The 112526-nt window shown below is 63.7% G+C and carries 111 protein-coding genes and 1 tRNA gene (1 of these 112 running past the window's edge); 54 read left to right on the top strand and 58 right to left on the bottom strand.

All coding sequences use genetic code 11. The features are described 5' to 3' along the window. The 5 genes in view from UB31_RS12995 to UB31_RS42155 are tightly spaced (at most 10 nt apart) and all read right to left on the bottom strand, a layout consistent with a single transcriptional unit that may run on beyond the window. A protein-coding gene (locus UB31_RS12995) for an O-antigen ligase family protein (protein WP_045011109.1) crosses the window boundary here: on the bottom strand, nt 1–145 show its start. It extends 1115 nt beyond the left edge of the window; only the first 145 of its 1260 coding nucleotides appear in the window; its start codon is at nt 143–145; its stop codon lies beyond the left edge, outside the window. Nucleotides 146–155: 10 nt separating this feature from the next. Next, entirely contained in the window at nt 156–1535 is a 1380-nt protein-coding gene (locus UB31_RS12990; protein WP_045011108.1) for a glycosyltransferase family 4 protein, read from the bottom strand. Continuing rightward, nucleotides 1532–2272 (bottom strand): ABC transporter ATP-binding protein, encoded by a 741-nt coding sequence (locus UB31_RS12985; protein ID WP_045000037.1) that lies wholly within the window; start codon nt 2270–2272, stop codon nt 1532–1534. Before UB31_RS12985 ends, UB31_RS12990 begins: the two co-directional genes overlap by 4 nt. A gap of 3 nt (nt 2273–2275) precedes the next feature. Then, nucleotides 2276–4201, bottom strand: a complete 1926-nt coding sequence (locus tag UB31_RS12980; RefSeq protein WP_045011107.1) for a glycosyltransferase — start codon at nt 4199–4201, stop codon at nt 2276–2278. An 8-nt stretch (nt 4202–4209) separates the two neighbouring features. Further along, entirely contained in the window at nt 4210–4386 is a 177-nt protein-coding gene (locus tag UB31_RS42155) for a hypothetical protein (RefSeq protein WP_197090811.1), read from the bottom strand. Between the two features lie 124 nt (nt 4387–4510). On the opposite strand from UB31_RS42155, the gene UB31_RS12975 reads away from it, so the two are divergent. Both UB31_RS12975 and UB31_RS12970 read left to right on the top strand, forming a co-directional pair. Beyond that, on the top strand, nt 4511–5389 hold the full coding sequence (locus UB31_RS12975; RefSeq protein WP_045011106.1) for a DUF6502 family protein: 879 nt from the start codon (nt 4511–4513) through the stop codon (nt 5387–5389). Beyond that, nucleotides 5386–6588, top strand: a complete 1203-nt coding sequence (locus UB31_RS12970; RefSeq protein WP_045011105.1) for a DUF5666 domain-containing protein — start codon at nt 5386–5388, stop codon at nt 6586–6588. The genes UB31_RS12975 and UB31_RS12970 overlap by 4 nt, the downstream gene beginning before the upstream one ends. Before the next feature lie 32 nt (nt 6589–6620). Here UB31_RS12970 and UB31_RS12965 read toward each other — a convergent pair whose 3' ends face one another. From UB31_RS12965 to UB31_RS12955, 3 genes are read right to left on the bottom strand one after another with little or no spacing between them, the layout of a single operon-like run. Further along, nucleotides 6621–9734 carry an efflux RND transporter permease subunit gene (locus UB31_RS12965; RefSeq protein ID WP_045011104.1) on the bottom strand — a complete coding sequence of 1038 codons (3114 nt, stop codon included), beginning with the start codon at nt 9732–9734 and terminating at the stop codon, nt 6621–6623. An 11-nt stretch (nt 9735–9745) separates the two neighbouring features. Next, nucleotides 9746–10870, bottom strand: coding sequence for an efflux RND transporter periplasmic adaptor subunit (locus UB31_RS12960; protein WP_045011103.1), 1125 nt, complete (start codon nt 10868–10870; stop codon nt 9746–9748). 17 nt (nt 10871–10887) lie between these two features. Continuing rightward, the gene (locus tag UB31_RS12955) at nt 10888–12450 is read right to left on the bottom strand and encodes an efflux transporter outer membrane subunit (RefSeq protein WP_045011102.1); all 1563 of its coding nucleotides are present in this window, start codon (nt 12448–12450) and stop codon (nt 10888–10890) included. 214 nt (nt 12451–12664) lie between these two features. Here UB31_RS12955 and UB31_RS12950 point away from each other — a divergent pair, with 214 nt between their 5' ends. Next, nucleotides 12665–13303, top strand: a complete 639-nt coding sequence (locus tag UB31_RS12950; RefSeq protein ID WP_045011101.1) for a TetR/AcrR family transcriptional regulator — start codon at nt 12665–12667, stop codon at nt 13301–13303. 36 nt (nt 13304–13339) lie between these two features. On the opposite strand, the gene UB31_RS12945 is transcribed toward UB31_RS12950, so the two are convergent. Together UB31_RS12945 and UB31_RS12940 are read right to left on the bottom strand one after the other, a co-directional pair. After that, nucleotides 13340–14707 carry a M23 family metallopeptidase gene (locus UB31_RS12945; protein ID WP_197090810.1) on the bottom strand — a complete coding sequence of 456 codons (1368 nt, stop codon included), beginning with the start codon at nt 14705–14707 and terminating at the stop codon, nt 13340–13342. Nucleotides 14708–14818: 111 nt separating this feature from the next. Further along, nucleotides 14819–15511 (bottom strand): peroxiredoxin, encoded by a 693-nt coding sequence (locus UB31_RS12940; protein WP_082078511.1) that lies wholly within the window; start codon nt 15509–15511, stop codon nt 14819–14821. 204 nt (nt 15512–15715) lie between these two features. Here UB31_RS12940 and UB31_RS12935 point away from each other — a divergent pair, with 204 nt between their 5' ends. Continuing rightward, the gene (locus UB31_RS12935; RefSeq protein ID WP_045011174.1) at nt 15716–19513 is read left to right on the top strand and encodes a YhdP family protein; all 3798 of its coding nucleotides are present in this window, start codon (nt 15716–15718) and stop codon (nt 19511–19513) included. Between the two features lie 127 nt (nt 19514–19640). On the opposite strand, the gene UB31_RS12930 is transcribed toward UB31_RS12935, so the two are convergent. The 4 genes from UB31_RS12930 to tyrS form a co-directional block, all read right to left on the bottom strand. After that, complete coding sequence (locus UB31_RS12930; RefSeq protein ID WP_045011099.1) at nt 19641–21335, bottom strand: methyl-accepting chemotaxis protein; 1695 nt, start codon at nt 21333–21335, stop codon at nt 19641–19643. Between the two features lie 360 nt (nt 21336–21695). Continuing rightward, the gene (locus UB31_RS12925) at nt 21696–22133 is read right to left on the bottom strand and encodes a DoxX family protein (RefSeq protein ID WP_045000023.1); all 438 of its coding nucleotides are present in this window, start codon (nt 22131–22133) and stop codon (nt 21696–21698) included. Nucleotides 22134–22353: 220 nt separating this feature from the next. After that, complete coding sequence (locus tag UB31_RS12920; RefSeq protein ID WP_045011098.1) at nt 22354–23613, bottom strand: MFS transporter; 1260 nt, start codon at nt 23611–23613, stop codon at nt 22354–22356. 56 nt (nt 23614–23669) lie between these two features. Further along, nucleotides 23670–24923: a tyrosine--tRNA ligase gene (tyrS, locus tag UB31_RS12915; protein WP_045000019.1), complete on the bottom strand. Its 1254-nt coding sequence runs from the start codon at nt 24921–24923 to the stop codon at nt 23670–23672. A gap of 160 nt (nt 24924–25083) precedes the next feature. On the opposite strand from tyrS, the gene UB31_RS12910 reads away from it, so the two are divergent. Both UB31_RS12910 and UB31_RS12905 read left to right on the top strand, forming a co-directional pair. Then, on the top strand, nt 25084–26187 hold the full coding sequence (locus UB31_RS12910; protein WP_045011097.1) for an anhydro-N-acetylmuramic acid kinase: 1104 nt from the start codon (nt 25084–25086) through the stop codon (nt 26185–26187). A 95-nt stretch (nt 26188–26282) separates the two neighbouring features. After that, nucleotides 26283–26960, top strand: coding sequence for a glutathione S-transferase family protein (locus tag UB31_RS12905; RefSeq protein ID WP_045011096.1), 678 nt, complete (start codon nt 26283–26285; stop codon nt 26958–26960). A gap of 111 nt (nt 26961–27071) precedes the next feature. Here UB31_RS12905 and UB31_RS12900 read toward each other — a convergent pair whose 3' ends face one another. Beyond that, nucleotides 27072–27719 carry an alpha/beta hydrolase gene (locus UB31_RS12900; RefSeq protein ID WP_007591562.1) on the bottom strand — a complete coding sequence of 216 codons (648 nt, stop codon included), beginning with the start codon at nt 27717–27719 and terminating at the stop codon, nt 27072–27074. A gap of 348 nt (nt 27720–28067) precedes the next feature. Here UB31_RS12900 and UB31_RS12895 point away from each other — a divergent pair, with 348 nt between their 5' ends. The 8 genes from UB31_RS12895 (at nt 28068) to UB31_RS12860 (ending at nt 35713) form a co-directional block, all read left to right on the top strand. After that, nucleotides 28068–29225, top strand: coding sequence for a cysteine desulfurase family protein (locus tag UB31_RS12895; RefSeq protein ID WP_045011095.1), 1158 nt, complete (start codon nt 28068–28070; stop codon nt 29223–29225). Between the two features lie 94 nt (nt 29226–29319). Continuing rightward, a complete protein-coding gene (sufB, locus tag UB31_RS12890; protein WP_045000013.1) occupies nt 29320–30816 on the top strand; it encodes a Fe-S cluster assembly protein SufB in 1497 nt (498 codons plus the stop codon). 132 nt (nt 30817–30948) lie between these two features. Beyond that, nucleotides 30949–31704 carry a Fe-S cluster assembly ATPase SufC gene (gene sufC, locus UB31_RS12885; RefSeq protein WP_045000011.1) on the top strand — a complete coding sequence of 252 codons (756 nt, stop codon included), beginning with the start codon at nt 30949–30951 and terminating at the stop codon, nt 31702–31704. Nucleotides 31705–31715: 11 nt separating this feature from the next. Next, nucleotides 31716–33020 (top strand): Fe-S cluster assembly protein SufD, encoded by a 1305-nt coding sequence (sufD, locus tag UB31_RS12880; RefSeq protein ID WP_045011094.1) that lies wholly within the window; start codon nt 31716–31718, stop codon nt 33018–33020. Beyond that, the gene (locus UB31_RS12875) at nt 33017–34264 is read left to right on the top strand and encodes a cysteine desulfurase (RefSeq protein WP_045011093.1); all 1248 of its coding nucleotides are present in this window, start codon (nt 33017–33019) and stop codon (nt 34262–34264) included. The genes sufD and UB31_RS12875 overlap by 4 nt, the downstream gene beginning before the upstream one ends. Continuing rightward, nucleotides 34261–34632, top strand: coding sequence for an SUF system Fe-S cluster assembly protein (locus UB31_RS12870; protein ID WP_045000007.1), 372 nt, complete (start codon nt 34261–34263; stop codon nt 34630–34632). The genes UB31_RS12875 and UB31_RS12870 overlap by 4 nt, the downstream gene beginning before the upstream one ends. A 64-nt stretch (nt 34633–34696) precedes the next feature. Next, nucleotides 34697–35107, top strand: coding sequence for a HesB/IscA family protein (locus UB31_RS12865; protein WP_082078510.1), 411 nt, complete (start codon nt 34697–34699; stop codon nt 35105–35107). A gap of 183 nt (nt 35108–35290) precedes the next feature. Continuing rightward, the gene (locus UB31_RS12860; protein WP_045011091.1) at nt 35291–35713 is read left to right on the top strand and encodes a TfoX/Sxy family protein; all 423 of its coding nucleotides are present in this window, start codon (nt 35291–35293) and stop codon (nt 35711–35713) included. A gap of 80 nt (nt 35714–35793) precedes the next feature. Here the strand turns inward: UB31_RS12860 and fabA are convergent, their stop codons facing one another. From fabA to UB31_RS12840, 4 genes are all read right to left on the bottom strand, one after another. Beyond that, the gene (gene fabA, locus UB31_RS12855) at nt 35794–36324 is read right to left on the bottom strand and encodes a bifunctional 3-hydroxydecanoyl-ACP dehydratase/trans-2-decenoyl-ACP isomerase (RefSeq protein WP_045000004.1); all 531 of its coding nucleotides are present in this window, start codon (nt 36322–36324) and stop codon (nt 35794–35796) included. A gap of 113 nt (nt 36325–36437) precedes the next feature. Beyond that, on the bottom strand, nt 36438–37505 hold the full coding sequence (locus tag UB31_RS12850; RefSeq protein WP_045011090.1) for a GGDEF domain-containing protein: 1068 nt from the start codon (nt 37503–37505) through the stop codon (nt 36438–36440). Between the two features lie 153 nt (nt 37506–37658). After that, entirely contained in the window at nt 37659–39221 is a 1563-nt protein-coding gene (locus tag UB31_RS12845; protein ID WP_045011089.1) for a DEAD/DEAH box helicase, read from the bottom strand. 288 nt (nt 39222–39509) lie between these two features. Further along, the gene (locus tag UB31_RS12840; protein ID WP_045011088.1) at nt 39510–40472 is read right to left on the bottom strand and encodes a helix-turn-helix transcriptional regulator; all 963 of its coding nucleotides are present in this window, start codon (nt 40470–40472) and stop codon (nt 39510–39512) included. Nucleotides 40473–40673: 201 nt separating this feature from the next. On the opposite strand from UB31_RS12840, the gene UB31_RS12835 reads away from it, so the two are divergent. The 3 genes from UB31_RS12835 (at nt 40674) to UB31_RS12825 (ending at nt 44702) form a co-directional block, all read left to right on the top strand. Further along, a complete protein-coding gene (locus tag UB31_RS12835; protein WP_045011087.1) occupies nt 40674–42200 on the top strand; it encodes a caspase family protein in 1527 nt (508 codons plus the stop codon). 299 nt (nt 42201–42499) lie between these two features. Further along, nucleotides 42500–43756, top strand: coding sequence for an FAD-dependent oxidoreductase (locus UB31_RS12830; protein WP_082078509.1), 1257 nt, complete (start codon nt 42500–42502; stop codon nt 43754–43756). A 178-nt stretch (nt 43757–43934) separates the two neighbouring features. Further along, entirely contained in the window at nt 43935–44702 is a 768-nt protein-coding gene (locus UB31_RS12825; RefSeq protein WP_045011085.1) for an outer membrane protein, read from the top strand. 364 nt (nt 44703–45066) lie between these two features. Here the strand turns inward: UB31_RS12825 and UB31_RS12820 are convergent, their stop codons facing one another. The 4 genes from UB31_RS12820 to parE form a co-directional block, all read right to left on the bottom strand. Next, complete coding sequence (locus UB31_RS12820) at nt 45067–45837, bottom strand: SDR family NAD(P)-dependent oxidoreductase (protein ID WP_045011084.1); 771 nt, start codon at nt 45835–45837, stop codon at nt 45067–45069. Nucleotides 45838–45858: 21 nt separating this feature from the next. Next, nucleotides 45859–46044 (bottom strand): hypothetical protein, encoded by a 186-nt coding sequence (locus UB31_RS12815; protein ID WP_044999997.1) that lies wholly within the window; start codon nt 46042–46044, stop codon nt 45859–45861. Nucleotides 46045–46374: 330 nt separating this feature from the next. Beyond that, nucleotides 46375–47160: an outer membrane protein gene (locus UB31_RS12810; RefSeq protein WP_045011083.1), complete on the bottom strand. Its 786-nt coding sequence runs from the start codon at nt 47158–47160 to the stop codon at nt 46375–46377. 414 nt (nt 47161–47574) lie between these two features. Beyond that, complete coding sequence (gene parE, locus UB31_RS12805; protein WP_045011082.1) at nt 47575–49620, bottom strand: DNA topoisomerase IV subunit B; 2046 nt, start codon at nt 49618–49620, stop codon at nt 47575–47577. A gap of 272 nt (nt 49621–49892) precedes the next feature. On the opposite strand from parE, the gene UB31_RS12800 reads away from it, so the two are divergent. From UB31_RS12800 to argC, 3 genes are all read left to right on the top strand, one after another. After that, complete coding sequence (locus UB31_RS12800; protein ID WP_045011081.1) at nt 49893–50423, top strand: DedA family protein; 531 nt, start codon at nt 49893–49895, stop codon at nt 50421–50423. Nucleotides 50424–50649: 226 nt separating this feature from the next. Next, nucleotides 50650–51318 (top strand): FMN-binding negative transcriptional regulator, encoded by a 669-nt coding sequence (locus tag UB31_RS12795; protein ID WP_045011080.1) that lies wholly within the window; start codon nt 50650–50652, stop codon nt 51316–51318. Continuing rightward, nucleotides 51315–52298: an N-acetyl-gamma-glutamyl-phosphate reductase gene (gene argC / locus UB31_RS12790; RefSeq protein WP_045011079.1), complete on the top strand. Its 984-nt coding sequence runs from the start codon at nt 51315–51317 to the stop codon at nt 52296–52298. Before UB31_RS12795 ends, argC begins: the two co-directional genes overlap by 4 nt. 121 nt (nt 52299–52419) lie before the next feature. Here the strand turns inward: argC and UB31_RS12785 are convergent, their stop codons facing one another. Continuing rightward, entirely contained in the window at nt 52420–53187 is a 768-nt protein-coding gene (locus UB31_RS12785) for an outer membrane protein (RefSeq protein ID WP_045011078.1), read from the bottom strand. Nucleotides 53188–53362: 175 nt separating this feature from the next. Between UB31_RS12785 and UB31_RS12780 the strand changes: the two genes are divergently transcribed. Next, nucleotides 53363–53953: a class I SAM-dependent methyltransferase gene (locus tag UB31_RS12780; RefSeq protein WP_045011077.1), complete on the top strand. Its 591-nt coding sequence runs from the start codon at nt 53363–53365 to the stop codon at nt 53951–53953. A gap of 18 nt (nt 53954–53971) precedes the next feature. On the opposite strand, the gene UB31_RS12775 is transcribed toward UB31_RS12780, so the two are convergent. Further along, nucleotides 53972–54370, bottom strand: a complete 399-nt coding sequence (locus UB31_RS12775) for an MAPEG family protein (protein ID WP_045011076.1) — start codon at nt 54368–54370, stop codon at nt 53972–53974. 58 nt (nt 54371–54428) lie between these two features. Then, nucleotides 54429–56234 (bottom strand): PHA/PHB synthase family protein, encoded by a 1806-nt coding sequence (locus UB31_RS12770; RefSeq protein ID WP_045011075.1) that lies wholly within the window; start codon nt 56232–56234, stop codon nt 54429–54431. Between the two features lie 249 nt (nt 56235–56483). On the opposite strand from UB31_RS12770, the gene UB31_RS12765 reads away from it, so the two are divergent. The 8 genes from UB31_RS12765 (at nt 56484) to UB31_RS12725 (ending at nt 64005) form a co-directional block, all read left to right on the top strand. Continuing rightward, nucleotides 56484–56768 carry a hypothetical protein gene (locus UB31_RS12765; RefSeq protein ID WP_045011074.1) on the top strand — a complete coding sequence of 95 codons (285 nt, stop codon included), beginning with the start codon at nt 56484–56486 and terminating at the stop codon, nt 56766–56768. Between the two features lie 242 nt (nt 56769–57010). Then, on the top strand, nt 57011–58231 hold the full coding sequence (locus UB31_RS12760; protein ID WP_044999986.1) for an LL-diaminopimelate aminotransferase: 1221 nt from the start codon (nt 57011–57013) through the stop codon (nt 58229–58231). 29 nt (nt 58232–58260) lie between these two features. Beyond that, on the top strand, nt 58261–59577 hold the full coding sequence (locus UB31_RS12755; RefSeq protein ID WP_045011073.1) for a homoserine dehydrogenase: 1317 nt from the start codon (nt 58261–58263) through the stop codon (nt 59575–59577). Nucleotides 59578–59663: 86 nt separating this feature from the next. Further along, nucleotides 59664–60665, top strand: coding sequence for a class II fructose-bisphosphatase (glpX, locus tag UB31_RS12750; RefSeq protein ID WP_044999984.1), 1002 nt, complete (start codon nt 59664–59666; stop codon nt 60663–60665). A gap of 140 nt (nt 60666–60805) precedes the next feature. Next, nucleotides 60806–61525, top strand: coding sequence for a haloacid dehalogenase type II (locus UB31_RS12745; RefSeq protein ID WP_045011072.1), 720 nt, complete (start codon nt 60806–60808; stop codon nt 61523–61525). Between the two features lie 57 nt (nt 61526–61582). Further along, the gene (locus tag UB31_RS12740; protein WP_156162708.1) at nt 61583–62128 is read left to right on the top strand and encodes a hypothetical protein; all 546 of its coding nucleotides are present in this window, start codon (nt 61583–61585) and stop codon (nt 62126–62128) included. 61 nt (nt 62129–62189) lie between these two features. Then, complete coding sequence (locus UB31_RS12735) at nt 62190–62744, top strand: hypothetical protein (RefSeq protein WP_044999981.1); 555 nt, start codon at nt 62190–62192, stop codon at nt 62742–62744. Nucleotides 62745–63246: 502 nt separating this feature from the next. Further along, complete coding sequence (locus tag UB31_RS12725) at nt 63247–64005, top strand: sulfite exporter TauE/SafE family protein (protein WP_045011070.1); 759 nt, start codon at nt 63247–63249, stop codon at nt 64003–64005. Between the two features lie 19 nt (nt 64006–64024). Here UB31_RS12725 and UB31_RS12720 read toward each other — a convergent pair whose 3' ends face one another. After that, nucleotides 64025–64900 (bottom strand): ABC transporter substrate-binding protein, encoded by an 876-nt coding sequence (locus tag UB31_RS12720; protein WP_045011069.1) that lies wholly within the window; start codon nt 64898–64900, stop codon nt 64025–64027. A gap of 98 nt (nt 64901–64998) precedes the next feature. Here UB31_RS12720 and UB31_RS12715 point away from each other — a divergent pair, with 98 nt between their 5' ends. After that, nucleotides 64999–65925, top strand: a complete 927-nt coding sequence (locus tag UB31_RS12715) for a LysR family transcriptional regulator (protein WP_197090809.1) — start codon at nt 64999–65001, stop codon at nt 65923–65925. A gap of 29 nt (nt 65926–65954) precedes the next feature. Here UB31_RS12715 and UB31_RS12710 read toward each other — a convergent pair whose 3' ends face one another. Beyond that, complete coding sequence (locus tag UB31_RS12710) at nt 65955–66932, bottom strand: LysR family transcriptional regulator (protein ID WP_045011067.1); 978 nt, start codon at nt 66930–66932, stop codon at nt 65955–65957. Between the two features lie 125 nt (nt 66933–67057). Here UB31_RS12710 and UB31_RS12705 point away from each other — a divergent pair, with 125 nt between their 5' ends. After that, the gene (locus UB31_RS12705; protein ID WP_045011066.1) at nt 67058–67747 is read left to right on the top strand and encodes an alpha/beta hydrolase; all 690 of its coding nucleotides are present in this window, start codon (nt 67058–67060) and stop codon (nt 67745–67747) included. Between the two features lie 59 nt (nt 67748–67806). On the opposite strand, the gene UB31_RS12700 is transcribed toward UB31_RS12705, so the two are convergent. Beyond that, nucleotides 67807–68472, bottom strand: a complete 666-nt coding sequence (locus UB31_RS12700) for a GntR family transcriptional regulator (protein ID WP_044999974.1) — start codon at nt 68470–68472, stop codon at nt 67807–67809. 115 nt (nt 68473–68587) lie between these two features. On the opposite strand from UB31_RS12700, the gene UB31_RS12695 reads away from it, so the two are divergent. From UB31_RS12695 to UB31_RS12670, 6 genes are all read left to right on the top strand, one after another. Beyond that, nucleotides 68588–69385 carry an enoyl-CoA hydratase/isomerase family protein gene (locus UB31_RS12695; RefSeq protein WP_044999973.1) on the top strand — a complete coding sequence of 266 codons (798 nt, stop codon included), beginning with the start codon at nt 68588–68590 and terminating at the stop codon, nt 69383–69385. A 9-nt stretch (nt 69386–69394) separates the two neighbouring features. Next, complete coding sequence (locus UB31_RS12690; protein ID WP_045011065.1) at nt 69395–70654, top strand: CaiB/BaiF CoA transferase family protein; 1260 nt, start codon at nt 69395–69397, stop codon at nt 70652–70654. Between the two features lie 63 nt (nt 70655–70717). Then, nucleotides 70718–71704, top strand: coding sequence for a Bug family tripartite tricarboxylate transporter substrate binding protein (locus tag UB31_RS12685; protein WP_045011064.1), 987 nt, complete (start codon nt 70718–70720; stop codon nt 71702–71704). A gap of 57 nt (nt 71705–71761) precedes the next feature. Continuing rightward, nucleotides 71762–72244: a tripartite tricarboxylate transporter TctB family protein gene (locus UB31_RS12680; protein ID WP_045011063.1), complete on the top strand. Its 483-nt coding sequence runs from the start codon at nt 71762–71764 to the stop codon at nt 72242–72244. A gap of 10 nt (nt 72245–72254) precedes the next feature. Further along, nucleotides 72255–73793, top strand: coding sequence for a tripartite tricarboxylate transporter permease (locus tag UB31_RS12675; RefSeq protein WP_045011062.1), 1539 nt, complete (start codon nt 72255–72257; stop codon nt 73791–73793). Next, nucleotides 73790–74794 carry a 4-hydroxythreonine-4-phosphate dehydrogenase PdxA gene (locus UB31_RS12670; protein ID WP_045011061.1) on the top strand — a complete coding sequence of 335 codons (1005 nt, stop codon included), beginning with the start codon at nt 73790–73792 and terminating at the stop codon, nt 74792–74794. Before UB31_RS12675 ends, UB31_RS12670 begins: the two co-directional genes overlap by 4 nt. A 52-nt stretch (nt 74795–74846) precedes the next feature. Here the strand turns inward: UB31_RS12670 and UB31_RS12665 are convergent, their stop codons facing one another. The 3 genes from UB31_RS12665 to UB31_RS12655 all read right to left on the bottom strand — a co-directional run bounded on the left by UB31_RS12665 (nt 74847) and on the right by UB31_RS12655 (nt 77197). Further along, nucleotides 74847–75269, bottom strand: a complete 423-nt coding sequence (locus UB31_RS12665; protein WP_045011173.1) for a cupin domain-containing protein — start codon at nt 75267–75269, stop codon at nt 74847–74849. A gap of 47 nt (nt 75270–75316) precedes the next feature. Next, complete coding sequence (locus UB31_RS12660) at nt 75317–76060, bottom strand: SDR family oxidoreductase (protein ID WP_045011060.1); 744 nt, start codon at nt 76058–76060, stop codon at nt 75317–75319. 225 nt (nt 76061–76285) lie between these two features. After that, entirely contained in the window at nt 76286–77197 is a 912-nt protein-coding gene (locus tag UB31_RS12655) for a LysR family transcriptional regulator (RefSeq protein ID WP_045011059.1), read from the bottom strand. Nucleotides 77198–77326: 129 nt separating this feature from the next. Between UB31_RS12655 and UB31_RS12650 the strand changes: the two genes are divergently transcribed. Beyond that, nucleotides 77327–78181: an NmrA family NAD(P)-binding protein gene (locus UB31_RS12650; protein ID WP_045011058.1), complete on the top strand. Its 855-nt coding sequence runs from the start codon at nt 77327–77329 to the stop codon at nt 78179–78181. Between the two features lie 82 nt (nt 78182–78263). Here UB31_RS12650 and UB31_RS12645 read toward each other — a convergent pair whose 3' ends face one another. Both UB31_RS12645 and UB31_RS12640 read right to left on the bottom strand, forming a co-directional pair. After that, a complete protein-coding gene (locus UB31_RS12645) occupies nt 78264–79247 on the bottom strand; it encodes an MBL fold metallo-hydrolase (RefSeq protein ID WP_045011057.1) in 984 nt (327 codons plus the stop codon). 381 nt (nt 79248–79628) lie between these two features. After that, entirely contained in the window at nt 79629–80714 is a 1086-nt protein-coding gene (locus UB31_RS12640; protein ID WP_045011056.1) for a methyl-accepting chemotaxis protein, read from the bottom strand. A 283-nt stretch (nt 80715–80997) separates the two neighbouring features. On the opposite strand from UB31_RS12640, the gene recJ reads away from it, so the two are divergent. The 3 genes from recJ to UB31_RS12625 all read left to right on the top strand — a co-directional run bounded on the left by recJ (nt 80998) and on the right by UB31_RS12625 (nt 84600). Continuing rightward, nucleotides 80998–82839, top strand: coding sequence for a single-stranded-DNA-specific exonuclease RecJ (recJ, locus tag UB31_RS12635; protein WP_045011055.1), 1842 nt, complete (start codon nt 80998–81000; stop codon nt 82837–82839). Between the two features lie 44 nt (nt 82840–82883). Then, a complete protein-coding gene (locus UB31_RS12630) occupies nt 82884–83693 on the top strand; it encodes an SDR family NAD(P)-dependent oxidoreductase (protein ID WP_045011054.1) in 810 nt (269 codons plus the stop codon). A 109-nt stretch (nt 83694–83802) separates the two neighbouring features. Continuing rightward, nucleotides 83803–84600 (top strand): aldolase, encoded by a 798-nt coding sequence (locus UB31_RS12625; RefSeq protein WP_045011053.1) that lies wholly within the window; start codon nt 83803–83805, stop codon nt 84598–84600. A 6-nt stretch (nt 84601–84606) separates the two neighbouring features. On the opposite strand, the gene UB31_RS12620 is transcribed toward UB31_RS12625, so the two are convergent. Further along, nucleotides 84607–85836, bottom strand: coding sequence for a lytic murein transglycosylase (locus tag UB31_RS12620; RefSeq protein WP_045011052.1), 1230 nt, complete (start codon nt 85834–85836; stop codon nt 84607–84609). A gap of 135 nt (nt 85837–85971) precedes the next feature. Here UB31_RS12620 and UB31_RS12615 point away from each other — a divergent pair, with 135 nt between their 5' ends. From UB31_RS12615 to UB31_RS12605, 3 genes are all read left to right on the top strand, one after another. Beyond that, nucleotides 85972–86226: a hypothetical protein gene (locus tag UB31_RS12615; protein WP_045001045.1), complete on the top strand. Its 255-nt coding sequence runs from the start codon at nt 85972–85974 to the stop codon at nt 86224–86226. Between the two features lie 60 nt (nt 86227–86286). Continuing rightward, nucleotides 86287–86538, top strand: coding sequence for a hypothetical protein (locus UB31_RS12610; protein WP_045011051.1), 252 nt, complete (start codon nt 86287–86289; stop codon nt 86536–86538). Between the two features lie 81 nt (nt 86539–86619). Then, nucleotides 86620–86808, top strand: a complete 189-nt coding sequence (locus UB31_RS12605; protein WP_045011172.1) for a hypothetical protein — start codon at nt 86620–86622, stop codon at nt 86806–86808. Nucleotides 86809–86831: 23 nt separating this feature from the next. Here the strand turns inward: UB31_RS12605 and UB31_RS12600 are convergent, their stop codons facing one another. Beyond that, on the bottom strand, nt 86832–87794 hold the full coding sequence (locus tag UB31_RS12600) for a quinone oxidoreductase family protein (RefSeq protein ID WP_045011050.1): 963 nt from the start codon (nt 87792–87794) through the stop codon (nt 86832–86834). 64 nt (nt 87795–87858) lie between these two features. Between UB31_RS12600 and UB31_RS12595 the strand changes: the two genes are divergently transcribed. Continuing rightward, on the top strand, nt 87859–88329 hold the full coding sequence (locus UB31_RS12595) for a MarR family winged helix-turn-helix transcriptional regulator (RefSeq protein WP_045011171.1): 471 nt from the start codon (nt 87859–87861) through the stop codon (nt 88327–88329). Nucleotides 88330–88343: 14 nt separating this feature from the next. Here UB31_RS12595 and UB31_RS12590 read toward each other — a convergent pair whose 3' ends face one another. Beyond that, the gene (locus UB31_RS12590; RefSeq protein WP_045011049.1) at nt 88344–88871 is read right to left on the bottom strand and encodes a MarR family winged helix-turn-helix transcriptional regulator; all 528 of its coding nucleotides are present in this window, start codon (nt 88869–88871) and stop codon (nt 88344–88346) included. Between the two features lie 54 nt (nt 88872–88925). On the opposite strand from UB31_RS12590, the gene UB31_RS12585 reads away from it, so the two are divergent. Both UB31_RS12585 and UB31_RS12580 read left to right on the top strand, forming a co-directional pair. Continuing rightward, complete coding sequence (locus UB31_RS12585; protein WP_045011048.1) at nt 88926–89408, top strand: carboxymuconolactone decarboxylase family protein; 483 nt, start codon at nt 88926–88928, stop codon at nt 89406–89408. A gap of 21 nt (nt 89409–89429) precedes the next feature. Then, nucleotides 89430–89933, top strand: coding sequence for a cupin domain-containing protein (locus UB31_RS12580; RefSeq protein ID WP_045011047.1), 504 nt, complete (start codon nt 89430–89432; stop codon nt 89931–89933). A 96-nt stretch (nt 89934–90029) separates the two neighbouring features. Here the strand turns inward: UB31_RS12580 and UB31_RS12575 are convergent, their stop codons facing one another. The 3 genes from UB31_RS12575 to efp all read right to left on the bottom strand — a co-directional run bounded on the left by UB31_RS12575 (nt 90030) and on the right by efp (nt 93291). Beyond that, nucleotides 90030–90938: an amino acid ABC transporter substrate-binding protein gene (locus UB31_RS12575; protein ID WP_044999953.1), complete on the bottom strand. Its 909-nt coding sequence runs from the start codon at nt 90936–90938 to the stop codon at nt 90030–90032. A 145-nt stretch (nt 90939–91083) separates the two neighbouring features. Further along, nucleotides 91084–92685, bottom strand: coding sequence for a peptidoglycan DD-metalloendopeptidase family protein (locus UB31_RS12570; protein WP_045011046.1), 1602 nt, complete (start codon nt 92683–92685; stop codon nt 91084–91086). 39 nt (nt 92686–92724) lie between these two features. Beyond that, nucleotides 92725–93291, bottom strand: a complete 567-nt coding sequence (efp, locus tag UB31_RS12565) for an elongation factor P (protein ID WP_044999951.1) — start codon at nt 93289–93291, stop codon at nt 92725–92727. Between the two features lie 162 nt (nt 93292–93453). On the opposite strand from efp, the gene epmA reads away from it, so the two are divergent. The 3 genes from epmA to UB31_RS12550 are packed head-to-tail and all read left to right on the top strand — an operon-like array spanning nt 93454 to nt 95904. Then, entirely contained in the window at nt 93454–94518 is a 1065-nt protein-coding gene (gene epmA, locus UB31_RS12560) for an EF-P lysine aminoacylase EpmA (protein ID WP_045011045.1), read from the top strand. Further along, nucleotides 94515–95609 (top strand): lysine-2,3-aminomutase-like protein, encoded by a 1095-nt coding sequence (locus tag UB31_RS12555; protein ID WP_045011044.1) that lies wholly within the window; start codon nt 94515–94517, stop codon nt 95607–95609. The genes epmA and UB31_RS12555 overlap by 4 nt, the downstream gene beginning before the upstream one ends. Nucleotides 95610–95652: 43 nt before the next feature. Beyond that, nucleotides 95653–95904, top strand: coding sequence for a hypothetical protein (locus UB31_RS12550; RefSeq protein WP_044999948.1), 252 nt, complete (start codon nt 95653–95655; stop codon nt 95902–95904). A gap of 58 nt (nt 95905–95962) precedes the next feature. Here UB31_RS12550 and UB31_RS12545 read toward each other — a convergent pair whose 3' ends face one another. The 9 genes from UB31_RS12545 to UB31_RS12510 all read right to left on the bottom strand — a co-directional run bounded on the left by UB31_RS12545 (nt 95963) and on the right by UB31_RS12510 (nt 102034). Then, the gene (locus tag UB31_RS12545; RefSeq protein ID WP_045011043.1) at nt 95963–97048 is read right to left on the bottom strand and encodes a 3-deoxy-7-phosphoheptulonate synthase; all 1086 of its coding nucleotides are present in this window, start codon (nt 97046–97048) and stop codon (nt 95963–95965) included. Nucleotides 97049–97279: 231 nt separating this feature from the next. Next, complete coding sequence (locus tag UB31_RS12540) at nt 97280–97858, bottom strand: HdeD family acid-resistance protein (RefSeq protein ID WP_045011042.1); 579 nt, start codon at nt 97856–97858, stop codon at nt 97280–97282. A gap of 74 nt (nt 97859–97932) precedes the next feature. Continuing rightward, complete coding sequence (locus UB31_RS12535; protein ID WP_045011041.1) at nt 97933–98973, bottom strand: PrsW family intramembrane metalloprotease; 1041 nt, start codon at nt 98971–98973, stop codon at nt 97933–97935. A gap of 82 nt (nt 98974–99055) precedes the next feature. Beyond that, a complete protein-coding gene (locus UB31_RS12530; protein ID WP_044999944.1) occupies nt 99056–99319 on the bottom strand; it encodes a hypothetical protein in 264 nt (87 codons plus the stop codon). A gap of 174 nt (nt 99320–99493) precedes the next feature. After that, nucleotides 99494–99649 carry a hypothetical protein gene (locus tag UB31_RS42150; protein ID WP_197090808.1) on the bottom strand — a complete coding sequence of 52 codons (156 nt, stop codon included), beginning with the start codon at nt 99647–99649 and terminating at the stop codon, nt 99494–99496. Between the two features lie 130 nt (nt 99650–99779). Then, nucleotides 99780–100040: a hypothetical protein gene (locus UB31_RS42145; RefSeq protein WP_044999943.1), complete on the bottom strand. Its 261-nt coding sequence runs from the start codon at nt 100038–100040 to the stop codon at nt 99780–99782. A gap of 112 nt (nt 100041–100152) precedes the next feature. Continuing rightward, nucleotides 100153–100779: a pilus assembly protein PilZ gene (locus UB31_RS12520; RefSeq protein ID WP_044999942.1), complete on the bottom strand. Its 627-nt coding sequence runs from the start codon at nt 100777–100779 to the stop codon at nt 100153–100155. Between the two features lie 188 nt (nt 100780–100967). Next, on the bottom strand, nt 100968–101174 hold the full coding sequence (locus tag UB31_RS12515) for a hypothetical protein (protein ID WP_044999941.1): 207 nt from the start codon (nt 101172–101174) through the stop codon (nt 100968–100970). A 131-nt stretch (nt 101175–101305) separates the two neighbouring features. Continuing rightward, nucleotides 101306–102034: a hypothetical protein gene (locus UB31_RS12510; RefSeq protein ID WP_245305371.1), complete on the bottom strand. Its 729-nt coding sequence runs from the start codon at nt 102032–102034 to the stop codon at nt 101306–101308. A 2-nt stretch (nt 102035–102036) separates the two neighbouring features. Between UB31_RS12510 and UB31_RS12505 the strand changes: the two genes are divergently transcribed. Beyond that, complete coding sequence (locus UB31_RS12505) at nt 102037–103260, top strand: acyltransferase family protein (RefSeq protein ID WP_156175316.1); 1224 nt, start codon at nt 102037–102039, stop codon at nt 103258–103260. 27 nt (nt 103261–103287) lie between these two features. On the opposite strand, the gene UB31_RS41400 is transcribed toward UB31_RS12505, so the two are convergent. The 3 genes from UB31_RS41400 to UB31_RS12495 are packed head-to-tail and all read right to left on the bottom strand — an operon-like array spanning nt 103288 to nt 104009. Continuing rightward, nucleotides 103288–103455, bottom strand: coding sequence for a hypothetical protein (locus tag UB31_RS41400; protein WP_156175315.1), 168 nt, complete (start codon nt 103453–103455; stop codon nt 103288–103290). 6 nt (nt 103456–103461) lie between these two features. Further along, nucleotides 103462–103707 (bottom strand): hypothetical protein, encoded by a 246-nt coding sequence (locus UB31_RS12500; protein WP_045011170.1) that lies wholly within the window; start codon nt 103705–103707, stop codon nt 103462–103464. Between the two features lie 47 nt (nt 103708–103754). Further along, complete coding sequence (locus UB31_RS12495) at nt 103755–104009, bottom strand: PilZ domain-containing protein (protein ID WP_044999938.1); 255 nt, start codon at nt 104007–104009, stop codon at nt 103755–103757. Nucleotides 104010–104234: 225 nt separating this feature from the next. Here UB31_RS12495 and UB31_RS12490 point away from each other — a divergent pair. Continuing rightward, a tRNA-Glu gene (locus UB31_RS12490) sits at nt 104235–104309 on the top strand. 5 nt (nt 104310–104314) lie between these two features. Here UB31_RS12490 and UB31_RS12485 read toward each other — a convergent pair. The 3 genes from UB31_RS12485 to UB31_RS12475 all read right to left on the bottom strand — a co-directional run bounded on the left by UB31_RS12485 (nt 104315) and on the right by UB31_RS12475 (nt 106856). Further along, entirely contained in the window at nt 104315–105148 is an 834-nt protein-coding gene (locus tag UB31_RS12485) for an FkbM family methyltransferase (RefSeq protein ID WP_050044771.1), read from the bottom strand. A gap of 207 nt (nt 105149–105355) precedes the next feature. Further along, nucleotides 105356–105994, bottom strand: coding sequence for a glutathione S-transferase family protein (locus UB31_RS12480; protein WP_045011039.1), 639 nt, complete (start codon nt 105992–105994; stop codon nt 105356–105358). Nucleotides 105995–106403: 409 nt separating this feature from the next. Next, complete coding sequence (locus UB31_RS12475; RefSeq protein ID WP_045011038.1) at nt 106404–106856, bottom strand: VOC family protein; 453 nt, start codon at nt 106854–106856, stop codon at nt 106404–106406. Between the two features lie 250 nt (nt 106857–107106). Between UB31_RS12475 and UB31_RS12470 the strand changes: the two genes are divergently transcribed. After that, entirely contained in the window at nt 107107–109224 is a 2118-nt protein-coding gene (locus UB31_RS12470) for a KAP family P-loop NTPase fold protein (RefSeq protein WP_045011037.1), read from the top strand. Between the two features lie 174 nt (nt 109225–109398). Continuing rightward, nucleotides 109399–109860, top strand: coding sequence for a GlcG/HbpS family heme-binding protein (locus UB31_RS12465; protein ID WP_050044770.1), 462 nt, complete (start codon nt 109399–109401; stop codon nt 109858–109860). Between the two features lie 192 nt (nt 109861–110052). Here the strand turns inward: UB31_RS12465 and tnpC are convergent, their stop codons facing one another. From tnpC to tnpA, 3 genes are all read right to left on the bottom strand, one after another. Further along, a complete protein-coding gene (gene tnpC / locus UB31_RS12460) occupies nt 110053–111681 on the bottom strand; it encodes an IS66 family transposase (protein WP_044999807.1) in 1629 nt (542 codons plus the stop codon). A gap of 70 nt (nt 111682–111751) precedes the next feature. Next, nucleotides 111752–112099 carry an IS66 family insertion sequence element accessory protein TnpB gene (tnpB, locus tag UB31_RS12455; RefSeq protein ID WP_044999806.1) on the bottom strand — a complete coding sequence of 116 codons (348 nt, stop codon included), beginning with the start codon at nt 112097–112099 and terminating at the stop codon, nt 111752–111754. Then, nucleotides 112096–112491 carry an IS66-like element accessory protein TnpA gene (gene tnpA, locus UB31_RS12450; protein ID WP_044999804.1) on the bottom strand — a complete coding sequence of 132 codons (396 nt, stop codon included), beginning with the start codon at nt 112489–112491 and terminating at the stop codon, nt 112096–112098. The genes tnpB and tnpA overlap by 4 nt, the downstream gene beginning before the upstream one ends. Nucleotides 112492–112526: the final 35 nt, after the last annotated feature.

Genomic DNA, 112526 nt, shown 5'->3' with positions numbered 1-112526 from the left:
CGAAGATCGAAGGCGCAGTGGTCGACCAGGGCAGCGACGCCGCGATCAGGGCTGCAAGTACGTCGGCGGCCTGGAACAGCGTGGCCGAGCTTCGCCAAGGCCGTGCATCGGCGGGACCAGCCCACGCTGCGGGTTGGATAGTCACGGAGACGCGCCTATCGGGCCGCGACTAGGCGTTCCGGGGGCGCTTCGTGCCCGAGGAAGTCGCGGGCCTGGGTCTGGTAGCCGAACCGCTCGGCAAGCTCGTGCCGTCGGGCCCGGATCCTGCCGCGGTACTCCTCCTGCCGCGCCAACACGCGGGTGACGGAGGCAACGATCGACTCGGTCGCGAACGGATCGAAATAGTCGGCGAGCTCGCCTGCGACCTCGCGGAACACGGCGATGTCAGAGCACAGCACCGGTGTGTTCGCAGCCAGTGCCTCGATGATCGGCACGCCAAAGCCTTCGGCGAAGCTCGGCATGATCAGGCCGTGCGCCTCCGCGATCAGCGCTGCCTTCTCATGCTCGTCGACATAGCCGGCGAAACGGACGTTTTGCGGAAGATTGCGCATCCGGTTGGTCTGGCCAGCAAGGCCGATCACCACGAGATCGGCCTGAGGGATGTTGCGGAAGGCACGAATGACGGTGGTGACGTTCTTGCGTGGCTCGTTCGACACGATGACGACAAAGCTCGGCCGCCCCGGACGCCCCGCAGGGGCTGGGAGGTGCAGGACATCCGGGGCGTCGAACCGGGTGCGGGGATACACGACCCGCGCCGGTAGGTGCGCAAATTGCGGCAACAGTTCCCTGAACCGCATCATGCTATAGTTTGAAACGAAGGCGAGCTCGTCGGCCTGACGCAGGCTGGTGAGGAGCCGCGACAGGAACAATCGCGTCGCGACGTCGCTGAGCTTGAGATCTGTGAGTGGCAACAGATCGTGCACGACGCAGATCACCTTGGCGTTCGGCCCGCGCTTGATTGCCACCCGGGTCGGCGTGTCCACAACAATGATGTCATAGTCGCGCGCGTCGATCCGTGGCGGCGGCAGCAGGAAGAAAGCGGAGGAGTCCTGATAGCTGTAGAATCCGGGCTCGAGCTGGAAGTCGCGGAACAATTCGAGGTGGCGCAGATCCGGCGGGATGTATTCGAGTGCCCCTGTGCTGTTCTCGATCAGTCGCGCGTGCAGGCTGCGCAGGCCGATCGCGCGCAGAAAGCAGGCGACATAATCCCATGACACCGACATGGTGGCCTTGTGGCGGAGCCAGTCGAGCGTGCGCCGTAAGCCGTTACGCGCCAGCGGCTCGCTCATGTTGATTTCGTCGAGGAACCGATAGAGCGCCAGCAACTCGATGTTGCGCGACTGCGCCGGGAACAGTTTTGTACGCTGCTCACGTCGGCGCAGCTTGCGGTAACGCCGCGTGGTCTCGACCAGCAGCGTGAGCTCGTGGCCGTCGGCAGCGAGCGAACGCATCAATTCGCGCGTGAAATGGAAGATGCCGCGTTTGTGGTTGGGCTCGCCCAACGCTTCGGACACGACAAGGATGTTCTGCTTCATGCGCGTCTCTCGCGGAGCTCGAAGGGGAGTGTCGACGGCGGCTCGACCATGACGGTCGAGGCAACGCGGCCATGATCGAGATTGATGATGCTGGTGCAGGTGCGACGCAGCAGCGGTTGGTCGTGCGAGGCGATGATCACGATCGCGGCCTGCGAGACCAGGTTTTGCAGGCGCTCCTCGGCCTTCTCCGCAAAGTGTTCGTCGACCACGCTCAGCCATTCGTCGAGCAGGAGGATATCGGCCGGAAACGCAGTGGCGGTCGCGAACAGAACGCGCATCAGCATGCCCGAGGAGAACATCCGTAGCGGCAGCCGCTGCATGCGCGTCTCTAGCTCGGTGAAGGCCCAGATCTCGTCGATCACGGCGCGCGTCGGCTTGCGCCCGCTGATCCGCAGCAGAAGGGCGATATTGTCCTCCGCAACGAAGTCGAGGTTCACGCCGGCGTTCAGGCCGAGCAGGGGAACGACATTGCCGCTGATCGCTACGCTGCCGCTGCTCGGCGGATAGACGCCGGCGATCAGACGTAGCAGCGTCGATTTGCCGGAGCCGTTGGGGCCGGCCAGGCCAATGCGCGCGCCGGCCTCGGCCTCGATCGTGACATTGTCGACGGCGCGGATGATCCGCATCTCGCCCTGTTCGCGGATGAGATGGCCGAGCAGTCGCCGCTTCAGCGAGAAGTCATAGGCGCCGTAGAGGGGATAATCGAGGCAGACGTTGCGCAGGCTGATCGTGGCCATCGGTCAGATCCAGAACGCGGCTTTGCGCAGGTGAACAAGCGTCAGCACGCTCGCGCAGAGCAACAGTGCCAGCGTCACCAGGACATAGACGATGCTGGTCGCATCGACATGCCCGCCGGCGAGCGGCTCGCGCCACACCGCAAACAGATGTGTCAGCGGATTGAGCCGCATCACGGTGGAGCGATGATTGATCATTTCGGCGGACCAGATCACGGGCGAGGCCAGGAAGGCGAGCATCAGCGTGGATTCGATGATCGGCTTGAGATCGCGATAGCGCGTCGCCAGCGCGCCGAGGACGAGGCTCAGCGCGAAGGTGCAGGTCACGAACAGCAGGAGGCCGGGCAGGGCTGCGAGCGCGCGGGAGAGATCGTGCGGCGAGAGCAGCAGCCACAGGATCAGCGGCACGCAGGCATTGTGCAGCGCGAACAGCCCCTGGCGGAACGTACATTGCAGGAGGAAGATGACCGGCGGCAGTGCGCGATCGCGGATCAGGCTTGCAGAGTTCTGAAGCGCCGTGGTCGAATCAAGCACAACGCTGTTGAGGAAGGTCCAGGCCGTCATCGAAAGCGCCAGCATGGGAAGGTGCGACATCATATCGGCGTTGGACATCTGGCCGATCACCGAACCCAGCACCGCGACCACGATCGCCATCTGGAGCGACATCCAGAACGGACCCAGCAACGAGCGCACATAGCGGTGACGCATGTCGGACCAGGCCAGGGCCGCGGCAATCCGCAAGCTGTCCAGCCAGCCCGTTGCCTGCAGCGCCTCGGCGGCAGGTGCCACCTCATCGCTAGGCGCGGTGACGGCCGCACGGTAGACGGTCTCCATGCCTTCCTTGAAGGTTGTCGCCGAATAGCGGGTCACCGCGCGCGTCCGGGCCGAAAGCCCCATGCGGCGGCGGCGCTCGGGATCGCCGATCAGGGTGTCGATGGCCTCACCGAGCTTCTCGGCGTCGCCCGGTGGCACGGTGATCGCCTCCATGCCGTGGCGGGCCACGCGCGGCACCGCGGTATCGAGCGCCGTGTTCACGACGGGGCGGCCGGCCGCCATGGCCTCGAGCTGAACGAGGCCAAAGGTCTCGGCATTGGTGACGGACGGCATCACAAAGACGTCTGCGAGGCACATCAGCTTGACGCGCTCGCAATCGTTGACGGATCCGAGCAGGCGGACGCGTTCACTGAGGCCGAGCTCGCGGATCAATTGCTCCAGCCTGGGCCGCTCGGCCCCTTCGCCGATGATCCAGACCTCGAACTGGCGGTTGACCGCGGCGCGGATCAGCACGTCGAAACCCTTGTAGGGCACGAGCCGGCCGCAGGCGAGCACGAGCCGGCCGCGATCATTGACGTGGTGCGGCTCGATCTTCGGCCAGTCATAGACCGTGGTGTCGATGCCGAACGGCACGACATGGCATTTGTCTTCGAATTCCCGCAGCAACGGCGCCTCGTCGATCAGCACGCGGTCGGAGACGATGATCGCCTTGGCGCGGCGCAGCGTCCGCCGCATCAGCGGCTCGACGAACCGGCGCAGGCCGGCATGGGTGACGATGTCGGCGTGCCAGTGCACGACCAGCGGCCGCTTGCGGCCGAACCCCAAGGCGAAAACGAGGTCGGCGAGCGGGAAGGGTGCGTGGAGCGCGAGCAGATCGTGCTTGGCGATCCTCCGCCACAGCCGCCAGGGATAAGCGGGGGCGGCCGGCAGCGACAGCACATTGCCGAACGAGCGCACGCGCTCGACCTCGACGCCATTGATGATCTCGCGGCTTTCGCCCTTGTCAGAGCAGACCAGCACGGCGGAGACGAAGGTCTCCTTCAGGCTCGCGCAGATGTCGCGGATCACCGTGAGCGTGCCACCGAACAGGTCGGGGTAGTAGATCTTGAAGATGTGCAGCACCGAAGGACGGCGCGGAGATTCGCTGGAATTGTTCATGATGGCGATCAGCCTGCGAGGAGTGCTGCAACGAACGGTGCGGCCAGCACCGAGATGAAGATCACGCCCCGCACCAGGGCTGGCAGAATCGGCTCGATCGCGCCGTGACGGCCCAGATCGCGGCCAAAGTCGAGCATTGGAACAGCACGCGGTGCACTGGAAATGCGGGCCAAGCGGTCGGCCATGATCAATGTCCCTTCAAGTCGCGCCCTCAGTGGCTCCCGTATATGTGGGAAAATTTACCACGTCAATCGTCAAATGGGAAAAAGTGGGATTGTGTCCCACGCGAAGTCCCGTTAAAATCCGGACATGAATGCCAAGTCCGGGCCCAAAGCGGCGGCGCCAGAGCCGAACGCCGCCGCAAAGCTGCACGCGCCGCTGGCGCGGCTGCTGCGCCCGTTGGTGCGGCTGTGCATTCGCAGCGGCATGACGTTCCCGGCGCTGGCGCAGTTGCTCCGCGAGCTCTTCGTCAATGTCGCCGAGCATGATTTCGCGCTCGAAGGGAAGGACCAGACCGACAGCCGCGTCAGCCTGCTCACCGGCATCCACCGCAAGGAGGTGGCGCGGCTGCGCGGCGCCGGTGCGCCCGTGCACGAGACGCCGGCGGCGTTGTCGCTGACGAGCGCTGTGATCGCGCGCTGGCTCGCCGCGCCCGAGTTCACCGATGCGAGAGGCGAGCCGCTGCCGTTGCCGCGGACCGCCGAGGGCGATGCACCGTCGTTCGAGCAACTGGTCGCGTCCGTCACCAAGGATGTGCGCCCGCGCGCGGTGCTCGACGAATGGGTCGATCGCAAGCTCGTCACCATCAACGAAGCTGACGAGATCGAACTGGTCGAGGCGGCCTTTGTCCCGAGCGGTGCGGACGACAGCAAGTGGCATTACCTCGGCCGTAATCTGCACGACCATATCGCAGCCGCCGCCGAGAACGTGTCGGGGCCGGCACCGCGCTTCCTCGAACGCGCTGTCCACTACAACAACATCTCGCCGAAGCTTGCCAAGCGGCTCGAGGCGCGCTCGCGCGAGCTCGCGATGGATGCGCTGAAGACCGCCAATCGCGAGGCGAATCGCGCGCTCGCCAAGGACAAGGGCGGCGACGCCCGCTGGAATTTCGGCATCTACATCTACAGCGAGGATGCCGATGAGGAGAGCAACGGCAAGGGCAGTGGCAAGGAAGGCAGCTCGTCATGAGCCGGCCGCCGCTCATCTCCCGCCGTCTGCTGCTGACGGGATTCTGGCTTGCCGGAACGGCCATGGCGCGCGCGCAGGTCAAGCGCGGCACGGACCAGGGCATCGGCGGCACCGGAATCACGCGCGGCGATGATCATGGCATCGGCGGCACCGGCATTGTCGGCGTGATCCAGCGCTTTGGCAGCATCTACGTTAATGGCGAGCGCGTCACCTATGCGAGCGACGTGCCGGTCCGAATCGACGGCGAGGCGGCGAGCCCGAAGGCTCTGCGCATCGGCCAGCTTGCGCGCGTGGTCGCGACGCGGCAGGCCGATGGCACGCTCGTCACCCGCAACATCGCGATCGCGAGCGAGGTCTCGGGCCCGGTCGAATCAGTGAAGGGCAACGAGCTGACGGTGCTCGGCCAGAAGATCGTTGTGAGCGGCAAGGAGAGCAAGCTCCGCACCGGCACGCAGGTGGCGGTCTATGGCTTGCGCCGCACCGACGGCGTGATTGTCGCAAGCCTGGTCGAACAGCGCCACGACGCAGCCGAGCGCGTCACGGGTCTCGTCGAGCGCGGGCCGGACGGCTTGCATATCGGCGGGCTCAAGGTGAGCGGCGTCGATCCCTTGCTGGTCGGCCAGCGCGTCCAGATCGAGGGCAGCACGAGCCAGGGCGCGATGCAGGCCGCGCGCACGCGCATCGACGATTTCTCGGATCTCGTCGGTGCAAGCCGGCTCTCGATCGAGGCCTATGTGCAGCGTGCGGGCTCCAGCCTCCAGCTCGGCTCCGGGCTCGTCGCTCGTGACAGCTCGCGCTTCGGGCCGGCGGCGGGCGAAGCGCGCATGGTCGTCAGCGGCGTGTTCGATCGCTCGCGCGGCCTTCAGGTCGACTCCGCGCAGGCCGTTGGCCAATTCCCGGGCTCGCCGACACAGGCGCCGGGTGGCGCCGGCAATCCCAATCGATCGCCCGGCGGCTCGATCATGCATCCCGACCACGGCACCACCAATCCGAGCGGCAGCCAGCCCGGCCCGGCAGGCGCGCCGGCACCTGGATCGAGCCCCGGTGCAAATCCCGGCTCCGCGCCGACCGGACCAAGTGGCCCGTCAGGTCCCGGCGGTCTCGGCTCGCCCGGCGGCGGGCCGACGGGGCCTGGTGGTGGACTGGGTGGTGGTGGCCTCGGCGGTCCCGGAGGCGGGATGGGCGGCGGCCGGCGCTAGAGGCCCCGGTCGTGCGCCTTGCGGGGTGATCGTCACTGGGCTGCATGCGGCTCACCGTTCGTTCCGAGGCCGACCGAATCGAGTTTCACGGTGTCATCGCTTGTCGCAGCTGCGGAATGGTCAGCCGCGAGCAAGATGTAGAACGCCGGCACCACGAACAGGGTGAACAGCGTTCCAATCGAAAGTCCGGAGGCGATCACCAGCCCCATGTTGAAGCGTGAGGCCGCGCCAGCACCGGACGCGGTGATCAGCGGCATCACGCCGATCACCATGGCCGCTGTCGTCACCAGGATCGGGCGCAGCCGAATCGCGGTCGCTTCGATGACTGCATCGCGCTTGGAGCGGCCGGCATGTTGCAGCTCGTTGGCGAATTCGACGATGAGAATGCCGTGCTTGCTGATCAGGCCCATCAGCGTCACAAGGCCGACCTCGGTATAGATATTGAGGCTGGCGCCCTTGATGCCCAGCATGATGAAGATCAGTGCCCCTGCAATCGACATCGGCACCGAGACCAGAATGATCAGGGGATCGCGGAAACTTTCGAACTGCGCCGACAGCGCCAGGAAGATGATGATCAGGGCGAAGCCGAAGGTCGCAGCAAAACCCGAAGATTCCTGGATGAACTGCCGCGACTGCCCGCCATAGTCGATGGTGTAGCCTTTGGGCAGGGTCCGGTCCGCGATCTCCTTCAGCGTCGCGAGTGCTTCCCCGGTGATCACACCGGGCATGGCCACGCCGGAAACGGTGGCGGCATTGATCTGCTGGAAATGATTCAACGATTGCGGAACCGTGGTCGTTTTCAGCGACGCCACCGTCGACAGCGGAACAGACGTACCGTCCGAGGTCTTGATGTAGTAATCGAGCACCTGATCGGCGTTGAGCCGCTGGCGCTGTTCGACCTGAGGAATGACCTTGTAGGAGCGGCCGTCCAGGCCGAAATAGTTGACGTAGCCGCCACCCAGCATGCTGCCCAGCGCACCGCCGACATCGCTGAGCTTCAGCCCAAGCTGCGCGGTCTTTTCGCGATCGATCACCACCGAGGTTTGCGGCTGGTCGACCTTCAGGTCATTGTCGAGGAAGATGAACTTGCCGCTTTTCAGGGCCTCGGCGGTGAACGCCTTCGCGATGCCGTCGAGCCGGTCGAACGGATCCGTGGTCTGGATCACGAACTGGATCGGAAGGCCGCTAGCTCCCGGTAGCGGCGGCAATTGGAACGCCACGATCTTGGCACCGGCAACCCCCGCCATCTCCTGCTGAAGCACCGGTTGTAGCTGTGCCGCAGTCTTGTCGCGCTTGTCCCAGGACTTTAGCACCCAGCCCGCGATCGAGCTGCCGGTGAGATCGAGCTGAAACACGCCCGCGGTTTCAGGATAGGCGGAGATGCGCCGGTAGACCTCGGCGGAATACAGCAGTTTCTGCTGTAAGGTTGCGTTCGGCGCGAGCGTCGACTGCATCAGGATCGCACCCTGATCCTCCTCCGGCGCAAGCTCGTTCTTGGAGTTCGTATAGAGCCAGTAGATGCTGCTCAAGACGAGGCCGGCGAACACGACCGTGACCGGAATTGTTGTCAGGCTGCCAGCGAGCAAGCGCCGATATCGATGTTGCAACGTCTCCATCCGCGCATCGATGAATCCAACGATACGGTCATCAAGCGTCAGTTTGCCGGTGTTCGGCGGCTTGAGGATGAAGGCGCAGCACATCGGCGTCAGCGTCAATGCGATGACGGCCGACACCGCAACGGCACCGGCAAGTGTGAAGGCGAATTCAGTGAAGAGCGCTCCGGTCAGGCCCCCCTGGAAGCCGATCGGCACGTAGACTGCGATCAGCACGACGGTCATCGCCACGATAGGACCCGCAAGCTCGCGCGCGGCGAGGATCGCGGCCTGCAACGGCTTGGTGCCCTCGGCCAAATGCCGATTGACGTTCTCGACCACGATAATGGCGTCGTCGACGACGAGACCAATCGCCAGCACGAGCGCCAGCAGCGTCAGGAGGTTGATCGAGAAGCCGAGCGCCAGCAGCAGGCTGAAGGTGCCAACCAGCGAGAGCGGGATGGCGATCACGGGAATCAGCACCGAACGCCATGAGCCGAGGAACAGGAATACCACCACGGTGACGATCAGAAGCGCTTCGAGCAAGGTATGGATCACCTCGTTGATCGAGCTGTTCACGAATTCGGTGGAGTCGTAGATGATCTCGGAATTCAGCCCCTCCGGCTGCTGCGCCTTGATGTCGGGATAGACGGCGCGGACGCCTTTGATGACGTCGAGAAGGTTGGCGTTTGGCGCCACCTGGATGCCGATATAGACCGCACGCTTGCCGTTGAATCCGACTGACGATTCGTAATCCTCGGAGCCGAGGGTGACGTTCGCCACATCGGAGAGCTTGACGTTGGACGCGCCCGCCTGCTTGACGACGAGATCGCGAAACTCCTGTAGTGATTTCAGGTTGGTCGCTGCCGTCAGGTTGACCTGCACCATCTGGCCTTTGGTGGTGCCAAGCCCGGCAATGTAGTCGTTGCTGGACAGCGCGGTCGATACATCGGAGGCGGTCAGCCCGTACGCCGCAAGCTTGATCGGATCAAGCCAGGCGCGTAGCGCGAAGGTCTTGTTGCCGAGCAGTTCGGCGGTCTGCACGCCGGCCACCGCCTGCAGTTTGGGCTGCACCACGCGGATCAGATAATCGGTGATCTGGTTCGGTGCTAGCACGTCGCTGCTGAAGCCGAGATACATGGCGTCGATGGTCTGACCGACCTTGACCGTAAGCACCGGCTGCTGGACGCCGCTCGGAAGCTGGTTGAGCACCGAGTTCACCTTGGTATTGATCTCGGTCAGCGCCTTGCCGGAATCGAAATTCAGCCGCAGGTTGACGGTGATGGTCGAGGTACTGGGCTGGCTTGTCGACGTCATGTAGTCGATGCCATTGGCCTGGGCGATGGCATTTTCGAGCGGCGTGGTGATGAATCCCGCGACGATCGCCGGATCCGCGCCGTAGTACGTCGTCGTCACGGTGACGATCGCATTCTGCGTTCGCGGATATTGCAGGATCGGCAGCGAAGTCACCGACTTCAGACCCAGCACCAGGATCATCAGGCTGACGACGATCGCAAGCACCGGCCGACGAATGAAGATGTCGGTAAAGGACACGTTCTTCCTCCTCAGTGATCGGCGGGTGCCGGATTTGGATCGTTCGCCACGGGAATGGAGTTGTCGATCTTCAGCAGGGTGCCGTTGCGCAGCTTGATCTGGCCCGCGGTGACGACGGTTGCGTCCCGATCGAGACCCGAGATCACGGCCACCTGATCACCGCGGGTGGCGCCGGTCTTGATGAAGGTCTGGCGGGCCACCAAACCCTGCTTGTCCGGCGCCTCGCTCTTGACCGCGAGGAACACCGACTCTCCATAAGTGTTGTAGACGATGGCGGTTTGCGGCAGCGTGAGATAGCTCGTGCTTTGGCCGACGCGGACATCGATCCGTGCGAACATGCCGGGCAGAAGCTTGCGATCCGCATTGTCGAAAATCGCGCGGACCTGAACGTTGCGGCTGGCTTGATCGACCTTGGAATTGAACCCCTGTACCGTGCCCTTGAAGCTGCGGTCCGGAAAGGCGTCGACGCGCGCCACGACCTCTTGCCCGACGGTGACCTGATCGATTGCCTGCTGCGGCAGCGTAAAGTCGAGGAAGAGATGGTCGAGAGCCTGCAGCGTGACAATGGTGGTGCCTGCGGTCAGATACTGGCCAACGTCGACCTGACGCACACCGAGACGGCCGGCAAACGGCGCACGTAGCGTCTTTTGATCGACTAGCGCCCGCTGCTGGGCGAGCAGGGCGAGAGCGTTGCGCTCGTTGACGGCATCGCTGTCGACCGTCGCTTGGCTGACTGCATTGATCTTCAACTGGCCCAGATCGCGCCGCAACGTGATGCCGTAGCCGTCGGCGGTGGCCTGCAACGACTGTAGCTTGGCGACGTCGTCCTCTTTGCGCAGATCGAGAAGCGTATCGCCTGCGGCGACATCCTTGCCGGATTCGAAATGAAGGCTGTCCACGATGCCGGGCTGTTGCAGCGAGAGATCTGCGCCGTTTACGGCACGAAACGTGCCGATCGCAGTCAAGGTCGATTGCCAGTCGCTGACCTGCGCAGCGGTCGTCGATACCGTTTGCGGCGGATCGGCGAGCGAGGCCATGACTTGACTGATCATGCCGGCGCGAAAATTGACGAACCAGGCGAGGGCGGCAAACACCGCCCCGATGACACACAGCATGATGATCATGCGCTTCAACATGGCGTCGGGCTTTCGCGTTAGTTGGATTGCGGAGCCGGCCGCGGCGGCAGGGCCCCGGCGGGAACGAAGATCGCGGCAATGCCCGCGGGCTTTGCCTCGGCGGCGGGGGATTCATCGACGCGATTCCACCAGCCGCCACCAAGCGCCTGATACAGCGCCACGGTGTCGGCGTAGCGCGAAGCCTGCGCCTTCACGCGATTGATCCGCGCCGTCAGCAGCGTCTGTTCGGCGTTGATGACGGAGATGAAGGTGGTGGAGCCTGCCTTGAACTGAGCCTGCGACATCTTGAGGCTTTCGGCGGCGGTTTTTTCCGCCTCGACCTGGGCCTTCAGGAGGTCGGCATCCGATTGGATCGCGCGCAGCGCGTCGGCAACGTTCTGAAATGCCGTGATCACGGTTGAACGGTATTTCGCGCCGGATTGCTCCAACGCAGCGACTTTGGATTCCTTGGTGTGGAACAAGTTTCCGGCGTCGAAAATCGGCCCGGTGACGCTGGCGGCCACGCTCCAGGCCGCAGATTGCGGCCCATAAAGTCCCGAAAGTGCCAGTGCCGAGCTGCCGCCCGACGCCGACAACGTGACGTTTGGAAGCATGTTGGCAATGGCAACACCGACATTTGCGCTGGCCTGCTGCACCTGGCTTTCCGCGGCCTGAATGTCCGGCCGCTGCCGCACCAGCAACGAGGGCACCGTGACCGGAAGGTCGCGGGGCAGGCGCAAGTTCGCCAGAGGGACCGCTTCGCCCCTGTCCTGACTCGGCAGCCGGCCGAGATAGGCCATCAGTTGATTGCGGTTCTGCGCGCGCGACTTTTGTAACGGTGGCAGGGTTGCGAGCGTTTGCGCAAGCTGGGCCTTCTGCGTCAGGACGTCGGCGTTGGAGACGGCGCCGAGCGCGAATTGCTGTTCGAGCAACGCCACCAGCTGGCGCTGGCCCTCGATCTGTTCCTCGGTGACACGAATCTGATCCGCGTAGGAGGCGTCACTGATCGCGGTCGTCACCACATTCGCCGTCAAGGTCAGGTAGGTCGCTTCGAGTTGGAAACGCTGGTAGTTTGCATTGGCCAGATCAGCCTCGATCCCGCGCGCCTTGCCGCCGAAGATATCGGGCGTGAACGAAATCGGGACTGACGTTTTGTACAGGGTGTACAACGACGACGGTCCGGTCTGGCCGGCTTCTGCCAGGGGTGTCTGACTGCGGGTTACGCTGTCGCTTCCGGTAATGGACGGCAGCAGCGCGCTCATGTCGGCTGCAGCGACCTCGCGCGCTTGGCGCAGCGCCGCCTGGGCTGCGGTGATGTCGGGATGGTTGTCGATCGCTTCCCGGACGAAGGCTTCAATCCGTCGCGAGCGAAACACCTTCCACCAGATCCCCGGCACGTCCGCGCCGCTGACGAATCTCTGTGCCGTTCCGCCGGGCCCGTCTGCCCCAACTGCCACGGACAATCGGCCCGCGGTGTACCCGGTGACCCCCGGCGCGTCCGCCGGAATGAAGTCCGGACCGACCGCGCAGCCGCCAAGAGAGATGGCGGCTTGAAGAAGAGGTATCAAGGCACCTTTTTGGAGGAATGTTCGGTAAGACATCGCCACTCGCAAGAACTGAACCGTTTAGTACTTGACCGGCTAGGCGAATATTGTCAACGGTACTGAACGGTTTAGTTTTATTGCTGATTGTGAAAAACTAGGCTACGCGCGCGTTGGTCAAGTGCGCCTGTTTGTTCTTTCAAGTTGTTGACGCTCGGTCATTGTGCGCGCTGCGGACGACGACAACGAGTCGCGAACTGACGGAGAGCCATCCTTGATCGAAACGATTGCCCATCCTGCTCACGAGAAGGACAGCGCACCAGCGGGCCGCAAGATGGACATCGTCATCCGTGCGGCGTCGCAGTTGTTTCTCGATCAGGGTTTCTCCGCGACCAGCATGGATGCGATCGCAAAAGCCGCCGGCGTGTCGAAGGCCACGCTCTACGCGTATTTCCCGAGCAAGGAGGCCCTGTTCGCCTCATTGATCGTGGCGGAGTGCGAGAGCCTGCAACGCGACCTGCCGCTGCCCAAACTGTCGGCCGGACTGTCCGAAGCGCTGCGGGAGTTCGCCAAGCAATACCTCCACAGCTTCATTCACCGGAAGGATGTCGCCTTCGTCCGCATCATCGCCAACGAGAGCGGCCGGTTTCCCGTGCTCGCGCGGCTCTTCTATGAAAGCGGCCCCGAGGCGACGATCCGGCGGCTCTCTCAATTCCTTGAAGAAGCGAGGGCCGCGAAGCTCCTGGAATTTGACGACGCGATGGAAGCCGCCAAACAATTCCTGAGCCTGATCCGCGGCGAACTACCGCTGCTGATCGTGCTGGGCCTCAGCGATCTCACGGAACGGGCGATCGAACAGGAGATCGAGGCAGGACTCAAATTCTTCCTGAAAGCATGTCAGCCTCGTGTCTGAAGCGCCACGCATGTTTGGTGAAGGCAGGGGCCAGGCCTAGCCCGCGCTGAGGCGCACACCGGCGCGCAAGAATTTCTGCGGATCGACCGCCTCGCCGTCGATGCGGGTTTCGTAGTGCAGATGCGGGCCAGTCGAACGTCCGGTCGAGCCGACGAGCCCCACTACCTGGCCGATCTTCACGATCTCGCCGACCTTCACATTGATCTCGGAGAGATGGCCGTAGCGGGTCGCAAGTCCGTTGCCGTGGTCGACCTCGATCATGCGGCCGTAACCGCCGGACCAGCCGGCCGAGACGACCTTGCCGTTGGCGGTGACGCGTACGGGATCGCCGGTCGAGGCACGGAAGTCGAGGCCGGTATGCATCGCAGGCCGGCCGAGGAAGGGATCGCTGCGCACGCCGAAGCCGGAGGTGAACTCGACTTCGCCGACGACGGGCTTGCGATAGGGCACCAGCGCCAGCGTACGGTTGAGCCGGTCCATGTCGGCGCGGGTGAGGTTGATGCGATAGAGCTGCTTCTCGAACGGCCCGGCGTTGGCAGTCAGTTTGACGGGGACAAAAGGCCCGCCCATGGCGGTGCGCGGCACGGCGGCCTCGAGGTTGGCCATGTTCAGGCCGAGATCACTGACCACGCCGCGCATCCGACGCATGCGCGAATCCATGCCTTCCTCGACGGCGCTGAGCGCCGCGATCTGGCGGCGCTCGACCTGGTCAAGCGAGGTTGTGAGTCGGACCAGGACATTGTCGAAGCCCTGGTTCTTGGCGAATTGATTGACCGGCGGGGCCACCACGGTCGGAGCCCGCGATTCGAGCCGCGCCTCGCGATCGGGCGGGGCCACGAAGATCACGGTGTCGCTGATCGGGGACGGCTTTGGTGTGCCCTGCGGCGTCGTCTGGGCCGCATCGCCGCGCTGCGGGGTCGAGCGGGGAATCGATCCGGTGACGTCAGGCATGGCGCCAAGCGCCGTGGCCCGGGACTCCAGCGCCGTCTGACGCTTCATGATCTGATCTAGCTTCTGGTCGAACTGCTCCTGGTCGAGCAGCTGCCGGCTGGTGGTGCGGTCAACCTTCGCACGCAGCTCGGCGATGCGATCCTCATAGGCGTATTGCATCTCGGCCTGGCGGGCGATCAGCCGGGTCAGGACGTCGTCACGGAAGGCGAAATAGGTGGCGGTCGCCGCCGACCACAGGCCGAGCAGCACGATCGTGCCGACCACGATCCAGAACACCACAGGCCCCAAGCGAACCTGCTTGCCGTGATGCACGATGGTGTAGGCGTCGTCTGTGTCGGGAAGGGGAATCGCCGTTGCCACCGCAGCGGTGGCAGGACGGCGATGGAAGGACCGTCCGTGGTCGTGAGCCTGATGCTGGGGGTACTGCGAATATTGGGCAGAACTATTCGACATCGGCACTCCCGCGCCGGTCGGAACGGTTCCTGACGGCTCAATTGCCGCTGCAATCTGGGCCGGTCATGGTTAATTTTTCGGAAACGAGGGTGCTCGAATTTAACGGGCTGGTTAAAGACTTCTTGCCGCTGCCAACACCTCGTCGGCATGGCCGTCGACGCGGACATTGCGCCAGACCTTCGTCACCTTGCCGTCGGCCCCGACCAGCACCGTGGTGCGAAGAATCCCGAGGAAGCTCTTGCCATACATGGATTTTTCGCCCCAGGCGCCATACGCCTCCAGCATCTCATGCGTCTCATCCGAGATCAGGGGAATGCCGAGACTATGCTTGTCGCGGAACTTCTCCTGGGCCTTTAACGGATCGGCGGAGATGCCGAGGACGGCGGTACCGGCCGCGGCAAAGGCGTCCTTGAGCCGCGTGAAGTCGATGGCCTCGCGGGTGCAGCCGGGCGTGTCGGCGCGGGGGTAGAAGAACAGGACGAGCTTCTGGCCGGCGTAATCGGCCGGCGTCACCACGCTACCGCCGTCGCGGGGCAGGCGGAAGCCGGGGGCCTTCTGGCCCTCGGCCAGAACGGGCGCGGAAGCGGCTTTGGGCTGAGGGGCCTTTTCAGAAGATTTTAACCGTTTGGATGCGGCCTTATGCGATGCTGCTTTTGCGTTTGTCTTGGTTGATTTGCCTGCTGATGCCCGCTGTGTTTTCGCCGGGCCTGTGTGAGTCGATGCCCGTGTTTTCGGGGTCTTCTTTTTAGCCGTCAGACTGCCGGAGGGCGTTTTGGACGATTTCTTTCGGGATTTCTTGGACATACGCCTTCCTTTCGTCGCTTTCGGCGGGTCAACCAAAGCGGTATTGCAGCTCTCGTCCGGCGTGCCGGATTCGCGCCCTCGGCTGGGCAAGTTTGACGACGCCGGAGTATGGTTACAAGGAATTCCACGCACCACCCCACTGCTCGTTGAACGCGCTCCCGGGGCGACATGACGAACAGCAGGAATATTCGAGGCATGGCGGCAATGCCGGGGCGGGGAGCTTCGATCCCCGTCGATGGCTGCGGTCCCGGCGGCGCTCAATCCTTCGATGGGCACCTGTATCGAGAGGCAATGGCAAGGAATACGTCGCCCCAGGATCACAATCGCGATTTCGATCGGCGCGGCGGCGGACAGGAGCCGCCGGAATGGGACGAGGCCGATTGGGATCCGAATCAGGAGGAGGAGGCGGGCCATCGCGCACGCCGCCTGTTGTCGCGTTCCAGTTCGCGCTTCAGCGTCGGTGATAGCTTCTCGTGGTTTCGGCGCGTGCTGCCGAGCGGACGCTGGCTTCGCCGGATCGCCGTCGTCCTCGGCGCACTGATCGTCATCTTTGTCGGCTGTTTCGGGGCGCTGTGGTGGCGGCTCGGCGCCGGTCCCATCAATCTCGACATGGCGACGCCCTGGCTTGCCGCCGCCATCGAGGACAATATCGGCCACGGCAACACCGTCGAGGTCGGCGGCACCCAGATCGAGCGGGCCGGGCGGATCCGCATCGCGGTGCGCATCCGCGACATCATCGTCCGCGATCATGACCATGCCATCGTCGCCAGCGCGCCGAAGGCCGAGGTGAGGCTGTCGGGGGCGGGACTCCTGATGGGGCACCTGCGCGCCGAAAGCCTCAATCTCGTCGATGCCGAGCTTGCGATCCGGATCGCGCCGGACGGGACCGTTACAGTGTCCGCTGGCGACACGGCGAAGCCGCTCGCGACCGGCGTCGCGTCCAAGAAGGAAGCGGGCCTGCCGCCGACATTCCCGCGTAACGGGGTCTCGCCGCCGCCTTTCGGGATGGCGCCCGCAAGCCCGGACGCGTCTCAGATCGCGCCTCAACCCACTGCGCAGAGCGGAATTCTTCAGGGCCTCGACTGGCTCGACAGCCTGAGCTTGACCGGCCTCGACGGCCAGAACCTCAACGAGATCGGTCTCAAGAACGGCAATCTGATCGTCGACGATCAGCAGCGCGGCGGCAAATGGACGTTTGAGAACATCACGCTCAGCCTGCGCCGGCCGAGCCATGGCGGTGTCGCGCTCAGCTTCGGCGAAGAAGGCGCGCGCCCGTGGTCGCTGCGCGCCACGATCGGGCCGAGCGAGAACGGCGTGCGCTCGATCGACATCCGTGCCGACAAAGTTTCGACCTCCAACATCCTGCTGGCGCTGCGGGTGAAGGACCTGACCTACACCGCCGACCTGCCGCTAACCGGCGAGCTCAAGGGCGAACTCGGCCGCGATGGCGTGCCGACTTTCTTCCGCGGCAAGATCACGGTCGGTGCGGGCAACATCATCGACACCGACACGCCCGACTATCCGATGGCGATCGACTCGGCCGAGATCAATGTGGAATGGGATGCGAGCCGGCGGGTGCTGGTTGCGCCGTTCAAGATCCTCTCCGGCGCCAACCGCCTGACGCTGCTGGCCCATGTCGAGCCGCCGAACGGCACCATCAACGACTGGCAGCTCGGTTTCAGCGGCGGGTCGATTCTGTTGGGCGGAATCGACAACGAGCCGCCCCTCGTCTTCAACCGCATCGCGATCGGCTTCCGCTTCGACACCGACCACAAGCGCATGCTGTTGACGCAGGCCGATATCTCCAATGGCGAGATCGGCGTCGCCGGCACCGGGGCGATCGACTATTCCGGCGAGCCGCGCCTGACGCTCGGCTTTGCCGGCACGCCGATGTCGGCCTCTGCGCTGAAGCGGATGTGGCCGACTCTGGTCGTGCCCGAGTTGCGCCAATGGGTGATCGAGCGGATCGAGCGCGGCACGCTTCAGCGCATCGAGGTCGGGATCAACTCGCCGACGCGCAACCTTCCGCGCAAGGGACCGCCAATTCCCGATGACGGCCTCTCGGTCAACATCGTGGCGAGCGGCGTCGCGGTCCGCCCCGTGGACGGCATGCCGGTGGTGCACGATGCCGATCTGAAGGCGCACGTGACCGGACGCACCGCGACCGTGACTATCGGGCAGGGCATTGCCGATACGCCCGCGGGCCGCAAGGTCACGATCTCCGACTTCACCTTCGAGGTGCCGGACATGGCGCCGAAACCATCGCCGTCGCGGACCAGATTCCGCGTCGATGGTCCGGTGCCTGCCGCGGCCGAAATGCTGTCCAATGATCGCCTGAGCGATCTGTCATCGACCGTCATCGATCCGAACACCAGCAAGGGCACGTTCACGGCCAACATCCAGTTGGGCCTGCCGGTCAAGGGCGAGCTGACCAAGACAGACACTGTCTACGCCGTCACCGCCGATCTCAATGGCTTTGCCGCCGACAAGCTGGTGATGAACCAGAAGCTGGAGGCCAATAACCTCAAGATCGTTGCCAACAACCAGGGCTACCAGGTCAAGGGCGACGTCAAGATCAATGGGCAGGCGGCCTCGCTCGACTACCGCAAGGCGACGGATGGCGATGCGGACGTCAAATTGCAGACGACGCTGGATGATTCCAGCCGTGCGCGCCTGGGCTTCGACCTGAGCCCGGCCGTCAGCGGCTCGGTGCCGATCAAGCTGTCGGGCAAGATTGCCGGCGGTCCCGACCAGACGACGAAGCTCGGCATCGAGGCCGACCTGACCTCGGTCAAGCTCGACAACATCCTTCCCGGCTGGGTCAAGCTGCCGGGGAAGGCGAGCAAGGCAACGTTCAAGGTGGTGCCGACAGCACAATCGACGCGGCTCGAGGACATCGTCATCGAAGGCGGCGGCGCTTCGATCAAGGGCTCGCTCGAGGTCGACCCGAATGGCGACCTCATGAATGCGAACTTCCCGGTCTACTCGCCGTCCGACGGCGACAAGACGTCGTTGAAGGTGGAGCGCGGTCAGGACGGTGTGGTGAGGGGCACCATGCGCGGCGACGTGTTCGACGGCCGCGGCTTCCTGAAATCGGCGATCTCGGGCAATTCCAAGGACGACGCCAAGAGCAAGCTCAAGAACGTCGATTTCGACATCGATGTGAAGCTCGGCGCGGTCGCAGGCTTCAATGGCGAGGCGATGCGCAGCGTCGAGGCCAAGATGTCGAAGCGCAGCGGCGCCGTCAAAGCGTTCACCCTGAACGGCAAGATCGGCCGCGACACGCCGGTGGCGGCCGATCTGCGCGGCGGGCGTGCGCAGGGCAGCCGGGAGGTGATCTATCTCCAGACCGACGACGCCGGCGCATTGCTGCGCTTCACCGACACCACCAACAAGGTCTTCGGCGGCCAGATTGTGGTGGCGATGGAGCCGCCGACGTCAGAGCCTGCGACCAGGGAAGGCCTGATCAATGTGCGCGACTTCACGGTGAAGGGAATGGATCAGCTCGATCGCGTCGCGGCGGGCGGCCCCAACGGCGCGCAGAGCGGCGTGGCTTTCACGGCACTGCGTGCCGAGTTCACCCGGCAGAACGGTGCACTCACGGTCCGCAACGGTGTGGTGAAAGGACCGATGATCGGCGGTACCATCGAGGGCTCGATCGACTATCCCGGCAGCCAGGTGTGCATGAGTGGCACCTTCGTGCCGATGTATGGCGTGAACAATATCTTTGGCCAGATCCCGTTGTTCGGCATCTTCCTCGGCGGCGGCAACAATGAAGGCCTGATCGGCGTCACCTATGAGGTCGTCGGCACGCCGGCAGCGCCTGTGATGCGCGTCAACCCGATCTCGGCGATGGCACCGGGCCTGTTCCGCAAGATCTTCGAGTTCAACACCGGCAAGCAGAACACGCCGATCGACGAGTTGCCGTCGGCGCAGTCGGGCGACAGCCCGACGGGATCGGCACGGCCGCTGTCTAGCGGTTGCAGCCTCGCGCGGCGATAGCCGCGAATGACTGCGCCCATTCTCTGAAACGTAGATGCCCGGGACATCTAGCGCGAAGACGCGCTTCGCGCTTCTGCCCGGGCATGACGATCTCTTTTGACGATCTCTTGGGAGCGCTTCGTGCGTCTTACGCCGCGCGCACGCCGGCCAGGAACGCCCCGACTTCGCCCGAGAGCTGCTCGGCCTGCTTGGACAGGTTCGATGCGGCGGTGAGCACCATGTCGGCCGCGTTGCCGGTCTCGTTCGCCGCCGTGCTGACGCCACCGATATTGGTGGTGACCTCCTTGGTCGCTTCCGCCGTCTGCGAGACGCTGCGGGCGATCTCGGCTGTGGCAGCACCTTGCTCCTCGATCGCAGCACCGATCGAGGTCGCGATCCGGCTGACTTCCTCGATGGTGGCAGTGATGCCGCCGATCGCATCCACGGCTTCCTTGGTCGCGCCCTGGATCTGGGCGATCTTGTCGCCGATCTCGCGGGTGGCTTCCGCCGTCTGGCTGGCGAGTGACTTTACTTCAGATGCGACGACGGCGAAGCCGCGGCCGGCCTCACCGGCGCGTGCGGCCTCGATGGTGGCGTTGAGCGCGAGCAGATTGGTCTGCGCCGCGATGCTCGAGATCAGCTCGGCGACATGCTCGATCTGCTGGGCGCCGTCGGACAGCGCGCGCACGATGGTGTCGGTGCGGCGTGCGCTGTCGACCGCGCGACCGGTGACTTTGGCCGACTGCGCGACCTGACGGCTGATCTCGGTGATGGAGGAGGAGAGCTCCTCGGCTGCCGCCGCGACCGTCTGGACCCGCTGGCTGGCTTCGGTGGCCGCTGAGCCGACCACCGCGGCGCGTCGGTTGGTGCCTTCGGCTGTCGACGACATCGACTTGGCGGTGGTCTCGAGCTCACCGGAGCCCGAGGCCATCATGCCGACCAGCTGGCCGACGGAGGCATCGAAGCGGTCGGCGAGCGAGATCAAAGCATCGCGCTTCTCCTGCTCGCTGCGGGACTTGGCCGCGATCTGTTCGGCCTCCAGTGCGCGCGCCGTGAGTGCGGTCTTGCGCAGCACTTCGAGCGTCTCGGCCATGCGGCCGATTTCGTCGCCGCGGTCGGTCTCTTCGACCGGCTTGTCGAGGTTGCCGTCGGCAATGTCCTGCATGCGGTTCTTCTGACGGTCGAGCGCGCTGAGCACGTCACGAGCAATCAGCCAGGATAGGATCGCCATCAGCAGCATCAGGCCGACGCCGACCGCGGCGAGCTCGAGCGTCAATGCGCGAACGTCGGCGTCGATGTCGTCGACATAGAGGCCGTAGCTGATCGTGGCGTTCCAGGGCGCGAACAGGCGCACGAACACGGTCTTGCGGACGGGCTCGGTCTGGCCGGGGCGCGGGTAGAGATAGGACGTGACGCCGCCCTGGGGCGCCTGCTTGGCGGCATTCAGCTGGGCACCGGCAATCACGACGCCGTTGGAATCCGTGGCGCCAGTGATCTTGCCTTCGAGCTGCGGATTGGCTCCATTGACCAGAATCGATGTGTCGGCGTTGTAGACGACGGGATAGCCTTGGCCGCCGCCGAATTTCATGTTGCGGGCACGCTGGCGGAACTGGAGCTTGGCATCGTCCGAGCTCATCTTGCCGGCGGCGACGTCATCCTGGAAGTTCTGCGCGAGCCCGTGGAGCAGATCGACCGCAGCCTTCATCTGCTGGACCCGGTCCTCGATCATACGGCTCTTGCTGAGAACGGCGGAGAGCGCAATGATCGCCGCGACCGTGAGGGCCGCAAGGCAGACCATACCGGCGAGCTTGGTGCGGATCTTCAGATGACTGAGCAGTTTCATCGCGGCCTCGACGGAATGGTTGTCATTGTCATCGTCCGTAACATGAACTTCTTACCAATCATGAATACGGGCGTGCGGCGACCGGCCGCGCAGGCCTCCCCTCGCAGCCCTATGCGCAACCGTGCAGGCAGAAGGCCCTGCGCTGGCGCGCGGGGCTGCACATGTTCTGGTAAATCGATGTTGGACTTTGGCGGTGAGGGAGCCTGACGGGACCGGCAATGAACCGATTCGTTCACCGCATCATCATGTCCGTGCTGCTTGTCGCCGCACTGGCCGTCATCTGGAACGTGCTCGGGGCACGCTGAGATGGCACCGGCAATCCGCCGGTGCCATCTTGCTTGCGCGTCGAGTGTGAGCGCGTCAGCGCCGCGCGAATGCGCCGCTCGCCGCGTCGCTCTCCTTGCCCACCAGCGCATCGACGCTGACCGAGCCGCCGCCCGCTGCCGAGAGGTAGAGGCAGGCGAAGCAGAACAGGATCGCCGCGGTGCCGCCGTTGAGCAGCGGCAGGAGCACGGGCGTGCCGGTCTTCATGACGTGGCCCATGAAGTAAGCGAAGGCCATTTCGCCTGCCAGGATGAAGGCTGTGAGCCGGGTGAACAGGCCGAGCATCAGGGTTGCGCCGAGGATCAGCTCGATCGTGCCGGCCGCGTAGATCAGCGGCGGGATATCGGCGAAGTAGGGAAGCACCGGAAACTTGAACAGTTTGGCCACGCCATACTGGAACAGCAGCAGTCCGGTGATGAAACGAAACAGGCTCAAGAGAACCGGTTGAAAGCGAGTGAGATAGGGAAAGTTCATTGGTTTGTGCCCTCCATCCAATGCTGCGACTTGGACCGCATTCAGTTCCAGCCCGCAAGCCGCGCCGGGTCAATTCGCGCTGACATTTTTGTCATGTTGGACAAAACACCGCAGGTCGGGGTTTCAGCCGCATGTGATCCGCATTTTTCGCGCGTGTTTGCGTCGCGCCCATCCGTAATTCCCCGGTGACACGAATGAGCTCAGGTTACCTCCGAGACACCTACCGCCGCAAGGCGGGCACGATCAGGAACGGGATCATTCCGAGGATCACGCTCGCAAGTGCGAAGACGAGCAGCGCGTTGTAGCCATGGGTGGCGTCATGGATCAGGCCGCCGCTCCAGGAGCCGAAGGCCGAGCCAAGCCCGCTGCCGATCGAGATCGTGCCGTAGATGGTGCCGACCCGCTTGCCCCTGAAAATCTTCATCGCGGTGGCCGTGATCAGCGGCCCACGCGAGCCCATCATGCTGCCGAAGCAGATCACGAAGCCGGTGAGCAGAATGAGGTTCGGGGAGTACTGCAACAGCCACAGCAGGAAGATGCCGAGGATCGAGATCGCGTAGCTGAGGAGCACCGACGGCCGGCGCCCGATCAGGCCGTCGAGCGCGGAGACCCCTAACATGCCGAACACCAGCACCACGCCCGAAAAACCCCAGGCGGTCGCGGCCTGGAGCGGCGGAAAGCCTGCATCGATCAGATAGGCCACGATCTGCGCGGCAATCGCGTACATCCCGACCGCGGTGAAGAAGAAGGTCGAGAACAGCGCCCAGAAGGCGTGGTGGCGCATGGCGGCGAGAAGCGTCCAGCCGTGATCGACGAAATCGGGATCGGTCTTCTTGCTGACATGCGGCGAGCCTGACGCGAACAACCGCCAGGGCAGCAGCATCAGCGGCACCAGCAGGCCCAATGCAGCGAAGCCGAACAGCTGGTAGGTCTCGCGCCAGCCGAGATGATCGATCAGCAGCTGCGAGGCCGGCAGCAGCGCCAGCACGCCGCCGCCCATCGCCGAATAGACCACCGCCATCGCGGTCGGCAGCCGCGGCCCGAACCAGCGGCCGAGCAGGATCGAGTTCGGCACGTTGCCGATGAAGGCGACGCCGATGCCGACGCAGAGTCCGATCGAGAGCTGGAATTGCCAGAGCGATTGCGCATGTGCGGCAATCAGAAACGCGGAACCGAGCAGCAGCAGCCCGAGCGCATAGACGATGCGCGGGCCGGAATGATCGAACAGGCGTCCGACCAGCGGCGCCGTCAGTCCGCTCACGAGCCAGGTCAGCGAATAGATCGAAACGACCTGCGCGCGGTCCCAACCGAAATTCTCGGAGATCGGCTTCAGGAAGACGGTGAAGCTTTCGCTCAAGCCACGGCCGAGAACGGCAAGCGTGAAGCACAGCGCGAGCACGACAAGTGCCGTGCGCACCGCGCCTTGCTGCGTAGCGGCGAGATGTTCCTCGGCCACGTCCCTGGGCGTGTTCTGATCCATGGCCGGTCAGGGAGCGCGCTTCGGTGCGCCCTGACAAGCATCAAAAGCTCATACGCCTATGCAGGCTTGAGCAGGATGTGCTTCTTCTTGCCGAACGACAGTTTGATCACGCCCTCCGGCTTGAGGCTTGCCTGCGTCAGCGTCATCTTCTCGTCGGTGACGGATTCGTCGTTGACGCGCAGACCGCCGCCCTTGATCTGGCGCCGCGCCTCGCCATTGGAGGCGACGAGGCCTGCCTTGACGAAGGCGTTGAGCACGCCGATTCCGGCATCCAGCTCACCGCGCGGAATTTCCACCGTCGGCAGGCTCTCGGCTAGTGCGCCTTCCTCGAAGGTGCGACGCGCGGTTTCAGCCGCTTCGTTTGCTGCGTCGCGCCCGTGCAGCAGCGCGGTCGCTTCCGTTGCGAGCACCTTCTTGGCCTCGTTGATCTCCGAGCCCGCGAGCGCCTCGAGCTTTTTGATCTCGTTCATCGGCATCGTCGTGAACAGTTTCAGGAATTTACCGACGTCGGCATCCTCGGTGTTGCGCCAGTACTGCCAGAAATCATAGGGCGAGAACTGGTCGGCGTTGAGCCAGACCGCGCCCTGCGCGGTTTTGCCCATCTTGGCGCCCGACGCGGTCGTCAGCAGCGGCGTCGTCAGCGCGTAAAGCTGATGCGTGCCCATGCGGCGGCCGAGATCGACGCCCATGATGATGTTGCCCCACTGGTCCGAGCCGCCCATCTGCAAATGGCAGCCGGTGCGCCTGGCCAGCTCAACGAAGTCGTAGGCCTGGCAGACCATGTAGTTGAACTCGATGAAGCTCATCTCATGCTCGCGCTCGAGGCGCAGGCGCACGGAGTCCATGGTCAGCATGCGGTTGACCGAAAAGTGCCGACCGACGTCGCGCAGCATCTCGATCCAGTTGAGCTTGGTCAGCCACTCCGCATTGTCGAGCATGATGGCGTCGCTCTTGCCCTCGCCATAGCGCAGCACTTTCGCGAACACGCCGCGGATCGAAGCCTTGTTGGCCTCGATCTCGGCGACGGTGCGGATCGCGCGCGTCTCGTCCTTGCCGGAGGGGTCGCCGACCATGGTGGTGCCGCCGCCCATCAGCGTAATCGGCTTGTTGCCGGACTGCTGGAACCAGTGCAGCAGCATCATAGTCAGATAATTGCCGATGTGTAGAGAGGGGGCGGTGCAGTCGTAGCCGACATAGGCGATCGCCTCGCCCTTGGCGGCGAGCGCATCCAGCCCCTCGAAATCGGAGCACTGGTGGATGAATCCACGCTCTTGCAGCGTATTGAGGAAATCCGATTTAAATGCAGTCATCTGTCGGCAAGCCTGATCATTCTTATTTTACGGTCATTGCGGCAAGCTGCGGAACCCGCGCCAGCCGGGCTGCCGCAAAAAAGCGCGTTGTGGCATTATAAGATGTGCTTGTTTGATACAAGTCAGGCGTCGGGGCAGGGGGCGTCGGGGCCAGCTTGAGATGATGTTGACGGCACTCGGTTTGATGAGCGGCACCTCGCTGGACGGGGTGGACGTCGCGCTGATCGAAACCGACGGGAAGCAGGTGAAAGCGTTCGGACCGTCCGGCTATAGGCCCTACAGCCCCGCCGAGCGCAATCTGCTGCGCCAGGCGCTCTCGGAGGCGGTGCACCTGCCGCAGCGCGATGCCCGGCCGGGGATTCTGGCCGAGGCCGAACGTGCGGTGACGCTGGCGCATGCCGAGGCGGTCGCCGCCTTCATCGCCCAGAACCGGATGAAGCCGGAGGAGATCGACATCGTCGGCTTCCACGGCCAGACCGTGCTGCATCGCCCCGAGCGACGGTTGACGGTGCAGATCGGTGATGCGCTGGCGCTCGCCAAGGCGATCCATATCCCCGTGATGCATGATTTCCGCGCCGCCGACGTTGAGGCCGGTGGCCAGGGCGCGCCGTTCGTGCCGGTCTACCACCGGGCGCTGGCGCAATCGCTGGAGCGCGAAGGGCCGATCGCTGTGGTCAATATCGGCGGCGTCTCCAACATCACCTATATCGACGGCAACGACACGCTGATTGCCTGCGACACCGGGCCCGGCAACGCGCTGCTCGACGATTTCATGTACCGCACCATGAACCAGGCGTTCGACACGGAAGGCAAGTTCGCGGCGCTCGGCAAGGCGGACGAGACCTGGATCGCGCGGGGGCTGGAGCTGCCGTTCTTCGCAGCTCCGCCGCCGAAATCGCTCGACCGCAACGATTTTGCCGCGCTCAAGCTCGGCGATGTACCGCCGGCCGACGGCGCCGCGACGCTCACCGCCTTCACCGCGGCCGCGATCGCCCGCATCATTTCGCTGCTGCCGCGGCGGCCCCGAAGCTGGATCGTCTGCGGCGGCGGCGCCCGTAACCTGACCATGCTGCGTATGCTGCGGGAGCGGGTTGGATCGGAGACCGTCGAAGCCGCGGAGACGCTCGGCTGGGCCTCCGATGCGATCGAGGCGCAGGCCTTTGGCTTCCTCGCCGCGCGCGGCCTCAAAGGCCTGCCGTTGTCCTATCCGGCCACCACCGGCGTGCCGATGCCGATGACGGGTGGGGTGATGGCGCGGCCCTAAGACACGGACGGTTGATGCAAATGCATGGATCTTGACTGGTTCATGCAATTGCATCTATCTTCGGCGCAGTTGCACCAACCGCCGGGATCACCGCCATGACCGATTCGCTCAAACTGATCAGCCACAAGCTTTGCCCCTATGTTCAGCGCGCCGTGATCGCGCTCAACGAGAAGGGTGTGCCGTTCGAACGGATCGACATCGATCTCGCCAACAAGCCGGACTGGTTTCTGAAACTGTCGCCGCTCGGCAAGGTGCCGGTGCTGGTTGTGGCGACGGACAAGGGCGAGGTCGCGCTGTTCGAGAGTAACGTGATCTGCGAATACATTGAGGAGACGCAGGCAGGCGGGAAGCTGCATCCGGCCGATGCGCTTGAGCGTGCCGAGCACCGCGCCTGGATGGAGTTCGGCTCGGCGATCCTGGGCGATCTCTGGGGTCTGGAGACCACGACCGATCCAGCGACGTTCGAAAGCAAACGCCAGGCGCCTGCGGCGAAATTCGCGCGCGTCGAGGCCGCGCTCAGCGCAGGCCCGTTCTTCGCCGGCGATGCGTTCGGCCTGGTCGACGCCGTGTTCGCACCCGTCTTCCGTTATTTCGACCTGTTCGATGAACTGACCGAGCTCGGCATCTTCAAGGACGTGCCGAAGGTGCGGGCGTGGCGGTCAGCGCTTGCGCAGCGACCGAGCGTGCACACCGCGGTCGGCGCGGACTATCCGCAATTGCTGCGCGCCTTCCTCGTGCGCCACGACGCGCATCTGCTCAAGCTCGCTGCCTGAGCCACGCGCCTTAGTTTCGTAGCCCGGATGGAGCGAAGCGCAATCCGGGTCTTGTGTCCGCGGATGGAGTTTCCCGGATTTCGCTACCGCTACATCCGGGCTACAAGGCCCTCAGCGCACGTTGGCCAGACGCATGTCGAGATAGGCGGTGATGGTTTCCATCAACGGCTCGAGCTTGGCGTCGAAGAAGTGGTTGGCGCCGGGGATGACCTGTTGGTCGATCACGATGCCCTTCTGCGTCTTCAGCTTCTCAACCAGCGTGTTGACGTCCTTCGGCGGCACCACCGCGTCCTTCTCGCCATGCACGATGAGCCCGGAGGACGGGCAGGGCGCAAGGAACGAGAAGTCGTAGAGATTGGCGGGCGGTGCGATCGAGATAAAGCCTTCGACCTCGGGGCGACGCATCAAGAGCTGCATGCCGATCCAGGCGCCGAACGAGAAGCCGGCGACCCAGCAGGCGCGCGCTTCGGGATTGATGGTCTGCGCCCAGTCGAGCGCGGCTGCGGCATCCGACAATTCGCCGGTGCCATGATCGAACGAACCCTGGCTGCGCCCGACGCCACGGAAGTTGAAGCGCAGCACCGAGAAGCCGCGATGCGCGAACGCGTAGTAGCACTGGTAGATGATCTGATGATTCATCGTGCCGTGGAACTGCGGATGCGGATGCAGGACCATCGCGATCGGCGCGTTCTTCTGCTTGGCCGGGTGATAGCGGCCTTCGAGGCGGCCAGCAGGGCCGGTGAAAATAACTTCAGGCATGGATGATCTCTTGATCCCTTGAAGACGGTGGTCCTCAACAACCAACCGATTGTGCGGATTTCATCGGCAGCGACGCCGACCAAACCGCGAATGGAAGGGTGGAGCGGCGCCCTCGGATGATGCGCGAGCGGCGCGCGGTGAACTGACGCGCGCGTTCTAACATGAGGCGTGGGTCAAAAAGCAAGCATCTTGAACATCCCACAACCGGCTCAAGGTGTTAGCGTGTCACCGCCGCGTCATGGCCAAAGGTCGATTTGGAATCGCGGTTGCCAAGCGCCCGACAGGGGCCCATGTCGGGGACGGAGGCGGGCGGACCAGAGCCCGCGCACAGGGTAATATATTACTTTCATGCCGAGCCGCGTCTATCTCGACTGGAATGCGACCACGCCGCTGCGCGCCGAGGCACGGGCGGCGATGCTGGCCGCCTACGAGCTGATCGGCAATCCATCCTCGGTCCATGCCGAGGGGCGGGAAGCGCGACGGCTGGTCGAGGACGCCCGTGCGGCATTGGCGGTGGCCGTGGGCGCGCTGCCGCGGAACGTCGTCTTCACCTCGGCCGGGACCGAGGCCAATGCGCTGGCGCTGTCACCCGGCCTGCGCGGCCCATCTGGCAGACCCGTGCAGCGGCTTCTGGTTTCGGCGATCGAGCATGCCTCGGTGATGGCCGGTGGCCGGTTCCCGGCGGCTGCGGTTGGCCAGATCCGGGTTGCACGCTCCGGCGTGGTTGATCTCGATCATCTGAAGGCGCTCCTCAGCGAGGGCCCCCCGGCGCTGGTCTCCATCATGGCGGCCAACAACGAGACAGGCGCGATCCAGCCGGTCGCCGAGGCCGCACGGATCGTTCATGAGGCCGGGGGCCTGCTGCACGTCGATGCGATCCAGGCGCTTGGCAGAATTATGTTCAATATTAACGCGATAGGCGCAGACCTTGCGACTTTTTCTGCACACAAGATCGGCGGCCCCAAGGGGATTGGCGCGCTGGTCGTGGCGGAGGGGATTTCTGGCTTGGAACCGGTTCTGCGCGGCGGCGGGCAGGAGCTTGGCCGGAGGGCGGGAACCGAAAATGTCGCGGGTATCGCCGGCTTCGGCGCGGCCGTGAAAGCCGCCCTTCAGGCTCTGCCGAAGGATGCGGAGCGGATGACAACTCTCAGGAATCACTTGGAAAAAGGTCTGTGTGCCGCAGCCGGCGCGACCGTCTTCTCCGAGGACGTACAGCGGTTGCCAAATACCGTTCTATTCACCGCCCCCGGGATGAAGGCCGAGACCGCTGTGATCGGCTTCGATCTCGAAGGCATCGCCGTGTCCTCGGGTTCGGCCTGTTCCTCGGGAAAGGTCCAGCCGTCTCACGTCCTGTCGGCCATGGGGTTCGATCCCGCAATGGCTCAGGGAGCGGTGCGCCTCAGTCTGGGCTGGTCCACGGAACCGGAGGACATCAATAGGGCGTTAGAGGCTTGGCGAAAGCTCGGTAATACCCTACTTAGAGAAGAGCGACGAAACACGGCTTGAACGGTTCTAAGCGCGTGCTTTCGGCAAAAAAACATCGTAGTACTCGTCCGAGTTTGATCCACCGCGGTCCTTGAAACCGCGAGCGGAGGATAGAATGCCAGCCGTCCAAGAGACGGTCGAGCGCGTCAAGCGCATCGACGTCGACCAGTATCGTTATGGGTTTGAGACCCTGATCGAGTCCGACAAGGCCCCCAAGGGGCTGTCGGAAGACACCGTCAAGTTCATCTCCGAGAAGAAGAACGAACCCGCCTGGATGCTCCAGTGGCGGCTCGAAGCCTATCGGCGCTGGCTGACCATGACCGAGCCGACCTGGGCCCGCGTCGATTATCCCAAGATCGACTTCCAGGACCTCTATTACTATTCGGCGCCGAAGCCGAAGAAGACGATCTCCTCGCTCGACGAGATCGATCCGGAGATCCTGAAGACCTACGAGAAGCTCGGCATTCCCCTGCGTGAAGTCGCCATGCTCGAGGGCGTCGAGCCCAAGCCCGGCGATCAGGATCCGGCCCGGCGCAAGATCGCGGTCGACGCGGTCTTCGACTCGGTGTCGGTTGCGACCACGTTCCAGGCTGAGCTGAAGAAGGCCGGCGTGATCTTCATGCCGATCTCGGAGGCGATCCGCGAGCATCCCGAGCTGGTGCAGAAATATCTCGGCTCCGTGGTGCCGACCTCGGACAATTTCTATGCGACGCTGAACTCGGCGGTGTTCTCCGACGGCTCGTTCGTCTACGTGCCGCCGGGCGTGCGCTGCCCGATGGAGCTGTCGACCTATTTCCGCATCAACGAGCGCAACACCGGCCAGTTCGAGCGCACGCTGATCATCGCCGACAAGGGCTCCTACGTCTCCTATCTTGAAGGCTGCACCGCGCCGCAGCGCGACGAGAACCAGCTGCACGCCGCCGTGGTCGAGCTCGTTACGCACGACGATGCCGAGATCAAATATTCGACGGTGCAGAACTGGTATCCCGGCAATTCGGAAGGCAAGGGCGGCATCTACAATTTCGTCACCAAGCGTGGCGACTGCCGCGGCGACCGCTCCAAGATTTCCTGGACCCAGGTCGAGACCGGCTCTGCCATTACCTGGAAATATCCGAGCTGCATTCTGCGCGGTGACAATTCCAGCGGCGAATTCTACTCGATCGCGATCTCCAACGGTTATCAGCAGGTCGACTCCGGCACCAAGATGATCCACCTCGGCAAGAACACGTCGAGCCGAATCATCTCCAAGGGCATCGCCGCCGGCAAGTCGCAGAACACCTATCGTGGGCTCGTCACGGCGCATCGCAAGGCGACCGGCGCGCGCAACTTCACGGCCTGCGATTCCCTGCTGATCGGCGACAAATGCGGCGCGCACACCGTGCCGTACATCGAAGCCAAGAACTCGTCGGCGACGTTCGAGCACGAGGCGACGACCTCAAAAATCTCCGAGGACGTGCTGTTCTACTGCGTTCAGCGTGGCCTTTCGCAGGAAGAAGCGGTTGGCCTGGTCGTCAACGGCTTCGTGAAGGATGTGCTCCAGCAACTGCCGATGGAGTTCGCGGTGGAAGCGCAGAAGCTGATCTCGATCTCGCTGGAAGGATCGGTCGGCTAGCTCCGACCTCATCCTGAGGAGGCCGCGGAACGCGGCCGTCTCGCAGGATGAATGTTAGAACGATTGTTGGCCTCATCCTTCGAGACGCGCCTTCGGCGCTCCTTAGGATGAAGGGATGGATGGAAAAAGATAATGACTGCTTTGCTTGAAGTGAAAGACCTCCAGGTTCGTGTCGAGGAGCGTGAGATTCTCCACGGGCTGACGTTGACGGTAAACGAGGGCCAGGTGCACGCGATCATGGGGCCGAACGGCTCCGGCAAATCGACGCTCTCCCACGTCATTGCCGGCAAGCCCGGCTATGAGGTCACGGGCGGCCAGATCCTGTTCAAGGGCGAAGACCTGCTGGAGATGAAACCGGAAGAACGCGCCGCCAAAGGCGTGTTCCTGGCGTTCCAGTATCCGGTCGAGATTCCCGGCGTTGCCACCATGAATTTCCTGCGCACCGCGCTGAACGCGCAGCGCAAGGCGCGCGGCGAGAGCGAATATTCGACGCCTGATTTCCTGAAGAAGGTCCGCGAGGTCTCGAAGTCGCTGAACATCCCGCAGGACATGCTCAAGCGCGGCGTCAATGTCGGCTTTTCCGGCGGCGAGAAGAAGCGCAACGAGGTGCTGCAGATGGCGCTGTTCGAGCCGAGCCTGTGCATCCTCGATGAGATGGATTCCGGCCTCGACATCGACGCGCTGCGGATTGCGGCCGACGGCGTCAACGCGCTGCGTTCGCCGAAGCGCGCGATGGTCGTGATCACCCATTATCAGCGGCTGCTGAACTACATCGTGCCTGACGTGGTGCACGTGATGTCGAAGGGCCGTGTCGTGAAGAGCGGCGGCAAGGAACTGGCGCTGGAGCTGGAAGCGTCCGGCTACGCCCAGTTCGAGGACGCCGCGTAAGGAATTTTGTGATGAACGTTGCTGTGGCAAAGACCGGAAAGGGCCGCGCGGTGAGCGATCTCTTCACCAGCGCTGAAGGCCGGCTGCCGGGTTCGCCCGCGGTGATCGCGGCACGCCGCGAGGCGTTCGAGACCTATGAGCGTCTCGGCCTGCCGCACCGCCGGATCGAGGAATGGAAATACACCGACCTGCGCGCGCTGGTCGGCGAGGTGCTGCCCTTGGCTGCCAACCCCGATGCGGCTGCTCTGAAGCGCGCCGCGGATGCGGTGAAGGCGCATGCGATCGCCGGCGCCCGCAAGCTGGTGCTGGTCGATGGCGCGTTTGTGGCCGATCTCTCCGACGTGAAAGCGCTCGCCTCCGAGGTTGGCTTCAAGACACTGGGGGATACGCTTGCGAAGGATGCCGGTCTCCTGAAGACGGCGTCCAGCGATGCCGTGATTGCACTGAATGCGGCGATGGCGACCGACGGCGTCGTGCTGTCGATTGCCGATGGCACGCAGCTGTCCGCGCCGATCCAGATCATCCACATCGCGACTGCCACCTCGGCATCGGCCTTCACCCGATCGCAGGTCGTGATCGGGAAGGGTGCGCGCGCCACGATCATCGAGAGCTTCGTCTCCGCTGGCGCGACAGCCTACCAGATCAACGACGCTGTCATTGTCTCCGTCGGTGATAACGCCGACGTGGCACACATCCGCCTGATGGACGATGCGCCTGACGCGGTGAACATCACCTCGCAATTCGTCACGGTTGGCGCCAATACCAAGGTCAATTTCTTCAACATGACCACCGGCGCCGCCGTCAGCCGCCTCCAGGGCTTCATTACGCTTGCAGGCGAGGGCAGCGAGCTCTCCGCCAACGGCGTCAATCTGTTGCAGAAGACCGAGCATGGCGACACCACGCTGGTGGTCGACCATGCCGTGCCGAACTGCGTCAGCCGCGAGATCTTCCGCGCCGTGCTCGACGATCGCGCCCATTCGGTGTTCCAAGGCCGCATCATCGTTCGTCCCGACGCGCAGAAGACCGACGGCAAGATGATGATTCGGGCGCTGCTGCTCTCGGATGAAGCTGAGGCCTACAACAAGCCTGAGCTGGAAATCTTCGCCGACGACGTCTCCTGCGGCCACGGCGCCACCGCCGGCGCGCTCGACGACAGCCTGTTGTTCTATCTGAAGGCACGCGGCCTGCCCGAGAAGCAAGCCCAGGCGTTGCTGATCCAGGCCTTCGTGGGCGAAGCGATCGAGCAGATCGCCGATGATGACTTGCGCGAGCATGTGATCGGCATTGCCGAGCGTTGGCTGGAGCGGCGCCAATGAGCACGCATCCCGCAGTCAAGAACGGCGCCTATGACGTCGCGCGCGTGCGCCAGGATTTTCCGGCGCTCGCCATGCAGATCTACGGCAAGCCGCTGGTCTATCTCGACAACGCCGCTTCCGCGCAGAAGCCGGGCGCCGTGCTCGACCGCATGACGCAGGCCTATACGTCCGAATACGCCAACGTGCATCGCGGCCTGCATTATCTCGCCAATGCCGCGACCGAAGCCTATGAGGGCGGTCGCACCAAGGTCGCGCAGTTCATCAACGCTGGCCGCACTGAGGAAGTGATCTTCACCCGCAACGCGACGGAAGCGATCAATTTGGTTGCCTCGTCCTGGGGCCAGCCGAACATCAAGGATGGCGACGAGATTGTCATCTCGATCATGGAGCACCACTCGAACATCGTGCCCTGGCATTTCCTCAGGGAGCGCCAGGGTGCTGTGATCAAATGGGCGCCGGTCGACGACGAAGGCAATTTCCTCATCGACGAATTCGAGAAGCTGCTGACGTCCAAGACCAAGCTGGTCGCGATCACGCAAATGTCGAATGCGCTCGGCACCATCGTGCCGATCAAGGACGTGGTGAAGATCGCCCATGCCCGCGGCATTCCCGTGCTGGTTGATGGCAGCCAGGGCGCGGTGCATCTGCCGGTCGACGTCCAGGACCTCGGCTGCGACTTCTACGTCTTCACCGGCCACAAGGTCTATGGTCCCACCGGCATCGGCGTGCTCTGGGCCAAGTACGACCACCTCGTCGCGATGCGCCCGTACAACGGCGGCGGTGAGATGATCCGCGAGGTCTCGCGCGACATCGTCACCTATGGCGATCCCCCGCACAAGTTCGAGGCGGGCACGCCCGCGATCGTCGAGGCTGTGGGTCTGGGTGCAGCCATCGACTACGTCAATTCGATCGGCAAGGAACGCATCGCCGCCCACGAGCACGATCTCGTCACCTACGCCCAGGACAAGCTGCGCGAGATCAACTCGCTGCGGCTGATCGGCACGGCGCGGGGCAAGGGCCCGGTGATCTCCTTCGAGCTCAAGGGCGCGCACGCCCACGACGTCGCCACCGTGATCGACCGCCAGGGCATCGCGGTGCGCGCCGGCACCCATTGCGTCATGCCGCTTTTAGAGCGGTTCAACGTCACAGCCACATGCCGGGCCTCGTTCGGCATGTATAATACGCGGGAAGAAGTCGATCATCTGGCACAGGCGCTCTTGAAGGCGCGGGATTTGTTCGCATGAGTGACACGGCCGAAATCAAAGCCAATCCGATGGAAACTCAGTCGGCGCTGCCGCCGGAGGAGACCGAGCGTCTCACCACCGAGATCATCGCCGGGCTCAAGACCGTGTTCGACCCGGAAATCCCGGCCGACATCTACGAGCTCGGCCTGATCTACAAAGTCGAGATCAAGGACGACCGTTCCGTCGACGTGCAGATGACGCTGACGACGCCGAACTGCCCGGCGGCCGGCGAGCTGCCGACCATGGTCGAAAACGCGGTCGCCAGCGTCCCCGGCGTCGGCGTGGTCGACGTCAAGGTGATCTGGGAGCCGGCCTGGACGCCGGAACGCATGAGCGACGAGGCCCGCCTCGTGCTCAACATGTGGTGACGCGTACATACTGGCTTTGCACAACTGGCATTGAATTCGCTCGGCAACGGACCACATCACTGACATGACCCAAATATCGTCAGGCTCGACACCAGCTTCCACCCCCAAGCCGCGGCGCCCACGTCCTCAGGTCATGCGCCTGACCGATGCCGCAGCCCAGCGCATCAGCGAGCTGACCCAGCGCGCCGATTCCGAGATCGTCGGCCTGCGTGTCGGCGTGAAGAACGGCGGCTGCGCCGGCCAGTCCTACACGGTCGAATACGCCCATGATGTCCGCCCGACCGACGAGGTCATCGAGGACAAGGGCGTCAAGATCCTGATCGATCCCAAGGCCGTACTGTTCCTGCTCGGCACCGAGATGGACTACAAGGCCGACAAGATGCAGGCCCAGTTCGTCTTCAACAATCCCAACCAGATCTCCGCCTGCGGTTGCGGGGAATCGGTCGAGCTGCGGCCGGCGCAGATCGACGGGTAAGCCCGGCTATCGCTTCTCACTCCGCCGTCGTCCCGGCGAAGGCCGGGACCCATACCGCGTGATCTCGCGGTGATGGAGGGTGTCAGTACCAACGGCTGGCACGACTAGCAGTCATCGCTAAACTACCTCCTGTGGTTATGGGTCCCGGCCTTCGCCGGGACGACCATGGGGAGGCATGTGGCCATGGACCGCGAATTCCTGATCGACCTGTTCGCCGATTTCGGCCCCGTCACCATCCGCAAGATGTTTTCCGGTTACGGCATCTCCGCCGACGGCATCAACTTCGCGCTCGCCCTGCGTGCCGGCCTGTTCTTCCGCGCCGATGAGCACACCATCCCGGACTATGAAGCGGAAGGCTCAAAGCCGTTTCAGTACTCGACCCGCGCCAAGACGGTGACGGTGAACTCCTATTGGCAATTGCCCGCGCGCCTGTTCGACGATTCCGAGGAGCTTCCGCAATGGGCGAGGGCGGCACTCGCCGCCGCTCAGCGCGCCAAGGTGAAGAAGCGGCCCAGGACGAAGAAGGTGGCGAGCAATCCCGCGACGAAGAGAGTGGCCAAGAAGTCGGTTCGTAGGGTGGGCAAAGCGAAGCGTGCCCACCGTTAGGATTGTCGTGATGTGAGATGGTGGGCACGGCGCAGTGCGCCTTTGCCCACCCTACGAGATGTCATATCGCGGACGCAACTTCAGTCCACGGCCTTCGTCAGACCAACCCTCATATCTTTGGCCGTGTAAACGCAGGTGCCGTCGGCCAGCACGCGGCCGTCGGCGAATCCGAGAACCAGTTTGCCGCGCCTCACTTGCCGCATGGCGACCTCATAGCGCACGCGTCGCGTTTGCGGTGTGACCGATCCCGTGAACGCCACCTCGCCGACGCCGATGGCGCGGCCCTTGCCCGGTGAGCCCGACCATCCGAGCCAATAGCCGATCATTTGCCACATGGCGTCGAGGCCCAGGGACGCCGGCATCATGGCGTCACCGCGAAAATGGCAATCGAAGAACCAGTGGCCCGGCACAATGTCGAGCTCACCTACGATATGGCCTTTGCCAAACTCGCCGCCATCCAGGCTGATCTCGCTGATGCGGTCCATCATGAGCATCGGCGGTGCCGGCAATTGCGCATTGCCTGGGCCGAAATAGCCACCTTCGCTCGATCTCAGCAGTTCGTCCCTGGTGTAGGACGGTTGCGGGGAATGAAAATCATGGGGATTGGGCAAGACGACAAGTCCTCTGGGTGCTCGCGGTCAGGTGCCGTAAGGCGGCGAGGAAGATGTCGTTCGTCAAATAGGAATGTCAAGCGCGGGCGGCTGTTCGGCGTGCTGCTTCCGCCTCACGCCACCCGGTTGTGCGTCTCGACCGCGTATTCCGGATCGACTTCGCAGATCACGCGGTTGCGGCCGTTGCGCTTGGCGGCATAGAGGCAGGAATCCGCGCGCTCGATCAGCGCATCGGTGTCGTCGCCCTGCTTCAGCATGGAGACGCCGACGGAGATGGTGACGCGACCGAGGATCTCGCCGGTCGATTTCTTCTTCAATTCCTTCGCCATCACGGCGCGACGGATATGGTCGGCGACCGTGAGGGCCTGGCGCAGCGCGGTGTTGGGCAGCACGACTGCGAACTCCTCGCCGCCATAACGTGCGGTGATGTCCTGGCCCTTGATGGTCTGCTTCAAGGACAGGCCGACCAGCCGCAGCACCTGATCGCCGGTGAGATGGCCATAGGAATCGTTGAAGGACTTGAAGTGATCGATATCGAACAGCAGCAGCGACAGCGGTTCGCCTGAGGCAAGTGCGTTCTGCACGGCCATGCCGATCATGCGATCGAAATATTTGCGGTTGCCCAATCCCGTCAACGGATCGGTCAGGCTTTCGGCGCGGATCGCCTCGAGGCTCTGCTGGAGATTGCTGATCTCGTTCTTCGACAGGGTCAGCCGATCTTCCAGCGCCTTGTTGGTCTCGCGCATCTCGCCGGTCGAGCGCAGCAGCGTCTCGACGATCGCCTTGATCTGCTCGCGGCTCTTGGCCGATGACAGTTGTTCAGTCGCGCCCAACAGGCTGGCGTCGTAGGCGCCGGTCATGCCGAGCGCGTCGCCGAGGACATTCATCACGTCGTCGATCTCGCCGATGACGCGCGCGCCGACCTTGTCGATGCGGTCGGTGGTTTTGATATGGGAGAGATAGGTATCGTAGATCTGTTCGAGATCGGCTTCGGTCAGCTTGCCGCTGCGCGCCAGCGTCTCGTTGATGATCTTGTTGAGCGGCGCGTTGTAGCCGGTGGCGTAGACGTACCAGATCTCGTAATTGCGGGGGATTGCGGTTTGCTTGAGCGACCGGATCTGACCGAGCGCTACCTCGGCGAACGCCATCGTGCGTTCGTGTTCGTCGAGCACCTTGACCACAGAACATACCCCACAGCGGTCGGTGCGCCGCCGGCCGCAGCAATGCCTAAATTATGTTCGTAGGCTAACGGACGATTGTGAACGGCCGGTAAACGGCCGTTACTGGAGCGTCATCCGGAAATGTTCAAACGCAATCCGTGGGTGGATCGTGCTTTAGACGCGCACCGGCCGCAGCAGAAACGCCGGAAGGTGCGAATGGTCGCCGGGCTCCGTATCGGCCTCGCGCTGGCGGCGCGGTTCGGGCCGGCCGATCGAGGGCACATGCGATGGATTGGCCTGCTGGCGCGCGCCACCACGCGGCTCTGATGATTGCTTCGCTTCGCGCGGAGGCCTTGCCTCGCGTGCAGGCCTCGGCTCACGCGCAGGCCGCGCCTCGCGTTCAGGTCTTGGCTCACGTGCAGGTCTTGCCTCGGGAGCGGGCTGTGCTTCGGCCGCAGGCCTTGCATCAGCACGTGGTTCGTGGGGCTCGTGGCTGCGCTCACGGTCGCGGCCGCGTTGCGGCTTGCCGCGTCCGCCGCGGGAGCGGTCACGGTCCCGTCCGCGCTGCTCACGCGGGCGCTCACTCTGCTCGCCGGTGCTGGCCTGTACTTCGTAGTCGCCTTCGGCGCGCGGTATGCTCTGGCCGATCAGTTTTTCGATCGCAACCATCGACTTCTGGTCGAGTGGCGTGACGAGCGAGATCGCCATGCCGGACCGGCCTGCGCGGCCGGTGCGGCCGACGCGATGGACATAGTCGTCGGGATGGTGGGGGACGTCGAAATTGAAGACGTGGCTCACCTCGGGAATGTCTAGGCCGCGGGCGGCAACGTCGGAGGCGACCAGCAGCGGCAGCTCGCCCTTTCGGAATTGTTCGAGCGCCGCCGTGCGGGCCGACTGGTCCATGTCGCCATGCAGCGCGCCGACGCTAAAGCCGTGCTTCTGGAGCGATTTGTGAACGACCGCGACGTCGCGCTTGCGATTGCAGAAGATGATCGCGTTCTGAAGATCCTTGGCCTCGCGCAGCAGGCGTCGCAGCAATTCGCGCTTTTCATGCGCCTCGCGCCCGGCCGGGACCTGACACTGCGTAACGGTGACGGCGGTGGTCGCCGGCTTGGAGACTTCGACCTTCTGCGGATTGTGCAGGAAGGTTTCGGTGATGCGCCGGATTTCCGGCGGCATGGTCGCGGTGAAGAACAGGGTCTGCCGCGTGAAGGGAACGAGCTTGCAGATGCGCTCGATGTCCGGGATGAAGCCCATGTCCAGCATGCGGTCGGCTTCGTCGATGACAAGCAGCTCGACGCCGGTGAGCAGGAGGCCGCCGCGCTCGGTGTGGTCGAGCAGGCGGCCCGGCGTTGCGATCAGGACGTCGACGCCACGCGTCAGCTTGGCATCCTGGTCGCCGAACGAGACGCCGCCGATCAGCAGCGCGACGTTGAGCTTCTGGCCGGCGCCGTAGCGGTCGAAGTTCTCTTTGACCTGCGCCGCGAGCTCGCGGGTCGGCTCCAGGATCAGGGTGCGTGGCATGCGCGCCCGGGCGCGACCCTTTTCGAGGATGGTGAGCATCGGCAGCACGAAGGCCGCGGTCTTGCCGGTGCCGGTCTGGGCGATGCCGAGCACGTCCTTGCGTGCGAGGACGTGGGGGATCGCCTGTTCCTGGATGGGGGTGGGGGTGGTGTAACCGGTGGCCGCCACTGCGGCGAGGACTTTTTCGGATAGTCCGAGATTGGAAAAGGACATTGAGCCTCTGGTCGAAACCGCCGTTCGGAATCGAGGGTAATAAGGCTGTCGCGTTCCACCCCAAAACGGCGCGCTTTTAAAGAAGCTGGGGGTGCTGACTCACGCGAACAAAGCGCCAAGCTCAGGAATCGCTCTTCGATACCGAGCCGCGTCGACCCGGAACATAGGCGGGAATCGGCCAAAGTCAATGGAGCAGCCGCGGGAAGGCCCTAAAAACCTTAAGGTTTTGCCCAAATAGCGGGCGCGGCTGAGTTTTTCAGCCTTCCACCCGGCCCGGCCATGAGGCGGTCAGCGCGCCTCCGAGGCCTGGGCCCGGAAATCGCCGGGCGCCATGCCGTAGGCGGCATTGAAGACCCGGTAATAGGTCGCCAGGCTTTCGAAGCCACAGGAGGTCGCGATATCCGCGATCAGCCGCTCCGGCGCCTCGCGCATCAGGCGGCGGCTCTGGTTCAGCCGCTCTTCCGTCACCGTCTGCGAGAAGCTGCGGTCGGCGGCCTCGAACAGCATGTGTAGGTGGCGCACGGAGACGCCGAGCAGGTCGGCCACCTGCGCCGGCGCGAGATCCGGGTCTTTCAGGTGGCGCGCGATCAGGTGGCGCGCCAGCGACAGGCGGGCGGTCCGGAGCGCGGCCTGTCCGCGCCGGCTGCCGGGCCTGACGATGCCGCGCTCGATCAGCGCCAGATGGCCCAGCGCCTGCACGAGGGGCGTGGCCGCAGACGAACCATTGTTGGCAGCGACCTCGCCGAGATCGGCAAAGCAGGCATCGAGCAGGGGCGCCAAGGCGGGATCACTAAAAATCTTGGGCGCAAGCTCGCCCATGCGCTTGTCCTGCGTCGCGAGGCCGCTCACGGGGATCTTCAGGATCCGCAGGTGAAATCCGGCAGCGCCCAGCGGCGTGGTGCGGTAGGGCAGGTCGGTATGGCTGGTCGCGAAGCTGCCATTGGCGATCGCGAAATCGCTGCCGCGCATGCCGCCGAACCAGCCACCGTCGCCCAGCTGCTGGTAGACGCAGATGCTGTCGCCGGGCGCGTAGGCGATGTCGGCCTGGCTCCGTTCCACAGTGTAGGATGAGGCCTTCAGCTCGACCAGGCCGCCATTGCCGACCTGGCTCAGCGAGAATTCGCCGAAAAAGTCAGCCCGCCGTTCGCGCTCAAGCTCCGCCGTGACCCCGAACAGTCCCTTGGCGCGCACCTCGCGCCAATAGTCGAAGCGTTCATGCGGCTCGACCTCGTCCGTACACCAGCGATACACGACAGCCCCCGTCTCGAACGGAATCGTGCCTAAGAAAAAGCAGATTCCACTGGAATCTGCCATAGGCCAAATGGTGGATCGGCGACCCAGGCCGGTTGAACCGCCGCTCAGGCTGGACCGACTATCACATCAGCGGCGCAAGGTTCCCGATGAGCTCGTCGAGGGAGCCGTGGGGAGCCGTCCTGCAACGGGAATGTCACGATGACGCGTCGGCTTTTCAGAATTCTGGCAGCGCTTGGCCTGGCGGCGAGCCTCAGCGGCTTCGCAAGCGCCGCATACGCCGAAAAGCGCGTTGCGCTCGTTGTCGGCAACAACGATTACAAGAACGTTCCGAAACTTTTGAAGGCCGTCAACGACGCCCGCACCATGGGCGACACGCTCAAGCAGCTCGGCTTCTCGGTGATGGTGGCCGAAAATCAGAACCGGCAGCAATTCTCCGAGACGCTGCTCGCCTTCGACAGGACGATCGAGCCCGGTGACACCGCGTTCTTCTTCTACGCCGGCCACGGCTTCGAGATCGCGGGCCAGAACTATCTGCTGCCGACCGACGTGCCGGCGGCGAGCGAAGGCCAGGAAGAGCTGGTGCGCGACGCTTCCATTCTCGCCGACCGCATCGTCGAGCGTCTCCAGAACAAGAAGGCGCGAACCTCGATCCTGGTGTTCGATGCCTGCCGCAACAATCCGTTCGAGCGTAGCGGCACCCGCGCAGTCGCCGGCAGCGGCGGGCTCGCGCCGATGACGCAATTGCCCGAGGGCGTGTTCTCGGTGTTCTCCGCAGGTCCGCGCCAGACCGCGCTCGATCGTCTGTCCAACGACGACGCCAATCCCAATTCGGTGTTCACACGCACCTTCGCGAGAGAGCTGCTCCAGCCCGGCGAGAATCTCGTGCAGGTGGCGCAGCGCACGCGACGTCTGGTCAGCGAAATGGCCGACACCGTCAAGCACAAGCAGGTGCCGGTCTATTTCGACCAGATGGTCGACGACGTCTTCCTCAGCGGTATCGCCAAGGATGCAGCCGCAGCGGCCGCGGCGCGGCCGGCCGATCCGCCGCCACAGAAGGTTGCGGCACTGCCGCCGGTGTCGGTGCCGCGCGTACCGAAGGAGGAAACCACCAACGCGCCGATCGCGAGCTTCTCGCGCCATAATGGCGGCTGGTCGGTGGTGTTTTCCTTTGCTGATCCCACGATCGGAATTTCGTGGCGCATGGCCGGCAATGGCGATTTCCGCGAGACGGGCTTCATCGATACGCTCGATCCGCGCACGCGCAAGCGAGTGCCGAACCCGTCGATCGAGCTGCCGCCGGACGCTGCGGCCGGCACCATCGAGGTCCGCTATGTCGATCAATCCGGCGACATGCAGGGGCCGTTCCCGATCAAGTTCGATCCCGAGGCCGCGCTGATCCGCGACCAGCGCAAGATCCTCGACATGACCGCCACGAGCTGGCTGTCATTCCGCGAGTTCAACGGGCTGCTCGTCTACTACACGCACCTCGTCTCCTACCGTTGCGCCATCCGCGAGGTGCGCATCGGCATCGACAGCGCCGTGCCCAACCAGGTGCTGAAGATGCCGCCCTGCGATCTCAGGGATCCCTCCGCTATCTCGGCCGGCATGCTGCTCTATCAGAAGCTTCCGCCAGCGACGCAGTTCATGTCGGTCGAATTGACCTATCGCGACGGCAGCGTGTCGGAGATCAAGAGCTTTCGGACGGCTAACCGCAGCAACAATTGAGCGGCGTCGTCGATCCAGCGCGTACACTCCCAACCCGTCATCCTGAGGTGTGAGGCTTGCGGTGCAACGCACAGCAAGCCGAGCCTCGAAGGATGTGCGGCCCGGCTGCATCTCGGCCGTCCATCCTTCGAGGCTCGCTCCGCGGTGCGCTTGCACCGCGAATCTCGCACCTCAGGATGACGGATCGATCTTCTGCGCGCGGTCCCGAACACATCTTGGACGTTGTCAGGGGGCCTATCCGTGACGCAGGCTGGCGCTACAATCCGTATTGCAGATCGAAGTGCCAGCGGAGCAGGATTATGGACACAGCCACATCGGATCACCCCGCATCGCGCTCCCTAAAAGCCCGGTGCTGCATCGTCGGCGGCGGGCCGGCGGGCATGATGCTCGGCTATCTCCTGGGACGCGCCGGCATCGATGTCGTGGTGCTGGAGAAGCATGCCGATTTCTTCCGTGACTTTCGCGGCGACACCGTGCATCCCTCGACGCTTCAGGTGATGGACGAGCTCGGCCTGATCGACGGATTTTTGAAGCTGCCGCATCAGCGCTTGCAGAAGATGGACGGCCTGTTCGGCGGCACGCCGGTGCGGATCGCCGATCTTGGCCGGCTCAACACGAAATACCCTTTCATCGCCTTCATGCCGCAATGGGATTTTCTGAACTTCCTGCGCGAGGCGGGCCAGCGCTTCGCCGCGCTCAAGGTGATGATGAGCACGGAGGCGGTCGACCTGATCCGCCGCGGCGAGACCATCGCCGGCGTGCGTGCGAGGACGCCGGATGGCATCGTTGACATCGAGGCCGACCTCACCATCGCCTGCGACGGCCGGCATTCCACGGTGCGCGAGCGCGCGGGCCTCGAGGTCGAGGAGATCGGCGCGCCGATGGACGTCCTGTGGTTCCGCGCCGGGCGGACTCCCGACGAGACCGAGAATGTGTTCGCGCGCGTCGAGCCCGGCAAGATGATGATCACCTTCGACCGCGGCGACTATTGGCAATGCGCCTATGTCATCGCCAAGGGTCAATACGATGCGGTGAAGGCGAGGGGATTGCAGGCGCTGCTCGACGATGTCGTGCGCATGGCGCCGGTCCTCAAGCGCGGAATTGCCGACGTGAAGAGCTTTGACGACGTCAAGCTTCTCACCGTCGCGATCAACCGCCTGCCACGCTGGACGCGGCCGGGCCTGCTCTGCATCGGCGATGCCGCGCATGCGATGTCACCAGTCGGAGGCGTCGGGGTCAACCTCGCCGTGCAGGATGCGGTCGCGACCGCGAACCTGCTTGCGGACAAGCTGACGCGCGGCTGTCCATCCGAGGGTGAACTCGATGCCGTGCGCCGCCGCCGCGAGTTTCCGGTGAAGATGACGCAGGCGATGCAGGTGGTCGTGCAGAACAACATCATCAGCGGCGCCTTGAAGCCGGGCAACCAGCCGATGAAGGTGCCGCTGATCATTCGCCTCATCACCGCGCTGCCATGGCTCCAGGGTATTCCGGCGCGCTTCCTTGCGCTCGGCGTCCGGCCAGAGCATGTGCAATCGAAAGCCGCACCTGCGCCATAGCGCAGCAATTCGGTAGGGATAATTTCGCGTTAAATTGCGCGCCGCGCGTTGCGCGCGTGCAACAGCGCCAACGGATTCAAGGACCGCCATTGGCGAATCCGGCGCCTTAACTTTCTTGATTCAAATTTGAGTAAGAACTGCGTGTGAGCGTGCGCCATCAAAGGACACGGGGTGTACCATGCGTAACAAGTTGATTGCTGCCTTCGCCTGCACGACCGCTCTAGTTTCGACTGGCGCCGCTTCCGCTGCCGATCTCGGCGCGCGCTACACGAAGGCGCCCGCTTATGCGGAGCCGCTGTTCAACTGGACCGGCTTCTATGTCGGCGGCCATATCGGTGGCGCCTGGACCAATGAGCAGTTCATCAACAATGGCGTCGGTGCGCCGTTCGGCGATCTGACGCCTGGCCAGGGCTATCGTCAGCGTAGTGCCGGCATCATGGGTGGCGCCCAGATCGGCTACAACTGGCAGGCCAACAACTACGTGTTCGGCATGGAAGGCACGATCTCCGGCCTCAACAACAAGGGCACCGTCGTCAACACCGCGTTCGGCGCTGGCGACGACGTCTTCAGCTGGCGTGCGAACGTTCTCGCGACCGTTGTCGGCCGCGCCGGCTTTGCCGTGCAGAACAACCTCTTCTACATCAAGGGCGGCTATGCCGGCGTGAACAACCGTATCAACGTCTCCGACACGGTCGGCCCGTTCACGGGTTCGGGTGGTCAAACCCACTGGGCCAACGGCTGGACCGTCGGCGCCGGTTGGGAATACGGCATCACCCGCAACTGGATCGTCGGCCTCGAGTACAATTACGCGGCCTTCGCCAGCCAGACCTATCAGCTTGGCGGCACCTCGGGCAATTACAGCTTCGATGCCAAGCCGCGTGACATCCAGTGGGCCGTTGTCCGCGCGAGCTACAAGTTCGACGCGCCGGTCATCGCGCGCTACTGAGCACGTCAACGAACGATCAGCAAAAAAGAGCACGACCAACAATTAAGGCCCCGGCTTCGACCGGGGCTTCTTTTTGGGTGAGACAGCGAAGCTCCAGGGCGATTCCCCCGGCACTCCTTCGTTTTGCGGGTCGCGCAGCAAGGGGTTCCGGCTTCATTTCTGGAGCTGGAATATGGACTTCTATGTGCATATAAGTGCAATGCGTCAGTAGTATTTGCCTATTTTTGTGGCGTCCGCGCAACGCACGTACGGAAAGTGAACCTGCATCCATCGCCAACAGCGGTTGCGCGTGGTCAGGGGCCCATCGCCAGAGCAAAGCCCCGGCATATGCCGGGGCTTTTTTTTCGTAGGCCGGACACACGTCTTAGGCCATCACCGAGAATCCGCCATCGACGGGGATCGCCGTGCCCGTGACGAAAGCGGACGCGGGTGAGGCCAGGAACACCGCGATGCCCGCGAAGTCGTCGATGTCGCCCCAGCGTCCCGCAGGCGTGCGCGCCAGCACACGCTCGTGCAGTCCCGACACTTGCTGCCGTGCGCCGCGCGTCAAGTCAGTATCGATCCAGCCTGGCAGGATGGCATTGACCTGGATGTTGTCGGGCGCCCAGGCGTTGGCGCAGGCGCGGGTGTACTGCACGATGCCGCCCTTGCTCGCCGCATAGGCCGTCGCGAAGCTTGCGCCGAAGATCGACATCATCGAGCCGATATTGATCACCTTGCCGTTGCCCGACGCCTTGAGCGCGGGGTAGGCGGCCTTCGAGCACAGAAAGGCGCTGGTGAGGTTGGTCGAGATGACCTTGTTCCATTCATCGAGCTCGAGCTCGTGGGGCGGCTTGCGGATGCTCATGCCGGCGTTGTTGATGAGGATGTCGATACGGCCGAGCTCCTTTGTCACGCGCTCGATCATCGAGGTGATCGCCGCCTTGTCCGTCACGTCGGTTGTGACCGCGATCGCTTTGACGCCGCGCTGCTTGAGATCTGCGACCGCCGCGGCGGACTTCGTTTCGTTACGTCCGACCACCGCGATATCGGCCCCGGCATCGGCTAGTCCGTGCGCCAGGCCGAGCCCGATGCCGCCATTGCCTCCTGTGACGATCGCGACTTTGCCGCGGAGATCGAACCGGCTGGATGTCATGCTTTTATTCCCTGGTTTCTTCTATTGGTTGCTCTGCCAGATCAGCACCAGCCCGAAACCGGCCATGGCTGCGCCATAGCCGGCCCATTGCAGCTGGTTGACCATGAAGCTCGATCGCGGCCAGGCGACGGTGCCCGTGCCTTGCCCGATCCAGAGCAGCCCGACGGTGAGAGCAAACAGGCCTGCGATCAGCAGAAATCTGCGCATGCATTCCTCCCCATGGGTCCGCTTCTGCCGCGGCTCGCGGCATGAACGATCGCCGCAGGTCGCGAAAACTTGCGGCCAGATTAGCCGTAGCTTCGGTACGGATACAATGGCTGCGAGCGCAGGCCGCGGGGAGGACGCATGTCCGCGCGGAAGATCATCTTGGGCGTCGCGGATGGTGCAAGGCGATCGCCGATACCCATTCGTCAGCGATCGAAGAATCGCTCGACCGCTCATATCGAGCCTTGAAGGCGAGTATCGGTCGCTCAAGCCTTCCAAAACGAAAAAGCCCCGGACGATGCCGGGGCTTTGACGTTTGAACTTGCGTTCAGATCAGTACTTCGCGACGACCGGACCGGTCCAGTTGAAGCGGTAGACCAGCGAGGTCGAAATCGTCTGGTTCCAGCTGTTGGCGCGGATGCTGTTGACGCCGGTCGGCAGGTTGGTGGCGTCGGAGAGCTCGTCCCGGGTCTTCGCATTGTAGAAGGCCGAGCGATATTCGGTCTTCATGAACCAGCCGGGCGAAGAGATACCGAACATGTTCAGGCTGTTCTCGACACCGCCGCCGACGAAGAAGCCGTTGCGGTTGTAGCCGTTGAGGTGGATGCCGCTCGGACCGCCAGCCAAGGTGGTGAAGCCCGTGCTGCCGAAGTGAGCGCCCGAGTAACCGCCGTTGACGTAGGAGAGAACATTCGGAGCAACCAGCCAGCCGAGGCGCACACCAGCGGCCCAGGAATCTTCCAGCTTCTGGTTGCCGGTGAGGCCGAGGAGCGGATCCTGCACGGTCGAGCGGAGGCTGCCGAACTGACCGTCAGCGAACACGCCGGCGACCCAGGTGCCGCTGAACTGCCAATCGTAGCCGAGACCAACGGTGCCGAACCAGCCCGAGCCACCCTGACGCTGAGTGATGGTCAGCGGAACCGCGCCGACGGTCGACTGGATGGACTGGTCGGAGTTCGAAAGACCGCCGCCGCCACCGCCGAAGATGTAGAAGCCGGTCCAATTGGCGACAGGCGCCATCATCGGGGCCTTCACGTAAGGACGGGCAGCAAGGTCGGCCGCCGAGGCCGAACCGGTCATCGCCGCAACCGCGGTCAGAGCCAGCAAAATCTTCTTCATGATAAAATCCCCAACTTGGTCTGTAGCAGGCGCGAGCGCACTGAAGTTCGTGTCATCTGATGCCCGGACTATAGACGCTTCTCGCCGAAATGCTGTTGCAGGGCAGGCACAGTCGCCGGAAAACGCCGGCCGGCACGGATTTGTGGGCGCATCACAGATTCAATAAAAATGATGTAGATTCAAATACTTAGTAGAATGTTCGGATTTTGGTTTCGGGTAACTTCTCGTTAGCAATTCGGCTTTGTCCGAAACGGAGGCAGTCTTGCCTCAGCCTTTGGCGCTGGTGAGTCGTTGGCCGAGTCGCGAATTCGCGTGCCGATCGCTCGGCAGGAATCATCGGGAAAGCGCTGTGCAGCCGCCAAAAATGAAAAAGCCCCGGCCTTGAGCCGGGGCTTTTGATGGAAAATCGCGACTTCAGACGTCGAGCAGATCCTCGTTGGCGAACTCGGCCTTGTCGGAGATGAACGCAAAGCGCGCTTCCGCCTTGGTGCCCATCAGGCGCTCCACCGAATCCGCCGTGGTGTCGCGGTCGTCGGCGAGCAGGACCACCTTCAGCATGGTCCGCCTGGCCGGATCCATGGTGGTCTCCTTGAGCTGCGCCGGCATCATCTCGCCGAGGCCTTTGAAGCGATTCACCTCGACCTTTGCATTGGCGTTGAACTCGCTCTTGATCAGCGCCTCCTTGTGCGCGTCGTCGCGGGCGTAGATCGACTTGGTGCCGTGAGTCAGCTTGTAGAGCGGCGGCACCGCGAGGAAGAGGTGGCCCTGGTCGATCAGCGGCCGCATCTGCCGGTAGAAGAAGGTGATCAGCAGCGAAGCGATGTGGGCACCGTCGACGTCGGCGTCGGTCATGATGATGATGCGCTGATAGCGCAAATCCTCTTCGCGATACTGCGCGAGCATGCCGCAACCGATCGCCTGCACGAGGTCGGAGAGCTGGGCGTTCGCAGTCAGCTTGTCCTTGCCGGCGGAGGCGACGTTGAGGATCTTGCCGCGCAACGGCAGCACGGCCTGGGTCTTGCGGTCGCGCGCCTGCTTGGCGCTGCCGCCTGCCGAGTCACCCTCGACGATGAAGAGCTCGGAGCCTTCAGTGCCGGCGTCGCTACAGTCGGCGAGCTTGCCCGGGAGGCGCAGCTTCTTGCCCGCGGTTTTCCGCGCGGTCTCTTTCTCTTGCCGCCGGCGCAGCCGCTCCTCGGCGCGATCGACCACGAAATCGAGCAGCCTGTTGGCCATGTTGGGATTGCCCGACAGCCAATGGTCGAACGGATCCTTCATCGCCTGTTCGACGATGCGCTGCGCTTCGGCAGTGGCGAGACGATCCTTGGTCTGGCCCTGGAATTCAGGCTCGCGCACGAACACGGAGAGCATTACGGCCGCACCGACCATCACGTCTTCCGAGGTGATGGAGGCGGCGCGCTTGCCCTGACCAACGCGCTCGGCGTGGTCCTTCAGGCCGCGTAGCAGCGCGCTGCGCAGGCCGGACTCATGCGTACCGCCGTCGGGCGTCGGCACGGTGTTGGTGTAGGACGACAGGAAGCCGTCGGCGTCCGCAGTCCAGGCCACCGCCCATTCGCAGGCGCCATGCGCGCCGTTGCGGCCCGACTTGCCGGAGAAGATGTCGGGGTGCACCAGCGTGTCGGCGTGGATGGCGGCTGCGAGATAATCCTTCAGGCCGCCGGGGAAGTGGAAGGTCGCTTCCGCCGGGACGTCCTCGACGCCCTTCAACAGCTCAGGCGCGCAATTCCAGCGGATCTCGACGCCGCCGAACAGATAGGCCTTCGAGCGCGTCATCTTGAACAGGCGCTGCGGCTTGAACGCGGCCTTGGCGCCAAAAATGTCGGTATCCGGCTTGAAGCGCACGCGCGTGCCGCGGCGGTTGTTGATCTTGCCGAGATCCTCGAGCTTGCCCTTGGGATGGCCGCGCTCGAATGTCATGCGGTAGAGTTTCTGGCTGCGCGCGACCTCGACCTCGAGCAGGGAGGAGAGGGCGTTCACCACGGAGATGCCGACGCCGTGCAGGCCGCCCGAGGTCTCGTAGACCTTGGAGTCGAACTTGCCGCCCGAATGCAGCGTGCACATGATGACTTCGAGCGCCGACTTCTTCGGAAATTTTGGATGCGGATCAACCGGGATGCCACGGCCGTTGTCGGTGACGGTCAGGAACCCGTCCGCGCTGAGCTCGACCCCGATGAAGGTCGCGTGTCCCGCCAACGCCTCGTCCATCGAGTTGTCGATGACTTCGGCGAAGAGGTGATGCAGCGCCTTCTCGTCGGTGCCGCCGATGTACATGCCGGGCCGGCGCCGGACCGGTTCCAGGCCTTCCAACACCTCAATGTCGGCCGCCGTGTAGTCGGCTTCGGCACCGCCTGCCCGCGGGGCCGCCTTGGCGGGCGCCCGGGTCTTCGGCTCGTTGGCGCCGAACAAGTCGTCTTTTGCTTTGGTTTTCAATTGCTTGGACATATATTTTGATGCACTTTGAGGGCCGCAGAAGCGGCGAATCGGTTGGCGTGACTATGCCACTTCTGGCTTGGAAAGGTCACCGCAAGGCGGGACGGGCGCTGTGGTTGGGAGCCAATCCCGGCGATTTTACGCCGCAGGCCCGCCAATTCCCGTCAATTTGACGTCCCGGTCCGGTCAGAGCCGGGATTTGTGACTTGATGTCACACAAGTCCCTGGCTTACCAGTGCTTTTCATCGAGCAGGACCCTGAGGTGGGCGGGAAGGCTATCTGGAATGGAGCAGTTTGCGCACGCGCTGGCCGACTTCGTGCGCGCTCACCAGGCCTGGGCCGCTCCGATCGTGTTCCTGCTGGCCTTCGGTGAATCGCTGGCGTTCATCTCGTTGCTGATCCCGGCCTGGGGTGCGCTGGTGGCGATCGGCGCGCTGATCGGGGTGAGCGGCATCAGCTTCTATCCGCTCTGGATTGCCGGCGGCATCGGGGCAGCGCTCGGCGACTGGGTCTCCTACTGGTTCGGCTACCGCTACAAGGAGCAGGTCGCGCAGATGTGGCCGCTCTCGCGGTATCCGGATCTGCTCCCGAGGGGTGAGGCCTTCGTGCGGAGCTGGGGCGTGCCCAGCATCTTCATCGGCCGCTTCTTCGGCCCCTTGCGCGCCTCGGTGCCGCTCGCCGCCGGCATTTTCGAGATGCCCTATTGGAGTTTCCAGGTCGCCAATTTCGTTTCGGCCCTGATCTGGTCGGCGGCGCTGCTGCTGTTCGGCGACGTGATCGCCAAGGTCATGGAATGGCTCTGGCGGGTAATCTGACGCCTTGAACCTTGACGGAAACCTCATCTGGCATTATAGCCGCGCGCCATGATCAACGCCGCGACCATCCTGTTCGCCCGTCGCCGCCGCCGCTCTTTAGCGGTTTGGGCGGTCGATCGCGTTTGAGATCATCGTCTTTGCCGCTGGACCCGATCCGCGGCATTCTCTCTCCTGTCAGCGCGATCTGGTCCGGCGGCTCCCCACGGAGGCCCAGCAGGAGACCACGATGTACACGCCACCATTTTTCAAGCAGGACCGCGCCGCGAGCCTGAAATTCGCCGACGCGCGCGGCTTCGGCACCATGTGCGCCTTCGACGGGGAAAAGCCGATCGCATCAGCGCTGCCGTTCTATCTGACCTACGCCGATGACGGCACGCCGCATGTCGCCTTTCATGTCGCCCGTCACAATCCGCTGCTAAAGCTTGCGGACGGCGCGGCCTCCTGGCTGCTCGCGGTCAACGGCCCCGATGCCTATGTCTCGCCTGACTGGTACGTCTCGCCGGATCAGGTGCCGACCTGGCTCTACCAGTCCGTCCATTTGAGCGGGCCGGTGCGGCTGTTGTCGGATGACGAGCTGTCGGTGCAGATCGACACGCTCAGTGACAAGTTCGAGAACTGGCTGCTGCCGAAGAAGCCGTGGACGTCGGGCAAGATGACGGCGGGCCGGTTCGAAGCGATGAAGAAGGCGATCGTGGGTCTGGTGATGACGGTTGAAGAGGTCGAAGGCAGCTTCAAGCTCAACCAGCACAAGTCCGACGCCGATTATACGGCGATCGCCAATGCGCTCGGCGCGCAACCCGCTGCCGACGCCAGGGAGATCGCGCAACTGATGCAGGACGTGAGGCCGGAAGCCTTCGCGGACGAAACCAACAAGCTCGAAAGGAGCGTGCCATGACTCTCGTTGACGCCAAGCAAGCACCGACCACGGGCGTCGCAAAAAAGTCCGCGACCGTCTTCGTCGACGGCGGCTCCGGCACCACCGGGCTCGGCATCAACGAGCGCCTGAAGCTCCAGAGTGACGTCGTGGTGAAGACCATTGCCGACGACAAGCGCAAGGATCCTGCGGCCAAGAAGGCGCTGATGGAGGAGGTGGATCTCGTCATCCTCTGCCTGCCGGACGATGCCGCCAAGGAAACCGTCGCGCTCATCGACAGCATGGGCGCCTCGGGGCCGAAGGTGCTGGACGCCTCCACCGCGTACCGGGTCGCACCCGACTGGGCCTACGGCTTTCCGGAGCTCGCACCGGACCAGGCCGGCAAGATCAAGGCCGCGAAAAAGGTCTCTAATCCCGGCTGCTATCCGACCGGCGCGATCGCGCTGCTGCGGCCGATCGTCGATGCCGGCCTGTTGCCGCCCGACTATCCCGTCACCGTCAACGCGGTGAGCGGCTATTCCGGCGGCGGCAAGTCGATGATCGCGAGCTTTGAAGACGGCAGCGCGCCGTCATTCGAGCTCTATGGCCTCGGCTTCGAGCACAAGCATCTGCCGGAGATGCAGCTCTACTCGAACCTGACGCGGCGGCCGATCTTCATCCCCTCGGTCGGCAACTACCGGCAGGGCATGCTGGTCTCGGTGCCGCTCCAGCTCGACACGCTGCCGGGCAAGCCGAGCGGCGCCGATCTCCAGGCCGCGCTGGCCAAGCGCTACGCCGGCTCGAAATACGTCTCGGTGATGCCGCTTCAGAACGAGACGACCAAGGGCGGCAAGCTCGAGCCGGAGGCGCTCAACGAGACCAACATGCTCGAGCTCTATGTCTTCGCCAGCAACAAGTACCACCAGGCGGTGCTGGTTGCCCGGCTCGACAATCTCGGCAAGGGCGCGTCGGGCGCGGCCGTGCAGAACATGCGGCTGATGCTGGGATTGCCGGAGGAGTAGGGCTTTGTGCCCCGGACGCAGCGCAGCGCGAAGCGGTGCGCTGCTGAGCCGGGGCCCATTCTTGCTTTGATTGCAGCTTCTGGGTCCCGGCTCGCGCTTCGCGCGTCCGGGACACGAACCCTTAGTACTTCGCGATGACCGGGCCGCCGAAGCGGTAGTTGATGCGGGCGGTGATCAGGTCAACGTCCTGGCCGATGCGGTCGGTGCGCGAGAACGTGCCGACAGGTGCCAGCACGCCGTTGGCCGTGAGGGTGACGTCACGCCGGCCCATGAACATGTGGTCGTATTCGAGGCCAACCGACCAGTTCGGGGTAAAGCCGTATTCGAAGCCGACGCCGACCGCACCGCCCCATCGGGTCTCGTTGGCACCATCGAACTCGGCCCCGGCCAGACCACCCGTGCCGATGCCGCGGTAACGATCGCTGGTAACGGCGGCGCCGCCCTTCACATAGAGCAGCGCATTGTTCCAGGCGTAGCCGACCTGGCCGGTGAACAGGCCGAAGGCGTCGACGCGGGTGCGGTTCGCGACGCCGAGCACCGTGCTCGCATTCCGGCCCGAGAGGTCGGCCCAGTCACCCTGAGCCTCGAGGCCGAACACGAAGGCGCTGCTCTGCCAGCGATAGCCGATCTGCCCGCCGGCGACGGCGCCCGTCGCATCATGGCAGCCTTCGGCGACGCCAGGCGCGAAGCCCACGGTCTGATCCCAGCACTTGTGCGACGAGCCATAGCCGCCGTTGGCGCCGATGTAGAAGCCGCTCCAGTTATAGACGGCGGCGATCATCGGCGGCGCCTTGGTGTAAGGACGAGCGGCGAGGTCGGCTGCGTTGGCCTGGGTCGCGGCGGTTGCCAGCGAAAGCGCGCCGAGCGCGGATACAATCTTCCAATTCATGTCTGTTCCGAATCAATCAATTGCGATGCGCAAATATACCTGTGGAGGCGTGACAACCTGTACTGGCAAGCTGTCGCACCGGTCTGTTTTTGCCGCAGTGTTATCTGTCGGCAACAGTTGCGGCTGATGATGGGTAGCCGGCAGAGCAGGGCTGCGCTCCGGAGCGAGTGACACCATGGACGAGACCACGCTGCAATTCTATCGGAGCAACGCCCAGTCCTATGCGGACTGGGCGAAGGCGCCCTCGACGCGGCTGCGGAGTTTTCTGGCCCTGCTGCCGCCCGGTGGCGCGATCCTGGAGCTCGGCTGCGGCGCCGGCAATCATTCGGCAGTGATGCTGGCCGAAGGTTTTTCGGTGCGTGCGACCGACGGCTCGCCGGAAATGGCCGAGATCGCCGCGGGACGGCTCGGTCACCCCGTCGAGGCGATGCGGTTCGACGAACTGGATGCGCAACAGGCCTATGACGGCGTCTGGGCAAGCGCCTGTCTGCTGCACGTGCCGCGCGACGAGCTCGCCGGCATCCTTGCTCGGATTCATCGCGCCCTCAAACCGTCAGGCGTGTTTTACGCCAGCTACAAGATGGGCGAGAGCGATGGGCGGGACAGCTTGGGGCGGTACTACAACTATGCATCGCCCGAGTGGCTGGAAGCGACCTACGCCAGTGCGGGCCCCTGGATCACGCTGACGTCGGAGACCTCCGTCATCCAGAGTTTCGACCAGACGCCAGCCGACATGCTGAATCTGGTCGTTCGCAAGCCGGCCTGATGCCGGCATCGCCCAATCCTAGACGATCTTGAAGATCGCCAGCGCCAGCACGGCCTGGGCGAGGAAGCCGACGGTGAAGGCCAGTGTGCGGAACACCGGGACCCCGAGCGCATAGACGATCAGATGCGCGACGCGTGACCAGAAATAGACCGCGCAGGCGAGCACCGTCCATTTCGAGGAATAATCGATCGCGTTCAGGATCAGCACCAGCGGCGCGAACAGCACGAGGTTCTCGACCGCGTTGTCATGCGCGAACATCAGCCGGTTCGCCCACTCCGATTGCGGCTTGTCGCCGCGCGAGGGGTTGGCCATCGCGCCACCGAGCCCCCGAATCTGACAGCGATTGATGGTGTAGGGAACCCAGAGGATTCCGGTCAGGATCACCGTACACGTCAGCCAGAACAATTCGCGCGTCATAGTCCGGTCCCCTCCAAAATCGATGTCGTGAGCTTATACGAAAGCGCGCGCCGTTGCGCTATGCGCGAACCCTGACATAGCTGCCGGGCGCGTCCTCGATCGGGGGCAGCGCCTCGCTGCCGACGGCGCGCGCCGGGACCTCCTCGGGATCGAGCCCGCCCAGCCATTCGCGCCAGTCCGGCCACCACGAGCCCTTGTGCTCGACCGCGCCCTTCATCCAGTCTGCGACGCTGACGTCCTTGATGTTGTCGTTGGTCCAGTACTGGTACTTGTTCGAGGCGGGCGGATTGACAACGCCTGCGATGTGGCCGGAGCCGGACAGCACATATTTCACCGGGCCGCCGAAGAACTGCGAGCCGTACAGCACCGATTCCGCCGGCGCGATGTGATCTTCGCGGGTGGCGAGATTGTAGACAGGCACCATGACCTTGGAGAGATCGAGCAGGGTGTTGTCGAGCACCATCGTGCCCGTCGACAACCGGTTCTCCAGATAGCAATTGCGCAGATAATAGGAATGGTTCGACGCGGTCATGCGGGTTGCGTCCGAATTCCAGTGCAACAGGTCGAATGCGCTCGGCTGCTTGCCTTTCAGATAGTTGCTGACGACGTAGGACCAGATCAAATCGTTGGAGCGCAGCATGTTGAAGGCCATCGCCATCTTCGAGCCTTCGAGCACGCCGGACGCCTTCATGTCCTTCTCTAGGGCTGCGACCTGCTCCTCGTCGACGAAGACCAGGAGGTCGCCAGCATGGGTGAAGTCCACTTGAGCCGCAAAGAACGTCGCCGAGCTGACGCGCTGGCGGCGCTTCTCGGCGAGCCAGGCCAGCGTGGTCGCGAGCATCGTGCCGCCGACGCAATAGCCGGCCGTGTGCACCTTCATCTCGCCGGTGATCCGCTCGATCACGTCCATCGCCGCGAGTGGGCCTTCCTTCATGTAGTCTTCCCAGCTCTTGGTGCCGAGCCGCTTGTCGGGATTGACCCATGAGATCACGAACACGGTGATGCCCTGGTCGACGCACCACTTGACGTAGGATTTTTCCGGCTTGAGATCGAGGATGTAGAACTTGTTGATCCAGGGCGGGATGATCAACAGCGGCGTGCGCAGCACGTTCTCCGTCGCCGGCGAATACTGGATCAGCTGCATCATCTCGTTCTGGTAGATCACCTTGCCCGGCGTCGTCGCCATGTTGACGCCGACGACGAGGTTGTCCGGATTGGACTGGCGGATCTTCAGCATGCCCTTGCCGGCCGCGATGTCCTCGGCCAGCATCGTCAGGCCGCGCGCGAGATTCTCGCCGCTGCTTGCGACCGTCTCGCGCAGCACCTCCGGATTGGTCAGCACGAAATTCGACGGCGAGATCGCGTTGGTGACCTGTAGCATGTAGAATTCGGCCTTGCGGCGGGTCTGCGGATCGAGCTCGGCGTCGTGCACCAGCTCCTGTGCCCATTTGGCTGTGAGCAGATAGAGCTGCATCATGAAATCGAAGAACTGGTTCGACTTCCATTCCGGATCGGCAAAGCGCTTGTCGCGCGGCGAGGGCGCGATCGCGGGAGCAGCGTCCTGGCCGGCCATCCGCCGCGCCGCCGAACCCCAGAGGTCGAGATAATCCTTAGCGAGCTTGGTCTGGAGGTCGGACGAGCGCGACGTATCGGACAGCCAGTATTCGGCGACCGACGTGAAGGTCTTGACGACTTCGGTGAGCTCGGCTGGCGGACGATCCTGTACCTCGCCGCTTTCGCGCGGCTTCAGATAGGCGGCGAGCGCCTTGCCGCCGCTCTCCATGGCCCGCGCGACATTCATCGCGAAGGCTTCCGCATCGAACTTCGTCTCGGGTTTGGGCGTGTCGGTGGTGGCGGTACTCATGAGCAGAACAGTAACGATTCATTCTGTATTCGTCACCGCGAAGCTCGCATGTTTGGCGCTAAACACGCGCGAAGATGTGCTGCACTGCGACAAAGCTTCTTGGTTTTGTCACAATCGGGGTGCACCCCTTGGGCGTGGGCCTTATGTTTTCTCGCTCGTACCATTTGTGGGCAGCAATGGTTTGAGCTTGGGCAGGGTGTTGGGTTAAGCTCCAGCAGCCGTGCATGGGACGAGTAGGGGATTTCCCAAGTGTTGGCGTTATGGGACCTGCAAAAGTCGCTGCCGATCTGCGGCGCGCTGCTGATCGCGGCGCTCGCGTTGGGCGGCTGCTCGAGTCAGCTCGCGGACATGACACCCACCGATGCGCAAGCGCATCCCAAGGACCCCAACGCCTATTTGCCGGTGCACGACCTGCCGCCGGATCGTGATCAAGCGATCATTCCGCCCGACCAGCGCGCCAAGATCGAGGCAGAGCTGGCCGCCGCCCGCGACCGTCAGGCCGTGGCCGCCAAGGATGCCAAGGATGCCAAGTAAGGATGCCAAGTAAAGGCGCCGCAAGGTAATCGCTGGCGCCCCCGCCACTCCGTGCTAAAAAGACCTCAATTCAGCCGAGAGTCAGAGCGAAGGACTTCAGTCCCTGTCGCCGAAAATCACTCCAACTATTTGATTTTGAGTGATTTTTACGAAAGGGCCGAGGCCTCTCCGAAGGTCCGTCGCGGCCTTTCGATTCTGCCCTGACCGGTTGCCCGGAGCCGCAAGAACCGATGTCTGGACCCATGGAAGATTTTTACCGCATCCGCCGCCTTCCGCCTTACGTATTCGAGCAGGTCAACCGGGCCAAGGCGGCCGCGCGGAATGCCGGCGCCGACATCATCGACCTCGGCATGGGCAACCCGGACCTGCCGGCGCCGCCGCATGTGCTGGAGAAGCTCAAGGAGACGCTGGGCAAGCCGCGCACCGACCGCTACTCGGCCTCCCGGGGCATCCCCGGCCTGCGCCGGGCTCAGGCCGCCTATTATGAGCGCCGCTTCGGTGTGAAGCTCAACCCCGACACTCAGGTCGTTGCGACGCTCGGCTCCAAGGAGGGCTTTGCCAACGTGGCGCAGGCGATCACCGCGCCTGGCGACGTCGTGCTCTGTCCGAACCCGAGCTACCCGATTCATGCCTTCGGCTTTTTGATGGCAGGCGGCGTGATCCGCTCGGTGCCCTCGGAGCCGACGCCGCAATTCTTCGAGGCGGTGGAGCGGGCGATCGTGCATTCGATCCCGAAGCCGCTTGCGCTGGTCGTCTGCTATCCCTCGAACCCGACCGCCTATGTCGCGAGCCTCGACTTCTACAAGGACCTTGTCGCGTTCGCGAAGAAGCACGAGATCCTGATCCTGTCCGATCTCGCTTATGCCGAGGTCTATTTCGACGAGAGCAACCCGCCGCCCTCGGTGCTCCAGGTGCCCGGCGCGATCGACGTCACCGTCGAATTCACCTCGATGTCGAAGACCTATTCGATGGCCGGCTGGCGCATGGGTTTTGCAGTCGGCAATGAGCGCGTGATCGCAGCGCTCGCCCGCGTCAAATCCTATCTCGACTACGGCGCCTTCACGCCGGTGCAGGTCGCCGCGACCGCTGCGTTGAACGGTCCTGACGATTGCATCAAGGAGATGCGCGACACCTATCGCAAGCGCCGCGAGGCGCTGGTGGAGTCCTTTGGCCGGGCCGGCTGGGAGATCCCGCCGCCGGATGCCTCGATGTTCGCCTGGGCGCCGCTGCCGGAGGCGTTCCGCAGCGTCGGCAGCATGCAGTTCGCAACCTTGATGGTGGAGAAATCCGGCGTCGTGGTCTCGCCCGGCGTCGGCTTCGGCGAGCATGGTGAAGGATATGTCCGCATCGCCATGGTGGAAAACGAGCAACGGATCAGGCAGGCCGCGCGCGGCGTGCGCCGCTTCCTTGAAAGCGGCATCGAAACGTTGCACAACGTCGTTCCGCTCGCCAACCGGCGTTAATTCTCTTCGACAGGTTTTCGCAAAGCATCATGGTCGCACCCCTGAAAGTGGGCATAGCGGGGCTCGGCACCGTGGGCGCCGAAGTTGTCCGATTGATTGAAACGCAAGCCCGCGTGCTCGCGGGCCGCAGCGGCCGGGGCATTCGCGTCGTCGCCGTCACCGCGCGCTCGAAGGCGAAGAAACGCGGCATCGACCTGCGCGGCGTCGAATGGGTCAAGGATCCGATCGCACTGGCGACCCATCCCGGCATCGACTGCTTCGTCGAGCTGATGGGCGGCGCCGGCGATCCCGCGCTGTCGGCGGTCGAGGCTGCGCTGAATGCCGGAAAGTCCGTCGTCACCGCCAACAAGGCGCTCCTGGCGAAGCACGGTCTCAAGCTCGCCAAGGCCGCCGAAAAGCACGGCGGCGCGCTGAATTTCGAGGCAGCGGTCGGCGCTGCGATCCCCGTCATCAAGACGTTACGCGAGGGTCTTGCTGGAACCGGCATCAACCGCGTCTACGGCATCCTCAACGGCACCTGTAATTACATCCTGACGCGGATGGAGCAGGAGGGCCTGTCCTTCGCGGAATGCCTGAAGGACGCGCAGCGGCTCGGCTATGCCGAGGCCAATCCGTCCTTCGACGTCGACGGCCACGATACCGCGCAAAAACTTGCCATTCTCGCCAGCCTCGCTTTCGGCACGAAAGTTGCTCAAAGTGCGGTGTATGTCGAAGGTATCTCCTCCATCGCGCCGGAAGATCTGCGCGCCGCTGACGATCTCGGTTACCGGCTCAAGCTGCTTGGCGTTGCGGTTCGCACTGCAAAGGGCATCGAGCAGCGCGTGCACCCGACCATGGTTCCAAAATCCTCCTCGATCGCGCAGGTGATGGGTGTCACCAATGCGGTCACGATCGATGGCGAGGGCATTCCGCCGATCACGCTGGTGGGCCCGGGGGCAGGCGGAGCTGCGACCGCATCTGCCGTCGTCGCCGATATCGCCGACGTCGCGCGCGGCATCCGCGCCAATCCGTTCGGCCGGCCGATCTCGCATCTGCGCGACACCAAGAAGGCGCCAATGGAGCGCCACGAGGGCGGCTACTATATCCGCCTTTTGGCGCGCGATTTCCCCGGCACGGCGGCCGCGATCGCGACCCGGCTTGCGGAACAGAAGATTTCGATCGAGTCGATCGTGCAGCGTCATCCCAATGGCGGCGCTGCGCCGGCAGATGGCAAGGCGGTGCCCGTGCCCGTCATCCTGATCACCTATGCGACGCATGAGGACGCGGTGCGCCGCGCACTCGCAGCCGTGCAGCGCGACAAGGTGATCAGCGGACGACCGCAGGTGATCCGGATCGAGAAGAACTGAAGTCAAGCGGTTCGAACGAACCGCAAGTGTTGCGAGTTAATGCGGGCAGAGATTTCTGTCCCGAACCGTTTTGAAGGAGTGAGCCGATGTCGACCCATATTTCAGTCCCGCCGCAAGCGTTGCTCGAGCGCATTCTCACGCTGGAGATCGTGCGCGTGACGGAGCGGGCGGCGGTGTCTTCGGCGCGGTTGCGCGGGCACGGCAATGAGAAGGCGGCCGACCAGGCCGCGGTGGACGCGATGCGGCGCGAGCTGAATAAGCTGCCGATCGAGGGCACAATCGTGATCGGCGAGGGCGAGCGCGACGAGGCGCCGATGCTCTTCATCGGCGAGAAGGTCGGGATGAACGCCGGCCCGAAGGTCGACATCGCGGTCGACCCGCTCGAAGGCACCACGCTGTGCGCCAAGAACATGCCGGGCTCGATTGCCACCATGGCGATGGCCGACGGCGGCACGCTGCTGCACGCGCCCGACGTCTACATGCAGAAGCTTGCGGTCGGTCCCGGTTACGCCAAGGGCGTCGTCGAGCTCGACGCCACGCCGGCGGAAAACGTCCGCCGCCTCGCCAAGGCCAAGGGCGTCACGGCGGAGGGGATCACCGTGCTGGTGCTCGATCGTCCGCGCCATGCCAGCATCATCGAGAGCGTGCGCTCGACCGGCGCTGCCGTGCGCCTCATCACCGACGGCGACGTCGCCGGCGTGATCCACTGCGCTGACCCCGATAACACCGGCGTCGACATGTATCTCGGCACCGGCGGCGCGCCGGAAGGCGTGCTCGCGGCCGTGGCGCTGCGCTGCATCGGCGGCCAGATGCAGTGCCGGCTGATCCTCGACTCCGACGAGAAGCGCGAGCGCGCTGCCAAGATGGGCGTCAACGATCCCAAGATGATCTACGGCATCGAGGACATGGCGCGCGGCGATTGCCTGTTCGCCGCCACCGGCGTCACCACGGGCTCGCTGCTGTCAGGCGTGAAATTCCGCAAGGACGGCGTGATCGAGACCGAGACGGTCGTGATGCGCTCCGTCACCGGCACCGTGCGCTACATCAAGGCCGAGCACCGCGAACTCGCGAAGTTCCATTTGGACTAAACAAGGCAATAACAACTGCCGTCATTCCGGGGCGACGCGAAGCGTCGAGCCCGGAATCCATAACCACCAGCCGGGATTATGGATTCCGGGCCTGCGCCTAACGGCGCATCCCGGAATGACGAGCGTGGAGGGAAGCTCCCATGTCCGATCTCTCAGCCGTTAAAGCCCTCGTGTTCGACGTGTTCGGCACCGTCGTGGACTGGCGTACCAGCCTGATTGCCGATTTGATGTGGTGGGGCAAGGGCCGCGGCATCACCGCTGACTGGACCGCTTTGGTCGACGGCTGGCGCGGCATGTACATGGCCGCCATGGATGACGTGCGCAAGCACCCCGAGCGCGGCTATGTCATCCTCGACGTCCTGCACCGCCGCTCGCTGGACAGGCTGGTCGAGAAGTTTGCGATCGAGGGGCTGACCGAGGCTGACCTCGACTACATCACCAAGGGCTGGCATCGCCTGCATCCCTGGCCCGACAGCGTCGCCGGCCTGACGCGGCTGAAGACGAAATTCGTGATCTCGCCGCTGTCGAACGGCAATGTCGCGCTGCTCACCAACATGGCGAAGTTTGCGGGTCTCCCCTGGGACCTCGTCATGTCGGCCGAGCTGTTCGAGCACTACAAGCCCGATCCCGAAACCTATCTCGGCGCCGCCCGGCTGCTCGGCCTCAAGCCCGAAGAGGTCATGATGGTCGCGGCGCACAATTACGATCTCAAGGCGGCGCAGAGCCATGGCCTGAAGACCGCCTTCGTCGCGCGCCCGACCGAGTACGGCCCACTGCAAAAGATCGATTTTGAAGCCACCGGCAACTGGGACATCGTCGCCAGGGATTTTGGCGGCGTCGCCGACAAGCTCGGGTGCTGACAGCGCGACAAACGGTCGGCTGCGATCAGGGATGCAGGTAAGAACAAGAGGTGCTTGTTGGCCTCCCCATCGCCGGTCCTGCAAGTCCTGGTCGCGGCGGCGGTGACCGCTGGCACGATCGCTCTCATCGCGTGGGGACTTCGGCGAGCGAAGCCGAATGTGCTCAGCGATACCGCAGGAGCAATCGAGCCGGAGAGAATGACCGCCTGGCTCACCGTTATCGGCGGTTGCGCCCTGTCGCTGGCCGGTTTCTACGGCGTCCTGTTTCATGAAGCCGGCTGGGGAGGGCTGGTGACGGTATTGCTGGGGCTTGGTGTTGCCGGCTTCATGTCGCCATCGCTCACATCCGTCCACAAGGTGACGTGGGACGATGAGTCGATTGAAGGTCCCTCGAACCTGTTTGGTCCCACGCTGGGGTTGCGAAGAACGAGAATGCTTTGGGGCGATATTGCGAGAACGGGAACGACGATGACCGGTTACTGGTTCGTCGAAAGCCGCGACGGCCGACGGGTTTATTGGAGTTTTCTCTACAAGGGCCACGGCGCTCTCGCCGCAGTTCTTCACGGGAAGCGGCCCGATCTGGAGCTTTCTGCTTTTCAATGATGACCGCCTGCTGCATCCACGATGCGCTGCCTCCTGAGCTTGTGGGATAGAGGGCAACCGAATGAACCGATCCACGTCCATCACCGCAGCCGTTGCGATCAGCACCTATATCCTGGCAAAGGATAGCAACCGTCCTCAATTGATGAAGCACGCCTTCGCGGAGGACTGCGAGCTGGAAATGGTCGTCAAGACTGACGCCATCTCGTTTCCGAGCTCGGCAAAGGGGCTGGCGCAAATCACAGAGGTGCTGGTCACCGGCTTCGGCGACCAGTACGAGAATGTGCGCACGTTTTGCCTGTCCCGTCCCAATGCAGGCTACCGGCCGCAGTTCCGTTGTGACTGGCTGGTCGGGATGTCGGCGCGGCAGGGCGGTGCCGTTCGCGTCGGATGCGGACACTATGACTGGGGTTTTGCGTCCGCCGATGATGGGCGCGTGACGAAGCTCGTGATCGACATCGAGGTGATGTGCGTGCTTCCGGTCGCGGACTCGGAGCCGATCATGCAGTGGCTGGCGGCGTTGCCCTATCCATGGTGCTCGGACGTGCAGGCCCGCGAGCGCATTCCGGATATCGACGCGTTGCGCCCGATTGAGCGCTTCCTTGGCGGACGGACATGATAAGCGGCCATCCCTGCGGATGACGAGCGCCTGACGCCGCGCTGCCTGCGCGGGGTCGTGGTCGTCAGATGCGTGCACAGCAGCAAGACCGTGACCTCGCTCAGCTCCACCGGACCGCCACGCCTCGCGGTGGGCGGGCTGCTGCCCGACGTGAGGGGAACATGCCCCAAGCCCCCGATCCCGAACGCAGGTCAATATTGAACCGAGTACAATGTTCTTATTGTACCGAATAAAAGCTCGGATCATATTCTGGGGCAAGGAGCAAATTGCACCGGGCGAACTCGGTGGCAATGGAGCGACGACGATGCACCTGAGTTATTTCGATCTGTTTCTGGCGTTCCTTGGATTGACCTTCGGGCTGCCCTCGGCGCTGCCCGGCCTGTTTTTCCAGAGCAAGGACGGTCGGCACCCGAGGTCGTAGGCGGACTGATGGCGCCATCCGAACGAGCGTGACGGACTTCTACGTGACGGACTTGTACGTGAGGGACTTGGAGACGCGCAGATGGAGTTGACGGTCACCACAGTCCTGATCGCCTTTGCGGGCGTGTTCCTGATCTGCTTCATGAAGGGCGCGTTCGGCGGCGGCTTCTCGATCGTCGGCATTCCGCTGCTGTCGTTCGTGATGGACCCGGTGACTGCCGGCGGCCTGCTGGCGCCGCTGTTCATCGCGATGGACTTGTTCGCGCTGCGCTACTGGAAGCCCTCGACCTGGTCGAAACCGGACCTCGTGCTGCTGCTGCCCGGGCTCGTGATCGGCATCGCGCTTGGCTATCTCCTGTTCCGCGTGCTCGACCATCGCGCCGTCGCGATCGTGATGGCGGTCGTCACCTTGATCTTTGTCGGCCTGTGGTTCGTGAGCGATCCGAAGGTGACCATTCGTCCGCGTTCGACGCCGAAGGCGGTCGCAGCCGGTCTCGCCTCGGGCGTCACCACCATGGTGGCGCATTCCGGAGGACCGCCGCTGGCGATGTATCTGCTGCCGCTCGGCCTCAGCAAGGAGGTCTACGCGGGAACGACGAGCCTGTTCTTCACCGTCGGCAATGCGACCAAGGCGGTGCCGTGGCTGCTGCTGGTGCGGCCGGCCGGCAACGTCTGGATCGTGATGGCAGTGTGCCTGCTCGCCATTCCAAGCGGCGTCTGGCTCGGCTGGCGGCTGCACGGAAGGCTCGACCAGCAGCAGATCTACCGGGCCTGCTATGGCTTGCTGGTCGTGACGGCATTGAAGCTCCTGTGGGACGGTGTGTCCGGCTATCTCGCGTGACGCACGCTTGCGCCGACGCTCAAATCCCGCCGAATGCGACCGTCGCCTTGTCGTAGGCGCCATCGCCCATCGTGCCGGCTTCGAAGATGCCGTGCTTCTCGATCCAGTCGAACGACTGTTCGTAGACCTCGCGGGAATAGGGTTCGAACACGATCCGCTCGCCGGGCCCCCAGCGCCGCGTATCCATCGTCGCGTGAAAACGCTCCGGAAACTCGTTCTTGTAGTAGTGGGTGTAGAGCTCCGGCCGCATATCGATGTCGCGCTGGGCTTTCTTCAGCGCGCGGAAATAGCGCTTGATGTCCTCGGGCGCCGGATCGCCATTGATCATGGACGCGACCATGAAGGTCGTGTCGATGATCTTGCGATAGCCGAGCTGCTCGGCGAAATAATAGGGGCCGTTGAACAGCGCAGCGGCCTCGCTCTTGCCCTCGAACAGCAGCTCCATCCTGCGAAACAGCATGCCGTCCTCGAAGGTCAGGTTGATCTGCCCGGGCGCCAGATAGGGCTCGAGTGCCTGGATGGTCGAATAGTGGCTGCCTGACTGGAAGCCGACCGAAATCGGGATGCCGGCGAGGTCCGAAGGCGTGCGGATATTCGAATCCGCCGGAACGAAGATGCCCGACGGCGCGACCGAGTAGACGTCTGCGTAAAGCTTGGCGTGGCCGTTCGAGGCGGCGACGTTGACGGTCCAGTGGCAGGCGCAACTGACGTCGGCCTTGCGTCCCTTCTCGATGCTCTGGAAGGCGCCTTCATTGACCTTGTTGTGGTGCTGGCCTTCGGTCGAGCGGATCAGCTCGCGAAATTCGTAGTCGAGCCCTTCGTCGCGGAAGTAGCCCTTTTCCTCGGCCCCCCATTCCTGAAGGCGAAAATGCGATTCGATGACGAATTTGGTCATTGGCGTTCCTCCGTGTTCGCGTGGCCGTTCGGCCGTTCAATTGACTGGAGGATAGCAAACAGCCAAGCTCAATCCATGGCTGAAAGGGAATGTTTCATATGTCAAAAATGGAATCTTCCGGCATCGACTTCCGCGACCTGAGGGTGCTCGACGCGCTGATCCGCGAAGGCAGCATCACGCGTGCTGCCGCAAGTCTCGAAACCACGCAGCCGGCCGTCAGCAAATTGCTGGCCCGATTGCGCCTGCGCTTCGACGATCCCCTGTTCGTTCGCCGCGGCAGCGGGGTGCAGCCGACGGCGCGGGCTGTCGAGATGGCCTCGCAAATCCGCGCCTTGCTCGAGATGGCCGACACGCTGTGGCAGGAGCGGCTGCCGTTCGACCCGCGCAAATCGGAGAAGATCTTCAGCCTGCTTCTGACCGACGTCGGCATGGTGCGGTTCCTGCCGCCCCTGGTCGCCCGTCTTGCGGAGCTCGCGCCGCGCATTCAGGTGCGCGCGATCCCGCTCGATTCCCGACACTTTGCGCTCAAGCTTGAATCGGGGGAGGCGGACCTTGCGCTCGGCGCCTTGCCGCGGGCGGCGGGGCATCTTCGCTCCCAGCGGCTCTATTCCGACGGCTATGCCAGTGTGGTGCGGCGAGGGCACCCGAGACCGGCGCAAGCACGTACGCGCCGGGGATTTCTCGACGAGCAGCATATTCTGATCACGGCGTCCGAGACCGGGCATGCCGCCCATCTCGAGACGCAGCGCGTGCTGACACGCGCGATCGCCCGCGCCAACATCCTGTTGCAGGTGCCGAGCTTCATCGCGGGCGCGCTCGTGGCCTCGCAAACCGATGGCGTCGCAACCTTGCCCGCCAATCTGGCCGCCATCGTCGCCGAGCCGCTCGGGATGACCGTGTTCAGGACGCCGGTCGCGCTACCGCGGATCGAGATCGCGCAATATTGGCATGAGCGTTATCATCGCGATCCCGCTCACCGCTGGCTGCGCTCGATCACGCTCGCCTTGTTCGGAAATCGCGCCTAGCTGAAGCTCTTGTGGCATGGCGTGTCCGGCTATCTCGCCTGAGATATCCGCTGCACGGACGCACTGCTGGCATTCGACTTGGCGACTTTGCGGCTGCATTCGATGAAGCGCTCCGCAAGCGGCGTCAGCGTCCGGTTTTTGACCGTGACGAAGCCGATCGGCGAGGGGGGCGACGACATCTCGATCGGCAAGGCCTTGATATGCAGTCGCATCCGCTTGCCGCCGAAGCGCACGACAGACGCCGGAACGAGACCCAGCCAGCGGCCGCTTTCGATCAGGCGCAGGTGAAGATGCAGTGACATCGTCAGGACGTGTGCGGATGGCACCTCAAGACCGTTGCTGCGGAAGACCTCTTCGTGCAGTGACCTTGCCAGACTGCCAGGTTGTGCCAGCACCCATGGCTCTCCGATCAGATCGGCAAGCTTGAGCTTGCGCCGCTTGGCCCAGCGGCTCTCGGCTCCCGCGACGATGATATTGGGCTCGTCGAGCAACGGCTCAGCTACCAGGTCCGGCTCGGTCATCGTGGCGGGAAGCCGCCCGAACACCAGCTCCGCTTCGCGGTTGCGCAGATTGTGGTACTGCTGAACGGCGATATTTTCGTGCAGCACGTGAAGCACCGCGCGCGGAAAATCCTGCGTGAACTGCTCGATGATCGCCGGAAGCAGGCCCGCGTCCGTCACGATTGATGACCCGATACGCAGCTCGCCTGCGTCCGGTTGCTTGATGAATTCGATCTGCTGCAACCCCTTGCGGATCTCGTCGAACACGGCGACGCCGGACTCGAGCAGTGCGCGACCGTAATGCGTCGGCTCGACACCGGCGACGCTGCGGTCGAACAGTTTTACGCCCAGCGTCTGTTCCAGCTCCGAGACCGTCTTGGATACGACCGGATAGGACACGGCCAGCTCTTCCGCCGCCCGGGTCATGCTGCCGGCCTCCGCGACGGCGAGCACGATGTGGAAGTCGCGCAGCTTGACGCGGCGGCCGATCCGATCCGTCCACTTCATCAGGCACCTAGCTAAATGGTTAGGGGTATCCGCATAAAACGGAACTAATCAGCTATAGCGAAATCGGGCAAGAAGAACCCGCGAAATTCAAGCGCTCCGGCGCAACAACCCGAAGGCAAACTGTCATGGCTGAGACCTCAACACCCACAATCGTCCTCGTTCACGGCGGCTTCGTCGACGGCGCAGGCTGGGAAGGCGTCTACAACATTCTCAGGAAGGACGGCCTCGACGTCAGCATCGTGCAAAATCCGACCACATCGCTCGCGGACGACGTCGCCGCGACCCGCCAGATCATTGCGCAGGCCAAGGGGCCGGTCGTGCTGGTCGGTCACTCCTACGGTGGTGTGGTGATCACGGAAGCCGGCAACGACCCGAAGGTGTCCAAGCTCGTCTACATCGCGGCCTTCGCGGCGGACAAGGGCGAGTCTGTGGCTTCCCTGATCAAGGACCCGCCGCCCGGCGCTGCCGTGCCGCCGATCCTGCCGCCCCAGGACGGCTACCTGTTCCTCGACAGGGCAAAGTTCGCGGCCTCGTTTGCGGCCGACGTCGAGCCGGCAAAGGCGGCGTTCATGGCGGACTCGCAGGTGCCGTGGGGCCTGAAGGCGTTGGAAGGAGCCGTCACCGAAGCTGCCTGGCGGACAAAGCCGAGCTGGTACCTGGTTGCGACCGACGACCACATGATCCCTCCGCCGGCTCAGCAGTTCATGGCCAAGCGCGCCGGCGCCACCGTGGTCGAAAGCAAGGGAAGTCACGCGGTCTATGTGTCGCGTCCGGAAGCGGTCGCCGCGATCATCAAGAGCGCCGCACTCGCCTGATGCAGTGACGACACCTGCCGCCGGCCGAGCCGGCGGCAGAGCCAAGGCAGCAGGACGGCTCACGCGATCCGCAGCGTGAGCTCGCTTCCTTCCGTCTCGGCAAACCCCGCCTGCAACACCTCTTCACGCTTGTGCCGCAGATGCGCACGCAGGATGTGCGAGAGGCCGAGGCCATCGCGGCGCTGGAGCGCGTTCAGGATCGCTTCGTGCTCGCTGACGGCGAACGCCCAGCGCTGCGGCGTCATCGGCGTCACATAGCGCGCGCGGCGGATGCGCGCGGTCACGGAGGCGTAGAGCCCGGTCAGCGCCGGATTTCCGGCTGCGGTGACGATGGCCTCGTGAATGGCGCGGTTGCCGCGATAATACTGGATCAGGTCGCGCTCGCGATAATGTTGCACCATCTCCGCATGCGTGGCGGCGATCTCAGCGATCCCGGCGTCAGTGATGCGCTCGCAGGCGAGCTCGCCGGCCAGCGCCTCGAGGCCCTGGCAGACCTCGAACAAATCGCGCATGTCCTTGTCGGTCAGCTTGGCCGCGCGCGAGCCGCGATGCGGCAAGAGCTGCACGAGGCCCTCGGCAGCAAGCACCTTGAGGGCTTCGCGTAGCGGCGTGCGCGAGATCTGGAGCCGGTCGCACAGCTCGCGCTCGGGGATCCGCGCGCCCGGCGGGATTTCGCCGTCGAGCAGAATGTCGCGGATGCGGCCGACGACCTCTTCATGAAGCATGGGATCGGGTCCAGTTTGAATTCAAAATAGAATTTAATCGCGCTTCAATGCAAGTTCCAGCTTGATAATATCATGTTTTGCATTCAAAAATGAAAAAAACAGAAGAGGTAGGGACATGGATCAGGAAGCCGCAGGGGCAGAGGACCTCGTTTTCGAGGTTGAGGACGGCATCGGGCGGATCACTTTCAACCGCCCGCAGGCGCGCAATGCCTTCACCTTCGCCATGTACGAGCGGCTCGCCGAGATCTGCGAAGAGGCCAATGGCGATCACGCGATCAAGGTGCTCGTGCTGCGCGGCGCGGGCGACAAGGCCTTCGCGTCTGGCACCGACATCAACCAGTTCCGCGAATTCAAGACACCGCAGGACGCGATCGACTACGAGAACCGGATCGATCGGGTGCTGACCACGCTCGAGCAATGCCGGGTGCCGACGATCGCGGCGATCAACGGCTTCTGCACCGGCGGAGGGGCGGGCATTGCCGCCGCCTGCGACCTGCGCATCGGCACGAAAAGCGCCAAAATCGGATTTCCCATCGCGCGAACGCTCGGCAATTGCCTGTCGATGTCCAATGTCAGCCGTCTCACCGCGCTGATCGGCGCCGCGCGCGTCAAGGATTTGATCTTCACCGCGCGTCTCGTCGAGGCCGCGGAGGCCGCACATGTCGGGTTGCTCGGCGAGGTCGTCGAGGATGGCGCGGCGCTCGACCGCCGTGCCGAGGATGTCGCCCGGCTCTTGGCCAGCCACGCGCCGCTGACGCTGAATGCGACCAAGCAGGCGGTGGCCCGCCTGCAAAAGCGGCTGACGCGAGATGAGGGCGAAGACCTCATCCTGATGTGCTACACGAGCCAGGATTTTCGCGAAGGGCTCGAAGCTTTCCTCAACAAGCGCGCTCCGCAGTGGCGCGGCCGATAGGACAGGCCGATGCAAAGCGATCGATCGCAAAAAACCTCCCGCCGTTCAGGACCGCTCGCCGGCCTCAAGGTCATCGATCTCACCCATGTCATGGCGGGGCCGACCTGCACCCTGATGCTCGCCGACATGGGCGCCGACGTCATCAAGATCGAGAAATCGCCGAACGGCGATGACACCCGCCATTCGGTGCCGCCGAAGATCGGCGACGAGGCGGCCTCGTTCCTGATGATGAACCGCAACAAGCGCGGCATCGTGCTCGATCTGAAGACCGAGGGCGGCAAGCAGGTGCTGCGGCGGCTGATCGCGGATGCCGACGTGCTGGTCGAGAATTTCGCGCCCGGCGCCATGGAGCGCCTCGGCTTCGGCTACGAGGTGCTGCACGAAAAATTCCCGGCGCTGATCTATTGCTCGCTGTCCGGCTTCGGCCGCACCGGTCCCTACAAGCACCGCCGTGGTTTCGATCTGGTCGCGCAAGCCATGAGCGGCATCATGAGTTTTACCGGCGAACGTCCCGACGGCCCGCCCGTGAAGTGCGGCCCGCCACTGTCCGACATCACCGCCGGCGTGCTCGCGAGCATGGGAATTCTGGCGGCCTACACCCATCGCCTCAAGACCGGGGAAGGGCAGTGGGTCGAGACGTCGCTCTACGAGGCGGCGCTGGTGCAGACCTACTGGCAGTCGACGATTGCGCTTGCGGCCGGCACCGCGCCGCGCGCGATGGGCTCGGCGCATCCGCTCAACGCACCGTATCAGGCTTTTGAAGCCTCCGACGGCTGGCTCGTGGTCGGCGGTGCCAACAAGAAGCATTGGCTGCTAATGCTGGACGCGCTCGGCGCGAGCGAACTTGCGGAGGATCCGCGCTTCGTCACCGGCGCCGACCGCATGGCGCATCTGAAGGAGCTCGAAGCCGTCCTGAGCGAGCGCTTCCGCACCCAATCGCGGGCGCATTGGCTTGCCGCGCTCGATGAGAAAGGCGTGCCGTGCGGGCCCGTGCACGACATGTTGGAAGCTCTGAGCGATCCGCAGACGCTGGCGCGCGAGATGGTCGTCGAGGTCGAGCATTCCACGCTCGGCCCGGTGAAGACGATCGGACTGCCCGTCAAATTCTCCGAGACGCCCGGCAAGGTTCTCTCCGGCGCGCCCGTCTATGGCGAGCATACGCGCGAAGTGCTGGCCGAGCACGGCTTCAACGACCAGGAAATCGAGGCCTTCGAGAAGCAGGGCGCAATCGTTTCGGCCTCAGGGAGGCGCGAGGAACGCGTCGCCTGACAAGAAACCGTCACGACAGACACAAGACCAACAAAACAAGCAAAAAATCAGCCGGAGGGAATCATGGGTCGCACGTCAAGTTTTCTGCTGTTCGCACTCGCGCTCACCGGCGCCGCGCCTGCGCTCGCGGCCTGGCAACCGCAGAAGCCGATCGAGTTCGTCGCGACCGCAGGTCCAGGCGGCGGCACCGACAACATCGCCCGTGCCGTGCAGAACATCATCACCAAGTACAAGCTGACCGATCAGCCGATCGTCGTCGTCAACAAGGCCGGCGGCAGCGGCGCCGAAGGCTATGTCTACGGCAAGGCCTCCGCCGGCGATCCCTACAAGGTGATCTTCGGCACCTCGAACGCCTGGCAGCAGCCGCTCGTCTCCAAGGTCGCCTTCAACTACACCGATCTCACGCCGATCGCGGCCATGGCGCAGGACGAGTTCCTGCTCTGGGTCAAGCAGGACTCGCCGTACAAGACCGCGGCCGATTATCTGAAGGCCGCCGTCACGGGTGACTTCAAGATGGGCGGGGCGCAGTCCAAGGACACGGACGAGGTCCTCACTCGCATGATCGAAAAAGCCGGTCACGTGAAGCTGACCTACATCCCCTTCAAGAGCGGCGCCGAAGCCGCCGTGCAGCTCGCCGGCGGGCACATCGATTCCCACGTCAACAATCCCAGCGAAAGCCTCGGGCAATGGCGCGGCGGCACGCAGCGTCCGCTCTGCGCCTTCAGCCCGAAGCGGCTGCCGCAGGGCGCCAAGATCACCGCGACCGAAGGCTGGAGCGACGTGCCGACCTGCGTCGAGCAGGGCCTCGACATCGCGCAATACGAGCAGCCGCGCACGGTGTGGCTGCCCGGCAAGGTCACGCCGGAGCAGGCCGCGTTCTACGTCGACCTCATGAAGAAGGTGCAGGCCACGCCGGAATGGAAGGACTATATCGAAAAATCCTCGCAGATCGACACGTTCCTGACCGGCGCCGAGTTCGACAAGTTCATCAAGGAGGATATCGAGCACCTCAGGCAAGTCGCGAGCGAGCAGGGCTGGCTCATCAAGTAGGATGGCGGAGCAGCACACCATGATGTCTCGTTGTCCCGCGCCCGGCTGGGGGCCCTGATGATATCGCGCCGCGCCCTCGAACTCGCGACTGCCGTGCTCACCGGCAGCTTCGGCGTCGCGGTGGTGGTCCAGAGCCTCGACAATGGCATCGGCTGGTCGAGTGCGGGCGTGGATTCCGGCACATTCCCTTTCGTGATCGGTCTCGTGATCGTTCTCGGAAGCCTCTACAATCTGGTGCGGGGCGTGCTGCCGGCCACGTCGCTCGCCAGCGTTCCCATCGCCATTACGCAGATCGAGCTGCGCCGGCTCGCCGGCCTGTTCGTGCCGGCCGCGATTTTCGTGGCCGCGATCCCGCTGCTCGGGATGTATCTCGCCTCGGCCCTCTATATCTTCGCCGTGCTTGCGGTCCCCAGGCATCAATCGCTGCTTCGGTCGCTCGCGATGGCGGCGGCCACTGCGCTCGCGCTCTATGTCGTGTTCGAGCGTATGTTCCAGGTGTCGCTCCCGCACGGCGCGCTCGCCGCCGCGTTTGGCTTCTGAGGAGAGGCCGATGGACAATCTCGGAGAACTCCTGCACGGCTTCACCATCGCGGTCACGGTGCCGCATCTGGCGCTGATGGTGGTCGGCGTGCTGCTCGGCATCCTCGTCGGCGTGCTGCCCGGGCTGGGCGCGCCGAACGGGGTGTCGCTGCTGTTGCCGCTCACCTTCGGCATGCAGCCGGTCTCGGCGATCATCCTGCTTTCCAGCATGTATTGGGGCGCGCTGTTCGGCGGCTCTGTCACCTCGATCCTGTTCAACATTCCGGGCGAGCCGTCCTCGGTCGCGACCACCTTCGACGGCTATCCGATGGCGCGTGACGGGCGGCCGACCACCGCGCTCGCCACCGCCTTCGGCTCGGCGGCGTTCGGCGCGCTGGTCGGCGTCATCCTGATCACTTTCCTGGCCTCATGGGTGGCGCAGGTCGCGCTCGCCTTCGGGCCGGCGGAATATTTTGCGGTCTACTTCCTCGCCTTCGCGAGTTTCGTCGGCATGGGCGGCGCGGCGCCAATCAAGACCGTGGTGGCACTCGCGATCGGCTTTGCAATCGCCGCCATCGGCATCGACACTGTTTCCGGCAGCGTGCGCCTCACCATGGGCATCGACGAGCTGGTCAAGGGCGTGAACTTCGTCGTCGCGGTGATGGGCCTGTTCGGCATCGGCGAGCTCCTGGTCGCGGTCGAAGAGGAGTTTCATGCCCGCGCCGTCTCCTCGAAGATCGAGTGGCGCGAGGTGTTTCGCGCGATCGGCCGGCTGCCGCGGCATAGCGTTGCGTTGCTGCGGAGCGCTGCGATCGGCTGCTGGATGGGGATCACGCCGGGCGGCCCGACGGCGGCATCCTTCATGAGCTACGGCATTGCCCGCCGCTTCTCGCGGCGCGGTCGTTATTTTGGCACGGGCGAGGTCGAAGGCATCATCTCGCCGGAGACCGCCGACCACGCGGCCGGCACCAGCGCGCTGCTGCCGATGCTCTCGCTCGGTATTCCCGGCTCGGCCACCGCGGCCGTGATGATGGGCGGACTGATGATCTGGGGGCTCAATCCCGGGCCGATGCTGTTCGTCGACCAGAAGGACTTTGTGTGGGGCCTGATTGCCTCGATGTATGTCGGCAATATTGTCGCCGTTGTGCTGGTGCTGCTGACGGTTCCGGTGTTTGCCGCATTGATGCGGATTCCCTTCGTGATCATCGCGCCGCTGATCGTGATCATCTGCGTCGTCGGCGCCTATTCGGTGTCGAATTCCTATCTCGACGTGGTCATGATGCTCGGCTTCGGCATCGTCGGCTATCTCTTCAAGAAGCTGTTCTATCCCCTGGCGCCGCTGGTGCTCGCGATCGTCATCGGCGACAAGGCCGAGGATGCGTTCCGGCAATCGATGCTGATGTCCAAGGGCTCGCTCGGGATTTTCTTTGCAAACAAGCTGGTGACGAGCCTGGTGGTGGGTGGCATCGCGCTGTTGCTGCTTCCGCTCGTGTTGCAGCTCGCACGGCTCTTTCGCAAGCCCGAGCCGCCCACCACTGAGACGACCAGTCAGGAAAAGGTGATCATATGACCGCAAAGCCGCTCATCGCGCTCGCGATGGGAGATCCCGCAGGCATCAGCCCGGAGCTGACCGCAAAGCTCGTGGCGCTGGACGAGATCCGCGCCCGTGCTCGCCTCGTCGTGATCGGCGACCGCCGCATCTTCGACGAGGGCGCGCGCGTCGCCGGCGTCACGCCGGAGCTGACGAGGGTGGAGCAGGGCGCAGACTTTCGCGCAGCGAAGGGCGAAGCGCTGTTCGTCGATCTCGGCCATCTCGATCCCAAGGAGGTCGAGCCGAAAACCGCGACGCTCGCCGGCGGGAAATTCGCCCTGACGAATTACCGGCTCGCGCTTGAGCTTGCCCGCGACGGTCGCGTCGATGCGGTCTGCTTCACGCCCTTCAACAAGCAGGCGATGCGATATGCCCGCGCCGACTATGACGATGAGATCGCGTTCTCTGCCGAGATCGCCGGTCTCAAGACCCCCGCAAGTGAATTCAACGTGCTGGGCGAGCTCTGGAACGCGCGCGTCACCTCGCACATTCCGCTCAAGGATGTGGCAGCAAAGCTCTCAAGCGAACGCATCCAGCGCGCGCTCAAGCTGACCGATGCCTGCATGCGCAACGCCGGCTATGCGCGGCCGCGCATCGCGGTGGCAGGCCTCAACCCGCACGCCGGTGACGGCGGCAATTTCGGCCGCGAGGAGATCGACATCATCGCACCAGTCGTTGCGGCTGGCCAGCGCGACGGCATCGCCGTCGAGGGACCGTTCCCGGCCGACACGGTATTCCTGCGCGCCAAGGCAGGCGCCTTCGATGCGGTGCTGACGATGTACCACGACCAGGGCCAGATCGCGATGAAGCTGATGGGGTTCGATCGCGGCGTCACCTTGCTCGGCGGCTTCCCATTTCCGATCTGCACGCCCGCGCACGGCACCGCCTATGACATCGCAGGGCAGGGGATCGCTTCCACCGGCGCGACCCGCGCCGCGGTGCTGCTCGCAGTCGAGATGGCTGGTCGGCGCGGCGCTTGATTGTACGAATGGAGAGGAGGCGCATGCCTGATGGCTGCGCCGCCATCTTACGCTATTTCGGAAGCGGCATCGTCAGCTCCTTGTCGGCGGTATCGACCACGAAGACGGCAAGCAGCTTCGCAGGCTCGGTATCGCTGGCATTGGCACTTACGCCATGGCGGTCACCGGGCTTTTCGGAAAAGTTCTCTCCCTTGTGAAAGACCTTGGCCGGCCCGTCATTGACCTGACTTCGGATCGCGCCTTCCAGGACGGTGGCATAGATGAAGGCAGAGGGCGCGTGAATGTGGGCTGGTGAGGAGCCTCCGGGACCATACTCGACCAGCACGCCTTTCATGCTCTTGCCGGGGACATTTGGCAGGGCTTGGTCAAACACGACAGTCACCTTGGCCAATGGTGCTGCTGGTTGTGTCTCGGCGGCATGTGCCGTCAGGACAGATGAGGCGCAAACCGCCGTTGCGATCAACAATCTGAGCATGGAAGTTCCTTCATTGCCGTGGCTGTCGTGACTACGATGGTCGATGCTCAGGCCCTTGCGAGCCATGTTGCGAGCGCCGTTTTCCCGAGCCGCGCCTCGCCGAGCGGGATCAGCGAGGTGTCATCGATTGGAGAGCCATAATACTGCGCCTGTCGGTCTCCCACGACCGGGCGGCTGTCGCCGGACGCCTTGAGCCGTCGCGCGACGAATTCATTGAAGGGGGCTTTCTCGGGGCCTGCGATATCGATCGTACCGTTCAGCGGCCGGCCCGTTGCGACCTCCGCGAGGCGATCAGCCACGTCGTCTGACGCGATCGGCTGAAACGACGCCGATGGAACGACGACCTTGCCCCCGGTCACACCCGCTTCGCCAATGGCGTCAAGGAATTCAAAAAACTGGGTGGCGCGGACGATCGAGTAAGGGACCGAAGAGGCCTTGACGATGGTCTCCTGCGCGAGCTTGGCACGAAAATAGCCAATGTCGGGCGATCGGTCGGTCCCCACGATCGACAGCGCGACATGGTGCTTGACGCCTGCTGCGGCCTCGGTCGCGACGAGATTCCGGCTGGAACGCTCGAAGAATTCGAGCACGTCCGCGGGCTCCCAGGACGGCGCGTTGGCCACATCGACCACGACATCCGCGCCAGCCAGCGCCGCAGCGAGGCCTTCCCCAGTCACGGCGTTGACGCCCGACTTCGGCGAGGCGGCCACGGCCTCGTGCCCCTGCTGCTTGAGCTTTGCGACGAGCTTGGATCCGATTAACCCGGTTCCACCGATCACGACGATCTTCATGGCGTGTCTCCTCAGCATATTCGGAGCGTGAGTGACCAAAGCCAGCGGATGCTCACGCTCTCACGACGATGAATGTGATGCGAGGCACATCTTACCTGAGCAATGAGGCAGGCTCTTGCCTGTAACGGGCCTGCATTGCCGGAAAATGCTTCGGAGAGTCCTGCGTTCCGAGAAAAAATCGGTAAGGGACTGTTCCCTTTGGCTCGAGCGAACGAGAACGTTTGGCTATCGGCGCCCGTTCAGCCGGTCGTGGATGAAGTCGACGAAGACCCGCACCTTTGCAGCGGGAAACTGGCGGGACGCGGTGAGCGCGTAGAGAGGAAAACTGTCGCCATGCCAGTCCGGCAAAAGCACGACGAGCGTGCCTTGGTCCAGGAGGTGTTGCACGCCGATCGCCTTCACGCGCGCGACGCCGACGCCGCCTGCGCAGGCGCCGAGCATGGTGCCGAACTCCGCCACCATGAGGCTGCCGGAGATCGCGATCTTCTCCCGCTTGTTGCCTTGTCTGAACACCCATTCGTCGATCGGCTGGCCGGTCAAGGAGTCCCGGACCTGGATGCAGGCGTGCTGCGCGAGATCGCGGGGATGCTCCGGTTTGCCGTAACGCTTCAGATAACCGGGAGAGGCAACGGTAATCGTGCGTGTCTCCAGGATCTTCCTGGCGACAAGGGATGAATCGGGCGGCGCGCCAAACCGCATTGCGACATCGAAGCCGTCGCCGATAAGGTCTCCAAGCTGATCTCTGGCGATGATGTCGAGCTTCAGGTCCCGGTGGCGCATCAGGAACTCGTTGAGGTGCGGCGCGAGCAGGAGGCTGGAAAAGAAAGCGTCGACATTGACCCGCAACCGGCCGCGCACCGACACGGCGGATTTCGAGGCTGCCGACACGACTTCATCAATTCCGGTCAGAAGCGGCGCCACGCCCGTATAGAAACGCCGGCCTTCGTCGGTCAGGGACACGACGCGCGTGGTTCGATCGAGCAATTGCACGCCCACGCGTGCCTCCAGGCGCGAAACCGCGCGGCTGACGCCTGAGCGAGACAGGCCAAGCGCGTCCGCCGCGCGGGCGAAGCTTCCGCCCTCGACGATCGCCGCGAGCACGCCGACATTGGAAATGATACGGCCGTCAAAGGTCATGGGATCACCGTTGCGTATAGATCACCAATCTTATGACATAATGGCACTCACAGCAATCTTCGGTTCGGAGCTATCGACTGCACGCGGGCACCCCCGCGCAGACCAGCCGAAACGAATGAGAGCACCATCATGTACGCAATTACTGGCATCACCGGAAAAGTCGGCGGCGAACTCGCCAAGTCCCTTCTCGCGCTGGGACGCCCGGTGAGAGCGGTGGTCCGGGACGCGAAGAAGGGCGAGGCGTGGGCCAAACTCGGCTGCGAAATTGCTCTTGCCGAGATGGAGGATGCGACAGCTCTCGCAAAGGCCTTCACCGGCGCCACCGCCGCTTTCATTTTGCCTCCGTCAGACTTCGACCCCGAGCCCGGTTATCCGGAGGCCCGGCGTGTCATCGACAGTGTCGTGCGTGCATTGAAAACTGCCGCGCCGTCTCGTGTGCTGTGCCTGTCGACGATCGGCGCCGATGCCACACAGGATAATCTGCTCTCGCAGCGCACGATGATGGAGGAGGCGCTCAAGCCGCTCGGGATGGCTCTGACAATCCTGCGGCCGGGTTGGTTCATCGAAAACGCGCTCTGGGATGTGCCAACGGCCCGGGACTCCGGCTTGATCTACAGCTTCCTCCAACCGGTGGAGAAAGAGTTTCCTATGGTTGCCACGCGGGACGTGGGGCGCGTCGCTGCTGAGCTCATTCAGGAAAGTCATAGCGGCATCCGGATTGTCGAGCTGGAGGGACCTCGCCGCGTTTCGCCGAACGATCTCGCGGATTCATTCGGCCGTGCGCTCGGCAAGCCTGTCCGGGTCGAAATTGTAACGCGCGACGGCTGGGAGACGCTGTTTCGTTCCCAGGGCATGAAAAATCCGCTGCCGCGCATCCGCATGCTGGATGGCTTCAACGAAGGTTGGATTGAGTTTGGGGATCGCGGAGCGACGTCGATCAAGGGACGCATCGACGTCGATGCGGTGGTGGCCGGGCTCATCTAGGACGCAGGAGCGAATGCTTCCTGCAAGTGCCAACGGGGGGAGCCGGGCGGTGCGTGCGCGCCGCCCGGCTTGATCCTGCGAACTACAACGTCATCTGCATCGGTTCGGCAAAGAAGCGGAAGCCGTCGCCGGCCTTGGCGACATGGCCGTAGCCTGGCCAGGCGAAGTGATAGGACATCACCGGGGTCTTGTTGGCCGCCAGCATGGTGAGGAGCTTGACCCGCGACTCCGCCGCCTGCTTGGGATCGGTGTCGTAGGAGAATTCCATCCGGGGACGTTCGAGCAGCAGCACCGGATGGTGCGAGAGGTCGCCGAGGAAGGCGAACGACTTGCCGGCGGAACTGATCATGAAGATGGTGTGGCCGACAGTATGGCCGGGCGCCGCGATCGCCTGCACGCCGGGCAGGAATTCCTGTCCGTCCTTGTAGAACACGATCCGGTCGCGGACGGGCATCAGGTTCTTGCGGGCGTGAACGACGAAGTCCTTGACCGCACTCCCGAGCTTGCCTTCGTCGGTCCAGAAGTCGAAATCGCTCTGGGCGATATAGATCTGGGCGTTCGGAAACAGCGGCTTGTCGTTGGCGTCCACGATGCCGCCGATGTGGTCGATATGGGCATGCGAGCAAACCACCGCGTCGATGTCCTCCGGCTTGACGCCTGCCTCCGCCATGCTCTTCTGCTGCCGGCCGGTGGTGGCGCCGAACATCTTGGAGGCGCCCATGCCGGTATCGAACAGGATGAGCTTGTCGCCGGTGTTCACGATCGGCGAGTTCTGCTCGAGCACGACATTGTCCGGCGACAGGAAATTGTCCGCCAGCATCTTCTTCACCTCTTCCTTCGAAACGCCGGTGAAAGTCCCGGTGGGATCGCCGAGCGGCAGCGGTCCGTCGGAGACAATTGTCACTTCGGCATCGCCGACAATGAAGCGGTGCCAGTAGGGAGTCTGGGTGCCAAGTTTGGGAGCGCGCGCAAGCGCGCTGCTGCCGAGCATCGTGCTGGCGCCAAGGCCTACACCAAGGCCTGCACCAAGCGCGAGCAGGGATCGACGTGAGACATCGAGTGTCATTCGCTTCCTCCACTTTTTGAATTTTGATCCGCGCGATTGTTCGCGCGTGATGTTCCGGCCTGGGGCCGGCAACAGAATGCTGCGCCGGTTCAGCCAAGCTAGCAAGTGGAACCAAAACAACTAATGATTGTGTCGCGATTGTGTCTGCTGGGCGCGCGATGCGGAGTCTGAAAGTGGTGCCCGGACATTGTGGCGTCGCCAGGCGTCGCGAGTCATGCAGCTTCGCTCGCGAACGACGCCATGATCGCAGAATGCCAGTGTTTTGCCCGACGCGTCAAAGAGTTCAATCGGCGGGCGCAAAAACCGTCATGAGAACAACCCTCAGGCTACTGTGCATGGGGTTGTTTTCACGGTTTTAATTGGAGAGAGGGTCGGGCCGGCTCATCCGCCGCAGACGATCACGCCGTACCAGCCCAACCCGCGATAGGTCTCGTAACCGGGCGTGGCGTGGAAGGCGACCAGCGTGCCGGTGCGGTCCTGATAGAAGCCGGAGGGCTGGCCGTTGAGGGACAGCGCGATGCGCTCGCTCAGGATGCCCTGGCCGTCGGAGGCTGCGATGACGCGGAAATTCGAGTCGACCAGCAGAACGCGCGCCTTGTCCTGGTCGCCGACGCGGATGCCTTGCACGATGGCGCGGGCCTGCGGCTCCCAGTCGAAATGGATGGCGAGCACGCCGATCGGCGCGCCATTGGCCTGGCCGCCGGCGCGCACGCTGGCGCAATAGGTCGCGACCTGCGCGTTGCCGAGCAGCGGCTGGTTCTCGACGTCTCCGGCGACATAGTCGTCGCCGGAGCGCAGGCCCTTGGCCTCGCGAAACCATTTGGTGTGGGCGACGTTCTGGCCGACCACGCGAAATCGGTCGGCGCGGCCGTTGGCGATGACGTTGCCGTCGAGGTCGCAGAGCCAGAGGTCGAGATAGACGGTGTAGGCGCCGAGGATGACGCCGAGCCGCTCCGAGGCATAGGTCACCGCGGCCGGAGCAGGCGAGGCGGCGCAATCGACCACAGCGGAATCGGTCGCCCACCAGCGCACGTCGCAAGTCCGCTCATAGAGGTTGCGGTCAATCAGCTCGATGGCATTGAGGGACAGGTCCATCATGCGCTCGCCGCGCGAACGCTGGCTCATGCGCTCGATCGAGGAGACGAGATCGCCGGTACGTTTGGTGAGCTGCGTTTCGAGCTCGCGCGCGATGGTCTCGACCTGCTGGCCGACACCGCGCACCTCCTGCGCCACCACCGCAAAACCCGCGCCTTGGGCGCCGGCGCGCGAGCTTTCGATCAGCGCGTTCAGCGCCAGCATCTTCATCTGGTTGGTGATCTGCTGGATCGACTTGGTCTTGTCGACGGCGATCTGGTTGACCTCCGCGGTGAGGCGGTTGATCAGCGCGGTGATATCGGAATCATCGTCGGCGAGTTCGGTGGTTCCGTTCGCGATCGGCTTGGCTTTGAGACCCAGCGCAGCAGACATCGGGTAACTTCCCTTGGCAATGAGGCCTGATCTGCAACGAACCCGGAACAACCAATCACAGATCGAATACGACTCTTTTTCGAGGATTCCACCTAACGCCTGCTTAATTTGCTGTTCGGCGGAATGCCCAAATGATAGTCACTCCAGCCAGGACGGCGGCCATCCACTGCTTTGTACGGCCTGGCCGTTGCAAATGTCCGTGGTTTCCCGGCCAATCATCCGCCGGCCGACCGGGCGCATCGCTTGCAGTCGGGTTCCGGGTTCCTCAAGCCGCCCTTGAATCATGACGCCGCCCGCCACCGCCTTGCCCGTCGAAGCGCCCCAGGCCTTCCTGGGTGTGGCGCGTTCGCTCACCGACAAGCTCTGGCGCGACCGGCTCGACGCGCGCGGCGCGGCCAAGGCGCTCGCCATCGTGCAGCGGCACCAACTGCCGGAGCTGTTGGCGCGGGTGCTGGCGGGCCGCGGCGTCGATATCGATGCTGTCGCCGACTTCCTCGATCCGACCATCCGCAAGCTCATGCCGGACCCGTACACGGTGACGGAGATGGAGGCTGCCGCAAAGCGGATCGCCGATGCCGCTGTGAAAGGCGAGACAGTCGCGATCTTCGGCGACTACGATGTCGACGGCGCGACCTCCGCCGCGCTGCTGGCCTGGCATTTGCGCCATTGCGGCCTCGATCCGCTGATCCACATTCCCGACCGGATTTTTGAGGGCTACGGACCGAACGTCGAGGCGGTGCGCGCGCTGGCGGCGAAGGGCGCCACGCTGCTCGTCACGGTCGATTGCGGTACCACCAGCATCGAGCCGCTGGCCGAGGCGAAGCGGCTCGGCCAGTCCGTGGTTGTGATCGACCATCATCAGGCCGGCACGGATCTTCCGGAGGTCGATGCGCTGGTCAATCCGAACCGGCTCGACGATCTCTCCGGCCTCGGCCATCTCGCCGCCGTTGGTCTCGTGCTGGTGACACTGGTCGCGGTCAATCGCGAGCTGCGCCAGCGCGGCTTCTGGACCTCCGAGATGCCCGAGCCCGATCTGCTCGGCATGCTGCATCACGTCGCGCTCGGCACGGTTGCCGATGTGGCGCCGCTGATCGGTCTCAACCGCGCCTTCGTCGCCAAGGGGCTGATCGCGATGCGCCGGCGCGACCATGTCGGCCACACCGCGCTGATGGACGTGGCGCGGCTCAACGGCCCGCCGGAGGCCTGGCATCTCGGCTTCATGCTGGGGCCGCGCATCAATGCCGGGGGCCGCATCGGCCGCGCCGATCTCGGCGTGCGGCTGCTCCTGGAAGGCGATAGCACCGAGGCCGCACGGATCGCCGCCGAGCTCGACCGCCTCAACAGCGAGCGCCGCGTCATTGAGCAGGCCGCCGAAGCGCAGGCCGAAGCCGAGGCGCTTGCCTCGATCGGGCTCGAAGACAAGATCGGTGTCATCGTCACGGCCTCCGAAGGCTGGCATCCCGGCGTGGTCGGCCTCGTCGCCTCGCGGCTGAAGGAGAAGTTTTCGCGGCCCGCTTTCGCGATTGCACTCGAGCCCGGCGGCATCGGCACCGGCTCGGGCCGCTCGATCGCAGGCGTCGATCTCGGCAAGGCGGTACGGCAGGCGGTGGCGGACGGCATCCTGTTGAAGGGCGGCGGGCACGCGATGGCTGCGGGTGTCACGCTGCGCAAGGAAAAGCTCGCCGAATTCCGCGCCTATCTCGAAAATGCGCTCGCGCGCGATGTCGCGGAGGCTCGCCATGTCAACGAGCTCTATATCGATGGCGCGGTGTCCGCGCGGGCGGTCACGACGGAGCTTGCCACCACGCTCAACCGTGCCGGTCCCTTCGGCAGCGGCAATCCGGAAGCCGTGCTGGCGCTGCCGGCGCATCAGCTCGTCTATGCCGACGAGGTCGGACAGGCGCACTTGCGGCTGCGGTTCAAGTCGGGCGACGGCGCGATCGTCAACGGCATCGCGTTTCGCTCGGTTGGCCAAAAACTCGGCAACGCATTGGTGGCCAATCGCGGCCAGCAGCTGCATGTCGCCGGATCATTGTCGGTCGATCGCTACCAGGGTGCCGAGCGCGTGCAGTTTCGCGTCATCGACGTCGCGCTACCGGACCAGGGGCCATCCGTGATTAGATAACTGCCGCAAACAACAAACCTCAAACAACAAAAAAGGGAGTGAACATGGCAGGGCAGGTTGAGGGTAAAGTCGCGCTGGTCACAGGCGGCGCGTCGGGCATTGGCGAAGCCATCGTCGAGCTGTTTGCGCGCGAGGGCGCGACCGTCATCGCCACCGACATCGACGAGCTACGCGGCCCCGAACTCGCCAAGCGCGTCACCAAGGCCGGCGGCAAGGCGATCTTTTTGGAGCAGGATGTCACTAGTGAGGAGCGCTGGATCGAGATCGTCGCTGAAGTTGCAAAGCGCTATGGTCGGCTCGACACCATGGTCTCCAATGCTGGTATCGGCATTGCCGTGCCCTCGATCGTCGACATGACGCTGGGCGATTGGCGCAAGCAGAACGCGATCAATCTCGACGGCGTGTTTCTCTCGGTGAAGCATTGCCTGCCCTTGATGCGCAAGACTGGCGGCGGCTCGATCGTCATGATGTCCTCGCTGGCAGGCCTGCGCGGCGCACCGGGGCTGTCGGCATATTCGGCGACCAAGGGCGGCGTGCGGCTGTTCGCGAAATCGATCGCGATGGAGTGTGCAGCGGCCTCCGACGGCATCCGTGTCAATTCCGTGCATCCCGGCATCATCGACACGCCGATCTGGGGAAAGATCCCGACGGGTGCGACCGGCAACCAGGGCAATGCGCCGATCGATCCCGAGGAGCGGGCCAAGGTGGCAACGCCGCTCGGTCGCGCGGGCCAGGCCGTGGAGATCGCGTCGGGTGTGCTGTATCTGGCGTCAGATGCCTCGCGCTACGTCACCGGCACCGAGCTCGTCATCGACGGCGGCATGAACGCCGGCGGCGCGCCGCGGCGGGCATGAACTAGCCCGCAAGACGCGAAGGGCAGGGTGGCGCCCGCAGGGGCTGACGCGCAGGCGTCGTCCCTGTAAAAGCGCGGGCAACTCCCTACCGACAGAGGTTTTCTTCGCTATGGCGCACGGCCTTCACGCTTCCTCATCCGCTGCCGAGCCGGTCCGCTCGAATCGGCCGGACCTCGCAACCGATGCAATCCGCAGCGCGCGCGAGGATCTCGCCGCCTGCTTCCGCATGGCAGCGCGCAACGGTTTTGAGGAGGGCATCTGCAACCATTTCTCGGCCGTGGTGCCCGGCCATGACGATCTCTTCTTGGTCAATCCCTATGGCTACGCTTTTCGCGAGTTGACCGCGTCAAAACTCCTGATCTGCGATTTCCACGGCCATGTGCTCGACGGCGAGGGCGAGCCCGAGGCGACTGCGTTCTACATCCACGCCGAGGTGCACAAGCGTTTGCCGCGCGCGAAGGTCGCCTTCCACACCCACATGCCCTACGCCACCGCGCTGTCGATGACCGAAGGCGATCCCCTGATCTGGGCCGGGCAGACCGCGCTGAAGTTTTATGGCCGCACGGCGGTCGATCGCGACTATAACGGTCTCGCGCTCGACAACCGCGAAGGCGCGCGCATTGCTTCCGCCGTGGGCGATGCCGACATCGTCTTCATGAAGCATCACGGCGTGATGGTGCTGGCCCCGACCATCGCGGAGGCCTGGGACGATCTCTACTATCTCGAGCGCGCCGCCGAGGTGCAGGTGTTGGCGATGTCGACGGGACGGAAAGTGCTGCCGGTCGATCCCGCCATTGCGGCCGAAACCTACAGGCAGATGCGCGAGGGCGATTCCGAATCCGCGCGGCTGCATCTCGCTGCGATCCGACGGCAGCTCGATGCGGAGGAGCCGCAGTACCGGCACTGAGGCCGTCTACGATCCCTGCCGCAATTTTGCCAGCACCTTCAGCCCGCCATAGCCATCGGTGGGCGTGATTCCGGCGCGTTGCTGAAAATCCTTGATCGCCTTCATGGTGTCGTTACCGACGCGGCCGTCGGTGCCACCGGTGTCGAAGCCGGCTTTGGTCAGCCGTGTCTGCATCTCCTGCACCTCGGCGAGCGTGAGCACGCGTTCGGAGCCGGGGAAGGGCTGGATGAAGGGCGGTGCGCCCAGGCAGCGATCGCCGAGATGGCAGATCGCCAGCGCATAGTTCATCGAGGGATTGTAGCTCTTCACCGCGTTGAAGTTCGGTCCGAGCAGGAAGGTTGGCCCGCCCGCAACCGGTGTCCACATCTGCGCAGACGCGTTCGGCTGCGGAAACGGCTGGCCATCGGCGCGGGTGACGCCAGCCGATTGCCAAGCGGCATAGGCGCGGCTGCCGCTCATATCGCCGGACGCGCGCACCTCGTAGCCCCAATGCTCGCCACGGCGCCACTTGCCGCGATTGACGAGATATTTTGCCGTTGAGCCCAGCGCATCGTCGGGCTTGCCGAACGGTGATACTTTGCCGTCGCCGTCATAGTCGATACCGACATTGAGCCAGACCTCAGGCATCCATTGCGAATGCCCCATTGCGCCGGCCCAGGAGCCCTGCATCTCTTCCGGTGTGCTCCAGCCCTTGTCGACGATGCGCAGCGCGTTGATCAGCTCGGTCTCCCAATAGGCTTTTCGCCGCGGCTCGTTCCAGGCGAGTGCGGCCAGCGAGGGAAACACTGGCGTCATGTGGTTCTGCTGCACCAGCGGATCGCCGTAAGCCGATTCCACGCCCCACAGCGCCAGCAGCGTGCCGCGCTCGACGCCGAAATCGCGTTCGATGCGTGCGAGCAACGCCTCGTTGTTCTTCAGCGCGATCTTGCCGTTGATGATGCGCCAATCGGAGACGCGGCGGTTGATGTATTGCCAGACCTGCTCGTGGAATTCAGGCTGGTTGCGCATTTGCTTGAACACGCTCATGTCCGGTTCGACCCGCGCCATCGCGCGCTGCCAGGTCGCGGCTGAAATGCCTTTGGCCATCGCGCGGGCGCGAAAACTCTCGCGCCATTCGTCGAAGCCGGGCGGCGAAGCCAGAACGTGCGTTGGGAGTGTCAGCAGGGCGGCTGCGCCCAGCGTCGATTGGAGCAGGGCGCGGCGCGTGCGGTTGGCCAAGGAATCAGCTTGTTTCATCGGCGCATTGTAGCGGGAAACATGGCTCCTGTGAGTCGGTTCCTGGAACAGGAGGAACAGGCTTTAGACGTTACGCTCCCAGGAACAAAGTGTCGCACTCCGCATTCCCTCAGCACCACATTGGAGGAGGATGAGATGAGGAAATATCTGTTTGCCGCTGCCATGGTCACGGCCATCGCGGCCCCTGCGTTCGCAGATGAAGTCGGCGTTCACGTCGGTCCGGTCGGCGCAGGCGTCACGGTCGGCCAGGCCCCTGAATACCGCGATCGCGATCGTGACCGCACCACGGTCATCAAGGAGCGCGCGCCCGCCGATCGCACCACGGTGATCAAGAAGGAAGATGAATACGGCAATCGCAGCAAGACCGTGATTCATCACGACAACGACTAACGGAGCAGCGCCCCGGCCGAGCGCCGGGGCCCGCTTTCTTCAGCGAGATTTCGGGGCGGAATGAAGATACGCGTGCATGCGGAAAGCCACGTCGTCGAGCTTGACGACGGATCGCGCTGGCAGATCTTCGCTGGCGATCTTGCAACGACGCTGAGCTGGAAGCCTGAGACGGATTTGCACCTGGAGCCGAGCGGCGATCAGGTGAGTTCGCATGTGCTGTTGAATGCTACAGATCAAAGCCGTGTGCGAGTGATCGCGGCAGGTGAGACCTGGCCCGCTGGCGAAGTTAATAAAGTGTTGAAGAGCGGATAGGGCGCACTCGGGCGTCAACATCTCAAATTTCGAGGGTGCCGCTTTACGGTCGGTTTGTTCCTGTCTGTGCAGAATGCGCGCATGCGGGAGCTGTTCGACATCATTCGCGCCAATCCCTGGCCGTTCGGCGCAGGGCTGTTTGTCGTGATCATGATGATCATCGCGGAAAATTTCGGCCGTGGCATTCAGGGTGGCGGCGACAGCGGCTTCGGCGACTTCTCGGATGCCGACGGCGGTGATGGTGGCGGCGGTGACGGAGGAGGCGACTAGGCCTCGTCCGTCCATGGTTCGCCTCAAGCCGCGCCCATCGTGAGCACCGTGCGGCAAGCATTATCGTCCGCGAGCCAGGCCTCTGCGACGTTCGACAGCGGCACAGCTTGGGTTGCGATCTTGAATCCAGCCATTGGCGTTGCGCGCAACAGGTCGCCCACAGCATGGACGAGGCGGTCGAGCGGGATGCTGCCGATGCCGCTACCCATCAGCTCGATGGCCGATGAGCGGAGCACGGCGCTCGGCAGCGTAATGTCGGCGCCGCTGATCGAACCGATCTGAACGTACCTGATTGGCACCGCCTCGGGGCCCGCTTTGGCTGCGGCGATCAGCACGCGCTCTGCACTTTTGCCCCAGAGATAGTCGACGACGACGTCCACGCCTTCGGCGAATTGGTCCCTCAGCCTGCGCTCGAGTGCTGCGTCATCGTCGGTGAGGGCGATCGTCACATCGGCACCAAGATCCGCCAGTTCGCGCAGCGCCTCCGCATTTCGACCCTTCGCGATCACCTTTCGCGCGCCCATGTGCTTGGCGATCTGCACGGCAAGGCGGCCCGAGGTGCCGGTGGCGCCATTGATGAGCACCGTCTCGCCGGCCTTGAGCCGCGCGCGCTCGGTGTAGGCTGCCCAGGACGACATGCCGGGATTTGCGATCGCGGCTGCGGTGACGTCGTCGATGCCGTCGGGCAGGGCGATGCAATGCAGGGCCGGCACCACAGCCTGCTCGGCCATGCTGCCATAGGGCGCGCGCGGCAGTACGAAATAGACGCGAGCCCCGTCATCGCGACGGCCCACACCGTCGACGCCGGCGATGAAGGGAAACCGGCCGCTTGAGCTGTAATGCGCGCCCGCGGCGCGGCTCTTGGTGACCTGGCTGATCGCGGCGGCCGTGACGTGGATACGGCTCTCACCCGTGATGAGCTCGGGTTCAGTGAAATCTCCATAGACAGGGCATTGGCCTGCGGCGTGGACGACGGCGGCTTTCATGATCAGGTTCCTTGTCGGTGCTCTAGATGCGTGTATTATGCACATATCTAGTTTGGAGCCGCCGATGCCGTCAAGAAAGAATGTGCAAAATACACATATTAGTGACCGTCTGCGAGTGCTGCACGGGGCGCTCCTCGATATCGTCGGCGCGATGAACCGGCCGCAGCGCGACGAAATGCTGATCAAGGAGGCGGGCATCCGGCTCGACCGGGCGCTGTTTCCGCTGCTGGTCGGCATTGAGCGGTTCGGACCGATCGGTATCGTCGATCTCGCCGACCGCGTTGGGCGCGACTACACCACCGTCAGTCGGCAGGTCGCCAAGCTCGAAAGCCTCGGCCTCGCGGAGCGCCGCGAGCACCCCACGGATCGCCGCGTGCGCGAGGCCGTCATCACGGCGAAGGGCAAGGCAATGACTGATCTCGTCGATGCCGCGCGCGAACGGATCGGCCGCGCCATCTTCGCGACATGGGATGCCGCCGAGATCGACGATCTCGTCCGACTGACGCGCAAGTTCGCCGATGCGATGAAAGACTGAGCGCGGCCCCGCGTCTATTCCTGGTCCTGCAACTCGATCGCGACGTCGGCCAGCCAGCGGCGGATGGTGGCCTCGGCCTTGGCATCAAGTCCGCCGGCGAGACGCTTCTCCAGCGCGATGACACGCTCCCGGCACGCCTTCAGCAACGTCGCGCCGCGCTGCGTCAGCGTCCATTGCTGGATGCGGCCGTGGACGGGATGGGGCGTCATCTCAATTGCACCATCGCGTTCGAGGTTGCGAATGATGACCCCGACGGTCTGCGGCGTCAGGAAGGTGAGGCGGGCGACGTCGGCGCCGGACAGGCCCGGGTAGGCGTTCAGCATGGTCAGCACGGCGAATTGCGGCGACGTCACGCCGAGATCGGCGAGCGTTCGTTCCATCTTCAACCTGACCGCCGCGTGGGCCTGGCGCAGGAGGTAGCCGAGATAGCCTTGCTCGCCGCGCTTGCCCTCGCCGGCGGCGGGCACGTGGGCCGCAGCGTCCGCCCTCGGCGCCTTCTGCCCCGGTTGCGATTTCGTGATGCCAGTCGACTTGCGCGCCATATAAGAGCTCTTATAGTATATAAGTGCTCTTATAATAGCACGAGGTGAACGGCAATGTCACACGCCCGCAGCGAATACGAGGATTTCAAGAAGATTGCGCCCGATGCGTATGACCTGGTGCTCGCGCTGGGCCAGGTTGCGGCCAAGGCCGGCCTCGACAAGCAGCTCCTGGAGCTCGTCAAGCTGCGCGCTTCGCAGATCAACGGCTGCGCCTTCTGCGTGCAGCATCACATCCTGTTCTCGGAGCGCATCGGCGTGCCCGTAGACAAGCTCAATCTGGTCGCGGTCTGGCGCGAGGCGCCGATCTTCTCTGTGCGCGAGCGGGCGGCGCTGGCCTGGACGGAGGCGCTGACCTTCCTGCCCGACGGCGTCAGCGACGAGGTCCATGCGGAGGCTGCCCGTGAGTTCTCCGAGACCGAGCTGATGTACCTGACATCCGCAATTGCCTCGATCAACGTCTGGAACCGCTTTGGTGCGGCGTATCGCTGGACGCCGGCGAAGCGGCCGGTCGCAGCAGCGAATGCTGCGGCATCCTGATTGCAACAAGGGGAGGTTGTTATGACTGTTATGGGTTTGGCCACCATGCAGCGCCCGGCGCCATCGCGTTCGGTGGCGTTGGCTGTTGTCGGCGGGCTCGCCTGCGCGCTTGCGATCGGCAAGGTACTGCCAATCACAATGGACACCGTATCTGGCGCATTCGCACCGCTCTGCGCCGCTGCTGCGGAGAGCTCGCCACTCGACAAAGTGGAACCGATCGGTTCCTACGCGCTGCCCAACGTGCCGGGCAAGCGCGTCACCATCGTGCGCGTGTTTTATGGCCCCGGAGGGTTTTCAAGGCCGCATCGCCACGCGGGCTCGGTGACGGCCTACGTCACCAAGGGCGAGATCCGCTCCCAGCTCGGCGGCGGCCCGATCGAGACGTTTGGGGTTGGCCAATCCTTCTTCGAACCGCCGGGCGCGACGCATCTGGTCTCGGCCAATGCGAGCACGACTGAGCCGGCCGAATTGATTGCGGTGTTCGTGGCGGACGAGGGCGCACAGCTCACGACGTATCTGGAGTAACCTGTAGCCCGGATGGAGCGAAGCGCAATCCGGGACCGCCGCGAGTGCGCGCGAAGACCCCGGATTGCGCTTCGTTCCATCCGGGCTACTATTCCATTAGCCTCCGTAAGACGCTGGATCAGGATTGTCGGACGGGTGCTCGAAGGACTTTTTCAGCGAGGCCGGCAGCGGGACGTGGAAGTTCAGGCCGCGCGGCGGCACCGGCTCCATGAACCATTTGTTGTAGATCTGCTCGATCTCCGCGCTCTTGTAGAGCTTTGCGGTCGCCCGATCGACCACCGTCTTGAACGGTACATCGTCCTTGCGCAGCATGATGCCGTAAGGCTCCGGATCGGAAAAAGCGCCGGTGCTGATGGCGTAGAGCGACGGATCCTTCGAGGAGGCGACCATGGCCGCAAGCTGGATGTCGTCCATGACGAAGGCCACAGCGCGGTCGGTCTCGACCATCAAGAATGCCTCGGGAACGTCCTTGGCGTTCATGACGGTGATGCCGAGCGAGCGTGCAGCGTTGGCCTTGTTGAGCTGGGTGATGTTGGTGGTGCCCGAGACCGAGACGACGGCCTTGCCCTTGAGGTCATCGACCTGGTCGAGCTTTAGCGCCTTCTTGGACACGAAGCGGCTCGCCGTGAGGAAGTGGGTGTTGGTGAACCACACCTGCTTCTGGCGGTCGGCATTGTTGGTCGTCGAGCCGCATTCGAGGTCGATGGTCCCGTTCGCCATCAGCGGAATACGGGTGGACGAAGTGACGATGTTTTGACTGACCTCGAGCTTGTCCAGCTTGAGCTCGGTTTTGATCTCGTCGACGATCTTCATGCAGATGTCGACGGCGTAGCCCACGATCTTCTGCTTTTCGTCGATATAGCTGAAGGGCACGGCACTGTCGCGTATCCCCAGCGTGATCGCGCCGGTCTCCTTGATCTTCTTCAGCGTGCCGCTCAATTCCTGTGCATGTGCCGGCACGGCGAAAGCGACGGCCAGAACGGCCGCCGTGGTGAGAAAACGCATGTGCTTCCCTTCGTTTTGCTTCGATGCAACGCTTACGAAGGCAAGGATGGACGCTGGGTTTCGCCTTGCCTGCCCGGAACCAAGCAATTCTGAGGCCAGAGAGGGCACGGAGAATGCCGAGCTTGCCAACCAATTGGCTTGGATTTCAGTTCTCTTCGCTGCTCGACCCCTCACGCTGGTCGGGTTTGACCACATCCTCGGGCAGCGCATGTGCGACGGGCTGCGCGGTGCCGGCGATCTCCGGGCCGATCTCGCGGCCGCGGGCGCGGATCAGGCGTTCGTAGGCCGATACCAGCGTCACGTAAGGACTGACCCAGATCCAGCCGTCGCGGGTGAACACCTGGACGTCGAAATGCAGGTGCATGGAGGTGCCGGCGGGATGGTCGAGATAGTTCGAGACCACGCCGATCTTCTCGCCCTCAGCCACGATGCGGCCGTTGAGCAGGCCGTCGGCGTTCATGGTCTGCGGGTTCATGTGCATGTAGCGGAAGCGGACGTGCTCGGTGCGGCTGTTGATCTCGAGCGTTGCGGCCTGGTCCTTGGAGGCGCGGATCACGATGGCGTCGCGCACGGCGACCACGCCGCGCTGCTTGGGATCGCAGGGGTCGCGGCCGTCGCTTTGCGGCGGACAGTCGGCCGCGCGGATGTCCTCGCCCTGATGGCCGTAGCCGCCGCCGCATTGCCAGACTTCAAAACTGCGGGACTCGCAGAAATTGTCGCGCCAGGGATAGGCGGTCGGGCCCTCGTTCTTGTCGCGCTTGGCGTAGGATTGCGAATGCACAAAGGCCGGCGCCTTCTCAAGCGGAAAGCGGATCTGCGCATAGGCCATCACGTCGGGATGGCCGCCCTGCTTGCGATAGCCGGTGTTGGGGATGATGTCGCCGCTCGGCCGGTAACTGAAATCCACCGATCGCTCCATGGGGCGATCGGTGATGTCGGAGGCAACATCCATCAGCGGCCGCATGCGCTGGCCGCCGGCAACGTGCAGGGCCTTCAGGAAGCGCTCGGCGACGGGGTAGGCTTCCTTGCAGGCCAGCCGCCGCGGTTTTGCGACGCTGTCCAGGCACTGGATGGACACGACATAGGCGACGCCGAAGCGTGAGAAGGCGTAACGCACATAGCCTTCGCGAATGAACCTGCGCAGATCCGGATAGATTGCCGCGAGCGGCTTGACCGGCTCGCCCTTGCCGCCGGCGGGATCGGCGATGTCGTAGACGAGCGCCGATCCCGTGATCTGTACCTCGACCGGCTTCGCAAAAGTTCGCGACGGCATGCCGTCGCCGGCACCGGGCTCGAAAGAGAAAGCCGCGCTGTAACCGGCGGGGCCGGCGTCGAACATGTCGACGGGGTTGAAATCGGCCTGGTAGCGCGACAGCGACACGCTCGATGGCGTGCCGTTGCGTTGGGCTTCCAGATACGCGGCAGCGTCGAACGGCAGCAGCACGGGGACAGCGCTGCGCGCGATGCCGGTGAAGAATTGCGAGGAGACCGCGTTGAGCTGCACCAGTGCCGGCATCGCGCGCGGATCGTAGCGCGGCACCGAACGGCGGGGCACGAAGATGAAATCGCCCGCGACCTGGGGGCGGCCGTTGATCTCGGTGCGGAGCTGGTCGAGTGCTGCGCGCCAATCGACGCGCAGGGCCGTGAGCGAGGGGCTGCGGAATTCATCCGCAGCCAACGGGCTGGCGAGGAGAAGCGAAAGCGACGCCAGGGCTTGCGAGACGAAGCGGAAACTTGTCCTACCCACTGTCTCGCCCCCCGGCGGCCACCTGTGCTGATTCCTCGCTTAGTCCTTGGCGCGCTCGGAGTAGGAGCCGTCTTCGGTCATCACCACGATGCGGGTGCCGACCGCGATGTGCGGCGGAACGGTGGTGCGCAAGCCGTTGGAGAGAATCGCGGGCTTGTAGGAGGAGGAGGCGGTCTGGCCCTTGGTCACGGGCTCGGTCTCGACCACTTCCAGCGTCACGCGCTGTGGCAACGCGATCGATACCACGTTGACGTCGTGCGTCGACAGCTTGACCGTCATACTCTCCTGGAGATAGGCGGCCGAGTCGCCGATGACGTCCTTGGACACCTGGACCTGATCATAGGTTTCCGGGTTCATGAAGTGGTAGCCGTCACCATCTTCATACAGGAAGGTGAAGTTGCGCTCTTCGATCGTGGCCTTCTCGACCTGGTCGGTGGTCTTGTAGCGCTCGGAGATCTTTACCCCGTCGGAGATTCGGCGCATTTCGATCTGGCTGACCGGGGTGCCCTTGCCGGGATGGATGTTTTCAGCGGTCACGACGACATATAGCTTGCCGTCTTGCTCGATCACGTTGCCCTTGCGAATAGAACTGGCGATGACTCTCAAAGCGAAATTTCCTGCTTGCTTGGCCCGGCACCGGCCAGGACGTGGTCGAATTGATGGGGGACCTGGGGCCTCAAATCAGACCTCGGCGCCCGTTTCGGGCCGCAACATACGCATTTTGTCGTTTAATGCCAGCATTTTGCTGGCCTGCGGGGCGGTTGCCTGATGGCTGGGGACAAGCTGATTTCGCCATTCTGGTCCCCCTCGCGGCACCTCGACCGGCGACCGTTCCTCCAGGTAAGAGGGGCCATCACCAGGGCTCTACGGGTTTTTTTCGCCGAACAGGGCTTCGCCGAGGTCGAAACCTCCGTTCTCCAGGTCTCCCCGGGCAACGAGACCCATCTGCATGCCCCGCGTACCCTGATCATGCGGCCCGACGGCAGCCGTGCCAGGCGTTACCTGCGGACCTCCCCGGAATTCGCCTGCAAGAAGCTGCTGGCGGCCGGCGAGCCCCGAATCTTCGAGTTCGCCCGGGTGTTCCGCGACCGCGAGCGGGGCGACCTGCATCTGCCCGAATTCACCATGCTGGAATGGTACCGGGCCAGCGCGCCCTACGACGCCATCATGGCCGATTGCGTCGTCGTGATCGCCCGGGCGGCCCAAGTGACCGGGATCGGAACCTTTTCCTTCCGCGGCCGGACCGCTGATCCCTTTGCCGAGCCGGAGCTGCTCACCGTCGCCGGCGCCTTCGAGCGGTACGCCGGAATCGACCTGCTTTCCACCATTTCGGGCAGCGAGGGCGACCGTGCGGCGCTCGCCCGGGCCGCCGCCGGCAAGGTCCGCGTGGCCGAGGACGACAATTGGTCGGACATCTTCAGCAAGGTTCTGGTCGAGCATGTCGAGCCGCATCTGGGGCAGGGCCGTTTGACCATTCTGTTCGAATACCCATCTCCAGAGGCGGCGCTGGCGCGTGCAAAGGCGGACGATCCGCGAGTCGCGGAGCGTTTCGAGGTCTATGCCTGCGGCGTCGAGCTTGCTAACGGCTTTGGCGAATTGACCGACGCCGAAGAGCAACGGCGGCGCTTCATGGAGTCGATGGCGGAGAAGCAGCGCCGCTACGGTGAGGCCTATCCGCTGGACGAGGATTTCCTGGCCGCGGTCGCCGCAATGCCGGAGGCGAGCGGCGTCGCGCTCGGCTTCGACCGGCTGGTCATGCTGGCGAGCGGCGCAACACGAATTGATCAGGTGGTGTGGACGCCGCCTGTAGATGAAACGTTAAGCGAGACATGACGAAGACCAACCTTGCACGCACATTGCGCGAGCCGGCCGAGCTCGTGGCCGAGCATCTTGCACCCATCGAAGCGCTGCCGGCGCTGGAACGCGTTGCCGCGCGCTATGCGGTCGCGATCACGCCGGCGTTGGTCGAGCTGATCGACACATCCGATCCCGATGATCCCATCGCCCGCCAATTTGTTCCGACCGCCGCGGAGCTGGAGGTGCGGCCGGGTGAGAACGCCGATCCGATCGGCGATCACCCGCACTCGCCGGTGCCCGGCATCGTGCATCGCTATCCCGATCGCGTGTTGTTCAAGCTCGTTCACGTCTGCGCGGTCTATTGCCGCTTCTGCTTCCGTCGCGAGATGGTCGGCCCGGGCAAGGAGAACGCGCTGTCGGACAGCGCGTATCGCGCGGCGATCGACTATATCCGCACGCATAGCGAGATTTGGGAAGTGATCCTGACCGGCGGCGATCCGCTGATGCTGTCGCCGCGGCGCATGAGCGAGATCATGGCTGATCTCGCAGCCATCGATCACGTCAAGATCATCCGCCTTCACACCCGCGTGCCCGTGGCGGACCCTGCTCGTATCAGCGACGAGATGGTCGCGGCGCTGAAGGTCGAGGGCGCGACCACCTGGGTCGCGCTGCATGCCAACCATGCCCGCGAGCTGACGGACGCGGCTCGCGCCGCCTGCGCGCGGCTGGTCGATGCCGGAATTCCTATGGTGAGCCAGTCCGTGCTTTTGCGCGGCGTCAATGACGACGTCACGGCTCTGTCGGATTTGATGCGAGCTTTCGTCGAATGCCGGATCAAGCCCTACTATTTGCATCACGGCGATCTCGCGCCGGGCACGGCGCATTTGCGCACCACGCTCGCGGCGGGGCAGGAGTTGATGCGGCAGTTGCGCGGACGGGTGTCAGGACTATGTCAGCCTGACTATGTCATCGATATTCCCGGCGGCGCCGGCAAGTCGCCGGTCGGACCGAATTATGTGTTGGCGGTGCAAAATACCGCAGCAGATGCGGGTGATGCGGACTCGGAAACGCGCTATCGTATCGTGGATTATTGCGGCGACGTTCATCTCTATCCGCCCGAGACCTGAGCGGTGACGAAGAGGACGGCGGTTTGAGGAGTGGAGGAAGGACATGAAGAAGATCGTCGTGGCTGTGTCGCTCGTGGTCTTGCTCGGCGGCGCGGCGGTCGCGCAGACCGGCACCAAGGGATCGACATCCGGCGGAGCCTCGTCCGGCTCATTGCCGCCGGCGCCGGTCGGCCATCGCCAGCCGCGGGCCGGTGACGTGCCGAGCGAGAAGAATTTGAGCGACCCGAACAATCCCGTGAACAAGGAAGACGCGGCGCTCGACAAGAAGATCAAGAGCATTTGCCGCGGCTGCTAAGCCGCGACGACGGCGGGCAGGGCGCGAACAGCATCGCCCCGCCCGCTTTTGGCTCAGCTTACGCGGAGCGCTCGCGCAGCCCGGCGCGCTTGGTGTTGCGCCGGATCTCGACGGCGTCAGCGAGCTGTTCGAGTACCGTTGCCGTGGTCGCCCAGTCGATGCAGCCGTCGGTGATGCTCTGGCCGTAGGTCAACGGCTTGCCCGGCACCACGTCTTGCCTGCCGGCGACGAGATTGCTCTCGATCATCACGCCCATGATGCGGTCCTCGCCGCCTGAAATCTGGCTGGCGATGTCGGCCGTGACCAGCGGCTGGTTCTCCGGCTTCTTGCTCGAATTGGCGTGGCTTGCATCCACCATCACAAGCGGCGCGACGCCGGATTTCGCCAGCTCGTTGCAGGCCGCCGCGACGCTTGCCGCGTCGTAGTTCGGCCTGCTGCCGCCACGCAGGATGATGTGGCAGTCCTCATTGCCCGCGGTCGAGGCGATCGCCGAGCGGCCGCGCTTGGTCACTGCCATGAAATGGTGCGGATGCGAGGCGGACTTCACGGCGTCCGCTGCAATGCGCACATTGCCATCGGTGCCGTTCTTGAAGCCGACCGGGCAGGACAGCCCGGAGGCCAGCTCGCGATGGATCTGGCTCTCGGTCGTGCGCGCACCGATCGCCGCCCAGGACACGAGGTCGGCGATGTATTGCGGCGTCGTCATGTCGAGAAATTCTGCCCCGGCGGGCAGGCCGAGATTGTTGATGGCCGACAGCACGTTGCGCGCGAGGCGCAGGCCCTTGTTGATGTCGAAGCTGCCGTCGAGATCGGGATCGTTGATCAGGCCCTTCCAGCCGACGGTGGTGCGCGGCTTCTCGAAATAGACCCGCATCACGATCTCAAGCTGGTCAGCGAGGTCTTCGCGCAAGCCGGCGAGGCGCTCGGCATACTCAAGCGCGGCCTTGGGGTCATGTACCGAGCACGGGCCGACCACGACCAGAAGCCGGTCGTCCTGGCCATTGAGGATGGCATGGATGGCGTTGCGCGACGCCATCACCACACGCGTTGCGGTGAGCGTGCGCGGGACCTCCCGCATCACCTCTTCAGGTGTGCTCAGCTCTTTCAGTTCGCGGATACGAAGATCGTCTGTCGTGCTCAGCACGGCGGGCTCCTGTTTGTTGAGAACCTGCCGGCCAATAAAAAAGCCGCCAGGTCTGGCGGCTGTTCGGACGTTTGCTTCAATGTTTTAGATTGAGCGCGATCCTCCTGCCGCCAGCGAGCTGTCGTAGCTAAAGTACCAATAGCTGGTGGCGACGGTGATCATACAGCGTCATATAGCGTCCCATTGGCGGGTTGTCACCCCCCAAAACAGCACTGGGCGCGACGAGGCGCCTCAACTGTTGCTGTTGCGTGCCGCCAAGGCCATCCCGATCAGTGTGGCGCCGCCGAACAAAAGGTTGATGCCGACGAGGACTCCGATGGCCCATTCCCCCGTGCTCGGCAGTCCGGTGATCACCATGAACGAGATCGCGATGTCGACAAGGCCCGAGATCAGCAGCCACGACCAGCGGCCGCTGAGCTCGCGGCGGTGCTCCAGCGCATACATGATGGTGGCGACGCCCTCGGCGAGGAAATAGGCACCGAGCACGATGGTCAGCGTCAGCACGGCTTGCATCGGCCGCGCCAGCAGCAGCATGCCGGCAAATACGGCCAACGCAGCCGAAATCAGCGACCACCAGAAGCCCGGCGTGCTGCGGGCCCAGTAGGTCACGATCAGTCCGCCGATGCCGCTGATCAGAAACATCCAGCCGAGGAAGATCGTGATCGCAAGGCTCGCGAGCGGCGGCAGGATCAGCGCGGCAATGCCGAGAACGGCGAGCAGAATGCCTTCGAACAGAAAGGCCTTCCAATGCGCCTTCACCGTCTGGCTCATGGCGGATTGCAGCCGTGAAAAATCCTCGGGCGATGTCATGGTGGCCTCTCACGTCGCGGGAAGCGGATGCGGCTCAATCTAGTATGCGCGTACCGCGCTTACCATCCCGCGGCTCAACCGCCACCGTGCGCTGACGAAAAACCTTCCCCGCTGGTGCGGATGCGGTTGCGACCGAGAACGTAGATCGCGGTTGTGACGATCAGAAGCGCGATGCCGAGCAGGATCGAGGTGAGGCCGATCGGGATCAGCGCCAGCGTCAAATTGCGCTCGGGATTGATGAGCCAGTGGTGGATCGAGGTCAGCACGAAGGCAAGGCCGAGAAAGCCTACGCCGCCGCCGGCCAGCAGCAGCGCCCACATCCGGCGCAACTGGCTGAGCCGCTCCCGCGCGACGTCGGTCCGCGGCGCATGATGGCGCGCGACGCGCCGCACCAGCCGGATGGCGAAGGCGATCGAGCTGAAGCCGATCAGGAGGCTGGCGGCGCCCAGCCACATCCGCAAGCTGGGATCGAGATCCGGCATGCGCTGAAGCGTGAGCAGCGGGAAGTCGAAGGCCGAATGCAGGGCGAGCGGGCCCGCCAACATCAGCAGCCGGCTGGAGAGACGGGCCCAGTCGCGGTGATGGCGGTTGGCACCCAGCGCCGTGCCGGCACGTGCGATCGTGAGATAAGCGCCGGCGATGATGCCGAGTGCGCCGTGGAACGGCACGGTGAGCACGCTGCGCAGGGCCGCGAGCGACCGCCACATCTCTGCATGCTGCACCAGGTAAGCGAGGTTCTCGTAGGCCGCGAAGCCAAGGCCGACAGCGGCGCCATAGACCACCGTGTCCATCGGATTGGCGAAGGTCCGTCGCTTGGTCGAGGAGACCAGGACGATAGCGATCACCTTCACGGCTTCCTCGGGCAGCGCGACCCCGAAGATCGAATGCATGGCGAGCTCCGCCCAGGGATTGTCGGGCGCGGCAACCATCCTGGCGAAAGGAGCGCGGGCGAGACCCAGCAGCGAAATGCTGGCCGCGCCGAGCAGGAACGCGGTCCAGACCTGGGTCGGCGGGCCCGGGCGTTCCTCGGCGGCGATGACAAGCCATAGCATCAGCAGCGCCGGGGCGATGGCGGCCGTTCCGATGACGGTGGGTAACGCTTCAATCAGGTACATCGGCGTCGAAAATAGGTTTCCTTGGCCAGCTTATCCACTTCAACCAATGCGACCATGTGTCATGCGCTTGCTGTCGCGTCGCTTAACAACCGCGACAGATTCCGTTCATCCGCGCGGTGACCAGCGCATCCTCGGCACTCTGCGATCCCACGGACTTCTCGGGGTCGGTCTGCGACTTCGCCGTAGCGGCCCGTTTCGGTGCCGTTGCGGCGGCAAGGGGCGGGGTCGCCTTGTCATAGCAGGCGAGCCGCGTCGCGGGCTCGGCAATCGTTCGGCATTCCGGGGTCTGGGCCAACGCGGCTCCGCTCATCGCCGAGGTCAGAAGTATGAGCGTAATCAACCGCATGAATGAACCTGTTCGATATCAACGGCAACAACCGCGTGCCCATAGCAGGTCGCGATTAGTGAGTTAGATCAAAGGAATATGAAGGTTTCTTCGATTCACGATGCACGTGTCCTGGCCGCAAGTCCAGAGGCGGAGTTGCCGATGCCTCGACAACGCGCGGGCTAGCGCATTGGCCTAGTCACGCATCGTTGTCCGCCGGCGGGGCGACGGGGCGCGACGTCGGGCGCGGGCCTGTTCCAGCTCCCAGAAGGCGCGGATCAGGCATGAGCCCAGGCAGAAGGCGATCACCAGCAACAGGAAGGTTTGGTCGGCAGCGGCGAGATGGGTCATGCCGCTGATCAAGCAACCGGCGTGCCACGCGTTCCCGCGCTGTTCTGCGCTTGGCGCAACAGCTTCTTACGCGAAACGCCGGTTGCGGCGGCTCGAATCGGCCCGGCCGCGGGCCCGCGGGATATAGCTCTCAATGGGTCGTGAAGGGCGGCCGGGCATCGGGCGCGACGTCGAAGGCGCCGAGATGGAATTCCTCGCCTGCGGCCGCGTCATTCGGCACAGCATGCTGTCCGAGTAACGTGAACGCCGCCTGCGGGTATTGCTGCCAGATCGCGAGGTCGCCGGCGGTGATGGTGAGCCAGCCGAACGTGTACATGTAGCGTCCGGGCTCGGTGACCCGGCCGACCCTGTCCCAGGTGATCTTATCGACTCTGATCTTGTCGACTGCCATTCGGTCCCCCGATCGCAAGTCTGCAAATGAAGTCTGGCACAAGGCGCAGACCTTAAAAAGCTGATCCCGCAATGGGGCCGCGATAGGGCAGCGATGCGGAGGCAAGGCGGCCTCAGGCCGGTTGCGGCACCGCCGAGCGCACGATCAGGCGGACGAGGTCGTCCCGCTGCAGCTTTTCGGCAAATTTGACCGCAAAGCCGTTGGCAAATTTCCGGATGACGCGCCCGACGCAGGCGCCGACCGCGAGCGGCGTTCCGATCGGAGGGTCGTATTCGCAGGATATCGCGACCCCGGCCGTGGAGACGTCGATGATGAAGCAGGGGTGGCTGCCGCCGTCGGCGAGCGTTAGGAACGTATGCGAGGCCTGCGGCACGAACCGCGCGTCGCGGCGGAGATCTTCGATGCTGGCGTCCTTCTGCTTTTTCTCGAGCCAGGTCAGCTTTTCCGACATCCAGGCGCGGCGCGCACGGGTCATGTCGAGCTCCATCAGGAAGCCCGATTTCAGCGTCGCGCTGATCGTGCACTCGAATTCGCCAAAGTCCTGAAAATAGGAGGTCACGCGCTCGCCGACCTTGCCGACGACCGGCACGTCCACGATCATGCGGAACGGCGAGACGCGCTTGGTCCGGCAGGCGAAGGTGCGGAGCTTGCCCTCGCAATCGTACCAGCGATGCAGCGAGTAGCTGCCGCTCACCGTGACGTCCACTGCACGCTGCCTGAGGAATTCGGAGACGGACATGAGCGCCGATCGTGTTTTGGATTGTTTCCGTAATTCCACGGTAGCGATCAAATTCTAAGCAAATGACACCCGCATTCAGGAGCAGGGGTAAATTTTCGGTAAATGCGATGATCGATAGTAACCTGAGGCAGGTGCCTTCGCGAGATGCACGCTCTCTGGTCGCATCACTGCAAGCGACGGCTCGTCGCTTAGCCGTCCCTGCAATTGTCGATGACGCCGTCAGCGCGGCGGATGTCGTCGAGCGTCCAGTTGCCGAGCAGCGTGATGACCGCTTCGCGGCGGTACTGATGGCGTTCACGCCTGGAGGTCTGGCCGTAGTCGATGCCGTCCTGTCGTGCCAGCGCGCGCGACACGATCGCAATCTGTCGCAACTGCTGCGGCTCCAAACGGCTCATTTGTCACCGCGCATGCCAGCACCCTGCGCTTTTCGGCCAGGCCGGTCTTTCGAGAATCGGTTCGTTCGAGGCTAGCGGTAGCGGCTTACGGAGACCTGACAGCGCGTTGGTTGGGTGCGCTGAACGATCGCTCAAAGACCCGCGAGCCATCGCGTGATGGTGGACGTCGAATAGTCGAAGAGGATCAGGGGAGCGAGGAGGCCAAGGCCGACGAGGAGCTGGATCGGTGTCCATACCAGGCTGTCCGGCCTGATCCTCAGCCCGAACCACGGCAGAACGCGCCGCATGATCACGGACGCGATGGCTTCGACGCTGGCGAGCATGAGGGCGGTAGCGCCGATGAAGGACCACGACCCGTTCGGGGGCATCCATGGCATCAGCCAGACCGGCGCGGAGGCTTTCCAGGACGCGAGCAGCGTTCCCCATCCGAACCAGGATACGAAGCATCTGACGAGATCGGGGCCGATCGCGTCGGGCTCGAACCGGATGCCCGCCTTGCGCAGCACCCATTCGACGAACGCGCCGTCGGTGAGGAAGAAAAAGGCGCCGAGATAGAGCGGGAAGCGCGATTGGAAGACGAGCCCGATGAGTCCGAACAGGATCATGCGGGCGATGAAGTGGGCCACATATTCCTTGGCGCCTTTGTCTGACGGTTCCGCGGCGACCGACGATGTCGCGGCCTGGGGCTGCGGCGCGGATCGGGCGCGTGCCATGTGATCCAGCATCCTGGCGCGTCGTTCCGGCGGATGGTGTGTCGTGTGGCGCAGCCAGGGCGGCGCCACCGGCATGGTCGGTGGGGCGCCGGACTGGCCGTCCGAGGTGGATTCCCGCTGCTCCATGGGGCTGTCGTCTTTCAACATCCGTGACGCCGTCGCGCCAGCCACGGCCTCTAGGTCCCGCGCGTCGCGGTTCCCCTTCGGACGTTTGTCGGAGGCGAGGGGGAGGGAGGTTCATGCCGGGGCGGTGGATTTTGCGGGGAGACCCGGCCTCCCTCCGCATCCCGCTTCGCGAGGATGCAGAATTTACTTGCGGGCCCAAAGCCTCTATCCAATTTTTGGAGATCAGGACGACCGTGGTTCAGAAACTCGAATTCCTGCCGAAACTTGAGTCATTGCGTGGCCTCGCCGCGGTCTCTGTGGTCGGCTATCACGCATTCGGGCAGTTCACGGACACATACGTCACGGGCATGGCGCCGGTGGTGCTCTTCTTCGTGTTGAGCGGCTTCGTGCTGGCGCGGTCGCTGGACCGGAACGACAACATCGTCGCATTCCTGCGCCACCGGCTTTTCCGGCTGTTTCCAGCAGCGATTGCGACTGTGTTGCTGTTGACCGTGCTCCATGAGGGGTTCGGCTTTCATCTCGGCTTCGAGCCGGATTTTTCGCCCCTCAACGTCGCATTGAACGCCCTGATGATCAAACATGACATCAACGGGCCGATGTGGTCGATGACTGTGGAGTGTTTCGCGACGCCGGTCATCATTCTGAGCTTTCTGGCCGGCCGGCAATTTGGCCCGCGCTCGCTGATCCCGTTGATCGTTATTCTGTTCGGACTTTCGTTTGTCGGTCCATATGCGCATTTGCTTGGAGGCTACGCCAACCTTGCGCCACTTCATGCCTTCGTGCTTGGCGTGGCGCTTCACTTCTCGGGACGCGGCCTCGTGGAAGCCATCGGCCGCCGGCAGATAATGGTGGCCGCCGTAGCCTGCGCGGTGTTCCTCTATTGCGGTCTGCAAAAGCAAACCGCTCCGATCATCTTGCTCGAAGCGTGTTCATCCGGCCTGCTCGTCGCGCTGATTGCGTTTGGGGCGCCGCAGCGCGGCTTCCGTTTCCTGGATCAGCCGGTGATCAGCTTCTACGGCCGGATATCCTACAGCTTCTATCTCCTCCACATGATCGGTTTGAGCATTGCGGTCCGCATCTGCACCATCGACGGCTGGCCCATGCTGTCGATCATGCTGAGCATTGTTCTCGGCGTGCTGTTGACCACGCCGATGGCGTGGATGTCCTGGCGGTTCATCGAAAGGCCGTTCATCGCGATGGGCAAAAAATGGCGCGATCGGCGACGTGAGGTTTTGACGACGACCTGAAGAATTCGGCCGCGCCGTCTTGGGGCTCTAGCGCCAGCCGCGCTCGACCAGCAGCACGCAGATGATCAGCACGAGCGTGACCGCGGCCGTCGCAAGCCGCGCCGTCCAGCTCAGGCCGCGTCCGACCCACCACAGCAGGGCGCAATACATCAGCACGGGGACGACGAGATCGAGCCGCAGCAGATCCGGCGACATGAGGCGCTAGCGCCGGACCGCGGCGTCGACGCTGATTGAGCCGCCGATCTTCACGCAGGTCCCGGTGGCCTCGACCCAGGTGAAGCCACGGCCATAGGAGGCGCAGGAGCCGGCCTTCGCGGACCCGGAGGTGCCCTTCAGCGGCAGGGTCTTGCCGGCCTGCGGCGGCTCGGCGGGAGGCAGGCGCAAGGTCTCGGCCGTTGCCGCGGTTGTCGCTGCGATGGAGACGAGAAGGAGGACGGTGGCGCGCATCCTCGCGTTGTAGCCCGGACCCGCGTCAGGCGCCATCCGGGGCCGCCTCAGAGGAACTTGATGCCGGCCGATTTACCGCGGCGCCAGATCACCTGGCAGCTCCGCCCGGTCCGCGCATCCCGCGAGAAGGCCATCCGGATCACGCCGGGAAGCTGGGTCGCATCCTCGTCCGTCGTGATCTTCGCGCCCGTGCTCGAGATGTCCTGGACCAGGCAATGCCGCGCCGCGAATCCACCCTCGAGGGTGATCCAGGCATGCCGCGACAGCAGTTTGCGGGCTGCGCGCTTCTTGGGCTGTGGCATCGGCTTAAAATCTCCCGCTCCAGCGCTATCTCAGGGAACCCTAAGAAACGGTTGAAATCGGCTCCCGAATGATCCCGGGGCGGCTGTCCACCGGGGGACGAAAAGACCGTTCCGAACGGCTTGCCGACCGGCCCAAAGGCCACTATACGTTCGCCCGCCGTGGCCGCCCGGCACGACTCGTGCGGCCGGCGGTCGTGCCGCGAAAAGCGGCGGGGCCTTGTGTTAGCTCCCTTCGTCTATCGGTTAGGACGCCACCCTTTCACGGTGGAGAGAGCGGTTCGATTCCGCTAGGGAGCGCCACGTTATCAGTAGCTGCCGCAACAATGCTTGAATTTCTGCCCTGACCCGCAGGGACAGGGATCGTTGCGGCCGACCTTGCTCTGCCCGAAAGCCAGCCGGTTGAGGATCTTCTTGTTCTGCTCGAGGATCATCTTGCGGCTCGTCTCCTGCACGCCGATCACGGCTGCGTTGTCGCCGGAATCCCAGAACGCCTGCGGCTTCAGATGCGCGAGCTTCCCGCTGACGTAAACCGGGTAAAACCAGCCGAGCGTTCCGTCGCGCAGGCGCTGGATCGTCGTCAGGTCGTAGAGAAAGAAACCGGCCTCGACCAACGTCGCGTTGATGTCCTGGAAGTCGTCAATGTCGGCCTCGCACACCACCACATTGCAATTGTCGAGCACGTGGCGCGCGCCCGTCAGCGCGGCCTTTTCCGCGCCCTGCACGTCGAGCTTGAGCAGGAACGGCGGCTGGAGCGACAATTCCTCGACCAGCGTATCAAGCTTCGTCGCCGGCACCTTGACCTTGCTCTTGGTCAGGTCGTTGACCCGCGACCAGTAGATGTCGCCCGCAGGTCGGACCGATGACCAGTAGGGATGCACCGACTCGGTGATCTCGATCTCGCCTTCATGGTCGGTGACGGCGCAGATGCGATAGTGGCCGCCAAGCGCTTCCTTGATCGCCTTGAGGGAGTCCTCATAGATCCGGTTGGCGTCGACGTTCAGCGGCACTGCACCGCTGAGGCAGGCGAGATGGTTGAGCACGAAATGCCCATCGGCGCAGCCGAGGTCGATGACGGACCCGTAGCGCACACCCTTCTCGAACAAATTCTGCAGCGTCGCGCTGAAATCGCCTGCCTGCATGACATCAATCCGAACAATGCGGAATTGATCAGTAACATGCGATCGGCGAGACGATCAACGCGACGTTGTGGTGCCGGCCTCAGGACAATAAAAAAAGTCGAAAACAACCCCATGCACAGTAGCCGTCAAGTGCGGGCGCGACCCGTGATGCTTGCGCGGTTGAAGCTAATCATCCCGATCCCAGCGCAGCTTAAGCCGCGCCACCGCTCACGACATCGGCGGTGCGACAAACTGTGCAAATCCGGGCCGCTTGCCGAGTTCGGCGAGCCAGCGCGTCAGGTGCGGCTGCGCCGGCCGGGTGATGCCCTCGACGCCGAGCCAGCGCCGCGCATAGGCGCCGATCGCGATATCGGCGAGGGTGAACTGGTCGCCCTCCATGTAGCGGCGCGAGCTCAGCAGCCGATCGGCGATCGCCCAGACCTCGGCGGCCGCATCGGCATCCTTCTGCACCTGGATCATATCGCGCTCGGCGGGTGCCGTGCGCACGATGCCCCAAAACACCGGGCGGTCGACCGGCTGCACCATCGATAGCGTCCAGTCGAGCCAGCGGTCGACGCCGGCGCGCAGCCTCACTGCCTCCGGATAGATCGGCGTGCCGCGCCCATGCGCGAGGCAGAGATAGCGCATGATGGAGTTGGACTCCCACAGCACGAAGTCGCCCTCGACCAGGGTGGGGATCCGCGCATTGGGGTTCATCGCGAGATAGTCGGCCTCGCGGGTCTTGCCGTAACTCATGCCGGCGTCGATGCGCTCATAGGGCAGGCCAAGCTCGGTGAGGCACCACAGCACCTTCTGCACGTTGACCGAGTTGGCGCGGCCCCAGATCGTCAGCTGTGTGTCCGGCATAAAATCCTCCCGCGCGTTTTTCGGTGTCGTAGCCCGGATGGAGCGAAGCGCAATCCGGGGTGCTTCGGCTGCGGCGGCCGGTCCCGGATTACGCTTCGCTCCATCCGGGCGACAAGGCCACCGTGCGCGGGTGATAGCGGAATTTTGCGAGAGCGGCGACCGCGATTGCCGCCAGCCTCTCATGCAAAAAGCTCCGCCTGCATGCAAAAAGCTCCGCCTGAGGCGGAGCTTTCATTGCAAGCGCAGGTCAGGCGATCAGTGGCCGAAGAACAGCCACAGCAGAATGATCACCGGGATCGGCACGCCGACCATCCACAACAAAAGACCTCGTCCCATTTGCGTCCTCCTCTAGTCGCATTGTCGAGGAGTGAACGCGCGCGGCGAGGGCTTTGTTCCTACGGAAAAGCCCTTACCAATGGCCGGTATTCGGCATCGACGACCACGGCTCGGCCGGCGCCTTCGGCTCGCCCTTCTGGAGCAGCTCGATCGAGTGCAGATCGGGCGAGCGGACGAAGGCCATGCTGCCGTCGCGCGGCGGCCGGTTGATGGTGACGCCCGCCTTCATCAGCTGCGCGCAGGTGGCGTAGATGTCGTCGACCTCATAGGCGAGATGGCCGAAGAAGCGGTCCTCGCCATACTTCTCCTCGTCCCAATTGTAGGTGAGCTCGACCAGCGGCGCGCCGCGCGTCTGCGGCTGCTTCTTCAGCGCGTCGAGATCGTCGGCCGAGCACAGGAAGACGAGCGTGAAGCGCCCCTTGTCGTTCTCGATCCGCCGCACCTCCTTCAGTCCCAGCGCATCCTGGTAAAACTTCAGCGCAGCATCGAGATTGCGCACGCGCAGCATGGTGTGGAGGTATCGCATGGTTGTTGCTCCCTTGAATGGTCGGAGGGTTTTTGGTTTCGGGCGGGGGCGATGAATAGCAGCAAAATGCGACAAGGGGCAGGGGGCGCGCGCATGCGCGTGAGGACGAAATGGGCAGTGAAGCAAACCAGCTGAAGACGCGTAGCGAGTAGCCTGTGGAGGAATGGACGTCGTCGCTCTCGCCTTGCGGCTGTTCGCGGCTTATTCTACAGGTTTACGTAGAACATTTTTCAATTGGACGCATTGCACAATGACTGCCAAAGATTTCCCTCCTTCCGCATCCCAAGCTGTATCGAGCTCGCCTGGGCAGCCCGAGCGTCCGATCGAACGGGCTAGTGAGGATGCCCTCGGAAGGATAGATTTTGTTCGCCGCCTTGCCGACGCGCTAATCGACAAGAATACCGCGAAATCCCGCGGCATTGCGATCGGTATCACCGGCGCGTGGGGTAGCGGAAAATCATCGGTTCTGAACCTGCTGCGCCAGCGTATAAAGGAGACTTATTCGCGGGCGCTGGTGGTGAGTTTCGATCCTTGGCTCGTGTCAGGACGCAATGATCTGATATCCGAATTCATCAGCGAACTGATCCGCACAATAAATGCCGATCCGAAAGCCAGTGAGCACCTTAAGAAGGTTGGCGCGACGATCGCAAAGTACGGAGAGCTTATCGCGCCCGCCGCTGCTACATGGATTCCTTTACTTGGCCCCATCATCATCAGAGGCGGAAGTGGCATTATCAAGGAGGCCGTAAAGAGCAACGAAAGTCTCACCGGACTCAAATCCCGGCTTATGAAAGAGCTGGCGGCGATTGATGTTCCAATTGTCGTGCTGATCGATGAGCTTGACCGCGTTGAAGATGAGGAAATCCGGACGGTCGCTCAACTTGTCCGATCCATCGCCGATTTTCCCGGCATCTCTTACGTGCTTGCTTACGATTCTAAGCGTGTCATACAAGCGCTGGGTCGCGGAGCTAATGGCGCAGAGGCAGAGGATCGCGGTCGGGCCTATCTCGAAAAAATTGTCCAGCTTCAGATTCCGCTTCCGGTCATCTTCAGCAATGAACTCGCACGCCTACTAGCGGGCGAGTTGTTCGCTCTCCAGGCCCAGCTCCGCCTACCAGAAAATTTCCGGAGCATCGAGCGCTACCAAAAATTGGAAAAGTTACTTACCGAAGATGTCATCGACACGATCCGCGATATCTCCCGGCTGACCGGCACGTTCCATGCTGTCGCAGGCATGCTGCGCGATGAGGTCGATTGGATCGACTTGCTGGGATATTGCGCGCTACTGACGAAAGCGCCCCAAACGGTAGAGGTCATTCGGGCGCGACCGGACGAGTTTACTGACGAGATTTTCTCGGAAGCGGGCGTGATCCGCGCCATGGCTGGTGAGAAACAGTCGGTTGACGAACGACTCAACAATCTTGTTCCGCTCACGGAGAACCGCGAGAGCGTCAAAAAGTTGCTCGCGTTTCTATTTCCGATTCTTTCGGATACTTCGCGGAGTCGCGACAATACGCGCTTCGACGCGCTGTTTCGCCGTAGGCCTCTGCTGACAACGCTACGCTTGGGACTGGTGCCAGGTGAATATTCTCGCGATGAAATTCATGCGTTGTTCACAAAGAGGCCGGACGCGATCGCTACCGCTCTTCGTCAGGCCTATGACAACGACACGATTGCGACGTTGATCGATCGGTTCGACGACATCTACTCGGAATTGCCGAGCATCGATCACGTCAATCTCTGGCAAGGTATTGCAGCTTTCGCCATAAAGCCGGATTGCGAGTGGATCAGATCGTACAGCCCAATGCATGAAGTCGTGCAAAATCTCGCGGAAGTCCTCGAACGTTGCGTTCTGCGCAATCCGTCGTTCCAGACCACGGCCATCACCATCTTCACCAACCTGCGCAATCAGGACGAAGAAGCACTGACACCGCTCTGGCTCAGGCGTCAGATATTCTTGCATGGCCTATTTGGCAGGGATCGCCATCCCGACAATGCGCTGATATTGACGCACGACCAAGCTAAAGCCGTCGCCGAAGAGATGTCTCACAATTGGCGTACATTGCACCTGTCCGGTCGGCTTATCCCGTGCCGATGGGACGTCTCACCCCTCTATACGATGCTTGATATCGGGATCTGGGACGACCCTTGCCGGGAGGCTTTGGATCGAGAGTTGGCGGACGATCGTGCGGTTGATGCTTTCACACTGATGCTGTTCGGCGGTTCCTACACGAACGGGCGCGAAACCGTCGAGAAAATGTGTTCTTATGATCCGTATATTACGCGCGTCGAGGCTCGGCTCGCATCCAGCGACCTTCACGAAACCGTTCGCGTTGCGATGGAGAAGGCAAAGCGTGGTGGTTGGTAGCCTGCTTCGCTAGAATTACGGTGCACTCAACCCCCAAGGGCAGCAAAAGTGAGTTGAATGCACTGTTAGGCCACTGTCACCATAAGGCCTTCCCTTCGCGCGGTTCTTTGGACTAAAATAACAAGCATGTTACGAATGGCATGTGTTCGTCTTTCCGCGGCGCTGACTGCGTGTTTGCTCCTCGCCAACGGCGCGCCTGCCGAGGAGTTGCTGACTGAGCATCAGCTTCCGTTTTCATTGGCGCTCGACGGCGCTCGTGCCGCGCTCGATGGCTGCCTGTCCCAAAATTACAGAATCGCAGTGACCGTGGTGGATCGCTCGGGGCAGGTACGCGCCACGCTGCGTGCCGACGGGGCGAATCCGCATCTGCTCGAAGGCGCTTTGCGCAAGGCCTATACGGCATCAATGCTGCGGATCAGCACCGTGCAGATAGGGACGATCGTTGAACGCAGCCCGGGTGCCAACGGTTTGATGGTGTTTGAGCACATGACTGCGCTCGGTGGTGGCTTGCCGATCCGCATCGGAGATGATGTCGTCGGCGGCATCGGTGTTGCCGGCGTTCCGGTGGGCGGAGCGGGCGGCGAAGGCTGTGCACGCATTGGATTGGACCGGATTGTGTCCAGGTTGATACCGTAACCAGTCGTCGGTGAAGAAGATGGGCCTCAGGCTGGAACAATCTGAATGGCGGCAGTGTGAGCCGAGAGGATTTGGTGCCGCAATAGGCTGGTCATTACGCTGACAGTGCTGGACTGCACCCCTTAAGGGAGACACGGGAATTGCGGTGAACTGTAAGCATCCGGCGAAGACCGCGCGCGGGTCATTTTCGGCTCAGGCGGCTTGATCAACGTTCCGGATGGCAGAGCGCCAATTCCATGGCAGCAGTTCGTCGAGCCTTTGGACGGGATGCTCGGCGATGCGCGCCAGAACGTCGGCGAGCCAGGCTTGCGGATCGACGTCGTTCATCTTGGCGGTGACGATCAGGCTGTACATCACCGCCGCCCGCTCGCCGCCGCGATCCGAGCCGCAGAACAACCACGACTTCCGACCTAAAGCGATGCCGCGCACGCCACGCTCCGCCGCATTGTTGGACAGGCAGATGCGGCCGTCATCGAGGAAGCGGGTAAATGCGCTCCAGCGCTTGAGCATGTAGTCCATGGCCTTGGCGACATCGTTGCTGCGCGAGAGCTTGGCGCGTTGTGTGCGCATCCAGGCTTCCAGATCGGCCACGAGCGGCGCGCTGAGTTCCCGGCGAACTGCCTGGCGCCTTTCGGCGCTCTGACCGTTGATGGTCCGCTCGATCTCGAACAGGGCGTCGATCCGGCGGACTGTTTCCAGCGCCAGCGGCGAGATCACTGCCGGCCTCTTGCCCTGAGCCTTGCGACGCGCATTCTCGGCCAGATCAGCCATCACGAAGAACGGCCGCCGGGCATGGACCCAGCACGCGGCTTCCAGGATCGGACCTGCGTTGCGGCCCGGTTCGTAAAGCCTGCCATAGCCGCCATAGGCATCGGCCTGGAAGATTCCGCTGTAGTTGGCCAAGTGAGCCTGGGGATGCTCGCCGGCCCGATCGCGCGAGTAATAGAACACCGCGCCCGGCGGGGCCTGCCCTCCAAAAGGCTTGTCGTCGCGCACATAGACCCAGATCCGGCCGGTGTCGGTCTTGCCTTTGGCCAGGACCGGAACCGTGGTGTCGTCCCCGTGCAATCGCTCGGCGCTCAGTACGTAGGCCTCGAGGCGCTTGAACAAAGGTGCCAGCGCCGCGGTGCAGCCGCCGACCTGGTCGGCCAGGGTCGACAGACTGATCGGCACGCCCTCCTTGGCATAGCGCTCCGCTTGCCGGTTCAGCGGCTGATGTTGACCAAACTTCTCGAACAGCACCATCGCCAGCAGGCTTGGCCCCGCCCAGCCGCGGGCAAGCACATGGAACGGCGCCGGAGCCTGGCTGATCTTCTCGCAATCACGGCAAGTAAACTTCTCGCGGACGTGCTGGATCACTTTCCAGGATTTCGGGATCACCTCCAGCGTCTCGGTGATGTCCTCGCCGAGCTTGGACAGCCGCGCGCCGCCACAGCAGGCGCACGCCACAGGTCCCGGCACGATCACCCGCTCGCGAGGTAGATGCTCCGGGAACGGCTGGCGTGACGGCCGCTTGCGCGTGAACGACGCCACCTTCGTGGTTTTGGCCGCGGCCATTTCGGCGGCGAGTTCGTCCTCCGTCGCCGAACTCTCCAGCTCCTCCAGCGTCAGTTCAAGCTGATCCAATAGCCGCGCGGTACGCTCCGAGCGCGGACCATGGCGGTCGCGGTTGAGTTTCTCGATCTGCAGCTTCAGATGGGCGATCAACGCCTGGTCGTCGGACTGCCGGGCACGGGCGGCCGCAGCCTCCGCCCGAGCAACGATCAATGCCGCTTGCAGCGTTTCGATGTCGTCTGGCAGCGATTCAAGGCCGTCACCCATGGCCCCGATGGAATCACAAAAGAGGCGATTTGAGGCGTCTTTTCTTCCGCACCTCAGAACTTTTTTGAGCCTATCCTGCGCTCTGTGGCCGCCACGTGTGCTGCGGATTGCGCCAGTCGATCGCCTCCAGCAGATAACTCATCTGCGCCGCGCTCAGCCCCACCACACCGCCCACCGTCGCCGGCCAGACAAAACGGCCACGGTCCAACCGCTTCGCGTAGAGCGACAATCCAATTCCATCGTGCCACAAGGCCTTGATCAGCGAACCGCCGCGTCCGCGGAACACGAAGACATCTCCGGCGAACGGATCGCGACCAAGGCTTTCCTGCACCAATAATGACAAACCCTGCATGCCCTTGCGCATGTCAGTGTAGCCGGTCGCAATCCAGATGCGTGCGCTCGAAGAGACTGGGATCATCGACGCTCCAGAACCTGCAGCACCCGCGCCAGGGCGGCCGCATCGACGCCCGCATCGACAATCACCCGACGATCCCGGCCAACGACGATCACCATCTGCCCGCTCGTCGCTGTGGCAGCAACCGCCGGCTCGACCTCAGCGGCAAGGACGACCCGCGCAAAGCCGGATTGCTCGCTTTGAGGGCTGATCGGCTCGGGACCGAACGAGCGCCGCCATGTCATCAGCAACGAACGTGATATGCCATGGCGTCTTGCTGTCGACGATATCGCGCGCGGCGCTTGAAAGCTTTCGGTCACGATCCGCAGCTTTTCGTCATCCGACCAGCGTCGCCGGCGACCAGTCTCGACCACCTCAAGCCGTTCAAGCTGAGTACTGCGCTTATGGCTGTCCATAAGGACTGTTACGCACCAATTGGACTAATCCAACA

The sequence above is a fragment of the Bradyrhizobium sp. LTSP849 genome, from assembly GCF_000938255.1.
Classification (GTDB): domain Bacteria; phylum Pseudomonadota; class Alphaproteobacteria; order Rhizobiales; family Xanthobacteraceae; genus Bradyrhizobium.
The sequence above is the reverse complement of the archived record's forward strand: the minus strand, read 5'-3'. Positions and strand labels throughout refer to the sequence as shown.

Coding starts and splice junctions, on each gene's coding strand:
- UB31_RS12990 (WP_045011108.1), bottom strand. CDS start 1,535: ATGAAGCAGAACATCCTTGTCGTGTCCGAAGCGTTGGGCGAGCCCAAC.
- UB31_RS12985 (WP_045000037.1), bottom strand. CDS start 2,272: ATGGCCACGATCAGCCTGCGCAACGTCTGCCTCGATTATCCCCTCTAC.
- UB31_RS12980 (WP_045011107.1), bottom strand. CDS start 4,201: ATGAACAATTCCAGCGAATCTCCGCGCCGTCCTTCGGTGCTGCACATC.
- UB31_RS42155 (WP_197090811.1), bottom strand. CDS start 4,386: ATGGCCGACCGCTTGGCCCGCATTTCCAGTGCACCGCGTGCTGTTCCA.
- UB31_RS12975 (WP_045011106.1), top strand. CDS start 4,511: ATGAATGCCAAGTCCGGGCCCAAAGCGGCGGCGCCAGAGCCGAACGCC.
- UB31_RS12970 (WP_045011105.1), top strand. CDS start 5,386: ATGAGCCGGCCGCCGCTCATCTCCCGCCGTCTGCTGCTGACGGGATTC.
- UB31_RS12960 (WP_045011103.1), bottom strand. CDS start 10,870: ATGTTGAAGCGCATGATCATCATGCTGTGTGTCATCGGGGCGGTGTTT.
- UB31_RS12955 (WP_045011102.1), bottom strand. CDS start 12,450: ATGTCTTACCGAACATTCCTCCAAAAAGGTGCCTTGATACCTCTTCTT.
- UB31_RS12945 (WP_197090810.1), bottom strand. CDS start 14,707: ATGTCGAATAGTTCTGCCCAATATTCGCAGTACCCCCAGCATCAGGCT.
- UB31_RS12940 (WP_082078511.1), bottom strand. CDS start 15,511: ATGTCCAAGAAATCCCGAAAGAAATCGTCCAAAACGCCCTCCGGCAGT.
- UB31_RS12935 (WP_045011174.1), top strand. CDS start 15,716: ATGCCGGGGCGGGGAGCTTCGATCCCCGTCGATGGCTGCGGTCCCGGC.
- UB31_RS12930 (WP_045011099.1), bottom strand. CDS start 21,335: ATGAAACTGCTCAGTCATCTGAAGATCCGCACCAAGCTCGCCGGTATG.
- UB31_RS12925 (WP_045000023.1), bottom strand. CDS start 22,133: ATGAACTTTCCCTATCTCACTCGCTTTCAACCGGTTCTCTTGAGCCTG.
- UB31_RS12920 (WP_045011098.1), bottom strand. CDS start 23,613: ATGGATCAGAACACGCCCAGGGACGTGGCCGAGGAACATCTCGCCGCT.
- tyrS (WP_045000019.1), bottom strand. CDS start 24,923: ATGACTGCATTTAAATCGGATTTCCTCAATACGCTGCAAGAGCGTGGA.
- UB31_RS12910 (WP_045011097.1), top strand. CDS start 25,084: ATGATGTTGACGGCACTCGGTTTGATGAGCGGCACCTCGCTGGACGGG.
- UB31_RS12905 (WP_045011096.1), top strand. CDS start 26,283: ATGACCGATTCGCTCAAACTGATCAGCCACAAGCTTTGCCCCTATGTT.
- UB31_RS12900 (WP_007591562.1), bottom strand. CDS start 27,719: ATGCCTGAAGTTATTTTCACCGGCCCTGCTGGCCGCCTCGAAGGCCGC.
- UB31_RS12895 (WP_045011095.1), top strand. CDS start 28,068: ATGCCGAGCCGCGTCTATCTCGACTGGAATGCGACCACGCCGCTGCGC.
- sufB (WP_045000013.1), top strand. CDS start 29,320: ATGCCAGCCGTCCAAGAGACGGTCGAGCGCGTCAAGCGCATCGACGTC.
- sufC (WP_045000011.1), top strand. CDS start 30,949: ATGACTGCTTTGCTTGAAGTGAAAGACCTCCAGGTTCGTGTCGAGGAG.
- sufD (WP_045011094.1), top strand. CDS start 31,716: ATGAACGTTGCTGTGGCAAAGACCGGAAAGGGCCGCGCGGTGAGCGAT.
- UB31_RS12875 (WP_045011093.1), top strand. CDS start 33,017: ATGAGCACGCATCCCGCAGTCAAGAACGGCGCCTATGACGTCGCGCGC.
- UB31_RS12870 (WP_045000007.1), top strand. CDS start 34,261: ATGAGTGACACGGCCGAAATCAAAGCCAATCCGATGGAAACTCAGTCG.
- UB31_RS12865 (WP_082078510.1), top strand. CDS start 34,697: ATGACCCAAATATCGTCAGGCTCGACACCAGCTTCCACCCCCAAGCCG.
- UB31_RS12860 (WP_045011091.1), top strand. CDS start 35,291: ATGGACCGCGAATTCCTGATCGACCTGTTCGCCGATTTCGGCCCCGTC.
- UB31_RS12845 (WP_045011089.1), bottom strand. CDS start 39,221: ATGTCCTTTTCCAATCTCGGACTATCCGAAAAAGTCCTCGCCGCAGTG.
- UB31_RS12835 (WP_045011087.1), top strand. CDS start 40,674: ATGACGCGTCGGCTTTTCAGAATTCTGGCAGCGCTTGGCCTGGCGGCG.
- UB31_RS12830 (WP_082078509.1), top strand. CDS start 42,500: ATGGACACAGCCACATCGGATCACCCCGCATCGCGCTCCCTAAAAGCC.
- UB31_RS12825 (WP_045011085.1), top strand. CDS start 43,935: ATGCGTAACAAGTTGATTGCTGCCTTCGCCTGCACGACCGCTCTAGTT.
- UB31_RS12820 (WP_045011084.1), bottom strand. CDS start 45,837: ATGACATCCAGCCGGTTCGATCTCCGCGGCAAAGTCGCGATCGTCACA.
- UB31_RS12815 (WP_044999997.1), bottom strand. CDS start 46,044: ATGCGCAGATTTCTGCTGATCGCAGGCCTGTTTGCTCTCACCGTCGGG.
- UB31_RS12810 (WP_045011083.1), bottom strand. CDS start 47,160: ATGAAGAAGATTTTGCTGGCTCTGACCGCGGTTGCGGCGATGACCGGT.
- parE (WP_045011082.1), bottom strand. CDS start 49,620: ATGTCCAAGCAATTGAAAACCAAAGCAAAAGACGACTTGTTCGGCGCC.
- UB31_RS12800 (WP_045011081.1), top strand. CDS start 49,893: ATGGAGCAGTTTGCGCACGCGCTGGCCGACTTCGTGCGCGCTCACCAG.
- UB31_RS12795 (WP_045011080.1), top strand. CDS start 50,650: ATGTACACGCCACCATTTTTCAAGCAGGACCGCGCCGCGAGCCTGAAA.
- argC (WP_045011079.1), top strand. CDS start 51,315: ATGACTCTCGTTGACGCCAAGCAAGCACCGACCACGGGCGTCGCAAAA.
- UB31_RS12785 (WP_045011078.1), bottom strand. CDS start 53,187: ATGAATTGGAAGATTGTATCCGCGCTCGGCGCGCTTTCGCTGGCAACC.
- UB31_RS12780 (WP_045011077.1), top strand. CDS start 53,363: ATGGACGAGACCACGCTGCAATTCTATCGGAGCAACGCCCAGTCCTAT.
- UB31_RS12775 (WP_045011076.1), bottom strand. CDS start 54,370: ATGACGCGCGAATTGTTCTGGCTGACGTGTACGGTGATCCTGACCGGA.
- UB31_RS12770 (WP_045011075.1), bottom strand. CDS start 56,234: ATGAGTACCGCCACCACCGACACGCCCAAACCCGAGACGAAGTTCGAT.
- UB31_RS12760 (WP_044999986.1), top strand. CDS start 57,011: ATGGAAGATTTTTACCGCATCCGCCGCCTTCCGCCTTACGTATTCGAG.
- UB31_RS12755 (WP_045011073.1), top strand. CDS start 58,261: ATGGTCGCACCCCTGAAAGTGGGCATAGCGGGGCTCGGCACCGTGGGC.
- glpX (WP_044999984.1), top strand. CDS start 59,664: ATGTCGACCCATATTTCAGTCCCGCCGCAAGCGTTGCTCGAGCGCATT.
- UB31_RS12745 (WP_045011072.1), top strand. CDS start 60,806: ATGTCCGATCTCTCAGCCGTTAAAGCCCTCGTGTTCGACGTGTTCGGC.
- UB31_RS12735 (WP_044999981.1), top strand. CDS start 62,190: ATGAACCGATCCACGTCCATCACCGCAGCCGTTGCGATCAGCACCTAT.
- UB31_RS12725 (WP_045011070.1), top strand. CDS start 63,247: ATGGAGTTGACGGTCACCACAGTCCTGATCGCCTTTGCGGGCGTGTTC.
- UB31_RS12720 (WP_045011069.1), bottom strand. CDS start 64,900: ATGACCAAATTCGTCATCGAATCGCATTTTCGCCTTCAGGAATGGGGG.
- UB31_RS12715 (WP_197090809.1), top strand. CDS start 64,999: ATGTCAAAAATGGAATCTTCCGGCATCGACTTCCGCGACCTGAGGGTG.
- UB31_RS12710 (WP_045011067.1), bottom strand. CDS start 66,932: ATGAAGTGGACGGATCGGATCGGCCGCCGCGTCAAGCTGCGCGACTTC.
- UB31_RS12705 (WP_045011066.1), top strand. CDS start 67,058: ATGGCTGAGACCTCAACACCCACAATCGTCCTCGTTCACGGCGGCTTC.
- UB31_RS12700 (WP_044999974.1), bottom strand. CDS start 68,472: ATGCTTCATGAAGAGGTCGTCGGCCGCATCCGCGACATTCTGCTCGAC.
- UB31_RS12695 (WP_044999973.1), top strand. CDS start 68,588: ATGGATCAGGAAGCCGCAGGGGCAGAGGACCTCGTTTTCGAGGTTGAG.
- UB31_RS12690 (WP_045011065.1), top strand. CDS start 69,395: ATGCAAAGCGATCGATCGCAAAAAACCTCCCGCCGTTCAGGACCGCTC.
- UB31_RS12685 (WP_045011064.1), top strand. CDS start 70,718: ATGGGTCGCACGTCAAGTTTTCTGCTGTTCGCACTCGCGCTCACCGGC.
- UB31_RS12680 (WP_045011063.1), top strand. CDS start 71,762: ATGATATCGCGCCGCGCCCTCGAACTCGCGACTGCCGTGCTCACCGGC.
- UB31_RS12675 (WP_045011062.1), top strand. CDS start 72,255: ATGGACAATCTCGGAGAACTCCTGCACGGCTTCACCATCGCGGTCACG.
- UB31_RS12670 (WP_045011061.1), top strand. CDS start 73,790: ATGACCGCAAAGCCGCTCATCGCGCTCGCGATGGGAGATCCCGCAGGC.
- UB31_RS12665 (WP_045011173.1), bottom strand. CDS start 75,269: ATGCTCAGATTGTTGATCGCAACGGCGGTTTGCGCCTCATCTGTCCTG.
- UB31_RS12660 (WP_045011060.1), bottom strand. CDS start 76,060: ATGAAGATCGTCGTGATCGGTGGAACCGGGTTAATCGGATCCAAGCTC.
- UB31_RS12655 (WP_045011059.1), bottom strand. CDS start 77,197: ATGACCTTTGACGGCCGTATCATTTCCAATGTCGGCGTGCTCGCGGCG.
- UB31_RS12650 (WP_045011058.1), top strand. CDS start 77,327: ATGTACGCAATTACTGGCATCACCGGAAAAGTCGGCGGCGAACTCGCC.
- UB31_RS12645 (WP_045011057.1), bottom strand. CDS start 79,247: ATGACACTCGATGTCTCACGTCGATCCCTGCTCGCGCTTGGTGCAGGC.
- UB31_RS12640 (WP_045011056.1), bottom strand. CDS start 80,714: ATGTCTGCTGCGCTGGGTCTCAAAGCCAAGCCGATCGCGAACGGAACC.
- recJ (WP_045011055.1), top strand. CDS start 80,998: ATGACGCCGCCCGCCACCGCCTTGCCCGTCGAAGCGCCCCAGGCCTTC.
- UB31_RS12630 (WP_045011054.1), top strand. CDS start 82,884: ATGGCAGGGCAGGTTGAGGGTAAAGTCGCGCTGGTCACAGGCGGCGCG.
- UB31_RS12625 (WP_045011053.1), top strand. CDS start 83,803: ATGGCGCACGGCCTTCACGCTTCCTCATCCGCTGCCGAGCCGGTCCGC.
- UB31_RS12620 (WP_045011052.1), bottom strand. CDS start 85,836: ATGAAACAAGCTGATTCCTTGGCCAACCGCACGCGCCGCGCCCTGCTC.
- UB31_RS12615 (WP_045001045.1), top strand. CDS start 85,972: ATGAGGAAATATCTGTTTGCCGCTGCCATGGTCACGGCCATCGCGGCC.
- UB31_RS12610 (WP_045011051.1), top strand. CDS start 86,287: ATGAAGATACGCGTGCATGCGGAAAGCCACGTCGTCGAGCTTGACGAC.
- UB31_RS12605 (WP_045011172.1), top strand. CDS start 86,620: ATGCGGGAGCTGTTCGACATCATTCGCGCCAATCCCTGGCCGTTCGGC.
- UB31_RS12600 (WP_045011050.1), bottom strand. CDS start 87,794: ATGAAAGCCGCCGTCGTCCACGCCGCAGGCCAATGCCCTGTCTATGGA.
- UB31_RS12595 (WP_045011171.1), top strand. CDS start 87,859: ATGCCGTCAAGAAAGAATGTGCAAAATACACATATTAGTGACCGTCTG.
- UB31_RS12590 (WP_045011049.1), bottom strand. CDS start 88,871: ATGGCGCGCAAGTCGACTGGCATCACGAAATCGCAACCGGGGCAGAAG.
- UB31_RS12585 (WP_045011048.1), top strand. CDS start 88,926: ATGTCACACGCCCGCAGCGAATACGAGGATTTCAAGAAGATTGCGCCC.
- UB31_RS12580 (WP_045011047.1), top strand. CDS start 89,430: ATGACTGTTATGGGTTTGGCCACCATGCAGCGCCCGGCGCCATCGCGT.
- UB31_RS12575 (WP_044999953.1), bottom strand. CDS start 90,938: ATGCGTTTTCTCACCACGGCGGCCGTTCTGGCCGTCGCTTTCGCCGTG.
- epmA (WP_045011045.1), top strand. CDS start 93,454: ATGGCTGGGGACAAGCTGATTTCGCCATTCTGGTCCCCCTCGCGGCAC.
- UB31_RS12555 (WP_045011044.1), top strand. CDS start 94,515: ATGACGAAGACCAACCTTGCACGCACATTGCGCGAGCCGGCCGAGCTC.
- UB31_RS12550 (WP_044999948.1), top strand. CDS start 95,653: ATGAAGAAGATCGTCGTGGCTGTGTCGCTCGTGGTCTTGCTCGGCGGC.
- UB31_RS12540 (WP_045011042.1), bottom strand. CDS start 97,858: ATGACATCGCCCGAGGATTTTTCACGGCTGCAATCCGCCATGAGCCAG.
- UB31_RS12535 (WP_045011041.1), bottom strand. CDS start 98,973: ATGTACCTGATTGAAGCGTTACCCACCGTCATCGGAACGGCCGCCATC.
- UB31_RS12530 (WP_044999944.1), bottom strand. CDS start 99,319: ATGCGGTTGATTACGCTCATACTTCTGACCTCGGCGATGAGCGGAGCC.
- UB31_RS42150 (WP_197090808.1), bottom strand. CDS start 99,649: ATGACCCATCTCGCCGCTGCCGACCAAACCTTCCTGTTGCTGGTGATC.
- UB31_RS42145 (WP_044999943.1), bottom strand. CDS start 100,040: ATGGCAGTCGACAAGATCAGAGTCGATAAGATCACCTGGGACAGGGTC.
- UB31_RS12520 (WP_044999942.1), bottom strand. CDS start 100,779: ATGTCCGTCTCCGAATTCCTCAGGCAGCGTGCAGTGGACGTCACGGTG.
- UB31_RS12515 (WP_044999941.1), bottom strand. CDS start 101,174: ATGAGCCGTTTGGAGCCGCAGCAGTTGCGACAGATTGCGATCGTGTCG.
- UB31_RS12510 (WP_245305371.1), bottom strand. CDS start 102,034: ATGTTGAAAGACGACAGCCCCATGGAGCAGCGGGAATCCACCTCGGAC.
- UB31_RS41400 (WP_156175315.1), bottom strand. CDS start 103,455: ATGTCGCCGGATCTGCTGCGGCTCGATCTCGTCGTCCCCGTGCTGATG.
- UB31_RS12500 (WP_045011170.1), bottom strand. CDS start 103,707: ATGCGCGCCACCGTCCTCCTTCTCGTCTCCATCGCAGCGACAACCGCG.
- UB31_RS12495 (WP_044999938.1), bottom strand. CDS start 104,009: ATGCCACAGCCCAAGAAGCGCGCAGCCCGCAAACTGCTGTCGCGGCAT.
- UB31_RS12485 (WP_050044771.1), bottom strand. CDS start 105,148: ATGCAGGCAGGCGATTTCAGCGCGACGCTGCAGAATTTGTTCGAGAAG.
- UB31_RS12480 (WP_045011039.1), bottom strand. CDS start 105,994: ATGCCGGACACACAGCTGACGATCTGGGGCCGCGCCAACTCGGTCAAC.
- UB31_RS12475 (WP_045011038.1), bottom strand. CDS start 106,856: ATGCGATACCTCCACACCATGCTGCGCGTGCGCAATCTCGATGCTGCG.
- UB31_RS12470 (WP_045011037.1), top strand. CDS start 107,107: ATGACTGCCAAAGATTTCCCTCCTTCCGCATCCCAAGCTGTATCGAGC.
- tnpC (WP_044999807.1), bottom strand. CDS start 111,681: ATGGGTGACGGCCTTGAATCGCTGCCAGACGACATCGAAACGCTGCAA.
- tnpB (WP_044999806.1), bottom strand. CDS start 112,099: ATGATCCCAGTCTCTTCGAGCGCACGCATCTGGATTGCGACCGGCTAC.
- tnpA (WP_044999804.1), bottom strand. CDS start 112,491: ATGGACAGCCATAAGCGCAGTACTCAGCTTGAACGGCTTGAGGTGGTC.